Genomic DNA, 110,906 nt, shown 5'->3' on the forward strand with positions numbered 1-110,906 from the left:
TCCTCCATCTGCGTGAACTGGCCGAACTCCCCTTCCTCGGACTCCAGATCATCCCCAAGGCACGGACGAAACACGCGGGGCTCAATGGACCCATGGTGCTCATCGAGACACCCGACCACGAGCACGTTTCCTACATCGAGGGGCAGCGGGTGAGCTTCCTCATCGACGACCCCGACGAGGTCGGCATCCTCCAGGCCAAGTATGGAATGCTGCGCTCACAGGCCCTGACGCCCGAGGATTCCATGGGCCTGCTGGATCGTCTGGCAGGAGTGACATGAGCGCAGCAGCACTTTCGTGGTTCAAGTCCAGCTACAGCGGCGACGAGGGCGGCGACTGCCTCGAAGTCGCCTACGACTGGCGCAAGTCCAGCTACAGCGGCGATGAAGGCGGCGCCTGCCTCGAAGTCGCCTACGACTGGTGCAAATCCAGCTACAGCGGCAGCGAGGGCGGCGACTGCGTGGAGGTGGCCGCCCACCCCGCCGCCGTGCACGTCCGGGACTCCAAGCTCGGCGAGAGCAGCCCCGTCTTCACCGTCTCCCCCGGCGCCTGGGACGCCTTCGTCGGCGCGACAGCCTGAGGACGGTCCACCCCGCGCGGCCGACCACTCCACCACCAGGTGCCCCGCCCGGCCCCGCGCACGGACGAGGGGCGGTACGGCCGTCTCACGACAGCCGTACCGCCCCTCGTCACGGGTCCCGCGAGGCTCAGCCCTCGCTGACGCCCAGCTTCTCCAGGATCAGGTCCTTGACCTTCGCCGCGTCCGCCTGGCCCCGGGTGGCCTTCATGACCGCGCCGACCAGGGCGCCGACCGCCGCGACCTTGCCGCCGCGGATCTTGTCCGCGATGGCCGCGTTGCCCGCGATGGCCTCCTCGACGGCCGCGCCGAGCGCGCCGTCGTCGGAGACGACCTTCAGACCGCGCTTCTCGACGACCTCGTCGGGGGTGCCCTCGCCCGCGAGGACGCCCTCGATGACCTGGCGGGCCAGCTTGTCGTTCAGCTCGCCGGAGGCGACCAGGGCGGAGACCCGGGCCACGTCCGCCGGGGTGATCGCCAGCTCCTCCAGGGAGACGCCCTGCTCGTTGGAGCTGCGGGCCAGCTCGCCCATCCACCACTTGCGGGCCGACGCGGCGTCCGCGCCCGCCTCGACGGTGGCGACGATCGCCTCGACCGCACCCGCGTTGAGGATGGACTGCATGTCCAGCTCGGACACGCCCCACTCCTCGCGCAGCCGGTTGCGGCGCACCCGGGGCAGCTCGGGCAGGCCCTGCCGCAGTTCCTCGACCCACGCGCGGGCGGGGGCCACCGGCACCAGGTCCGGCTCGGGGAAGTAGCGGTAGTCCTCGGCGTTGTCCTTGATGCGGCCCGAGGTGGTGGAGCCGTCGTCCTCGTGGAAGTGACGGGTCTCCTGCACGATCGTGCCGCCGGAGGACAGCACGGCCGCGTGCCGCTGGATCTCGAAGCGGGCCGCGCGCTCCACCGAACGGAGCGAGTTGACGTTCTTCGTCTCCGAGCGGGTGCCGAACTTCTCGGTGCCGTGCGGGCGCAGCGACAGGTTCACGTCGCAGCGCATCTGGCCCTTGTCCATCCGCGCGTCGGACACGCCGAGGGCGCGGATCAGCTCGCGCAGCTCGGCGACGTACGCCTTGGCGACCTCGGGGGCCCGCTCGCCCGCGCCCTCGATGGGCTTGGTGACGATCTCGATGAGCGGGATGCCGGCGCGGTTGTAGTCCAGCAGGGAGTGGGACGCGCCGTGGATACGGCCGGTGGCGCCGCCGACGTGCAGCGACTTGCCGGTGTCCTCCTCCATGTGGGCGCGCTCGATCTCCACGCGGAAGACCTCGCCGTCCTCCAGCTGGACGTCCAGGTAGCCGTTGAAGGCGATCGGCTCGTCGTACTGGGAGGTCTGGAAGTTCTTCGGCATGTCCGGATAGAAGTAGTTCTTCCGGGCGAAGCGGCACCACTCGGCGATGTCGCAGTGCAGCGCGAGGCCGATCTTGATCGCGGACTCGACGCCGATCGCGTTGACGACGGGCAGCGAGCCGGGCATGCCGAGGCAGGTCGGGCAGGTCTGCGAGTTCGGCTCGGCGCCCAGCTCGGTGGAGCAGCCGCAGAACATCTTGGTCCTGGTGCCCAGCTCGACATGGACCTCCAGGCCCATGACGGGGTCGTACTCGGCGAGCGCCGCTTCGTACGACAGCAGTTCAGTGACAGTCACGAGAATTCCCTCTGGTGCCTTCGGCCTCAGCCGAACAGGACGTCGTCGTCACCGAGGCGCTTCAGCTCGCGGACGAGGAGAGCGACGCCGGTGGCGATGGCGGCGGCGGAGACGACGGCGTCGATCAGCTTGAGCGTGTCGTGCTCGCTGCGGGCCTTGCGGGCCTGCTTGAACACGCCGAGCGCGCCGAAAGCGGTGGTGCCGATGGACAGGTACGTGCCGGTCTTGGACTTCTTGAAGCCCTTGGCCTTCTGCAGTGCACTGGTACTCACAGCGACGGAGCCTCCTCGAGCAGCGGGTGCCCCCACTTTTCCACGAAGGCGGCCTCGACGGCGGCTCCGACCTTGTACAGCCGGTCGTCCTTCATGGCGGGAGCGATGATCTGCAGGCCGACCGGCAGACCGTCCTCGGGCGCCAGGCCGCAGGGCAGCGACATGGCGGCGTTGCCGGCCAGGTTGGTCGGGATGGTGCACAGGTCCGCGAGGTACATCGCCATCGGGTCGTCGGCGCGCTCGCCGATCGGGAAGGCGGTGGTGGGGGTCGTCGGGGAGACGATCACGTCCACCTCCTCGAAGGCCCTGTCGAACTCGCGGGTGATGAGGGTGCGGACCTTCTGGGCCGAGCCGTAGTACGCGTCGTAGTAGCCGGAGCTGAGCGCGTACGTGCCGAGGATGATCCGGCGCTTGACCTCGTCGCCGAAACCGGCCTCGCGGGTGAGGGCGGTGACGTCCTCGGCGGACCGGGTGCCGTCGTCGCCGACCCGCAGGCCGTAGCGCATGGCGTCGAAGCGGGCCAGGTTGGAGGAGCACTCGGACGGCGCGATCAGGTAGTACGCCGAGAGGGCCAGGTCGAAGGTCGGGCAGTCCAGCTCGACGATCTCGGCGCCGAGCGACTTCAGCAGCTCGACGGACTCGTCGAAGCGCTGGACGACACCGGCCTGGTAGCCCTCGCCGCGGAACTGCTTGATGACGCCGACGCGCATCCCCGCGACCGAGCCGTTGCGGGCGGCCTCGACGACCGGCGGGACCGGGGCGTCGATGGAGGTCGAGTCGAGCGGGTCGTGTCCGGCGATGGCCTCGTGCAGGAGGGCCGCGTCCAGGACCGTACGGGCGCAGGGGCCGCCCTGGTCGAGGGAGGAGGAGAAGGCCACCATGCCGTAGCGGGAGACGCCGCCGTAGGTCGGCTTGACGCCGACAGTGCCGGTGACGGCGGCGGGCTGGCGGATCGAGCCGCCGGTGTCCGTGCCGATGGCGAGGGGCGCCTCGTACGCGGCGAGGGCGGCGGAGGAGCCGCCGCCGGAGCCGCCGGGGATGCGGGTCAGGTCCCAGGGGTTGCCGGTCGGACCGTACGCGCTGTTCTCCGTGGAGGAGCCCATGGCGAACTCGTCCATGTTGGTCTTGCCGAGGATGACGACGTCGGCGGCCTTCAGGTTCTTCACCAGGGTCGCGTCGTACGGCGGGATCCAGCCCTCCAGCATCTTCGAACCCACGGTCGTCGGCATCCCGGCGGTGGTGAAGATGTCCTTGAGGGCGAGCGGCACACCGGCGAGCGGGCCGAGCTTCTCGCCCCGGGCGCGCTTCTCGTCGACGGCACGGGCCTGGGCGAGGGCGCCCTCGCGGTCGACGTGCAGGAAGGCGTGGACCTTCTCGTCGACGGCCTCGATGCGGGCGAGGTGGGCCTCGGTGACCTCGACGGCGGTCAGTTCGCCGGAGGCGATCCGTCCGGCGATCTCGGCCGCGGTGAGCTTGATGATGATGTCCGTCATGGCTGTTAGTCCTCCCCCAGGATCTGCGGCACCTTGAAACGCCCCTGCTCCTGGGCCGGGGCGCCGGAGAGCGCCTGCTCGGGGGTGAGCGACGGACGGACCTCGTCCGCGCGCATGACGTTGGTCAGCGGCAGCGGGTGGGAGGTCGGCGGTACGTCTTGGTCGGCGACCTCGGAGACGCGGGCGACCGCGCCGATGACGTCGTCGAGCTGGTCGGCGAAGTGGCTGAGCTCTTCGCCGGACAGCTCCAGACGCGCCAGCCGGGCGAGGTGGGCGACCTCCTCGCGCGAAATGCCAGGCATGCAGCGATCCTCTGCGTGAGTCTTGTGATGTGCCGCAATCCTATGGTGTGCGGGCCGTCACCACTCACACGACCGATCGTCCCCGCATACGCGGGGAGCACAGCTGGCCGGCGAAGCGATCGAGTTCCTCGCCCGGACCATCCCCGTACGGGGAGCACCTCGACGGCGCACGGGCAGAGTATTCCCCGGGGCCCTTGCCCGTGCCGTAGCCCTCCCCGTCCCGGACCGGGTCACCCCCGGGGCACGACCTGGCCCGAGGGGTGGTCCAGGTCGATCTCGGCCGCGATGTCGGCGGGACGGCGCCAGCCGTGCTCGCCCCGGGCGAGGAGCCAGGCGGTGGCCTCCCCGGGCGGCATCGCGGCGGCGACCAGCCAGCCCTGGACGGCGTCGCAGCCCAGGTCGCGCAGCCGCTCCCAGGTCTCGTCGTCCTCGACGCCCTCGGCGACCACGACGAGGCCGAGGGAGTGGGCGAGGTCGACGGTGCAGCGGACGATCTCGGCGTCCTCGGTGTCGATCGCGAGCCGGGCGACGAAGGAGCGGTCGATCTTCAGCTCGCTGACCGGGAGCCTGCGCAGGTGGACGAGGGAGGAGTAGCCGGTGCCGAAGTCGTCGAGGGACATCTTGACGCCGTGGCCGGTGAGCCCGTTGAGCGTGTCGGCGGCCCGCTGGGGGTCGTCCAGGAGCACGTGTTCCGTTATCTCCAGCTGGAGCGCCCCGGGCGGTACGCCGTGCCGGGCGAGCCGGGCGGCGACGGCGCCCGCGAAGCCGGGGGTGTGCACATCGCGCGGTGAGACGTTGACCGCGACCGGGACGTCGAGGCCCTGGGCGCGCCAGCGGGCGACCTGGGCGAGGGCGGTCTCCAGGACGTACTCGGTGAGGTGCGGCATCAGGCCGGAGGTCTCGGCGATGGCGATGAACTCGTCCGGCGGGACCTTGCCGCGCTCGGGGTGGACCCAGCGGACGAGGGCTTCGAGGCCGGCGACCTGGCCGTCGAAGCGGACCTTGGGCTGGTAGTGGAGTTCGACGTCGCCCGCGTCGAGGGCGCGGCGGAGGTCGCCGAGGAGGCCGAGCCGGTCGGGGGTGTTGGAGTCGCGCTTGGACTCGTAGACCTCGACGCCGGTGCGGTCCCGCTTGGCCTGGTACATGGCGACGTCGGCGCGGCGCAGGAGCCCCTCGGCGTCGAGGGCGTGCTCGGGGAAGACGGCGACGCCCGCGCTGGCCTCCAGGACGAGGGTGAGTCCGTCGAGGTCGAGCGGGGAGGAGAGTTCGGCGACGAGGTGGCGGGCGACGCGCTGGGCGCTGGTGGTGGAGTCGGCGGTGGGGAGCAGGACGGCGAACTCGTCGCCGCCGAGCCTGGCCGCCTCGGCGCCGGGCGGCAGGGCGCGGCGGATGCGGTCGGCGATCTGGAGGAGCAGCCGGTCGCCCGCGAGGTGGCCGAGGGTGTCGTTGACCGAGCGGAAGCGGTCGAGGTCGATGAGGACGAGGGCGGCGCGGACGCCTTCGCCCTCGGCCTCCTCCAGGGCGGTCCAGGCGCGTTCCAGGAGCCACTGGCGGTTGGGGAGGCCGGTGAGGGGGTCGCGGAGCTGTTCCTCGGCGCGGGCGCGGGCGATCCAGAGGGTGGAGTCGAGGGCGATGAGGGGGACGGCGAAGAGGGGCAGCAGGACGGGCCGGGTGGCGGCGACGACGCAGATGAGGGGGGCGATGCCGAGGAGGGCGACGGCGACGAGGCCCTGCCGGAGGAGGGCGGTGCGGGCGACGGTGGGCAGGCCCCGGCCCTGGGGGGCGAGCGTGTACCACAGGAGGACCCGGGTGACCACGAGGTAGGCGGCGGCGGCGAGGACGACGGCCGGGAGGTCCGCGATGGTCCAGTCGAGGGGGTGCCAGGGCCGTTCGACGGTCGGTACGTCGCCGAAGACGGCGAGGACCAGGGCGGCGGCGGCGACGCCGAGGATGTCGGCGGAGCCGTGCAGGAGGCCCTGGCGCCAGCGGTGGCGGCGGGCGGCGCCGACGAGGGCGACGACGGTCAGCGAGACGAGTCCGGCGGGCACCCAGCCGTACAGCAGCAGGACGGCGAGGGTGAGGGCGGCGGAGGAGCCGGTGCCGCCCCACCAGCGGTCGCGGCCGAGGGCGACGAGGTGGCCGACGATGAGTCCGGTGAGGACGGCGAGGGACCAGCCGGGGGTGTCGCCGGGGAAGAGTCCGTGGCCGGTGCTCAGGGCCCGCTGGAGCCCTACGGCGAGCAGGACGGCGGCGGCCCCGACGACGGCCACGGGGAGCCGGGAGGTGAGGCCCGGGGGTTCGGTGTGTCCGTGCTGCCGTGGCACCCTGGCGGCGCTGTCGGTCGGTTCCATTCCCGTCCCTCTCACAGGCGGCGGTGCCGTCGGTGTGCGATGGGCCGCGGTGAGGCGGCCGTTCGTCGTCCGGCGGTCCGTGGGGAGGGCCGCCGCCGGGCGGCGGCCGTTCCCGGTGGTACGGGGCCGGTGTCCTGGCACCGCGGACGGCGGAACCCTCGCCCGGCCGTGCGGACCGGACGCACGGTCACCACACTAGGCCGCCGAGGGCTTCGGCGGGCAGCGCTCTTCCTGTCTTGCCCGAATGCGGCCGGGCCACCCGTAACGATCTGGTATGCGCCGGACGGGTGGCCCGATGGGCCGTGCGGGGCCCCGCGCGGGGCGTCCGCGCGGGTCGGCCGGGTGGGGGCGGGTGCTACTCGGGGACGGGCTGGGCGGCCTCCCGAGCGGCATCGGGTCCCTGTTCGAGCAGGATCGTGAAACCGTCCTCGTTCAGAACCGGAACCTTCAGTTGCATCGCCTTGTCGTACTTCGAACCAGGGTTTTCACCAACGACCACGAAGGCGGTCTTCTTCGAAACGGAACCGGTCACCTTCGCTCCGAGGCTCTGGAGCGACTCTTTTGCGCCATCCCTGGTGAACTTCTCCAGGGTGCCGGTCACCACGACCGTGAGCCCCTCCAGCGGGCGGGGGCCCACGTCCTCCCCCGCGCCCTCGTCCTCCAGGGCGACCCCGGCGGCGCGCCACTTCCGCACGATCTCGCGGTGCCACTCCTCGGAGAACCACTGCTTCACGGCCGCCGCGATGATCCCGCCGACGCCGTCGACGGCGGCCAGTTCCTCCTCGCTCGCCTGCTCGATCCGCTCCAGGGAGCGGAACTCCCTGGCCAGCGCCTCGGCCGCGACCGGGCCCACGTGCCGGATGGAGAGCCCGTTGATGAAGCGGGCCAGCGGGCGCCGCTTGGCCGCCGCGATGTTCTCCAGCATCGCCAGGGCGTTCTTCTTCGGCTCGCCCTTCTGGTTGGCGAAGACCGTGACGATCTTCTCCTCGCCGGTCTTCGGGTCCCGCTTGGGCAGTCCGCTGTCCGGGTCGAGGACGTACGCCTTGATGGGCAGGAGGCGCTCGATGGTCAGGTCGAACAGGTCGCCCTCGTCGACGAGCGGCGGCTCGGCCGGTTCGAGCGGGCGGGTCAGCGCCGCCGCCGCCACCGCGCCGAAGTTCTCGATGTCCAGGCACTGCCGGCCGGCCAGGAAGAACAGCCGCTCCCGGAGCTGCGCGGGGCAGGTCCTGGCGTTGGGGCAGCGGAGGTCGATGTCGCCCTCCTTCATCGGCTTCAGCGCCGTCCCGCACTCCGGGCACTCGGCGGGCATCACGAACTCCCGCTCGCTGCCGTCCCGCAGGTCGGCGACCGGCCCGAGGATCTCCGGGATGACGTCACCGGCCTTGCGCAGCACGACCGTGTCGCCGATCAGGACGCCCTTGGCCTTCACCACCTCCTGGTTGTGGAGGGTGGCGAACTCGACCTCGGAGCCCGCCACGGTCACCGGCTCCACCTGCGCGTACGGGGTGACGCGCCCGGTCCTGCCGACGCCGACCTTGATGTCGATCAGCTTGGTGTTGACCTCTTCCGGCGCGTACTTCCAGGCGATGGCCCAGCGCGGGGCGCGGGCGGTGGAGCCGAGCCTGCCCTGGAGGGGGATCTCGTCGAGCTTCACGACGACGCCGTCGATCTCGTGCTCCACGGAGTGCCGGTTCTCCCCGAAGTACGCGATGAACTCCCGGACCTCGTCGAGCGAGCCGACCACCCTGTTGTGCCGGGCGGTGGGCAGGCCCCACTCGCGCAGCAGCTCGTAGGCGTGGGAGAGGCAGTCGATGGCGAAGCCCTCGCGGGCGCCGATGCCGTGCACCACCATGTGCAGCGGGCGGGTGGCGGTGACCTTCGGGTCCTTCTGGCGGAGCGAACCCGCCGCCGCGTTGCGCGGGTTGGCGAAGGGCTTGTCGCCCGCCTCGACCAGGCGCGCGTTGAGCCCCTGGAAGTCCTCCATCGGGAAGTAGACCTCGCCCCGGATCTCCACGAGGTCGGGGACGCGGTCCCCGCTCAGCCGCTCCGGGATGTCGGCGATGGTCCGGACGTTGGGCGTGATGTCCTCGCCGGTGCGGCCGTCGCCCCGGGTAGCGGCGCGGGTCAGCCGCCCGTGCTCGTACGTGAGGTTGACCGCGAGGCCGTCGACCTTCAGCTCGCACAGGTAGTGGAAGTCGGGCGTGCCGACGTCCCTGGCGACCCGCTCGGCCCAGGTGGCCAGTTCCTCGTCGTCGAAGGCGTTGTCCAGCGAGAGCATCCGCTCCCGGTGCTCGACGGCGGTGAACTCGGTCTCGTACTGCCCGGCGACCTTCTGGGTCGGCGAGTCCGGGGTGCGCAGCTCCGGGTACTCCTCCTCCAGGGCCTCCAGGGCGCGCAGCAGCCGGTCGAACTCGGCGTCGCTGATGACCGGCTGGTCCTTCACGTAGTACCGGAAGCGGTGCTCCTCGACCCGCTCGGCCAGGTCGGCGTGCTTCTCCCGTGCCTCCGCGGGCAGGGCCCCCTGTTCGACTGTCACCTTCGCCGTCCTCCCGTACCTCGAAACCCGGTCACTCTGGGTTGTCCGCGAGCGATCTCGCCGCCCGGACGCAGTGGGCGAGCGCCGCACGGGCGTACGCGGGCGAAGCACCCGCGAGACCGCACGTGGGCGTGACCACGACGGACTCCGCGAGAGTCCCCGGCGACAGCCCGAGCCTGCGCCACAGCGTCCTGACACCCATGACGCTACCCCCCGGGTCTGACAATGGACCGTCGGTGGACGGCACCACACCGGCGAAGAGCGTGGTGCCCGCTTCCACCGCTTCCCCGATCGTCTCCTCGTCACGCTCGGTGAGCAGCCCGAAGTCGAACGAGACTCCGGCGGCCCCGGCCCTGCGGAGCAGCGCGAACGGCACCTCGGGGGCGCAGGAGTGGACGACGACCGGTCCGTCGCCGACCTCGACCAGTTGACGCAGGGCGCTCTCCACGACCTGCCGGTCCACGGCCCGGTAGGTGCGGTAGCCGCTGGCCGTGCGGACCTGTCCGCTCAGGACGGCGGTGAGGGAGGGTTCGTCGAGCTGGAGCACGGGCCGGGCCCCGGGAATCCGGCGGCGGAGTTCCGCGAGGTGGTCGCGGAGGCCCTCGGTGAGCGAGCCGAGGAGGTCGCGGCAGGCGCCGGGGTCCCTGAGGACGGCCTCGCCGCCGCGCAGTTCCAGGGCGGCGGCGAGCGTCCAGGGGCCGACCACCTGGACCTTGAGCGGGCCCTCGTAGCCCTGGGTGAACTCCTCCAGGGCGTCGAGGTCCTCGCCCAGCCAGGAGCGGGCCCGCCGGGTGTCGCGGCCGGGGCGGTCGCTGATCCGCCAGCCGCTCGGCTCCACGTGCGCGTACAGGTCCACGAGCATCCCGGTCGTCCGGCCGATCATGTCGGCGCCGGGTCCGCGGGCGGGGAGTTCGGGGAGGAACGGGAAGTCCTCGAAGCTGCCGGTGACGGTCTTCGCCGCCTCGCGGGCGTCCCCGCCGGGCAGCGAGCCGACGCCGGTCGCCGGGCCCCAGAGCCTGGTGCCGGTCACGACCGCCGTCCCGGACGGACGGTGACGTCGTTGATCTCGGCGTCGCGCGGGAGGTCGATCGCGGTGAGGATCGCCGTCGCCACCGACTCGGGGTCGATCCACCGGGCGGGGTCGTACTCCTTGCCCTCCTGGGCGTGCACCTTGGCCTGCATGGGGCTCGCGGTGCGGCCCGGGTAGACCGAGGTGACCCGGACGCCGTGGGGGTGCTCCTCGTGGCGCAGGGAGTCGGCGAGGGCCTTGAGGCCGTGCTTGGAGGCGGCGTACGCGCCCCACTCGGCGTGCGCGGCGAGCCCGGCGCCGGAGTTCACGAAGACCACGTGGCCCTGCGAGAGGCGCAGTTGGGGCAGGAAGTGGCGGGTCAGCTCGGCGGGGGCGACCAGGTTGACGTTCAGCTGGTGGTGCCAGGTCCTGGGGGTGAGGTCCCCGACCGCGCCGAGGTCGACGACGCCCGCGATGTGCAGCAGCCCGTCCACCCGGTCGGGCAGGCTCTGGTGCGAGAACGCCCAGGCCAGCCGGTCCGGGTCGGCGAGGTCCCCGACGAGCGTGCGCGCCCCGGGGAACAGCCCGGCCAGCTGCTTGGCGCGTCCCGCGTCCCGCGCGTGCAGGACGAGCTCGTCCCCGCGCGCGTGGAGACGGCGGGCGACGGCCGCGCCGATGCCGGAACCCGCTCCGGTGATCACATGTGTAGCCATGGCCCCCATGCTCGCATCAGCGGGCGCCGATCTCCGCCTCCAGGCGGGCGAGGGCTGAGGGCCCGTCCTCGGCGAAGAAGACCAGGTCGGTGAGCGGGACCGGGAGGAAGCCCTCCTCCTCCATGCGGCGGAACTGGGCCTTGAGCCCGTCGTAGAAACCGTCCGTGTTGAGCAGGACGACGGGCTTGCGGTGCTTGCCGTGCTTCTTCAGCTCCAGGATCTCCGTGGCCTCGTCGAGGGTCCCGGTGCCACCGACCATGATCACGATCGCGTCGGACTTGGCGAGGAGGAGGGCCTTGCGCTCGGCCAGGTCCCGGGCGACGACCATCTCGTCGGCGCCCGGACGGGCCTTGTGGGCCAGGAAGTCGACGGAGACGCCGACGAGCCGCCCGCCCGCCTCCTCGACGCCGTCCGCGACGACCTTCATCAGACCGGTGTCGGAGCCGCCCCAGACCAGGGTGTGGCCGGACCCGCCGAGGAGGCGGGCGAAGTCCCGGGCGGGGGCCGTGTACCGCTCGTCGAGGTCGGCGGCGGAGAGGAAGACGCAGATGTTCATGGCTTCACCGTATGGCCTGACCAGCGGATTCCAAGATTCTTTGGGAATTCCCCCCGGAGAACGATGAGTTCCGGTGAGCGGCCGGGTCTCACCTGCCATGGATGAGGTGAGCATCACGTCGAACAGGTTCAGGGGCCGGGTCGTCTCGCGGGACGGCACGGAGATCGCGTACGAGGGACAGGGGGGCGGGCCGCCGCTCGTCCTGGTGAGCGGGGCCCTGGGCACGGCGGCGGCGGAACGGCCGCTCGCCGCGCTCCTGGCCCGGCGGTTCTCGGTCGTGACGTACGACCGGAGGGGGCGCGGCGGCAGCGGGGACAACGGGGCCGGGGGCCACGGTGGCCCCGGCGGTCACGGTGGCCGCGCGGGGGCCTACACGGCGGTGGAGCGGGAGATCGAGGACCTGGCGGCGGTGCTCGCGGAGGTGGGGCCGGGGGCGGCCCTGCACGGGCTGGGGACGGGCGGCGCGCTCGCCCTCTCCGCGGTGGCCGTCGGGATGCCCTCCGGGCCGGTGTCGGTCTTCGAGCCGCCGTTCTGCGCGGCGGCGGCCGAACGGCTCGCCGGGGCCGTGGCGCTGGCCTCCCTGGGACGGCGGGACGCGGCCGTCGCGCTGCTCCTCGCGGAGTCGTCGTTACCGGCGGTGGCCTGGCCGGGGCTCGTGGGGCTCGCGCCGAGCCTCGCGTACGACCTGGCGGTGCTCGGCGACGGGACCGTCCCGGAGCGGCTGTTCGCGGGGGTCCACGCGCGCGTGCTGGTGATCGACGGGGGCGCGAGCCCGGCCGGGACCCGGCGCGCGGCCCGGACGCTGACGGCGGCGCTGCCCCGGGCCCGGCACCGTACGCTCACGGGCCAGACCCACGAGGTGGCCCCGCACGTGCTGGCCCCGGTCCTGGCGGACTTCCACAGCGAGGCCCGGGAACCGGTGGGGCTGCTGTGACCGCGTTCCGCCCCGGGGCGCGGGGCGGAACGACGGGTGGGGGGGGTGCCGGGTGCGGGTGCTGGGTGCGGGCGCCCGCGCTGGCACTGGCACGGTGGACCCGCACCGGCACGGTGGATCGGGCGGGCGTGGCCCTGCGTCCGGGCGGGCGTGTTCCCGGGCTCCCGGGGCGCCGTCCGGGCGTCCCGGCCACGCCGGGGCGGGAGCCGGGGTCGCGCCGGATCCCGGCTACGCCGGGGCGGGTGCCTGGCGGCGGGTCGTCGTCGCGATCGTCGCCGAGCCGACCACGCGCGTGCCGTCGTACAGGACGATCGCCTGGCCGGGGGCGACGCCCCGGACCGGCTCGTCGAAGGCGACGCGCAGTTCGCCGTCCTCCATCGCCGCGCTCACCGGCGTCTCGCCGCCGTGGGCGCGCAGCTGGGCGGTGTAGCGGCCCGGGGCGTCCGGGGCGGTGCCGCACCAGCGGGGCTTGATCGCGGTCAGGGCCGTGACGTCCAGGGCTTCGACGGGGCCCACCGTGACCGTGTTGTTCACCGGCGAGATGTCGAGGACGTAGCGGGGCTTGCCGTCGGCGGCCGGGTGGCCGATCCGCAGGCCCTTGCGCTGTCCGATGGTGAAGCCGTACGCGCCGTCGTGGGAGCCGATCGTCGTGCCCGCCTCGTCGACGATGTCACCCTCGGCCTTCCCGAGGCGGGAGGCCAGGAAGCCCTGGGTGTCCCCGTCGGCGATGAAGCAGATGTCGTGGCTGTCGGGCTTCTTCGCGACCGCGAGCCCGCGCCGCTCGGCCTCCGCCCGGATCTCGTCCTTGGTGGTGAGGGTGTCGCCCAGCGGGAACATCGCGTGCGCGAGCTGCTTCTCGTCCAGCACGCCGAGGACGTACGACTGGTCCTTGGCCTCGTCGGAGGCGCGGTGCAGCTCACGGGCGCCGTCGCCGGTCTCGACGACCGTGGCGTAGTGGCCGGTGCAGACCGCGTCGAAGCCGAGGGCGAGCGCCTTGTCGAGCAGCGCCGCGAACTTGATCTTCTCGTTGCAGCGCAGGCACGGATTGGGCGTGCGCCCGGCCTCGTACTCCGCGACGAAGTCGTCCACGACGTCCTCGCGGAACCGCTCGGCGAGGTCCCACACGTAGAACGGGATGCCGATGACGTCGGCCGCCCGGCGCGCGTCGCGCGAGTCCTCGATGGTGCAGCAGCCACGCGCGCCCGTGCGGAAGGACTGCGGGTTCGCGGAGAGGGCGAGGTGCACACCGGTCACGTCGTGACCGGCTTCGGCGGCGCGGGCGGCGGCGACGGCGGAGTCCACCCCGCCCGACATGGCGGCGAGGACGCGGAGGGGGCGCGGATTCTGAGTCATAGCACCACCAGGGTACGGGGCCGTGGGAACCGGAATCACGGTGGTGAGCGTTCTCGGTGGCATGGGGAGCAAGGGGAACGAGAGTTCGGCCGGTTCGGGCCGTCGGGTGGGGCGGCGCGCCCTGCTGGTCGGCGGCGGCGCCGCCGTGGTGGGCACCGCCGTACTGGCCTCGGAGGAGCTGGCGCGCACCTGGTGGCGGCTGCCGGGGATGCAGCGCAAGCGGACCGACGGCGAGATAGACCACAAGGGCGCCGAGTGGACCTCGGCGGCGCGGGCGAACTGGCGGCGGGCCGACCGGCCGGACGACTACACGATCGACCGGGTCGTGATCCACGTCGTGCAGGGCAGCTACGCGACCGCTCTCCAGGTCTTCAAGAACCCGGGGCACGGGGCCGCCGCGCACTACGTCGTCCGCAAGGACGGGCACGTGGCGCAGATGATCCGGGAGCTCGACGTCGCCTTCCACGCGGGGAACCGGGCCATGAACGAGCGGAGCATCGGCATCGAGCACGAGGGCTTCGTCGACCGGCCGAAGGACTTCACGGCGGCGATGTACGCGGGGTCGGCGGCGCTGACGGCGGACATCTGCGCGCGGTACGGGATACCCGTGGACCGGGAGCACATCATCGGGCACGTGGAGGTCCAGGGCACCGACCACACCGACCCCGGTCCGCACTGGGACTGGGACCGCTATCTGAAGCTGGTGCGGGAGGCCCGGCGGAAGCTGGAGCGGGAGGCGGCGCGAAAGCCCGCGTGACGCGCCTTCGGCGCGGTGTTGCGGGGTGGGGCCCTGCGGCCCAGGGCCCCACCGGGGCCCCAGGTCGAGTGGGCCCCGGCCGGGTGGACCCCCGGGGCCAGGTGGGCCCTGAGGCTCAGTCCCGGGCGCTCGGGTGCCTGACCCGGAAGGGAGACCCGCTCCGGAACGGGGCCCGGAGAGGGCTCCCCGTCAGGTGAGGCCCGCTGTGCGGGCTCGCTCCACGGCCGGGCCGATCGCCTTCGCGACGGCCGCGACGTCCTCCTTCGTGGAGGTGTGGCCGAGCGAGAAGCGCAGGGTGCCCCGGGCCAGGTCCGGATCGGTGCCGGTGGCCAGCAGGACGTGGCTGGGCTGGGCGATCCCGGCGGTGCAGGCGGAGCCGGTGGAGCAGGCGATGCCCGCCGCGTCGAGCAGCAGCAGCAGCGAGTCGCCCTCGCAGCCGGGGAAGGTGAAGTGGGCGTTGGCGGGGAGCCGGTCGACCGGGTCGCCGCCGAGGACCGCGTCGGGCACGACCGTCCGGACGGCGGTCACCAGCTCGTCGCGGAGCGCCCCGACCTCACGGGCGAACTCCTCGCGTCGCCCGGTGGCGAGCCGCGCGGCGACGGCGAAGGCGGCGACGGCGGGCACGTCGAGGGTGCCGGAGCGGACGTGCCGCTCCTGGCCGCCGCCGTGCAGGACGGGTACGGGGGTGTGCTCGCGGCCCAGGAGCAGGGCGCCGATGCCGTAGGGGCCGCCGATCTTGTGACCGGAGACGGTCATCGCGGCGAGGCCGGAGGCGGCGAAGTCGACCGGGACCTGGCCGACGGCCTGGACGGCGTCGGCGTGCAGCGGGACGCCGAACTCGGCGGCGACGTCGGCGAGGGCCCGGACCGGCATGACCGTGCCGATCTCGTTGTTCGCCCACATGACGGTGGCGAGGGCCACGGACCCGGGGTCGCGGGCGAGGGCCTCGCGCAGGGCCTCGGGGTGGACCCGGCCGTGGCGGTCCACCGGCAGGTACTCGACCTCGGCGCCCTCGTGGACGGCGAGCCAGTCGACGGCGTCGAGCACGGCGTGGTGCTCGACGGGGCTGGCGAGGACGCGGGTGCGGCGCGGGTCGGCGGCGCGGCGGGACCAGTAGAGGCCCTTCACGGCGAGGTTGTCGGCCTCGGTGCCGCCGGAGGTCAGGACGACCTCGCTGGGCCGTGCGCCGAGCGCGGCGGCCAGGGTCTCCCGCCCCTCCTCGACGGTCCGCCGGGCGCGTCGGCCGGGCGCGTGCAGGGAGGAGGCGTTGCCGGTGACGGCGAGGTGGGCGGTCATCGCCTCGATCGCCTCGGGGAGCATCGGCGTGGTCGCGGCGTGGTCGAGGTAAGCCATGGTGGACCGATTCTACGAGCCCCCGCCCGCGCTCCCGGAGGGTGGCCGGTTTACGCCGCCGCGCGGTCCAGGAAGGGTGGCCGGTTTACGCCTTTCAGCCAGGGTGGTGGGCGGGCGGCAGGGAGGTGGCGGGCCGCCCGGACCCGGCCTCGGCCCGAGCGCCACGGACCGAGCCGCACGGGCTTCCGCTTCCAGGGGTCCGGGGGCGGGCGGCCCGACGCCGCCGTCTGCGGGCACCTTCCGGTTCCCTGCCCCGGCGCACCCGGCTCCGTGGCCCGCGAGGGCTCCGGCGGTACGGCTCCGATTCCGCGTCCGGGGCTGGCGCGCCCGGTCGCGGCTCATCGCGCCCTCCGCTTCCGGGTCCGGTGCGGCCCCGGTGGTCCGGTACGGGCGGGGGCGGTGTCGCCTCGCGGTCCCGGCGCTCCCCGGTCCCCGCCCTCCCGGGCCCGTCCGGTCAGCCCCGGGGCGCGCGGGCCAGTTGGCGGGACTGGGCCACCAGGCGGTCCGCACTGTCCCAGACCTCGGCGTCCTCCTCCAGGAAGCCGCCCGCCAGGTTGCGGGTGGTGATGGAGACCCGCAGCGGGCCGGGGGCCGGGCGGCAGCGGACGTGCGTGGTCAGCTCGACCGTGGGCGTCCAGCCCTTGAGGCCCAGTTCGAAGGAGGTCGGCGGCAGCGCGTCGACCGTCAGGAGCAGCGACAGCGCGTCGGGCTCGTGGCCGTCCGCCAGACCGAACCAGGCCCGCATCTCGCCCTTGCCGGACGGTGCGCCGACCGCCCAGCCGACGCAGGACGGGTCGAGCCGGATGTCGAGCCGCTCCGTGATCGCGGAGGAGCCGGGGATCTCGGGGGCGGGGCCGTCGGAGGCGCCGAAGCAGTTCTCGATCGGTGCCATCCGGGGCGGGGTGGCGGTGGTGCGGACGTCGTCCGGGAGCGCGTCCAGGTCGCCGTAGGAGGCGAGGACGCGGATGCGCTCGACCTCGGTGCCGTCCTCGGCGTACTGGAAGAGGGACGCCTGTCCGGTGGAGAGCGTCCGGCCGGTGCGGACCGTCTCTGTCCGGATCACCGCGGGGCCCGGCACGGACGGCGTCAGGTAGTGCGCCGAGATCGTGAACGGGTCCGGGTGCGGGAGGTGGTCGCCGAGCGCCCGGCCGAGCAGGGCCAGCAGATAGCCGCCGTTCACCGCGTGGATGATCGTCCAGCCCGCGGAGAGGTGCGCGTCGTAGACACCGGGCTCGCGGAGGGCGACGGCGGTGTCGCGGTCGAACTCGCTCCGCGCGGTGGCGGTCCCGCCGTCGGCTTCGGTGTCGGCGCCGGTGCCGGCGCCCTTCGCCACGGTCGTCCCGGTGGCGCTCGTCTCGGTCCTCGTGGTCATGCGTCCGACGGTACCCCAGCGCACTACTAAGCGGTAGCTTTTTCTGGTTCCTCGCGGGCGGAGGAGCGCCGGTTCCAGGCGCGGGGCGCGCGCCAGTGGTAGCGCATCGCCAGCAGCCGCAGGGTGAACGCGGTGAGGACCGCCGTCCCGGTGGTGAAGGCGTTGAGCGCGTCGAAACGGATGAAGAGCACCACCATCCCGGCTCCGACCATGGCCGGGACGGCGTACAGGTCCCGGTCCCAGCGCAGCAGCGACGGCACCTCGTTCGCGAGCATGTCCCGCAGCACACCGCCGCCGACACCGGTCGCCAGGCCGAGCGCCGCCGAGGCGGTGAGGCCGAGCCCGTAGTCGTACGCCTTCATCGTCCCGGTCACGCAGAAGAGGCCGAGGCCCGCCGCGTCGAAGACGTTGACCGCGATCTGGGTGCGCTCGACCTCCGGGTGCAGGAAGAAGACGAGCACCGCCGCGACCAGCGGCATCAGGAAGTAGCCGAGGTCCGTGAAGGCGGCCGGGGGGACGGCGCCGATCATCAGGTCGCGGAAGAGGCCGCCGCCGAGGGCGGTGGCCTCGGCGAGGACGGCGATCCCGAAGACGTCGAAGTTCTTCCGGACGGCGAGCAGGGCGCCGGAGATCGCGAAGACGAAGATCCCGACGAGATCGAGCGTGTGTTGGACGGAGGGGGTGAACAAGTCGTGGAGCACCGGCCAATTGTGCCGGTTGTTCCCGTGGGGTCCGTACGGGACGCCCCGGGCGCGGGGACCCCCGTGCGAGTCCGCCCCGGGGTGGACCCCGGCGGCACGTGGGCCCGGCGCCGCCTCCGGCCGGGCGCGGCCGGTGGGATCGCGCGGGCGCGGGAGCCGGGCACGGGCGCGGAAGCCGGGCACGGTGCCGCCCCGCCCCCGGCGGAAGCTCGCTGACCCGACGGAACCCTTCGCCCCTCCGGGCAGCGCGTCGGGACCTGTGGGCCCGACGGGTCTCCGGCGGGCCGGGGGGCCGGGCGGGCCGGGGGGCCGGGCGGGCCGGGGTGGGACCTCGGGGACGCGGAAGCCCGACGACAAAGGCCCCCGGCGCCTCTCGGTGCCGGGGGCCTCCCCTCGTGTCAGGTGCCGGAGCCGTCGGCCGCGTCCTCCGCCGCCTCCGTGGTCCCGGAGCCACCGGGCTTCCCCGTGTTCCCGGCGGTCTCGTCCGGCGTGGACGCGCCGGAAGCCCCGGCGGGCTCCGCCGTCTCCACGGCCCCGGCCGACTCCTCCGGCTCAGCCGACTCGGGTGATTCCCCCGGCTCCTCCGGCTCGGCGGCCTCGGCCGCCCCCGGCTTCGTGATCTCGATCGACTGGCGGGCCGCCGGGACCGTCAGGACGTCAGTGTTCTCCGGGTTCTCCGAGTTCTCCGTGTTCTCCGTGTTCTCCGGGTGGTGGCAGGCGACCCGCTGTCCCGGGCGGAGCTCCACCAGCGGCGGTTCCTGCGTCTTGCACAGGTCCGTCGCCTTCCAGCAGCGGGTGTGGAAGCGGCAGCCCGGCGGCGGGGAGATCGGGGACGGGACGTCACCGGTGAGCAGGATGCGGTCGCTCTTGACGCCCCGGCGGCGCGGGTCCGGGATCGGCACCGCGGACATCAGGGCCCGGGTGTAGGGGTGCATCGGGTTCTCGTACAGCGACTTGCGGTCCGCCAGCTCGACGATCTTGCCGAGGTACATCACCGCGATGCGGTCCGAGACGTGCCGGACGACGGACAGGTCGTGGGCGATGAAGACGTACGTCAGGCCCAGCTCGTCCTGGAGGTCGTCCAGGAGGTTGACCACCTGTGCCTGGATGGAGACGTCGAGCGCGGAGACCGGCTCGTCCGCGACGACCAGCTTCGGCTTGAGGGCGAGCGCGCGGGCGATGCCGATGCGCTGGCGCTGGCCGCCGGAGAACTCGTGCGGGTAGCGGTTGTAGTGCTCCGGGTTCAGGCCCACCAGGCCGAGCAGCCGCTGGACCTCCTTCCGCACCCCGCCCTCGGGCTCCACGCCCTGGAGCCGGAAGGGCGCCGAGACGATCGTGCCGACCGTGTGGCGCGGGTTCAGCGAGCCGTACGGGTCCTGGAAGATCATCTGGACGTCCCGGCGCAGCGGACGCATCTTGGCCACCCCGAGGTGGGAGACGTCCGTGCCCTGGAACTCGATCGTGCCGCCGGTCGGTTCGAGGAGCCGGGTGATGAGGCGGCCCATCGTCGACTTGCCGCAGCCGGACTCGCCGACGACACCGAGGGTCTCACCGGGGTAGACCTCGAAGTCGAGTCCGTCGACCGCCCTGACCGCGCCGGACCGGCGCTGGAGCAGGCCCTTGCGGATGGGGAAGTGCTTCTGCAGGCCGGTGACCTTGAGCAGGGGTTCCGTCGTCTCGCTCACAGCTTCGGCGCAATCTCTTCGGTCCAGATGCGGGTGCGCTCCTCCTGCGGCATGTGGCAGGCGGAGTGGTGGCGCTCGCCGACGAGGGCCAGCTCGGGCCGCTGGGTGCGCGTGATGCCGCCCTTCGGGACGTCCGCGTACGGGCAGCGCGGGTTGAAGGCGCAGCCGCTCGGGATGTTGATGAGGCTGGGCGGGTTGCCCTTGACCGGGATGAGCCGCTCGGTCTGGTCCCGGTCGATCCTCGGCATCGAGCCGAGCAGGCCCCAGGTGTAGGGGTGCTGCGGTTCGTAGAAGACCTGTTCGGCCGGGCCGCGTTCGACGCAGCGCCCGCCGTACATGACGAGGATGTCGTCGGCGAGTTCGGCGACGACGCCGAGGTCGTGGGTGATGATGACGACCGCGGAGCCGAACTCCTTCTGGAGGTCCCGCATCAGGTCGAGGATCTGTGCCTGCACGGTCACGTCGAGGGCCGTGGTCGGCTCGTCGGCGATGAGGAGTTCGGGGTTGTTGACGAGCGCCATGGCGATCATCGCGCGCTGGCGCATCCCGCCGGAGAACTCGTGCGGGTAGTTCTCGAACCGCTTGGCGGGCTCGGGGATGCCGACCCGGTCGAGGAGTTCGACGGCACGCTTGCGGGCCGTCTTCTTGTCGACGTCGTGGTGGACCCGGTACGCCTCCACGATCTGCGCGCCGACCGTGTAGTACGGGTGCATCGCGGACAGCGGGTCCTGGAAGATCATGGCCATCTCGCGGCCGCGCAGCCGCCGGACCTCGTCCGGGTCGGCGGAGAGCAGCTCGCGCCCGTTGAGCCAGATCTCGCCGGAGATCCGGGCCTTCTGGCGGCCGTACTGGCCGACGGTGTGCAGGCCCATGATGCCGAGCGAGGTGACCGACTTGCCGGAGCCGGACTCGCCCACGATGCCGAGGGTCTTGCCCTTCTCCAGCTGGAAGGAGAGGCCATCGACCGATTTGACGAGGCCGTCGTCGGTCGGGAAGTGGATCTTCAGGTCGCGCACGTCGAGGAAGGCGTCGGAGGGGGCGGCCCCGGTGCGGACGGGTTCGCCCACCGCCGCCCCGGTCTTCGCCGGCTGGTCCGTCATGCGAGCCTCACTCGGGGGTCGATCACCGCGTACAGGAGGTCCACCACGAGGTTGGCGAGGACCACGGAGGCGGCCGTGATGAGGGTGACCGCGAGGATCACCGGCAGGTCGCGGTCGCCGACCGCCTTGAAGGCGGCGTTCCCGAGTCCGGACAGGTTGAACGCGGTCTCGGTGAGGACCGCGCCGCCGACGAGGGCTCCGAGGTCCATGCCGAAGATGGTCAGGATGGGGGTCATGGTGGAGCGCATCGCGTGCTTGCCGAGCACGACCGGCTCCGGGAGGCCCTTGGCGCGCGCGGTGCGGATGTAGTCCTCGCCGAGGACCTCCAGCATGGTGGCCCGGGTGAGCCGCGCGTACATCGCCGCGTACAGGAAGGCGAGCGTGACCCAGGGCAGCAGCAGACCGCCGAACCACGCGCCCGGGGACTCGGTGAACGGGACGTACTTGGCGTCCAGCCAGTCGAGCTGGGTGCGGAAGAGGAACAGCGCCAGCATGGCGGTGAAGTAGATGGGCAGCGAGACACCGGCGAGCGCCGTGACCATCGCGGCCCGGTCGATCACGGTGCCGCGCTTGAGCGCGGAGACGATGCCGGTGGAGACGCCCATGACGAGCCAGAGCACGGCCGCGCCGAGGACCATGGAGAGGGTGACCGGGATGCGGTCGACCAGCATGGCCCAGACGTCCTGCTCCGTCTTGAAGGAGTAGCCGAAGCACGGGGCCGCGCAGTGGATGGTGTCGCCACCGCCCGTGTAGTCGCGGCCGACGAAGATGCCGGAGACGAAGTGCCAGAACTGCACCAGGATCGGCTCGTCCAGGCCCAGCTTCTGCCGGATGCCCTCGATGGAGGCCGGGTCCGCCTGCTTGCCGACGAACATCGCGGCAGGGTCGCTGCCGGTCAGCTTGGGAATGAGGAAGAAGATGCTGAGCGTCACGAGCGTGACGACGAGCAGCATCACGGCGACCGCGAAGAGTCGCCGGATTATGTATGCAAGCATGCGGTCGGCCGGTCGGCGGCCGGGAGTCCCTGTCGGGTCCCCCGGCCGCCGCCCTCGGCCATCACCTGCCCTTCGGACCTGGCGGCGGGTGGTGCGCCGGCGAAGCGGGTCGGATTACTTGACGACGCCGAGCGACGCGTAGTCGTAACGGCCGTTGTAGGCGTCGGCCGTGTAGACGTTGGTCAGGCGGGAGCCGCGCCAGATGATGTTCTTCTCGTGGGTGAAGGGCAGGTAGACCGCGGCCTCCGAGACCTTCGTGTTGATCTGCTTGTAGAGCTCGCCGGCCTTGGCCGGGTCGGTCTCCTTCAGCGCCTGGTCGAACAGTCCGTTGATGGACTTGTCGTTCAGCTCGGAGAAGTTGTTGTTGCCGCTCTGCAGGATGAAGCGGCCGTCGACCAGCGGCTGGAGGAAGCCCTGGCCGCTGGGGAAGTCGGCGCCCCAGCCCATGATGATGATGCCGTAGCCCTTCTCCTTGACGACCTTCGGCGAACCGATGATGCCGGAGGTCTGGGCGCCGTCGAACTGGTCGATCTGGGCATCGATGCCGACGGCCTTCAGCGACTGCTGGAGGGACTCGGCGGTGGCGATCTCGATCGGCTTGTTGTTGCGGACCGCGATGGTGGTCTTGAAGCCGTTCGGCTGGCCGCACTTCTTGAGCGCGTCCTTGGCCTTGGTGAGGTCCGGGGCGCCCGCGAGCTTGCCGAACGGGTCGGCCTTGGGGTCCGCGCCCTTGATCGCCGGGGGCAGCATGTTGGCGGCGATGTCGCCACCGGCCTGCGGGCCGCCGCGGGCGGTCTGGAGGGACTTCGAGTCGGCCGCGTAGATGATGGCCTTGCGGCACTCGATGTTGGGGATGACCGTCTGCGGGAAGACCGCGTAGCGGATGAAGCCCGTCTGCGGGTTGTCGACGTTGCCCTTGTTCTGCTGGAGCACCTTCTGGCGGGCGGCGGCACCGACGCCGGTGGCGTTGATGTCGAGGTCGTACTCGCCCTCGATCAGACGGTTGTCCATGTCGTCGGCGTTCGTGGTGAACGTGACGCTGATCTTGTCCGGGAGCGCCTTGCGGACGGTGTCCGTCTTGGCGTCCCACTTGTCGTTGCGGACCAGCTTGATCGACTTGTTGGGGGTGTACGAGTCCCACTTGTACGGGCCCGAGGAGAAGGGCTTCAGGCCGTACTTGGACTTGGTGTCCTTGTCCTGGCGGACCGGGGAGGCGGCGGGCATGGCCAGCATCTGCAGGAAGTCGCCGTTGGCGACCGGCAGCTTGAAGATGATGGTCTTGTCGTCCGGGGTCTCGATGGCCTTCAGGCCGAGCTTGTCCGGGGTGGTGTCCTTGTAGGGACCCTTGTACTCGCCCTTGGGGTCGAGGACCTGCTGGAGGTAGATCGGGCCGCCGGAGATGACGTCCTGCGCCCAGATGCGCTCGATGCCGTACTTGATGTCCTTGGAGGTGATCGGCTTGCCGTCCTCCCAGGTCACCCCGTCCTTCAGCGTGAAGGTGTAGGTGAGTCCGTCGGCGGAGACCTTGCCGGGGTCGGTGGCGAGGTCCGGGACCAGCTCGGTCGAGGCGGTGCCCGGGGCGGCCTTGAAGGTGACGAGCTGGCGGGTGTAGTAGCGGGCGAAGTCCCACACGAAGCCGTAGTAGCCGCGCTGCGGGTCCCAGCTGTCGGCCTCCTGCGAGCCGATGAACTTCAGCTCGCCGCCCTTCTTGTCGGAGGCGTTGAGGACCTTGTTGACTCCGCCGTTGAAGGCGAGGCCCCCCTTGCCGGTGTCGTCGCTACCGCTCTTGGCGCCGCCACCGCCGCAGGCGGTGGTGACGACCATCGTGGCCGCCGCGAGCAGCGCGCCCGTGGCGATTCTGCGCCTCTGAGTACTCAGCAGGGTCATGGGTCTCGCAACCTCCGGGGTAGTGGCGGCCGACAGCAGCGGTCCGCCGAGGGTGGATCAGCCTCCTGTCGCCAGCGGCAGGGGCGGTCTTGCGGGTCGTCGGCGAACGGTCAGCGGGAGCCCTTCGGGTCGAGCGCGTCACGCACGCCGTCGCCGAAGAGGTTGAACGCCAGGACGGTGATGAAGATCGCGAGGCCGGGGATCACCATGAACAGGGGGTCCGATTCATAGGTGTTGACGGCCTTGGAGAGCATCTGCCCCCAGGAGGCGGTGGGGGGCTTGACCCCGGCGCCGAGGAAGCTGAGCGCGGCTTCGGTGAGGATGTTGGTGGGGATCATGAGGGTCGCGTAGACCGTGATCGGGGCGACCAGGTTGGGCAGCAGTTCCTTGCGGAGGATGTAGAGGCGGCCGGCCCCCAGGCTGCGGGCGGCCTCCACGTACTCGCGTTCGCGCAGCGAGAGGGTCTGGCCCCGGACGATGCGGCCGACGTACGGCCAGCCGAAGAAGCCGATGACGACGACGAGGGCGCCGATGCGCACACCCGAACCCTCGATGCCGAGGAGTTCGTTGGGGAGGACCGAGACCAGGGCGATCGTGAAGAGCAGCTGCGGGAAGGCGAGCATCACGTCCATGACGCGGCTGAGCACGGCGTCGACCCAGCCGCCGAAGTAGCCGGCGACGATGCCGAGGACGGTGCCGAGGGCCACCGCGAAGACCGCGGCGAGGAAGGCGACGAGCAGCGAGATCCGGGCGCCGTAGACGATGCGGCTGAAGACGTCGCGGCCGTTGACCGGCTCGACCCCGAGGAGGAAGTCGGAGCTGATGCCGCCCCAGGCGCCGGTCGGGGTGCCGAAGAGCGGGTCGATCTGGTCCTCGTGGAACTCGTCGGGCGGGTGGCCGAGGAGGCCGACGATGAGCGGGGCGAAGACCGCCACCAGGACGAGGAAGACGACGACGAAGGCGCCCGCGAGGGCCAGCTTGTCGCGCTTGAGACGGGTCCAGGCGATCTTCCAGGGCGAACGGCCCTCGATGACCTTGGCTTCGGGCGGGGCGTCGACGGCGGCGGTCGGCTCGCCCGCACTCGTCTCGCGCAGTGGTGCCGTCATCGTGGTGAGGACCCCTCTCGGCCGCCGGTAGCCGGCCCTTGCCCGCCGCGGGTGGCGGCTCGGTGGAACAACCTGCTGGGCATGGGCTCGGAAGGGAGCTGAACGCCCGGTGTTCCGGGGAGTCTTCAACGCGCTCGGGATCACCCGCCAGCCCTGACGAGCAATGTTTGCTCAAACGTGATGCGGTGCTGCGACTTCCGTTATCCGGACGTCAGGATCACCTGAGCGGACCATCTCGGGGCCTCTTCCCCCCAATCGGACATGTCAGCTCAACCATGCTTTCAGCTGGCGCAATTGGGACGAAAGAAGGCCTCCGGAGCGAACTCCGGAGGCCGGTGGGGCGGGACGCGTCGCGTGGTGCGTCTCAGTATCCGGACGGCGCCGGGGGCGGGTAGCCGTATCCGTGGACGGGGGCGGGACCCTGGCCCGCGTGGGCCTCGCGGTCGTAGAAGGGGCGTCCGTTCGCCCGCAGCCAGAGCGCCACCGGGTCGTAGGCGTCGGAGAGCGCGACCGTGGAGACGGGCAGCCCCTCGGGCACGGTGCCGATCGACTGGCGCATCATCGCGCGGACCGTGTCGACGGCCGCGGCCGACCCGTCGTACAGGTCGAGACCGATGACGAGGTACGGGGAGCCGAGCGCGGGCTGCACCCAGCCCCGGCGCAGTGCCCGGACGGCCGGGGTGCGGTGGGCGTTCTGGGTGAGCTGGGCGTAGAACTGCGGCATCTCCAGGGTGGGTTCGGCGATCCGGAGCGGTCCGGCGGGCATCCGGTCGAGTCCGGTGGCGATCCGGCGCAGATCGGCCCAGGGGATGCCGACGCCGCCGCCGGGGGCGTGCGGATTCAGCCAGACTCCCCAGCGGTCGGGGTAGAGGGCGCGGGCGATCTCCCGGCCGGTGACGAGCTCGTGGGCGCGGTGCCAGCCGGAGGCGGCCAGCTCCCGGTCGGAGGTGACGCAGGGCGCGTAGCCGTGGCCGTCCACCTCCATGTTCCCGTACTGGGCGTCGGCCGATCCCGGCGTGCCGTGCCAGAGCAGTATCCGCAGCTCGCCGTCGGCGAGGGCGTGCAGCAGCTGCTCGTACGCGTCGTAGCGTCCGGGTGCCACCTGGCGCAGCATGTGCTCGATCCGTTCGGCCGAGGCGGTGCCTGACGCGCTCACCCTGGTTCCCGCCCCTCTTCCGTCACCACGTCGGTCGTGCGTATGTCCTGCGGCCGTCCGCGTCGTGCGAAGTCCGGCCGTGCGAAGTCCGGCCGCGCGAAGTCCGGCCGTGAGAAGTTCAGCTTAAACAGCCCGTCCGTCACACGGCGGCGCGCTGGTAGAAGGGGCGGACCCGCTCCAGCATCCAGTCGCCGACCGGGTCCTGCGCCATGTCGAGCAGGATGAGGTTGACCGGCCAGGCCACCTCGACGCGGCCGAGGGCGCGGCCGAGGGCGTCCAGGGGCGCGTTGCGGTCGACGCCGTCCCAGCCGACGAGCTGGACGCCGACGAAAAGGGCGGGTTCGGTGCCCTCGACGCTGGCGAGGGCGCGGCGGGCGGAGACGACGACCCCGGTGGCCTCGAACTCGGCGGAGGCGGCGGAGAGGAAGTCGACGGGGTCGTCCTGCCAGTCGGGCTCGAAGAGGCGGACCCGGCCGCCCGCGGCGGGGCCGTCGAGCGGGGTGCGGCCGGTCCGGCAGAGTTCGGCGACGGCGGGCGGGGGCAGCGGGACGCCGACGGTGCCGCCGGGGTTCACCGCGATGCCGAGCTGCGGGGGCAGACCCCGGGCGAACTCGCGGGCGGGGGCGACGGTGAAGGACATGTGGCTGCCGACACAGGCGAGGAACTGCTGTTCGGAGCTGAAGACGGGGACGTAGGCCGCACCGTCGATCTCCAGGGTGGGCAGGTCGAGGTCGGCGCTCTCGGGGCCGCCGCCGTTGGGCAGCGGCACCCAGACGGGGCTGCGGCCGAGGACCTCGACCAGGCGGGCTCCGGCCCCGGGATTGCCGAGTGAGGCGGCAAGGACCTCTTCGAGCTCGTTGCCCGGCCACGTCACGTCCACGGTCCCGTTTCCCCTTCTCGCCGCCAGGGCTCCGCCGTGCCGGCGGGCCCGCCAGCACCCTAACGCCGCCCTTGTGGCGCCGTGGCCCAAAGGGTACGGAACGTGGGGGCGGTGGGACACGGGCGACGGCCGGAGGGACCCGGGGAGGGGGGCCGGGGGCCGGGCCCGGGGGACAGGACGCCGGGACGCGGACGGGTGGACGGCGGACGGACCGGAGCCGGAGCCGGAAGCAACGGCCGAGCCGCGCCCCGGTAACGGACCGGTCAGGCACCGGCACTCACCAGCAGCAGCACCAGGAGCACCAGGAGCACCAGGAGCCTCCCGGAGGCGCCCCCAGGGACGCCCCCGGGGGCGCGGGCGGTCGCTTCAGACGGCCTCCCCGAAGCCGATCCTGCGGAGCGCGTCGGCGGCGTCCCGGTCGAGCAGGGTCACGGAGGCGCAGCCGTGCGGGAGGCGGCCGGACTCGGCGGAGGTGACGAGCCGGGTGACGGCCCGCCGGTGCCGGGCGAAGGCGTACGAGGAGACGCCCCGGCCCCGGTCGCGCTGTCCGGCGCGGGCGGTGTCGGGGGTGACGTCGAGGAGGACGAGGTGGAGGGCGCGGCCCCGGCGGCGGGCCTCGCGGGCGAGCCAGCCGCGCACCCAGGACTGGGTGCCGCAGTCGTGGACGATCACGCCACCGCCGGAGCGCAGGGCGGTGCGGAGTCCCGCGTAGTGCGCGAGGCGGACCAGCGGGCGGTAGACGGCGTACGGCAGCAGGCGGGGCATCCGGGCCTCCCAGCGCTCCCGGGTGTCCTGGGAGTCGATGCCGCTGCCCTCGGCGGCGCGCTTCATGAGGGTGGACTTGCCGCTGCCGGGCAGCCCGGAGACGACGACGAGGTCGCCCGCCGCGAAGGTGAGGGCGCGGGGGCCCCGGCCGCCGCGCTCGCGCAGGTCCCGCAGGAGCCGGACCCTCCGGGTCCGGGCGCGGGCCCGCTGTGACGGTATTCCGGTACTCGGAGCGTATGCGCCGGTGTGCTGGAACCTCATCGCTTCTCCCCCCTGCCGGGTCTCAAGGAGACCCTTGCCCATGAAGTGTAAAGAACTGGTAATGAGGCACAAGCGATTTGCCGCGCCGGACACGCGTGCAATGATGTGCCCGCCGGGCGGGCCGTCGCCCCACAGCGCACCGCCGCCCTTACAACCGCATACCGGCCGTTCGAATCCGCGCGGGAGAGTTCCGGACGCCTCGGCGTCCGGGCGCCGAAGGAGCAAGACCCTCCCTTGAATCTCTCAGGCCCCGTACCGCGTGGATGAGGCAGATCTGAAAAGCGGGACACCCTGCCGGTGTCCCCACCCAAGGTGCAAGCCGATCTCTCGGTGACGAGATGCTCTCGGTGAACCTCTCAGGTTCCATGACAGATGGGGAGGACGTCCTCGCCGTCATGTGTTTCGTCACCTATCACGCCCTTGGGACCCGGGAGCCACCCCATGACCTCTGCCCCCCGCCTGACCGCCCTCGATGCCCTGCATCGTTCGCTGGGCGCGACCATGACCGACTTCGCGGGCTGGGACATGCCGCTGCGCTACGGCAGTGAGCGCGAGGAGCACCTCGCGGTCCGCACCCGGGCCGGTCTGTTCGACCTCTCCCACATGGGCGAGATCACCGTCACGGGTCCGCAGGCCGTGGAGCTCCTCGACCACGCCCTGGTCGGCAACATCTCCACGGTGGGTGCCGGGCGCGCCCGGTACACGATGATCTGCCAGGAGGACGGCGGCATCCTCGACGACCTGATCGTCTACCGTCTCGGCCCGGCCGAGGCCCCCGAGTACATGGTCGTCGCCAACGCCTCCAACGCCCAGATCGTGCTCGACGCGCTGGTGGAGCGCTCGGCGGGCTTCGACGCCGAGGTGCGCGACGACCGCGACGCGTACGCCCTGCTGGCGGTGCAGGGCCCGGAGTCCCCCGGCATCCTGAAGTCGCTCACCGACGCCGACCTGGACGGGCTGAAGTACTACGCGGGGCTGCCCGGCACGGTCGCGGGCGTGCCCGCGCTGATCGCCCGGACCGGCTACACCGGCGAGGACGGCTTCGAGCTGTTCCTGAAGCCGGAGCACGCCGAGGGCGTGTGGCGGGCGCTGACCGAGGCGGGCGCCCCGGTCGGGCTGATCCCCTGCGGCCTGTCCTGCCGTGACACGCTCCGCCTGGAGGCGGGCATGCCGCTGTACGGGCACGAGCTGACCACCTCCCTGACGCCCTTCGACGCGGGGCTCGGCCGGGTCGTGAAGTTCGAGAAGACGACCAACGAGGGCCGGTTCGTCGGCCGTGAGGCGCTGGAGAAGGCCGCCGAGCGCGCCGGGGCCACCCCGCCGCGCAAGCTCGTCGGGCTGATCGCCGAGGGCCGCCGGGTCCCGCGCGCCGGTTTCTCCGTCGTCAAGGACGGCGTGGTCATCGGGGAGGTCACCTCCGGCGCCCCGTCCCCGACGCTCGGCAAGCCGATCGCGATGGCGTACGTCGACGCGGCGCACGCCACGCCCGGGACCGAGGGCGTCGGCGTGGACGTCCGCGGCGCCCACGAGCCGTACGAGGTCGTGGCACTGCCGTTCTACAAGCGCCAGAAGTGACGAGTCCGTCTCACTTCTCGTCTCACCCCGCAAGACCCACGTTCATCAGCACTCCCCCGATCCAGGAGAATCAGGCCATGAGCAACCCCCAGCAGCTGCGTTACACCAAGGAGCACGAGTGGCTGTCGGACGCCGTGGACGGCGTCGCGACCGTCGGCATCACCGAGTTCGCCGCCAACGCGCTCGGTGACGTCGTCTACGCCCAGCTTCCCGCTGTCGGCGACACCGTCACCGCGGGCGAGACCTGCGGCGAGCTGGAGTCGACGAAGTCGGTCAGCGACCTGTACTCCCCCGTGACGGGCGAGATCGTCGAGTCCAACCAGGACGTGGTGGACGACCCGTCCCTGGTGAACACGGCTCCGTTCGAGGGTGGCTGGCTGTTCAAGGTGCGTGTCGAGGGCGAGCCGGACGAGCTGCTCACCGCCGACGCGTACGCCGCGTTCTCCGCCGGGAACTGAAGACCGGGCCCGAGACCCTTAGGGATCGATTCATGTCGCTTCTGAACACTCCCCTCCACGAGCTGGACCCGGACGTCGCCGCAGCCGTCGACGCCGAGCTCCGCCGTCAGCAGTCCACCCTCGAAATGATCGCCTCGGAGAACTTCGCTCCGGTCGCCGTCATGGAGGCGCAGGGCTCCGTCCTCACCAACAAGTACGCCGAGGGCTACCCGGGCCGCCGCTACTACGGTGGCTGCGAGCACGTCGACGTCGCCGAGCAGATCGCGATCGACCGGGTCAAGGACCTGTTCGGTGCCGAGTACGCCAATGTGCAGCCGCACTCCGGCGCCTCCGCGAACCAGGCCGCCCTCTTCGCGATCGCCCAGCCCGGCGACACGATCCTCGGCCTGGACCTGGCGCACGGCGGTCACCTGACCCACGGCATGCGCCTGAACTTCTCCGGCAAGCAGTTCGACGTGGTCGCGTACCACGTCGACGAGGCCGGTCTGGTCGACATGGCCGAGGTCGAGCGCCTCGCCAAGGAGCACCGCCCGAAGGTGATCATCGCGGGCTGGTCCGCCTACCCGCGCCAGCTGGACTTCGCCGAGTTCCGCCGGATCGCCGACGAGGTCGAGGCCTACCTGTGGGTCGACATGGCCCACTTCGCGGGTCTGGTCGCCGCCGGTCTGCACCCGAACCCGGTGCCGTACGCGGACGTGGTGACCTCCACCACGCACAAGACGCTCGGCGGCCCGCGCGGCGGCATCATCCTGGCGAAGAAGGCGTTCGCCAAGAAGCTGAACTCCTCGGTCTTCCCCGGTTTCCAGGGCGGCCCGCTGGAGCACGTCATCGCGGCCAAGGCCGTCTCCTTCAAGGTCGCGGCCTCGGAGGAGTTCAAGGAGCGCCAGCAGCGCACCGTGGACGGCGCCCGCGCCCTGGCCGAGCGCCTGGTCCGGGACGACGTCACCGAGCACGGCGTCTCCGTCCTGTCCGGCGGCACGGACGTGCACCTGGTCCTGGTGGACCTGCGCAACTCCGAGCTCGACGGCCAGCAGGCCGAGGACCGTCTCCACGAGGTCGGCATCACGGTCAACCGCAACGCCGTCCCGAACGACCCGCGCCCGCCGATGGTCACCTCCGGTCTGCGCATCGGCACGCCCGCGCTCGCCACCCGCGGCTTCGGCGCCGAGGACTTCACCGAGGTCGCCGACATCATCGCGGAGTCCCTGAAGCCCGGCTTCGACAGCGAGAAGGCCGAGGCCCTCAAGGCCCGGGTGACCGCCCTGGCGGACAAGCACCCGCTGTACCCCGGCCTGAAGTAGTTTCGTACCCTTTCGTTCGTACGAATCTTCGGGGCACCGCGCACACTGGACCGTGAGCGCGGTGCCCCACTCCATGTCCCCGTACGCCCCCTTTTTCCCGCGCTTCTCTGCTCCACCCCGGCAGACAACGGCGTCTAGCCCTCCCAAGGAGTCCTTCCGTGGCCATCTCGGTCTTCGACCTGTTCTCGATCGGCATCGGCCCGTCGAGCTCCCACACGGTGGGGCCGATGCGCGCGGCCCGGATGTTCGCCCGCCGGCTGAAGAACGAGGGCCTGCTCTCCCACACCGCCTCCGTACGGGCCGAGCTGTACGGCTCCCTCGGCGCGACCGGCCACGGCCACGGCACCCCCAAGGCCGTCCTCCTCGGTCTGGAGGGCAACTCGCCGCGCACCGTCGACGTCGAACACGCTGACGAGGAATTCGAACGGATCAAGAGCAGCGGCCGGATCAACCTGCTCGGCGCCCACGAGGTCCCCTTCGACTTCGACGCCGACCTGATCCTGCACCGGCGCAAGGCGCTGCCGTACCACGCCAACGGGATGACGGTCTTCGCGTACGACTCCGAGGGCGGCCTCGTCCTGGAGAAGACGTACTACTCGGTGGGCGGCGGCTTCGTCGTCGACGAGGACGCGGTCGCGGGCGAGAACCCGATCATCCCCGACGACACCCACCTGAAGTACCCCTTCCGCACCGGCGACGAGCTGCTCCGGCTCGCCAAGGAGACCGGTCTGTCGATCTCCTCCCTGATGCTGGAGAACGAGAAGGCCTGGCGCACCGAGGACGAGATCCGCGCGGGCCTCCTGGAGATCTGGCGGGTCATGCAGTCCTGCGTCTCGCGCGGCATGGCCCGCGAGGGCATCCTGCCCGGCGGCCTGAAGGTCCGCAGGCGCGCCGCGAACTCGGCCCGCAAGCTGCGCACCGAGGGGAACCCGGCGGCGCACGCGATGGAGTGGATCACCCTCTACGCGATGGCCGTGAACGAGGAGAACGCGGCGGGCGGCCGGGTGGTCACCGCCCCGACGAACGGCGCGGCCGGAATCATCCCCTCCGTCCTGCACTACTACACGAACTTCGTGCCCGGCGCCGACGACGACGGCATCGTCCGCTTCCTGCTCGCGGCGGGCGCGATCGGGATGCTCTTCAAGGAGAACGCCTCCATCTCCGGCGCCGAGGTCGGCTGCCAGGGCGAGGTCGGTTCGGCCTGCTCGATGGCGGCGGGCGCCCTCGCGGAGGTCCTCGGCGGCTCCCCCGAGCAGGTGGAGAACGCGGCCGAGATCGGCATGGAGCACAACCTGGGCCTGACCTGCGACCCGGTCGGCGGCCTGGTGCAGATCCCGTGCATCGAGCGCAACGGCATGGCGGCGGTCAAGGCGGTCACGGCGGCGAAGATGTCGATGCGCGGCGACGGCAGCCACCTGGTCTCCCTCGACAAGGTCATCAAGACCATGAAGGAGACGGGCGCGGACATGAGCGTGAAGTACAAGGAGACCGCGCGCGGCGGGCTCGCGGTGAACATCATCGAGTGCTGAGCTTCCCCCTCGGGCGGCCCCGGTAGTCGGGGTTCCGCCGCGGGCCCCGGTCGGCGTTCCCGGTTCTTCCGGCGCCGGGCGGGGCCTTTCGCGTGGCGGAGGATGCGGCGGTCGGGGGCGGGCTGATTCGGCGGTCGGGGGCGGTCGCCGGGTGTTCGAATGGGTTCCGGCCAGGAGGCGTGTGGCTGGTTCGCGTGCTTGTCGGGGGCGGGGGTCCCTCGCATCCTGTCCCAGGTGCACCGGACGCCCGCCTCCGGGGTCTCGCGGGCCGTCGTCCGGTGTCCGTGTGCGTCCCGGGTGGACGCTCCCCGTGGTCGTGGGCGGGGCCGGGCTTCGATCCGCCCGCGCCGCCCGCGCGTGGCCTGATGGGGAGGAACCTCTCATGCGCTCGTCGACCACCTCCGGCGTCCGAAGAGCCCTGGGCCGCGGGGTCTCCGCGGCCGGTGCCTGCGCTCTGCTCGTGGCCACGCTCACCGCCGGTGCCTCGCCCGCCGCGGCCGCCGGGAGCCCGGCCGCCGCGCTGTCCGGCGAGGCGCTCGCGTACGTCGCGAACTTCGGCGACGACACGGTCTCCGTGATCGACACCGCCACCGGCACGGTCACGGCGACGGTCGCCGTCGGGGACGGTCCCCGGGGCGTGGCCGCGTCCCCGGACGGCGCCCGCGTCTATGTGACGAACGCGAACGCGGACTCCGTCTCGGTGATCAGCGCCGCCACCCGGTCGGTCACCGCCACGATCGGCGTCGGGGACCACCCCAAGGGCATCGCCGTCTCCCCGGACGGGACCCGCGCCTACGCCGTCAACAGCGGCTCCGGCACCGTCTCGGTGATCGACACCGCGACGGACACGGTGGCCACGGCCGTCGGCGTCGGCAGCGACCCGCAGAACGTCGCCGTCACCCCCGACGGCACCGGCGCCTACGTCACCAACTACGCCTCCCAGTCCGTCTCGGTCCTCGACACCGCGACCGCCACGGTGACCGCGACCATCGGGCTCAGCGGCTTCCCCCAGGACATCGCCCTCAGCCCCGACGGCAGCCGCGCCTACGTCACCCGCCCGTACTCCGACTCCGTCGCGGTGATCGGTACGGCCACCGGCACCGTCACCGCCTCCCTCGCCGTCCCCGGTCTCCCCTACGGCGTCGCCCTCTCCCCCGACGGCACCCGCGCCTACGTCACCCGGAACCAGACCGGGGCCGTCTCCACGATCGACACCGCCACCGGCGCCCTCACCTCCACCACCACCGTGGGGAACAACCCGGTCGACGTGGCGGTGTCCCCGGACGGCAGCCTCGCCTACACCGCCGACAACAACTCGGCCACCGCGTCCGCGATCGACACCGCCACCGGGACCGCCACTGGCATTCCCGTGGGCGCGAGCCCCAACGGTGTCGTGATCACCGGGCAGTCGGGCGCCGACCTCCGGGTGCGGCTGGCCGCCACCCCCGTACCCGGCCTCCTCAACGGACGCATCGACTACACCCTCACCCTGAGCAACGACGGACCGGCCACCCTCACCTCGGCCACCGTCGAGGCCCGGTTGCCCGCCCTCAGCGGCGTGACCAGCCCCGACTGCGCGCTCACCGCGGGCCGGGCCGTCTGTGCCGTGGGCGAGCTGGCCCCCGGGGCCAGTACCACCCGTCACTTCTCGGTCCCCGTCGCCCTCCTCAGCCTCGGCACCCCCTACAAGGTGACCGCGACCCGTGTCACCAGCAGCCCCGCCGACCCCGCCCCGGGCAACGACTCCGCGTCCCGCATCTGCACCGCGGTCACCAGCCTGATCATCAGCTGCGCCTGAGAGAAGGCGCCTCGAAGGCACCGGCCCCCCGGGCCGGGAACGACGAAGGAGACCGCGCGCGGCGGTCTCCCCGTGGACGTCGATCGAATGACGGGGGCCCCGTGCCCCCGTGCGGCGCCCGGCCCCGGATCGCTCCGGGGCCGGGCGCCCCCGTCAGAAGCGGACCCAGAGGACGTAGACGTCCGGGCGGGGCGGGCCGAAGGACTCACAGAGGTAGAGCGCGCCCCAGATGGGTCTGCCCGCGGCGCCCGCCGCCTGGCAGTCGGCGTACGAGGCGTGGTGGCTGCGGGCGTAGAAGCCGGGGCCCGCGGCCTCGGCGGTGCCCACGGTGCCGAGCGAGAGCGCTCCTGCGGTGGCCGCGGTGGCGAGCGCGGCCGCGATGCGACGGTACATGGCATGTCCTCCTGAAACGCCGGGATGCCCCGGCGGGATGCGTGACGATGCGATGTGGTGCGTGCGTTGCGTGGAGTTCCGGCTGCGCAGCCGGGACGAACGTACCGTCACGAACAGGGACGCACAATAGGTCTAGGCCAATCACCGGAAGGTCACCCTGAGGTCACCGGAAGGTGGTGGGCGCACCGGGAGCGGTACCGCTCCGGCAGGGCGGGCCGTCACGGCGGGAGCGGCACCGCTCCGGGGGCGGCCGTCACACCGGGAGCGGCACCACGCTCCGGCCCGTCTCGTGCGCGTACAGCGTCGCCCGGTCGCGCAGCGCCGCGTGCACCGCCATCCGGGCGTCCCTGCGCCGCTGCGCCGGACCGTCCGGCAGGTGCAGGATGCCCGCGTTGCCCCGCGAACCGCGCTGGATCTCCGCCGTGCGCGGGATCCGCAGCGCCTGGTAGCGGTCCAGCCGCGCCCCGGTCGTCGCCGTCCCTGGATCTGCCAGACAGGCCGCCAGGTCCATCGCGTCCTCCACCGCCTGGTTCGCGCCCTGCGCCATGAACGGCAGCATCGGGTGCGCCGCGTCGCCGAGGAGCGTCATCCGCCGCGAGGACCACACGTCCAGCGGCGGACGGTCGTGCAGCGCCCACTGGAGGGTCGACTCCACCGCGCCGACGACGTCGGCGACCAGACCCGTCCAGCCGCCGAACACCCGCCGCAGCTCCTCCGGGTCACCCTTCACCGACCAGGACTCGCCCGGCGAGGCGGCCATCGGCACGGTCGCCGCGAAGCTCAGGTACTCCCCCGCCGCGACCGGATAGCACACGAAGTGCCCGCCCGGACCGAGCCAGAGGCGCACCAGAGGCGCGCGGGCCGCGTCCGGCAGCCGGTCGACCGGGACAAGGCCCCGGTAGATGCCGAGCCCGGCGAACTCCGGCGCGTCGCGCCGGAACGCCTCACGGACCGTGGAGTGGATGCCGTCGGCGCCGACGACCAGGTCCGCCCCGCGGACCGTGCCGTCCTCGAAGGTCAGCCGGACGCCGTCGGGGCCCTCCGGGGTCTCCCGCGCCCCGCTCAGCCGCTCGCCGAGCCTGAGGCTGCCCGCGTCGACCAGCGAGAGCAGGGCGTCGTGGAGGTGCGCCCGGTGCACCGTGTAGTACGGGGCCCCGAACATCCGCTCGCACTCCGCGCCCAGGGGCGTCCGGGCGATCGGCCGCCCGCTCCAGCCCCGTACCTCCATGGCGTCGATCGCCACGGCCCGCTCGCGCAGCAGCCGGCCGAGACCGAGCCGCAGCAGCGGCCGTACCGCGTTGGGCGAGAGCTGGACGCCCGCGCCCACCTCCGCGAGCCGCCGCGTCTGCTCGTACACCGTGTACGGAACACCCAGGGAGGAGAGCGCACCGGCCAGCGTCAGGCCGCCGATACCGGCGCCGACCACCGAGACGTGCGGCCGCTCCTCCGTCCCCCACTCGTCCAGATCCCCGAACCGCACCTTTGAGACCGCCTTCCGCGTCGCTGCCGTGTCGGCACCTCCGGCGTCGCCGGGCGCGGTGCCCCGCCGCCCGGCCGTCCGCCGCATCCCGAGCATGGGGCGGCCCCGGGCCCCCGGCAACGCGGGTCACGGGCCGCGCTGACAACTGTCGCGGCTTCCATGACGTCCGTCACCGCCGCCCCGCGCGCCCGTCCGGGGCCCCCGTCCCGCGCCTAACGTCGAGGCCGCGCCCCGGAGTCCGTCCGCGGGCGGCGACCCCACGACGTCCCACCACCACACCGGGAGCACACAGTGACACGAGCCGAGGGACCGCGGTGACCGCCGCGGTGGCCGTGGAAGGCCTGCAGAAGCGGTACGGCGACCACGAGGCCGTGCGCGGCGTCGACTTCACCGTCGCCGAGGGCGAGATCTTCGCCCTGCTCGGGCCGAACGGCGCGGGCAAGACCACCACCCTGGAGATCCTGGAGGGCTTCCGCGACCGCGACGGCGGACGCGTCGAGGTCCTCGGGCGCGACCCCGGCGTCAAGGCCGACGGGCAGTGGCTGCGCGGCCAGGTCGGGCTGGTCCTCCAGGACATCGCCGTCGAGCCGTACCTGTCGGTGCGCGAGACCGTGGCCCGCAACGCCGGGTACTACCCGGACCCGCGGAACGTCGACGAACTCCTCGACCTCGTCGGCCTGCACGAGAAGAAGGGCGCCAAGGTCAAGGACCTGTCCGGCGGCCAGAAGCGCCGACTCGACCTGGCGCTCGGCGTCGTCGGCCGCCCGAGGCTGCTGTTCCTGGACGAGCCGACCACCGGCTTCGACCCGAACGCCCGGCGCGGCGCCTGGGACGTCGTGCGCAACCTGCGCGACGACGGCACCACCATCGTCCTCACCACCCACTACATGGACGAGGCACAGGCCCTCGCCGACTCGGTCGTGGTCATCGCCGAGGGCCGGATCGTGGCCTCGGGCACCCCGGACACCCTCGGCGGACGGGACAGCGCCAGGACCCGCGTCCGGTTCGCGCTGCCGCCGGGCGCCGCGCTCGCCGACGTACCGCTGGCCGTGAGCGACGTCGAGGACGGCCTGGTCACGGCCGAGACGACCGAGCCGACGGCGGCGCTGCACCGGCTGACCGGCTGGGCGCTCGACCGGGGCACCCCGCTGGAGCGGCTGACCGTCGAACAGCCCACCCTCGAAGACGTCTATCTGAGCCTGACCAGCGAGTACGTACAGCAGGAAGCCTCCTCGCCGTCGTCCGACCGGGAGCACCGGGCGCCTGCGGGACGAGGCCGCCGACCCGGACGGAGCCGCTCATGACCACCCTGATCCCCCCGACCGCCGACACCGCCCCGGCGGCCACCGCGCGCCGGAGCGAGGCACCGCGCGAGCGGAGCGCCCTGGCCCTCCTCGGCCACCAGATCCGTTACGAGCAGCTGTCGTTCTGGCGCAATCCGCAGTCGATGGTGTTCACCTTCGTGCTGCCGATCGTCATCATCGGCATCTTCGGGGCCGTGTTCAGCGGCAGCCAGGGCGAGGACTTCTTCTTCGGCCTGACCGGGATGCAGTACTACACGCCGGTGATCGCCGCCGTGTCCGTCCTCGGCGCCTGCTACGGCCAGCTGGCGATCGTGCTCGCGATGCGCCGCCAGACCGGGGTCCTCAAGCGGCTGCACGCCACCCCGCTGCCCGCCTGGGTGTACTTCGCGGGCCTGCTGGTGCACTGCGTCGTCGTCAGCGTCGTGGACGTCGCCCTCGTCTTCGGCATCGGCGCGCTGTACGGCGTGGACCTGCCCACCAACTGGGGCGCGGTGCTGCTCACCCTGGTGCTCGGCGCGGCCAGCTTCTGCGCGCTCGGCGTCGGCGTGGCCTCGCTGATCAAGAACTCCGAAGCGGCCCCGGCCGTCGTGCAGTTCATCCAGTTCCCGCTGGTCTTCATCTCGGGCAGCTACTTCCCGATCCACGCGGAGTTCCTCAACACGATCGCGGGCCTGCTGCCCGTGAAGCCGTTCAACGACGCCATGCTGGCGCTGTTCGTCGAGGGCTCCGGCTTCCAGTGGAAGGACCTCGCGGTCCTCGCCGCCTGGGGTGTCGTCGGCGCCCTGATCGCCGTCCGCAGCTTCCGCTGGGACCCGCGCCCCGAGTAGGACGGGCGCGTCACGAGCACCACGAAAAGGCCCGGCCGGGGAAACCGGCCGGGCCTTTCGTGACTCCCCGTGGGGGCGGGGGTCAGGGGACGGGCACCACGGGGGCGGCGGTGCCGTGCGGTACGGGGAAGGCGTGGGCCAGGACCGCGTAGGTGCGCAGCTCCTCCAGGAGGCTCAGACCGAGCCGGTTGTGGAGCATGTGCGCGTGCGAGAAGAGGACCAGGCCGGGGTGGGCCGGGGAGTGCGCCCGGATCTCGTCCGCGTGGGCGGCGATCCGCTCGTGCCAGCCGGTGAAGGGGCCGTGGGCGGCCGGGTCGACCGTGACCTCGCCCTCGACGCGGGTGAGCGCGTCGAGGAGGGCGGCCGGGTGGCCCGCGTCGGCGGCCCAGGCGCGCCAGGCGCCGAGCCCGTGGGCGTAGTAGGAGGCGGCTTCGGCCGGGTCCCCGAGGGCGGCGGCGACCGCGACGGTGCCGCGCAGCGCGAGGCCGGCCCGCTGCCGCTCGCCGGTGATCCGGGGCAGGGCGGCGAGCACGAGGGAGCTGGAGAGGGTGAAGAGGGACTCGGCGGCGGGCATCAGGGCCGTACCGCCGTAGCGGTCGTGCTCCGGCTCGTAGGCGGCCCGGTGGACGCCGGGCGGCAGCAGGGCCTTCACCGAGGTGTTCTCGCCGGTCTCGCCCGCGGCGGCGAGCCGCTCGGCGCCGCTGCGATAGGCGGCCGGGTCCAGCGGCTCCTCGCCGGGGGCGGGCGCACCGGCCACCGCGAGACGGGCGGCGAGGGCGGCCTCGACGCGGGCCTTCGCCGGTTCGTCGAGTCCGCCGACGCGCAGCCGCAGATGGGGGCCCGCCTGCCAGTAGCGGATGAAGAACCACGGCGTGCCGGGGGCGAGTTCGCGGACGGTGGGCCCGATGACATCGGTGACGGCCCGGTCGTGGGCCGACCGGGCCGTGGTGCCGAGGTGCAGGTGCCAGGCGGTCCATCCGGTCCGCGGTTCCGAGGCGGGGGCGGCCCCGGGCGCGGGGGCGGCCGGGGCCGGGGTGAGGGTTCCGTTCGGGGGGTGGGGCGGGGTCACGGGTCGCTCCTTCAGAGCCTGAGGTCGAGCAGCGCGCCGCCGGTGTCCTGCGGCACTCCCACGACCACGGACAGGACGATCATCCCGTCGGGTTCCAGGCCGAGGACGCGCTGGGTGGGGATCTCCTGGAAGGCCCGCACGGGGCGGGCGAAGAGGCCGGAGGCGGCGGCCGACAGGCAGAGCCCGTGGGCGGCCCATCCGGCGGCGTGCTGGACGGCTCCCCAGCCCGGGGTGCCGAGGCGTTCGAACAGTTCCCGGACGCGCACCGACAGGAAGACGGTGAGCGGGGCGTGGCGGATGCCGCAGCCGTTGACGGGCGAGACGCCGTATCCGTACCGCTCCTCGAGGAGGGCGGGGACGTCCGGGGCGGCGCGCACGAGGTGCGCGGTGCCGTCCCGGAGCCGGTGCACGCCGTCCGTGCTCCCCTCGACGCCCCGGACGGCCGCCGTGACCGTCAACAGGTCGAACGCCGAAGCCAGTTCGGGACCGGGAGGGGGTACGGAGAGCCAGCGGGCGGCGCTGTCGAGGGCTTCGGCGGGGACCGCCCTGCGCCGACCCGTCATGCCGTGCAGGGCGCGCGGCATCCGTCCGGAGTGGCGCCGCCAGAGCAGTTCGGCCCAGTCGGGCGCGGCCTCCGAGGGGCCGAGTCCCGCGGGGACGGCGGTGGTCAGCGGGACCGGCGGACTCCCGTACGTCTGCCCCCGGTTGACGCGGATGAGTTCGGCGAGCGCGGGGTCGGTACGGGTGAGACGCCCGGGCGGGTCGGTGGGGAGCGGCGAGGCGTGCGGCGGGAGTGCCGGGAGCGCCGGGGGTAGTGGGAGTGCCGGGGGCGGCGGGGGCAGCGGGAGTGCCGGGGGCGGCAGGGGCTCCGTATCGCCCCCGACCCCGGCCGCTTCCGCGTCCGTCTCTGCGTCCGTCTCCGCGTCCACTTCCACCACGAGGGGCAGGGACCAGGCCCAGGGGTCGTCGAGACCCAGGGCGGGCAGCAGGGCGTGGGCGTCCGGACCGGGCAGCCGCAGCCGCGCGGGCACGTCGAAGAGTTCGAGGCCCAGGCTCAACGCCCGCAGGGTGAAGCCGAGTTCGAGGGCGACGAGGGAGCCCCGGAACCACTGGTACGCGGCCGGGACGCTGGTGTAGCGGCCGGTGAGGACGATGTTCCCGGCGGGCCCTTCCGGGGTGCCGGTGAGGGCGTGCCGGTCCGGTTCCAGGAGCCGCCACGGCTGGTCCGCGCCCCCGTCCACGAAGGCGTGGACGGGGAAGAGACAGCGCGGCGAGGCGTACGGCCGGTGGTCGTTGTAGGGGTTCTCGGGCTCCCTGCGCTGCGGGCCGAAGGCGGTCACGAGGGCGCGGCCGAGGCGGACCTCGACCGGCTCGGCCAGGGGGACGACGGCCGGGGGCCCGGCGGGGGGCCCGGCCGCCGGGCCGCCGGGGCGAGGGGCCGACGTCCGGCCGTGTGGTCCGGCTGCCGGGCCGCCGGGGGGGTGGGCCGCCGCGCTCACGAGGGATCCGGCGGTGTCGCCGGGGGTGTGAGCCGTCACGCGGCCGTGCGGTCCGACCGCGCCGCCGGGGCCCGCGCCCGGGTACGGCAGGGCCGCGAGACGGTCGTGGGTGCCCAGCGGCAGGGTGGTGCGCGGGCCGTCCCCGCGCGGGGACGGGGGCGGGACGTGGGTGTCGGGCGGGGGCTGCGGGACCCAGGTCCACGCGGGCGCCTCGGGGGCGTCGTCCCCGGCGCCGTACGCGTACCAGAGGGGTTCGCGGGCGATGCTGTTGTCGCCGTCCGGACCCGGCAGGTCCACCGGGGCCCGCCGGGGCGCCGCCGCGCGCGGGGCGGGCGGCGGGGTCGAGGGAGGGGCCGCGTCGGAGGCCGGAGCCGGGGCCGGGGCCGGAGGAGCCTGGACCCGAGCCGGGGCCGGAAGGGCCTGGAGCGGGTCCGAGGACCGGAGGGCCCGAACCGGGACCGGCAGAGCCTGGGCCGAAGCCCGGACCCGAACGGACTGATCCGGGACCGGGACCGGGACGGTCTGGTCCGAAGCCGAAGCCGGGGCAGGGGCCCCGGGGTCCTGGTCCTGGTCCCGCTCCGGGGCCGCGAGGCCCCGCGCCCGCGCCGGGGGTGCCGTCACGGGAACGGGTGGGGGTCGAGGGGGAACGTCCGGTGCTCCTGGCCGGTGCCGCGCAGCGCGGCGGTGAGCCGGGGCAGACCGGCGAGCCGCTGCTGGGCGTGGCCGAAGCACATCGGGACGATGCCGGGGACGACCGCGCGGGCCACGTGGATGCCCGCGTCGGCGTGCTCGCGGCTCGTCTGGTCGACGAGGACGATCCGGTCGAGACCGGCGTCGGCGAAGAGCCCGCGCACGAGGTCGAGGGCGCCGCGCACGTCCCCGCCGGAGCCCCGGTCCATCCGGCCGGGCCAGCCGGGGAACGCCTCTTCGAGGGTGACCCGGGGTCCGCCGAGGGCGGCGGTGGCGCGGACGGCGGTCTCGGGCAGCGACGAGAAGCGGACGTGGTCCTCCAGCTCCTGGACCAGCCACGGGTCCGCGACCATCGGCTCGACGGTCTCCCGGGTCCAGTCGACGGGGTTGGTGACGAGCTGGGCGACCTCGCGCAGGGCGCCCCTGATCGCGGACTGCGGGTCGGCGCCGGAACCGGCCGAGGAGAAGGTGGCGGGGAAGGGGGCGAGCCGGTTCACCGCGAGGACCCAGACGACCGGCAGGCCGATGTCCTGGGTGGCGACGAGCAGGTGCACGTCGAAGCCGCGCGACTCCATCAGCTCGATCATGGCCCGGCTGGTGGGGTCGGTGAGGGAGTCGTTCGGGATGACCGGCAGGGGCGCGGCCCGGTGCCAGGACAGCAGGAACGCGTCCCGCTCCGCCAGTTCGAACAGCGAGTGCAGGGCGGCCTCTTCGAGGTTGGCGCCGACGGCGCAGCCGCTGGACGACTCGTAGAAGTAGTGCTTGCGGCCGGGGGTCCCGGCCAGCCGGGCGGCCCTGCGGTCCCTGCGGTGGTTGTACTCGTACTGGTAGAAGGCGTGGTCGGCGGGGACGAGCAGCGGACGCCCGTCGGCGAGGTCGTGGCCCCACACCCAGTCCATCGGGGTGTCCGCGTCGAAGGGGGTGGCCCGGCTGGTGGGGTGGGCGAGTTGCTCGGCGGTGTACTGCCCGAGCCCGGCGGGGTCCACGGCGTGGTCGGCAACCTGCGCGTAGGAGCGGCCGGTGAGGACGGGGACGTCGTACGGGAAGCCCGCGAGCCGCTCGTACGCCTCCAGGATCGCCACCGGGCCGGTCTCGGCGAAGGTCCGGGCCCGGCCGTGGCCCATCGCCGGGGCGTCCGGCACCACGGCCATGCTCATCGCGAAGGGGGCGCGGGACTCGCGCAGCAGCGCGCGGACCGGTCCGAAGCGGTCGTCGACCAGGCGCTCCTGGAGCACTCCGCGTTCGACGAGACGGCTGGCGGCGGTGCGGGTCGGGTCGCCGGGGAAGGCGGGCCGGCCGGTCAGGGTCAGCGGCGCCGGGGTGGTGGTGCCGTCCAGGCGGTCGTGCGCGGGGCCGCACAGCGGGCAGTGGAAGCTGCGGGCGATCCGGTGGCGGCGCAGACCGCCGGGCGAGACCGCGAACAGTTCGCCGGGGCCGAGCGGCCGTCCCGCCAGGTGCGCCAGGGCCGCCCGGAGCAGTTCGGGCAGGAGCGGCGCGCCGGGGCCGGGGGCGGCGGTCGCGTACCGGAGGTCCCCGGCCAGCGGGTGGTCGGGGACGGTCCGGTCGCGGACCTCGGCGCAGCCCGCGCAGCCCGCGTCCGTGCCGGGCGTCCTGAGCGGTCCGACGAGGACCTCGTCGGCGCGCAGGCGTACGGAGAGGTGGGCGAGGCCCTCGGCGGCGGCCCCGGCGAGGCGGTCCCGCTCCCAGTCGAGGTGCCAGCCCCGGTCGACGGCGACGGTGACCCCGGGGAGGGCGGCGGCCAGCTCGTCGAGCGCGGCGAGCGCGGACCGCCAGTCCTCGTCGGCGGGGTGCGCGGCGAAGCCGGGACCGAGCGCGAGGGCGGGGGCGCGGGTGAGCGTGTCAGTGGGCATCGTGGGCCTCCACGGGGCCGTACCAGAAGGGGAGTTCGCCGAGGACGGGGTCGTGCCGCGTCGCCTCGCCCCGGTAGCCGGTGCCGGGGCGGGCGGTCAGCTGGGCGCGGAGCGCGTCCAGGGTGGCGCGGTCGGCGAAGAGCAGGGCGTCGGTGGAGAGCGGGTCGACGGTTCCGTCGGCGCCGGTGGTCTGGGTGCGGGCGAGCGCGGTGCACAGGGCGGTGCGGGCGGCTTCCGCCGCGTCGGCGCCCCAGCCGCGTCCGAGGACGGTGCCGTGGGCGGTGACCTCGGCGAGCCGCCAGTCCAGGCCGGGCACGGCGAGCAGCCGCACGGCGGGTTCGTCGGTGAGGAGGGTCCGCAGGCCCGCGAGGACGCGCAGTCCCTCGGGGTCGGGTGCGGCGCACGTCCCGCCGCCCGCGGCCCCGGCGGGAGCGCCCGCCGGGAGGGCCGCGGGCGGCACGTGCGGGGTGACGGTCGTCGCCGGGGGTGCCGTCTCCTGGGCGAGCAGGCGCAGTGCGCCGTCGAGGAGCCAGTGTTCCCTGGTGAGCCCTGCCGCCGAGGTGGGGGCCCCGGGGATGTGGGCGTGCGGACCGGCCGCCGGGGTGGGAGCCCCGGGGATGAGGGTCCGCAGGGCCGCCAGGCAGGCCGCGACGGTGGCGGTCTCCTGGTGGGCGGCCCAGGCGAGGACCGTGGTCGTGGCGCCGCCGGTGGTGGTGCGGGGGGTGGCGGCGCGCAGGGCGAGCGGCATCTGGGGCAGGTCGGCGCCCTCGCCGAGGGCGACGGGCCCGGTCCAGCGGGCGCCGAGCGGCGCGGCGGCCTCCCGCGCCTCGTCCGGCTCGGGCCGGGGGTCGGCGGGCGCGGCGGCGAGGGTGTGGAGCCCGGGACCGGGACCGTCGCCTTGAGCGGGTACGGGTACGGCGTCGCCGGTCGGCGGTACGGGAACGGGCGCGGGGCCGCCGGTCGGCGGTACGGGAACGGTGGTGCCGTCACCGGTCGGCCGTGCGGAGGCGGACGGACGTACGGGCCCGGCGGGGTCGCCGCTCGTCGGCCGTACGGAGGCGTCGGCGCCGGGCGGCCGTACAGGGGCGGTCGGCTGCACAGAGGCGCCGTCGCCGGTCGGGCGGGGGGCGTCGGAGAGGGAGCCGGGTCGGCCGGGCGCGGCCGCCTGGTGGGCTCCCTCGACGGTGACCCGGTCGGAGACCAGGTCCGTCCCGTGCACCACATGCGCCTCGCCGGGGGCCGCCGTACCGGTGAGGGCGTCCACGAGGAGCTGGGCGCCGAGGGCTCCGGCGAGCGCGTCCGCCACCGGGCGGGACGCGGGGCCGGTGCCGTCGGCGGCGGCCCAGGCGCGGGCCCGGTCGCGGAAGGCGGTGGCGCGGTCCGGTCCGGTGGCGGTGACGGCGGGTCCGACGAGGGTGACGCCGGAGCCGCCGAGCCGCACCGGGACGACGAGGGCGGCGGGCGCCGCGCCCTCGTGCTCCTCCCGGCCCGTCCGGGCGCCACGGGCCCCGGGGCCCGTACCGTCCGCCCGGTCGTCCTCCCGGTCGTCCTCCCGGATGTCGAGGACGGCGTCGGGGGCGCGGTCCGGGTCGGGGGTGGTGAGGACCGTGCCGATCCCGGCCCTGCGCAGTCCCCGGGCGGCGGGCCCGACGGCGGTCTCCGGGCCGGTGACGAGGACGGTCGCGGCCCGCAGCCGGGCGAAGGCCCCGTACGGGTCGTCGAGGAGTCCTTCGAGCCGGGCCAGGGACTCGGCGTGGGCCCGCCGGACCTCGGGGGACGGCTCGGGCGCGGTGTGCGCGGCCGGGTCGAGGAGCAGTCCGTTCTCGCGGAGCGTGTCGACGAGGAGGCGGACGGCGGGGCGGGCGCGTTCGGTGCCGATCCCGGCGACGAGGGCGTCCTCGTCGGTGCCGTTCTCCAGGAGCGGGACGCAGCCCTGGGCGACGGCGTGCAGCACCTCGGAGCCGCGCAGCACGAACCGGGCGCGGGCGCCGCTGAAGTAGACGCCGCCGGGTACGGGCGCGTAGTGCAGGTCGGGGCGTGTCCTGAGCATTGTCACCGCTCCTCTGCCGCGGTCGTGGGGTGGTAGGTGAAACGGCCGCCGGGGGCCCGGCCGACCTCGACGACCCATTCGGTGGCGTGGGTGCCGTCGGCGACGCCGGGCAGCGCCTCCTCCAGGTAGCTGCCGCCGGTGTCGGCGCCGCGCCGTTCCAGCATCCGGGGCAGGACGCGGACGCCGAGCGCGCTGCTCAGGTCCACGTACTGGGGCTTCTGCTGGAGCCTCTTGGACTGGATGTCGGGGGCTCCGACGGAGAGCGGGCCCTCGTCCTCGGGGACCGTCTTGACGACGACCTCCTCGGGGACGCCGTGCCGGGCGCGCCAGGCGGTGAGGGCGAGGAGCCGCTCGTGCTCCTCGGGTCCGGCGGCCAGGGCGGTGCCCAGTTCCTCTCCGCCGTACCAGCGGCGGCGGCCGATGAGGACGTCGCCGACGGCCATCCGGGGCGCGGTGCGGGTGGCGGACCGGTCCCAGGGGGTGGCGGCGTGCCAGCTGTTGGGGAGGGCGTTGAAGAGCCGGCCGCTGATGGCGAGGCCGGAGGCGACGGAGAGCGGCGGCGGGAAGAGGCCGGGGTGGCCGGTGCCGAGCGGGAGGACCCGCAGCGGGGCGCCGTCGGCGTCCTCGACGCGCAGGGAGTCGGTCTCCGGGTCGTGGGCGAGCCGCAGCCCGAACCAGTCGTCGGGGGTGAGGCCGCCGGGCAGGACGGGGGCGTGGGCGTTGACGTTGAGCCGGTGCAGGCCCAGGTCCTCGGTGACGCGGGCCCCGTCGTGGCCGTACACCCGGCGTACGTGGTCGGCGAGGCGGGGCAGCGCCCGGCCGCCGAGGCGCCGGTCGGCGTCGAGGAAGCGGGCGTAGAGCATTCCGTGTCCGGGGAGGCCGTCGTTGAGGACGAGGTGGCCGTCGCCGCGCTGGAGCAGGACGCCGTAGATCAGCGGGTCGCGGCGGAAGCGTTCGGGGAGGGCGGCGGTGAGCCCGGCGACCTCGGCGGGGCTGATGCGGAGGGTGTCGTCGCCGCGTGCGACGGCCTGTCCGATGAGGGCGTGGACGGCTTCGGTGACCTCGCGGCGGATCTCGTAGACCCGTTCGAGGGAGCCGTCGGCGGGGCCGATGCCCTTGAGCGCGGCGGGGTCGCCGGGGCCGTCGGGGCCGTAGACGGCGGCCATGGCGGCGGCGCGGCGGGAGACCTCGCCGACGACGAACGGGGCGTGTTCGGCGAGGGGCACGTTGGCGCCGGGGCCGAAGCGTTCGACGAACGCGGCGGTCATGAGGACCCGGACGTCGTGCAGCCAGTCGAAGACGGTGAGGAGTTCGACGGCGGGGCCGAGGTCCTTGAGGGATTCCTTCCAGGGTTCCGTGGCCACCTTGAGCGGCGGCATCACGTAGTCCTCCTCGACGGTGACGTGCGCGGGGCGGCCGGCGGCGTGGCTGAGTTCGCCGAGGGCGCCGCGGAGTTCGGCGAGGGCGGCGCCACGGGCGGCGGCGGGCGCGGCGGTGAAGGCGGGCAGTCCGGCCTTGACGCGGTCGGTGAGTTCCCGGACGGCCGGGCGCGGGTCGTCCGGGGTGAGCAGCTCCGTGTAGGCGGTGGAGCCGTCCTCGGCCTCGTGGAAGGTGCAGAGCAGGCCCTGGGCGACGGCGCCCCGGACGGCCTGGGCGGCTTCCCCGGGGGCGCGGCCGGAGCGCCGGGCGACATGGGCGACGACGGACGGGAAGGGGCGCGGGCCCATGCCGACGGCGTCGAGGAGGTCTCCGGCGGGGCCGCCGAGGGAGACGGCGGCGCGGCGCATCCCCTCAGGTCCCGGCTTCAGGAAGAAGAGCTTCCCGGCGGCCGGGTCGGGTGCGGAGGTGGGCGGGAGGCCGATCCAGAGCTGTTCGAGGGGCAGGCCGGAGGGGTCGGGCAGGCCGCCGACGACGTAGTTGAGCATCACGCGGTCGAGTCCGGGGAAGGCGGTGGCGCCGGGGAACCCGGTCTCGTCGGGGCCCGGCGCGGCCGGGTCGGGCTCGGCGATGCCGACGGCGGTGAAGCGGGCGAGGGGGCTGGTGCGGACCATGGCGCGGGTGACGTACTGGATGAGTCCGCGCTCGGACTTGCGGGACCTGGCCGGGACCTTGCCGGGGGCGTGGACGGCGGCGCGGTAGCGCTCGGCCTCCTGGTGGACCTCGGGGGCGACGAGCGCGAGGGAGCGCAGCAGGTCGGGGTCGCCGAGGAGTCCGGCGAGGACGCCCCGTTCGCGTTCGGCGGCGTCGGGGTAGCGGGCGACGAGTTCCGCGCGGGCGTGGTCGCGGTCCCGGCGGGCGGCGAGCCATGCCCCGGTCGCGGGGCCGGCGGTCTCCGGGGTCCTCTTCGGCGCCTTGTCGTTGTGCACGGACCGGCGCAGGGCGATGAGTTCGCGTCGTGCGGCGTCGTCGTCGGCCGCGGCGCCGATCCGCTCGTACAGCTCGTCGGAGGCGCTGGCGGCGGCGGTGGCGAGGGCCTGTTCGGAGGCGGTGACGAGGACGAGCAGACGGCGCAGTTCGGCGTCGGCGAGCCGGGCCCGGCGCAGCGGGTTGACCCGCAGGAACCAGAGGGGCTCGGGGGCGGGCGCCGCCACTTCCACGGCGGCGGCGGGGGCGGGGGCCGGTACGGACGCGGGACCGGGGGCCGGTACGGGACCGGGCGTCGATATGGAGGGGGATACGGGTACGGCCACGGGCGCCGGGGCTCCGAGGAGGTCCGTCGGGGTGCCGATCACGGGGGCGGTCATCGAAGGGCTCCCTCGGGGGCGGTGCCCGGCGCGGTGGCGCTCGGGGCGGGGGCGGCGGCGCTCGGGCCCCCGGCGGGGGCGCCCGGCGCGCGGGCGGCGACGCGCTCGCGCCAGGAGACGCCGAGGACCTCGTCGACCGTCTCGGCGACGGCGAAGCAGGTGTAGTAGCGCTGCATCGGGGAGACGGTGAGCAGCGGGAGCTGCTCGTAGAAGAGGTTCGTCAGGAGGCGGAAGGAGGCGAACCACGGGGAGGGCGAGGAGGTCACTCCGGCCGCGCCGACGGTCCGGTGGAAGTCGCTGTCCGGCTGCTCGCCCTGCGGGACGGTGGTGGTGGCCCCGGGCGGGCCCATCTCGGAGCGGTCGAGGTCCGCGGTGGCGCCGTCGAGGAGGCCGAGGGTGAGGGTCCCGGCGGCGACCGCGCTCTCCAGCGCCCCGGCGCCGTAGGCGAGTCCGGTGCGCCAGGCGGCGGCGGTCGCGGAGACCTCGCCGCTCAGCCGCTGTTCGACGACCCGGCGGAGCGCGGGCGCGTCCTTGGCGAGGCGGTCCCGGAAGACGGGCCGGACGTCCTTGGTGGGCGCGGCCCAGGCGAGGAAGGCCTCGACGTGGGAGCGGGGTGAGAAGACGCCGTAGCCGAGGCCGAGGGTGTGGGTGTCGGCGAGGGCGACGAAGGCTTCGGCGAGGCGGACCGTGCCGGAGCCGGGGACGCCCGCGAGGTCGTCGACGGTGCGGAGCAGGGCGGGTGTGAGGGCGCCGTGGACGACGGTGCGGAAGCGGTCGAGGCGCGGGTCGCGGACGGTGGCGCCGGGCCGGTCGCCGGGGGTGATCCGTTCGACGGCGCCGTGTTCGCGGAGCGGCAGGTACGGGGGCTGGACGGCCTCCAGGCGCCCGAACTCGCGGGCCTGGTCGAGGTAGGTCTCCTCGGTGAGGGCGCGGGGCGGGTCGAGCGGTCCCGCGGTCAGGTCGCGGGCGACGCGGTCCCAGTCGGGGCCGCCGCCGGGGACACCGGCGGCGTCCCGGGCGAGGATGTCGACGTGCGGCCCGTGGAGCCATCCGCGGCGCAGCTGGACGGCGGGGGCGCCCGCCTCGTTCAGCGCGCGGGCGACCGGTACGACGTACCGGGCCAGCCAGGCCGGTGTGACCGGCATCCGGGTGTGCAGCCGCACTCCCGTCAGGCCGTCGGAATCCGGCTTCACGGCAGTGCGCTCCAGCGCCTCAACCCCCATGATTTCGCACCTTCCGAGAATTCGAGAACAACGTCCTGTGTCTCTTCGCTTTTCTTTTCCGGACCTCGCCTCTCGGCGGGCTCGACCCCATCATGGGGCGAGGGAATTGCGGGGCGGTAGCGGAAAAGGGACCGCCCTTACATGTGTCATCTCATCCGTGACGCGCGGGCCGGGACCGGGTCGGGCGTCCGTCGGCCGGACCGGCCGGGAACGGGTCGGCCGTCCCTCGGTCGGACCGGCCGGGACCGGACCGGGCGACCCTCTGCCGGACCGGCCGGGAACAGGTCGGCCATCCGTCGGCCTGAGTGGCCGAAAGTAGCCAAGCCGGTCGGATGATCGTTGTAAGGTCCGCGCCATGACTACGGAATCCACCGACGCCGAGTGCCTGGCGCTCACGCGGAATCTGCGCCGTCGCGGCGCGATCGTCCTCGCCGTCTTCGCCCTCGTCTGGGCCTTCGCGGGCGGTTCGGGGATAGCGGCGGTGCCCGTGTCCGTGGCCGTCGGGATCGTCGCAGCGGCCGTCACCGCGGCGGCGGTCGTCCTGGCCTTCCGGGGCACCGCGGGCCCGGTGACCCGACTGGTGCGGCTGCCGGAGAAGTGGAACCGGGGCGTCGGCCTGGTCAACGCGGCCGAGGTGGTGGCGATCTTCGCGGTGATCGCGGCGTCGAACGCCTCGGGGCACCCGGAGTTCATCCCGGTCGGGATCTGCCTGGTCGTGGGGGTGCACTTCTTCCCGCTGGCCCGGCTCTTCGACCAGGGGCAGTACCGGTGGACGGCGATCCTCCTGACGGCGGTCGCCGTGGTGGGCCTGGTCGTCCTGGCCGCCGGCACCAGCGCGGAGACGATCCGCGCGGTGGTGGGCCTGGGAGCGGCGGCCGTGCTGTGGGCCTCGTCGTTCCATGTGGCCCTGCGCGGCTGAAACCTTCCCCTCGGCGGGGTCCCCACCTCACCTGTCCGACGTCACCACAGGCCTCAGGCCGCCACACGTCGCTCGTGGGCACCCGTCACACCCCACACATCACCCGCCACACGTCATACGTCATACGTCATACGAAGAAACGCACGCGAGGATGCGCCACCCGGCCGGAGCCGGGCGGTCGCATCCTTCGTGCGTCGTGCGTTCAGCCTCTGTCGCCCGGTCAGCAGGCCGAGCAGGTGGAGGAGGACGACGACGAGGTGCCGATCGAGCCGCTGGAGGCACCCATCTCCGGGAGCGCCACGCCCTGGGCGACCTCAAGGGTCTCCAGCTCGGCGACGTCGAAGTTGTCGAAGGCCGCGTCGTCGCCGTTCTTGATGTCGTCGATGCTCATGGTGTGTTTCCTTTCAGCGTTTCGGTTGGGGGAGGTTCAGCAGGCGGAGCAGGTGGAGGACGAGGAGGAGGAGGTGCCGATCGAGCCGCTGGAGGCACCCATCTCCGGCAGGGCCACGCCCTGGGCGACCTCGAGGGTCTCCAGCTCGTCGACGTCGAAGTTCTCGAAGGCCTTGTCCGCGTCCTGGCCCTGCTTGATGTCGTCGATGCTCATTCTGAATTCCTTTCCGAATTCTTCTCCGCAACCGTTCGGCTGCAACACCAATAATGCTGACCCGCTCTCTTCCGCACCAGCCTTTCCCGGCACCACCTGACGTTTATCACGCCCGGAACAACCGGTGTCACTTCGGAATGGTCAGGGGTTCTCGGGCAGGGACCACTCGGGGCTGTTGAGCATCCGCCAGCCCTCCCCCGGCTCACCTGCGACGGAGTCGTCCGGGCGCCTGCTGCCGAGCAGGAAGTCGCCCACGGAGGACTCCTGGAGGTAGTCCAGGCCCAGCAGCTCGGCGGACATGTCCGCGTCGCCGTTGCCGAGGGCGCAGGGGGCGAGCCCGAGGGCCGTCGCCACCAGGTACATCGTCTGGTAGAGCACACCGGTGTGCCGGAGCGTGGTGGCGTAGGCGATGGCCCGGTACTTCCACGACATGCGCTGGAAGCGGGCGGTGACCGTGATGAGGACGTCGGGGCGCGCCTCCATCCCGGTGGCCCGGGAGGCGACGTGGAAGAGGGACTCCCTGGCCGCCTCGTCCCCGTTGCGCAGGACGAGGCGGTGGCCGACGGGGTCGTAGTAGTAGACGCCGGGCGCCAGGCCCGCGCAGCGGCGCACGGTGACGTACAGCTCCAGCTCGTACCCCTGGCCGCCGCTCGGGTAGGGGCGGGAGACCACCTCGTCGCGGTCGCCGCCGGGTTCCGGCGTGTAGTGGGCGCGGACCCGGGCCACCCGGTAGAGGAACTCGCCGAGCTGGCGGGCGGTCATCTCCTGGTCGCCGTAGCCCCGGATGGAGCGGCGGGTCTCGATGGCGGTGGTGAGGGAGGGGTCGTGCGCCGCGATCTCCTCACGGGTGGGCCGGTGGAGGGGGACGGCGGGCCCTTCGGGCACCGGGCGGACGGCCGGCCGGGGCTCGACGGCCCCCCGGTGCGGATAGACGGCGCCGAAGACGTCGTCGTAGCGGCCGGAGCGGACGCGCGAGTGGAAGAGGAGGTCGTGGAAGTCCCACTGGCGCAGCACGGGCTCGTCGTCGGAGGCGAAGGAGCCGTGTTCGTCGGCGAGTTCGGCGAATCCGGCGCCGACGAGGTGGCCGAGGACGCCGGTGGTGGCGGGCCCGTCGAGACCGGCGTCCGCGCCGAGCCGGGCGGGGGTGCCGGGCTCGCCGAGGGCGGCGGCGAGGGTGCGGGCGGCGGGGCCGGTGAGGACCGCGCGGAACTTGACGAGCGGCGACTCCAGGACGAGGGCGCCCGCGCGGGTCCGGCAGAAGGCGAAGCGGGAGAGACGGACGGTCGCGTCGGCGGGCACGGCGACCGGACGGTACGCGGAGTCCCGGGCGACCGGTTCGAGGCGCAGGAGCTCGCGGCCGTCGCCCGGGTCGAGGACGGCGTGGGCCAGCAGGTGCCGGGCCCGGTCGAGGACCTTCTCGAACTGGGCGCGCTCGGCGGGCCGGAGGCCCTCGTACAGCTCCTCGGCGGGTACGGGCCCGGCGGCGAGACGCTCCAGGGCGGTGCGGACGCCGCCCCGGACGGGCCGGAGGGCGAGGGAGGTGACGGGCCCGGCGAGGGTGGCGACGTCCCCGTCGGAGAAGACGACCCGCGTACCACCGGTGAACACGGGCACGGCGGGAGCGGGGGTGGGGGCGGGGGCGGCCGGGGGCCGCGCGGGGCTGGTGGAGCTGGTGGGCCCGGTGGAGCCAGTAGAGCCGGTGGGGCTTGTGGATCCAGTGGGACCGGCAGAGCCAGCGGGCCCGGTGGAGCCAGTAGAGCCAGTGGGCCCGGCGGAGCCGGCGGGCTCGGCGGGCCCACTGGAGCCGGTCGGGCCGGTCGAGTCCGTGGTGCGGCCGGTCCCGGTGGGGGCGGGGCGGGACTGTGGGGTCTGCGTGGTCGGCACGGTGCCTCCGGATGCGCGTGGATGACGGTCCGGCGCCGGGGCCGTACGGCCCGGTGGCCGGCGGACGGGAAGGCGCCGCACGCAGGGCAGACGCCGGGAAACACTCTCGTGCGCGGGACCCGGCCCCGGCCGCTGCCCGCCGGAACCGGTGACATTTCCCGGGCGGTACGTGACGGGCCGCGCCCCGTACCGTGACGCACGCCATTCCCCGCCGTGACACACGCCATTCCGCCATGACGGCCGTCATTTCCGGAGGCCCGCGTTCCCGCGCCGACCGGCCGGAATGACCGAGGTCATCGATCGCGTGACACATGCAAGCACCGGCGTGAACTCCCTCGGCGTTCGGGCCGGTCGCCCACATGCTCGGAGAACGAATTCACCACCGTTCCCGGAAAACCGTCACGTTAGGAATCCGCTGTGTTCTCTCGCCGCCATGCGGTACGACTCGGACTCACCGCCGGTGCCGTCGGCGCTGTCGGCGCGGCCGGCGGGGTGTTCCAGAGCCTCACCTCCGGCACTCCGGCGGTGGCCGCCGAGCCCCCGGCGGGCCCGCCGCCGGTCACCCCGTTCTCCGTCCCGCTGCCCCGGCCGCGCGTCCTCGCGCCCTACCGGCGGACCCGGTCGGCCGACTACTACGCGGTCACCATGCGCAAGGCGCGGGTGGAGATCCTGCCGGGCCTGCGGACCGAGGTCCTGACGTACAACGGCACCTTCCCCGGCCCGACGATCCGGGCCCGCAGCGGACGCACGGCCGTGGTGCGGCAGATCAACGGCCTGTCCGTGCCGACCTCGGTCCATCTGCACGGCGGGAACAACCCGCAGGAGTACGACGGCGGGATGATGGACCTGATCCAGCCGGGCGCGTCGAAGACGTACGTGTACGCCAACCGGCAGGTGGGCGCCACCCTGTGGACGCACGACCACGCCCACCACATGGAGTCCGAGCACGTCTACCGGGGCCTGTCCGGGCTCTACCTCCTCGGCGACGACACCGAGGACGCGCTCGGACTGCCCTCGGGGCCGTACGAGGTGCCGCTGATCCTGCGGGACGCGCACTTCGACGCGGCGGGCCGGATGGTCTACACGATGGACGACGCCCTCAACCGCACCACCATCCTGGTCAACGGCGCCCCCTGGCCGCACCTGAAGGTGAAGGCCCGCAAGTACCGCTTCCGGATGGTCAACTCCTGCAACCTGCGGATCTTCGTGATGGCGCTCTCCGACGGCAGCCCCATCATCCACGTCGGCTCGGACGGCGGGCTGCTCCCGGCGCCCGCGCCGTCACCGGTGATCGTCCTCTCCCCCGGCGAACGGGCCGACTTCGTCATCGACTTCTCGCGGTACGCGCCGGGCACCCAGGTCACGCTGGCGAACATGCTGGGCCCGGGACCGACCGAACTCGTCGGGCAGATCATGCGGTTCGACGTGGAGGAGAAGGTGCCCGACACGAGCCGGGTGCCGGACGTCCTCACCACCCTGCCCCCGCTGCCCACCCCCACCGTGGAGCGCACCTTCGAACTGCGGATGGACGAGCCGGGCACCGGCCACCAGGCGTACATCAACGAGCGGACCTTCGACCACGACCGGATCGACACCGAGGTCGCCTGGGGCGCCACCGAGGTGTGGACGGTCAAGAACACCAGCACGACCGTCCCGCACAACTTCCATACGCACCTGGTGCAGTTCCGCATCCTCGAACGGGACGGAATGCCGGTCTATCCGGCCGAGGCGGGCCTCAAGGACACCGTCCTCCTCTTTCCCGGCCAGACCGCGAAACTCCAGTTGACCTTCGACACGCACCGCGGGGTCTTTCCCTACCACTGCCACATGATCGACCACAGCGCGATGGGAATGATGGCGCAACTACGCGTCTCCTGAACGGAACGGTACGGATCAGAACGGAACCGAACGGAACAGAAAAGGGCGGAAACCGGATCCCGCACCGGGACCGGAATTCCCCACCACGAATCCCTCTCTCCGGAAAGGAGGAACCATGTACGTACGCCGCATCCTCGACGCACTCGGGAAGGACCCCGGGCGGGTCGTCGTCCACCACGCCGACGAGACCGTCACCGCGGGCCGGCTCGCCGGTTCGGTACGGGCCGTCACCGCCCTGCTGCACTCCCGCGGCGTCCGCCCCGGAGACACCGTCGCCGTGCTGACCGGCCCCAACCGGCCCTCGATGCTCGGCGCCCGGTACGCCGTCCACCTCCTGGGCGCCACCTCCGTGTACGTCCGGTCGATGAACCCGCGCACCGACACGGAGACCTTCTCGGTCGCCACCCAGGCCCGGCTCCTGGCCGACCTGGGGGCGTCGGTGCTCCTCGTCGACGAGGAGAGCGCCGAGCGCGGCGCGTGGCTCGCCCGCCGCGTCCCCGCCGTGACCGTGCTGCCCCTCCCCCGCCGGGACGCGGAGGTCCCGGAGCTGCCCGACCGGCTGCCCGAACCCCGCCCCGGCGACCTGGCGACCGTCGAGTTCACCAGCGGCAGCACCGGCCGCCCGAAGATGGTCGCCCAGCGGTACGACACACGTGAGGAACTCGTCGGACGGCTCGCCCATGGCCTCGATCCCCGGGGACCCGCGACGCTGCTGTCCGTCACACCGATCAGCCACACCACCGCGCCGATGGCCGACGCGGTCCTCGCGAGCGGCGGACAGGTCGTCCTGCACGACGAGTTCGACGCGGGCGAGGTCCTGGACGCCTTCGAACGGCACCGGGTGACCGACGTCTACCTGGCCGTCCCGCACCTCTACCGGCTCCTGGACCACCCGGCCGCCCCGCTCACCGACCTGTCGTCGCTGCGCCGCATCACGTACAGCGGCACCCCGGCGGCCCCGGCGCGGGTGGCACGGGCCGTCGAGCTCTTCGGCGACGTCCTCATCCAGGTGTACGGGACGACGGAGGCGGGCGGCATCAGCAGCCTCAACCCGCTGGACCACCGCGAGCCGGAACTGCTCGGCTCGGCGGGCCGCCCGTTCCCCTGGGTGCGGGTGGAGATCCGCGGCCCCGGCGGCGGCCCGCAGGTGGAACGGGGGGTGACCGGCGAGATCTGGATCAGCTCGCCCACGGTCACCGCCGGGTACCTCGGCGACGAGGAGCGCACCCACACCGTGTTCCGCGACGGCTGGCTGTGCACCGGAGACCTGGGACACCGGGACCGGTACGGCTACCTCCGGCTCGACGGCCGGGTGGGCGACGTGATCAAGCACGGCGGTCTGAAGCTGGACCCGGCGGCCATCGAGGAGGTGCTGACGCGCCATCCGCAGGTGCGCCAGGCCACCGTGTTCGGGGTCCGCGACCGCGACTGGGTGGAGCAGGTGCACGCGGCCGTCGAGCTGTACTCGGGGGCCGGGACCACCTCCTGCGACCTGCGCGGCTACGTGGCCTCGACGCTGACCCCGGAACACACCCCGGTCCGGGTCTCGGTCTGGCCGCAGCTCCCGCTCACCCCCTCGGGCAAACCGGACCGCGCCTATCTGCGCTCCGTGTCGCCGCCGGACCCCGACGCCCCGGACACCTCCGGCGCGGACGGCCCGGCCCCCAGCTCCCCGCGCGGAGCCACCGCGCGGGCCGACCCCGTCCGCGCGCGCGGCCCGGGTCACCAGCCCGATCACGCCTCCTCGCGAACCAGAAAGGGCGTCCCATGACCGGATTCGGCCACTTCGCCCGGTCGCTGCGGCTACGGCGGCTCTACCGCCACAGCACGGCCGGCCTGATGATCACCCCTCTCGACCACTCGATCCACGACGGTCCCGTGGTGCCGAAGGGCACCACGCTCGACCAGCTCGCGGCCCGGATCGCGGCGGGCGGCGCGGACGCCGTCGTCGTGCACAAGGGCAGCGTCCGTCACATCAGCCCGGAGCGGTTCGCCGCGATGTCGCTGATCATCCATCTCAACGCGAGCACCAGCCAGGCGCTCGACCCGCACGCCAAGTACGTCGTCGCGGGCGTCGAGGAGGCCCTGCGCCTCGGCGCGGACGCGGTCAGCGTCCACGTCAACCTCGGCTCCGACGACGAGCGGCAGCAGATCGGCGACCTCGGACGGATCGCCGACGCCTGCGACCGCTGGAACCTGCCGCTGCTCGCCATGGTGTACCCGCGCGGACCGAGGATCCACGACCCCCGGGACCCGGCGGTCGTCGCGCACGCCGTGACGATCGCCGCCGACCTCGGCGCGGACCTGGTCAAGACCGTCTTCCTCGGATCCACCGCGGAGATGCTCGACCTGACCGCCGCCTGCCCGGTGCCGGTGCTCGTCGCCGGCGGACCCGCCCTGGAGAAGGAGGAGGACGTCCTGGCCTACGTCAGGGACGCCATCGCCGGAGGGGCGGGCGGGGTGGCCATGGGCCGCAACATCTTCCAGGCCAGGGACCCGCGCGCGCTGGCGGCCAAGGTCGCCCGGATCGTGCACCACTTCCCCGAACAGCACTTCACCACGGGCCCGTTCAGCGAGCCGGGCGGCCGGGAGAGGCTCTCCAGCGAACGCCTCACCCCCGACCACCTCGACGGAACGCCGCTCGACGACCCCTCGCTCGACCACTCGCACCTCGACGAACTGACAGGAGGTCCGCACCATGACGGACGCCAGACTGTGCTGGCTTGACATCCGCGAGGCCGGCGACGCCACCGCCGCCGTCCTCGAAGAGGCCCTGCACCAGAAGATCGACGGCATCGTGGCCGCCGACCCGGCGGTCTTCGCCGGTCTGCCCCCGACCATCCGCAAGATCCTGCTCTTCGAGGGCGGCGCCACGGAACTCCCGGCCGACCTCGGCGGGACCGACGTCGTGATCGTCCCCGGCCCGCGCGACGCCCGCGCCGCACTGGAGGCCGCCCACCCGGACGTGAGGTTCGGCCGGTACGTGGAGATCGTCGACGCCGACACCCTGGAGGACGCCTGCCTGGCGGCGCGTCTGGAGGCGTGGAGCGTCCTCGACTTCCGCGACCCGACGAAGATCCCGCTGGAGATCGTCATCGCGGCCGCGGCGGGCGCGTCCGGCTCGATCGTGACGACCGCCGTCGACACCGAGGAGGCCGAGATCCTGTACGGCGTCCTGGAGCACGGCTCGGACGGGGTCCTGATGCGGGGCCGCAAGGTCGGCGACGCGACGGCGCTGCGCACGGCGGCCACCGCCCGGGGCGGGGAGATCACCCTGGTCGAGCTGACGGTCACGGCGACCACGCACATCGGCATGGGCGAGCGCGCCTGCGTCGACACCACGACCCACTTCCGCAAGGACGAGGGCATCCTGGTGGGCTCCCACTCCAAGGGCATGGTCCTGTGCGTCAGCGAGACCCACCCGCTGCCGTACATGCCGACCCGTCCGTTCCGGGTGAACGCGGGCGCCCTGCACTCGTACACCGTGGGGCAGAACGGCCGCACCCACTACCTGAGCGAGCTGCACGCGGGCAGTTCGGTCCTGGCGGTCGACGTCGACGGGCGCACCCGCCCGGTCAGCGTCGGCCGGGTGAAGATCGAGACCCGTCCGCTGATCTCGATCGACGCGGTCGCGCCCAGCGGGCAGACGGTCAACCTGATCCTCCAGGACGACTGGCACGTGCGGGTCCTGGGCCCCGGCGCCGCGGTGCTCAACAGCACCGAGCTGAAGCCGGGCGACCGCATCCTGGGGCACCTGCCGACGGCGGACCGTCATGTGGGTTACCCGATCAACGAGTTCTGCCTGGAGAAGTAGGTACGTCCGGAGCGCCCCGCTCCACCATGTCGTGAAGCCCCGCCCCGGCACGCCTCGTGCCGGGGCCGGCGCGCGTCCGGGCCGTCCCCCGCCCGGCGGGTTCCTCACAGCAGTCCGCACTCGGTGGCGATGCGGGCCGCGTCGAAGCGGTTGCGGCCGCCCAGCTTCTTGATCGCCGCCGAGGTCAGGTTCCGTACCGTCCCGGCCGCGAGGTACAGCTCGCCCGCGATCTCCTTCACCGTCGCCCCGCCCGCCGTGAGCCGCAGCACGTCCGTCTCGCGGACGCTGAGCAGCAGCGCGTCCCCGGCCGCCGGGGGCCGAAGCAGTCCGGGGTCGACGGTGAGACAGCCCCCGGCCACTCCGACGAGGGTGGTGATCAGCTGGGGCAGCCGGGCCGTCTTGGGGACGACGCCGAGGGCCCCGGCGGCCACCGCCCGGTCGACGACGGACGGAGTGGCCGCGCCGACCATCAGGGCGACCCCGCAGCTCGGGTGGTGCGAGCGGACCTCGGTCGCCGCGTGCAGCGCCTTGCCCCCCATGGTGCTCTCGCCGAGCAGCAGGACGGTGGGCCGGTGCCGCTGCACGGCGGGCAGTACGGCTTCGAAGGTCGTGGCGAGTCCCACGACGTCCAGGCCGTTGGTGCCGTTCAGGGTCTCGGCGAAGGCCTCCAGGACCAGTTGGTGGTCCCCTGCCACGACGACTCGGATGGACATGTCTCTCCCCGTGGTACTTCTGTGGCGGCGGCCCTCGGGGGCCGCCGGTCAGCGACTGTTCGCCGGGCCGCGCGGGCGGCCAGGCCGTCGACGACGGAGCGGACCCAGGTGCGGTCCCCGGCGGTCGTCGTGTCCGGTCCGGTGGCGCCGGACGAGGTGCCCTCGATGTGGCGGGCGCCGGCCGGCAGGGCGGCGGCGAGGGCGGCCGAGAGGGTGCGGAAGGCGCCGTGCAGTCCCGTGCCGGTGTCCGGCGGCGGCAGGAGGACGACGGCGGCGTCCAGCGGGCCGACGTCGGCGGCGATCTGGCCGGGCAGCCGGGCGGCCTCGGCGGGGTCGCCGATGTCGATCCGGTACGGCAGGGCCACGAGTCCGGCGTCGGTGAGGGCCTTGCAGAGGAAGGCCGCGTTGGTGGCGGCGTCGTCGACGCGGTCCGGGTGGCCGGCGCCGACGACGGCGACGACGGCCCCCGCCGCGCACAGACGGGTCGTGAGTTCCCGGCCGACGCCCGTGGTGGCGTCGACGACGAGGACGACGAGACCGTCGAGGCGTGGCGGGGCGGAACCGGTCTGGAGCACGTGAACTCCCTTTCGAGGAGATCGTCGAACGGGTAGCGTGATGATCGATTAATGGGGTGAATCGGGTCAGCTTCGGCAATGGGGCGGGAGGGCCCCGGTTCGGAGCCTCCGCCCCGCCACGGGCAGGAGGCCGCAGCACTGTTGGGGGCAGCACGTGGACGAGGTCTCGTCGCTCGATCAGCACACCCTGGGGGTGTACCGCGCGATCCTGTTCCACAAGGAGCTCGATCCGCAGCGCCTGGCGGAACTCCTCGACTGCACGTGCGAGAAGGTGGACGAGGCCCTCGAACTGCTGACGCGCCTCTCGCTGCTCGCGCCCTCCCGGGACACCCCGGGCCGGATGCGCGCGGTGAACCCCTCGCTCGGCCTGAAGGTGCTGCTCCAGCGGGAGGAGCGCGAGCTGGCCTCCCGGCAGCAGCGGATCGAGCAGAACCGGGCGGCGCTCGCCGCCCTCGCGGCCGAGTACACGGCCTCGGGCCGGTCGGGCGGTCTGGACGGCGCGGAGCACCTCGACAACGTCGACGACATCCGCATCCGCCTGGAGGCCCTGGCCGAGTCCTGTACGTACGAGTCGCTGGCCTTCCATCCCGGCAAGGCGCTGACCCAGGAGTCCGTCGAGGCGGGCCGCCCGCTGAACGAGCGGGCGATGGAGCGGGGGGTGCGGTTCCGCACGATCTATCTGGACAGCGTCGCGGGTGACCGGGTCACCCGGGGGCACGCCCAGTGGATGGCGGAGCGGGGCAGTGAGATCCGCACCTCGCCGACGCTGCCGATGCGGCTGCTCATCGTGGACACCTCGGCGGCGGTGGTCGCCGGGCTGCCCGGCCAGGCCCAGCCGTCCGCACTGCTCTTCAGCAGTCAGCCGGTGGTCCTGGCCATGCGGGCCCTGTTCGAGGCCTACTGGGAGCACGCCTCCCCGCTGGACGGTCCCGGTGACGCCCTCCCGGGTGGGCTCACTCCCCAGGAGCGCAAGCTGCTCCAGCTCCTGGCGAGCGGTCTGACCGACGATGCCGTGGCGCGTGCGCTGGGCATCGGGGTGCGGACGGAGCGGCGGATCGTGGCGGACCTGATGGAGCGGCTCGGGGCGTCCAGCCGGTTCGAGGCGGGGGTGCAGGCGACCCGCAGGGAGTGGCTCTGAAGCGGGGCGGCGGCGAGGGCGGCGGTCGTGGCGTTCATGGCGGTCAGTCCCTGGGAGCGGTCGGCCAGACGAAGTCGTCCGGGAGGTCGACGACGCGGCACGGCAGGCCGACGCCCGGCAGGCAGGGCAGTACGGGCTTGGGCGGCACGGGCCAGACGAAGTCGTCCCCGCCCCGGGTCACCTTCGTCGGCGCGGTGGTCGCCGCCTGGGCCGGGGCCGCGGCGAGGAACCCTCCGAGGACGGCGGCGGCGACGGTGGCGAGCACGAGGGGGGAGCGACGGGAGCGACGGGAGCGACAGGACATGTGGATCTCCGTTCCAGGTCCGGGTGCGGTACGGGTGCGGCGTACCCGCGTGTCGTGACTTCCTTGGCGGCCGGTGGCTTTTCAGCCGTCCCGGCCGCACACCCAGAGGAAATCACTGCCGGGCCCCCGGTGTCCGCTTCCGGACATGCCAGGAAGCTGCCTGGCAAAGAGCTGCCTCACGACCTGCGGAAAAAGCAATGGTCTAGTCCGAGTGGACCCTCGCCTTCCGGCCAAAAGACCAGGTGGGGGGCGCGCGTCGATCAGTCGTGCGCCGGGCTGTGATCCGGCCATCGGTGGGGGTACGGCAGCGGGGTGGAGGACCGGGGACCGGCAGGGCACCGCCGGGTGCCGCTCAGGGGGCGATCCCGTGCGGGTCGGGGACCACGGTCAGCAGCGCCGAGACGACCAGGATCGCCACCAGGACGGAGACCTCCACCCGGGCCGGGCCCTGCGCGTCCCCGCCCGAGGTCATCCGGCTCCGGGCGGCGAGCGCCAGCAGGCTCGCACCGCCGAACAGGGCCAGTTTCACCAGCAGGACGCGCCCGTAGGCGGTGCTCAGGACGGCGTCGAGGGGCAGCTTGCGCAGGGTGGAGACGGTGCCGGTGACGGCGAGGGCCGTGTACACCCAGGCGGCCATCCGGGCGTACCGGGCGAGGACCTCCCGGCCGCCGCCGCGCAGCCGCATGACGCGCAGGACGTAGAAGAGCGTGCCGGTCCAGAGGCAGGCGGCGGTGAGGTGCACCAGGGTGAGGCAGGTGCCGAGGAAGGGGGCTCCCTCGGGGTGGGCGCGCAGTGCCTCGGCTCCGATGGCGACGGCGAGCGGCAGGGCGGCGAGGCCGGGGCGCCGGGAGGAGGCGCAGAGGGCGGCGAGGACACAGGCGTTGGCCGTGACGAGCAGGAGGCGGCCCTCCCGGAGTCCGTACACGACGCTCGCGCTGAGGCCGCTGACGGCGACGAAGAGCAGCAGGATTCCGGCGGAGGCGGCGGCGGCGAGGAGGGCGGCGGGGACGGCCAGGGCCCTGGGCCGCGCTCCCTCGCCCGCGAAGCGGCGTCCGGTGATCTCTCCGACGGGCACGGCCAGACCGGTGAGCAGCAGGAGCCGCAGCAGGGTGGTGGTGCCGGCCGCGGGGGTGCCGAGTTCACCGGTGCCGTACTGGGCGAGTCCGCCGCCCAGCAGGGCGACGGCCAGGACGGCGACCGCGGCGAGCGCCGCTGCGGTCAGCCGGCTCGGGGTGCCGAGAGGTCCGGGAAGCGTCACCGGACGATCGTCACCGAGCCCCGGACGGGCGGCAACTCAGCGCCGCGCCGCCCGCCGGGGCGGGTGGGTCAGGCCTTGTTGAGGCCGGCCCAGAACTCGTCCCAGGAGAGCCTGCCGTCGCCGTTGCCGTCACGCTGCTTGATGAGGGCCTCGGCGACCGTCTCGGTGACGTGGAAGTCGCCCAGCTGCGCCATGACGCTCTTGTACTCCGCGGCGGTGATGAAGCCGTCCCCGTCCACGTCGTACCGGTTGAATGCCGTGCGTGCCGACTCGATGTCCGCCACTGCTTCCGCCCCTTCTTGGTGCTTCTCTGACGGGGTCAGATTAACGGGCCGGGTGGGGCCGGATGAGGGGGGTGGGGCCGCTGCGGCCCCACCCCCCTCCCGTTCGTGCGCTCCGGTCGGGTCCGGTCAGCGGAAGATCCCGGTGTGGCCGAGCGAGTAGCGGCCCGGCTGCGGGTAGACGGCGAGTCCGTGGGGGCCGCTGCCGACGGGGATGCGGGCCAGTTGCCTGCCGCTGGTGGTGTCGATGGCGTACACCTCGGAGTTGTAGCGGCCGGAGAGCCAGAGGACCTTGCCGTCGGCGGAGACGCCGCCCATGTCGGGGGAGCCGCCGTCGGGCAGCCGCCACTTCTTGGTGAGCTTGTTCCTGGTGAAGTCGAAGACGGAGACGGTGCCCTCGCCCCGGTTGGAGACGTACATCTCGCGGGAGTCCCGGCCGACGTAGAGGCCGTGGCAGCCCTTGCCGGTGGGCAGCAGGGTGGGGGTGGTGAACTTCTCGCCGTCGAGGACCCACATGCCGTTGGCCATCATGTCGGCGACGTAGAAGGTCCTGCCGTCCGGGGAGATCTTCACGTCCTGCGGCATGGCCCCCTGGAAGGGGAGCTTCTGCTGGCCGACGACCTCCATCTTCTCGGTGTCGACCTTGAGGAGTTCGCCGGAGAACTCGCAGGAGACGACGAAGTAGCGTCCGTCGGCGGAGAAGTCGGCGTGGTTGACGCCGTAGCAGCTGACCGGGACGGTCTTCTTCCGCTCCATGGTGTGCGGGTCGCGGAAGACGAGTTCGCGGTCCATGCTGGCCATCACGACCGCGTACCGGCCGTTGGGCGTGAAGTAGAGGTTGTACGGGTCGTGGACCTCGACGGGCTTGCCCGCCTTGCCGGTGGCGGGGTCGATGGGGGTGAGGGTGTGGCCCCGGTTGTTGTTGACCCAGAGGGTCTTCAGGTCCCAGGAGGGCACGACGTGCTGGGGCTGTGTGCCGACGGGGATGGTCTCGACGACCTGGTAGGTGGCCGGGTCGATGACGGAGACGGTGTTGGAGCCGGTGTTGGGGACGTACACCCGGGAGGGGAAGTCCTTGACGACCGGGGAGAGCCGGTCGGGCCGGTCGGCGGCGTAGACGTCCTTGGGGTCGAGGAGCGGGGGCATCCCCGGCAGTCCCGGCGGGACGGCGGGCCGCTGCGCGACGGGGGCCTCGGCCCGTCTGACGGGGGCGGCGCCGTTGCCGGTGTCGCCGCCGCCGCAGCCCGCGAGGGCGGTGAGGAGGGCGGCGGTGAGGAGGGTCCCGGTCCGCCGTGCGAGGTGTCTCCGCGTGGGGTGTGCCATCAGGTCAGCAGCTCCGTGGTGGTGACCGCGCGCAGTCCGCGGCGGTCGAGGTCGGCGAGGAGGAGGGGCAGCGCGGCGGCGGTGTCGGGATAGCCGAAGTGCAGGCTGACGACGGACCCGGCGCGGACCGTCCCGGTGACGTTGCGGACGACGGCGGCGGCGCCGGGCGAGGTGAAGTCGAGCGAGTCGACGTCGTACGAGAGGACGTGCGGGTATCCGGCCCGGCGGGCGGCGCGCACCACGGCGGGGGCGGCGTGCTGGGTGCGGGAGGGCCGGAACCAGGTGCCGACGGAGCCGGTGAGGCGGCGGAGCCGGTCGGCGCAGGCGGCGATCTCGGCGTGGGCCTGGTCCTCGGTCATGTCGTTGACGTCGATGTGGTGCTGGGTGTGGTTGCCGAGGTCGTGGCCGCCGTCGAGGACGCGGCGGGCGAGTTCGGGGTGGGCGTCGAGCCAGCTGCCGACGGCGAGGACGGTGACGCGGGCACCGGCCTTCTCGGCCTGGGCGAGGAGGGTGCGGGCGAGCGCGGGGTCGCCCTGGCCGTGGAAGGTGAGGGCGACGCGGGGCCGGTCGCGGGGGCCGTGGGCGATCTCGACGGGCTGACCGGGGAAGCGCCGGGGCGCGGGGGCGGCGGAGCGGGCGGCTTCGGGGGCGGGGCGCCGGACGGCGGCGGGCGCGGCGGGGCGGGGGTCCGTGCCGCAGGCGGTGGCGAGGGCTCCCGCGAGGGCGGCGGCCGCTCCCGCCCTGAGGACTCCTCGGCGGTCGGTCGGCTTCACGCGACCATTTAAGGGCGATAGCGACCGTTTGGTGGAGATTAGGCCAATCAAGGACGTTTGTGAGTCCAGAATAAGCGTCCACTATGCGGACAAGCCCGGGAAACAATCGATGAACCGCATAGCCATTCATTGTTTGCAAGGCAGGTGCCACACGTCACCAACGATTTACCGTCTAACTATACCAGTTTCGTCCAGTTTGCCCCACTAAAGACTTTTGGCGAGGCGGCCTCTTGTCTGTCATAGTCGGAGCCAAGACCCCCTTGACCCGGGCCAGGTCGACAGAGCGGCCGTGGATACACCCCCCCGTCCACGGCGCATCACACGGAAGCCCCCTACTGCCTCACCACGGCGCACGGGGGCTTCCGTGCGTCCGGGGACGGTCGGCCACCACCACGGGCGGCGTCGGGCGTGGGGGCCTCCGCGCGCGAAGGCGGTCGGCCCGCTCAGGGGCGGTCGGCGACCCTCATCTCGAACCAGGTCGTCTTGCCCCGGGGCGCCAGGTCCACGCCCCAGCGGTCCGAGAGCTTGTCCACCAGGAAGAGGCCCCGCCCGCTGGTGTCCAGTTCGTGCACCGGCATCAGACAGGGCAGTCCGCGCGAGGGGTCGCGCACCTCCACCCTGATCCAGCCGCGCCGCCGCTGGAGCCGTAACGCGAAGACCCGGGCGCCGGTGTGCCGCACCGCGTTCCCCACCAGCTCGGAGACGAGCAGCACCGCGTGCTCCGTGATCTGCGGGCCCAGCGACCACTCCCGCAGCACCACGTGCCGGGTGAGCCGCCGCGCCACCCACGCGGACTCCGGACGGGACGGGAGACGCACATCCTCCTCGGCCGGGTTGCCGTACAACTCCACTACGTGAGCGGCCTGTTCGTCGTCCGCGGCCGATGACCACCGCGCTGCGGCGGCGCTCGCGCGCTGCCACGGTTGTTCTCTGCCCTCCAGGCCCGCCATGCCCCCCATCATGGCCGCACCGGCGCGTCCGCGGGGGCCGTTCCCGTGGATCGGCCCCCCGGAACGGCCCGTCAGACGAACTTCGCCTTCCCCGGGCCCTCCTCGACGAAGCTGCGCATCCCGCGCTCCCGGTCCTCGGTCGCGAACAGCGCGGCGAACCAGGTCCGCTCGATGGCGAGACCGGTGTCGATGTCGGCCTCCAGACCCTGGTCGACGGCCTCCTTCGCGGCGCGCAGCGCGACCGCGGGACCCCGTGCGAGCCGGGCGGCCCAGGCGTGCGCCTGCTCGTACACCTCGGCCGCCGGGACGACCCGGTCGACCAGACCGAGCGTCAGCGCCTCGTCCGCCTTCACCATCCGGCCGGTGAAGATGAGGTCCTTCGCCCGGGAGGGGCCGATCAGCCGGGAGAGCCGCTGGGTGCCCCCGGCGCCCGGGATCAGACCGAGCAGGATCTCCGGCTGGCCCAGCCTGGCGTCGTCGGCGGCGATCCGGTAGTCCGCGCAGAGCGCCAGCTCGCAGCCGCCGCCCAGGGCGTAGCCGGTGACGGCGGCGACGACCGGCTTGGGGATGCGGGCGACGGCGGTGAACGCGTCCTGGAGGGCACGGGACCGCTTGACCATGGCCACATGGTCCATGACCTGCATCTCCTTGATGTCCGCGCCCGCCGCGAACACCTTCTCCCCGCCGTACAGGACCACCGCGCGCACGTCGTCGCGGTCGGTCGCCTCCTGGGCCAGCTCGCGCAGCCGGTCCTGGGTGGCGACGTCCAGGGCGTTCATCGGGGGGCGGGCGAGCCGGATCGTGCCGACGCCTTCGGCGACTTCGAGGTTCACAGTCATGGGAGGAAGGTTAGTGGCCGTTAACGGCCGGGGGGGGGGGGGGGGGGGGGGGGGCGCCCCCCGCCCCCCCCCCCCCCCCCCCCCCCCCCCCCCGTCCGCTGTCCTCAGCCCTCGGCGGGGACCGGGGTCTGGAGGGTCGCCGGGCCCGGGTCCGGTTCGACGGGGGAGACAGGGGAGGAGGGGGAGACCGGGGAGGCGGTGGCGGCGGGGACGGTCTTGATCACCGACACGGCGGCCGTGAGCCGCTCGGGGAGCAGATCGAGGACGGCCCGCCGGTGCGCCTCGCTCGTCGCCTCGTCGTACGGGTCGGGCGTGGCGGGCACCTGGAGGCGCAGTACGGGTCCGGTGCCCAGGCGCGCGTAGCCCCGGCCGGCCGGGACCTCGGGCGTCGGCGTGGTGTGCGGCTCGGCGCCCAGGACCGCCGCGATCTGCTCCGGCGAGGCCGGGCCGAGCGCGATCCGGGCCCTGGTGTGGGTCCGTACCGCCTCGCTCAGGGTGTCCGCGCTGTCGAAGTGCTCGGCGACCACCACCGTGACCTGCGCGGCGCGCCCGTGCCGCAGTGGCACCTGGAGCAGGTCCTGCGGGTCGGGGCGGCCGTCGGCGGCGGCCAGGTGACCGAGGACGCTCGGCCGGTCGAGGAGGATCCAGAGCGGGCGCCGGGTGTCCTCGGGGGCCGCGTGCCCGGCCTGCCGGGCACGGTTGGCGGAGATCAGGCGCCGTTCCGTCTCGTGCGCCGCCCACTCCAGGCTGGTCAGGGCGCCGGAGAGGCCGCACTCGACGGCCAGGACGCCGTCCCGTCCGGTGAGGCACGCGTACTCGCCCGTCCCGCCGCCCTCGACGACGAGGACGTCACCGTGGGCGAGGGCCTGGAGCGCGATCGAGCGCAGCAGGGACGTGGTGCCGCTGCCGGGCTGGCCGACGGCGAGGAGGTGGGACTCGGCGGAGCGGGGGCCGGTGCGCCAGACGACGGCGGGGGCGTCCTCCGTGCCGTCCGTGCCGACGACGGGCACGGTCCGCCGTACGGCGTCCGCGTCGGTGAAGCCGAGGACGGTCTCGCCGGGCATGGTCACGAAGTGCTGGGCGGCGATGGTGGTGGGCAGGGCGGGCAGCACGCTCATCACCAGCCGGTTGCCCTCCTCGTCCCAGTCGAAGCGGTACTCGCGGCCGCGCCCGGACTTGGCGTGCAGCAGCTGCTCGATGCGCGCGCGTGCGGCGGGCTCGCCGTCGGTGAAGTACGGGGGGTAGGCGATCCTCAGCCGGGTGAGCCGTCCGTCCCCGTCGAAGGCGTACTCCGCGAAGGCGCCGCTCCAGTCGCCGCCGTGGGCGAAGAGCGGGGCGGGGTCGTCGGCCACGGAGAAGTACGGCACGAGGGCCTCGTAGAGACCGCTGAGACGGGCGGCCTCCGCGTCGTCCGGCCCGGTCTTGACGACCGGGCGCTCACGCCCCTGCCAGGCGGCCGCGCCCATGACGGCGACGAGGGCTAGGAGGGGGCCGTACGGTGCGAGGACGACGACCATGACGCAGGCCGCGACCAGGAACAACGTGGGACCACGCCGGTCCTTGGGGGTCGCGGCCCACTTGGCGCGCGCGGTCGCGGCCAGTTTCCGCAGACCGCGGGAGACCGTGATCAGCGGATGGAGCACGTCGGTGGCGCTGTCGGCGGCCGTGCGCGCGATCTCTCGACTGCGAGCGATCTGTGCGCTGCCGCTGCTCAGAATGCGGGGGAGTGGTCGCCGGGCCACGGGGTGCTCCTGTGGTGGTGGAAGGGACGGAAGGGCGTCAGAACTTGATCCCGCCCAGGAGACCGGCGAGGCTCTGGCCGCCCGCCGTGATGCTCGGGGCGATGGCCGTGCCCGCGAGGTAGAAACCGAACAGCGCGCTGACGAGGGCGTGCGAGGCCTTCATCCCGTCCTTCTTGAAGAACAGGAAGCAGATGATGCCGAGCAGGACCACGCCTGAGATGGACAGGATCATTGGTTGTTCTCCTGGTTGAGGGGACAGTCACCATGAGTCCTTCCAGGTTCACGGCAAGTATCTATATGACTAAAGCTGCATATGGGTGAAAAACGGTTGATTTCACTTCACCGGCGGACAGAGGGAGGCCTGCCGAGTGGCGAAATATCCGGCGTGCGCTAGGAGGGCGCCGGGGATGTATTGCCGTGATCTTTGCCTCGGTGGGGCGAGGTCATGTCGGTGGACGGGCAGTACCCTGTCGATTCACTCGTACGGCTGCGCTTGCCGTGCACAGGCCAACACTGCAGGAGAGAGGCGGTTCCACCCGATGAGCGACACTCCGGACCCCGAGGTCATCGAGCTGGCGTCCAAGGTCTTCGACCTCGCCCGGGCCGGGGACGCCGACGCGCTGGCCGCCTACGTCGACGCGGGGGTGCCGGTGAACCTCACCAACGACAGGGGTGACTCCCTCGTCATGCTCGCCGCCTATCACGGCCATGCCGCCGCGGTCTCCGCCCTCCTCGCGCGCGGAGCCGACGCCGACCGCGCGAACGACCGCGGGCAGACCCCGCTCGCCGGTGCCGTCTTCAAGGGCGAGGAGGCCGTGATCCACGCCCTCCTGGCCGGTGGCGCCGATCCGGAATCGGGCACTCCATCGGCCGTGGACACCGCACGCATGTTCGGCAAGACGGAACTTCTCGACCTCTTCAGTGCCCGGTGAACGGCCACTGAACCCCAGGTGGGAGCGGCGTCGTAAATGTGGTCGCGTCGGCGAAATGGGTGGGTCATCATGACGTCGGGCCCGGCAAAACGGGTCACTGACGAGAGGCTGAGGAAGATGATCACTGCCAAGCGGAACACGACGAGCGGCCCGACATGTCGCCGCACGACCTAGGAGTACGGGCCGCTCAGCGCCCTGCCCCGGTCATCCCGGCATCCCCCGGTCGTGTCGACAGCTTGATGTGAGGCGTCTCCCCATGTTCGAACCAGTCATAGCGCCGAGCGGCACTCTGCTCGGCCTGCTGCAGCGGGGCCGCGGCGACGGCACCCTGCACGCGCTCGCCGCGCCACGCGCCGAGGCCCTCGCGGCCCTCAACCACTGCGTTCTCGACGATCCCCGCCATGACTGGCAGGTCGAGAACCGCTCCCTCTACTACGCCCGTCTCTACCTGGACCTCCACGGAGGTCTCGACGAGATCGAGGCGCACCTCTTCGGCGCCGAGGACCACCTCGACACCGAGGAGTCCAGGACCGGGCTCGCGCTCGCCGTCCTCGGCCACCTCGCGTCCTACGGACGCCAGGACGCCCTGCTCCTGCTCCGCCGCTACGCGGCGACCGGCACGAACTGGGCCTGGGCCCTGGACGAGCTGGCGCTCCGCGACGACGACACCGGACTCCGCGCCCTCGCCCTGCCCGTGCTGGCCCGGTTCCCGGCCGACGCGGAGGGCGCCGCCGAACTCGCCGCCGTCGTCCGTGACGCCTTCGAGCCGCGCCCCTGGCGACTGTGGGCGGAAGACCCGCGCGAAACCGTCGGCGCCCGTGTCAGGGCCGCCGGGGAACAGGGCTCCTTCGACCGCTGGCAGCGCCAGATGCGTCCCTCGGGCCCGCGCCCCGGCTGGAGCGTCCGCGCCGTCCTCGACTGGGCGCAGGAGGGGTACGAACGCGGGGCCGTGCTGTACGGGCCCGCCGCCCGCTGCCTCACCGCCGTCGCGGGACCCGAGGACCGGCCCGAACTGCTCGCCGCCGCCCGGGGCGCCGCGCCGGGAGCCCGGGGCGCCGCCCTGCACCACCTCGCCGAGTCGCGCGACCCCGCCGTCCTCGATCTCGTCGAGGCGGCCGCCGACGGGGACTCCCACGAGGTCGCCGAGGCCGCCGTCGCCGCGTACCGGCGCATGTGCGGCGAGGACGCCGTCGCCCGCGCCCGTGCCTGGGTACGGAGGACGGACGCCCTCGGTGTCGCCGCCGCCGACGTGCTCGCCTGCCGAGGCACCGCCCAGGACTCCCCCTCCGTCCTCGGCGCGCTCCGCGGCACCGTACGCTCCGCCGGTCCCGACGCGCCCGCCCTCGCCGGGCTCGTCGACGGCGCCGGCCGCCTCGGGATCGCCTGCGCGGCCCCCGTGCTGCGCCATGTCTACCGTGAGACGACCTCCTCCCAGCTCCGTGGTCGGGTGGCCCGCGCGCTCGCCGCCACCGACCCCACCTTCGCGACCGGTTTCGCGGTCGAATGCCTCTGGGACTGCGAGGAGACCACCCGCGAGGTCGCGGCCGAGCACGCCGAGACCGGGGACGTGCGCGTCGCCGAGCGATTGCGCCGCCTCGCCGCGGACCCGGCCGAGGAGGCCGAGGTCCAGACCGCCGTGCGCAACCGGATAGGCCCGGACCTCCAGGTCTGACCGGCCCCCTCCGGGGCGGCGCGGCCCGCGGTGGAACCCTCCACCGCCGTGGCCCCGCCCCGGAGCGGCGGCCGACCGCCGTGCTCGGGCGGTGAGGCTCCGTACCCGGCCCTCGTATGCCGGGCCTTCGCGTGCCGGGCCTTCGCGTGCCGGGCCTCGCATGCCGGGCCTCGCGGACCGGCCCTCGCCCATGGCACACCGCCCGCCCGGGGGAGCCCCCCCCGCAGCCCCGACCCGCGCCGAGAGCCTCCTCCGGCTCGCCACCGTGGGCACCCGACGGGTCCCGCGCCGCGGCACCGGCCCGCTCCCGTGGCTCTTCCCGCTCGTCGCCGCCGAACCGCCACACATGGCCGACGGCACCGCACCCGACACACGGCACACGGCACCCCACCGGCCCGCTCGACGGGCGCGGACGCCGCCCCCGCCACGGCTCTCGCGGCCACAATGGAGGGATGGACGACCGCTGGGAGTTCTGGATCGACCGGGGCGGCACCTTCACGGACGTCGTGGGGCGGCGGCCCGACGGGCGGCTCGTCACCCGCAAGGTGCTCTCCCACGACCCGGCCCGCCGCGCGGACGCCGCCGTCGCCGGAATCCGCCTCCTCCTCGGCCTGGGGCCGGACGATCCCGTCCCCGCCGACCGGGTCGCGGTCGTCAAGATGGGCACCACCGTCGCCACCAACGCGCTCCTGGAGCGGCGGGGCGAGCCGACCGTCCTGCTGATCACCGAGGGCTTCCGTGACGCCCTGCGCATCGCCTACCAGAACCGGCCCCGCATCTTCGACCGGCACATCGTGCTGCCCGAAGCGGTCTACGCGCGTGTGATCGAGGTCCCCGAACGGATCGACGCGCACGGCCGGGTCGTCCGGGCGCTGGACGAGACGGCCGTCGCCGGGGCGCTGGCCGTGGCCCACCGCGACGGCCTCCGCTCCGCCGCCGTCGTCCTCCTGCACGGCCACCGGTACCCGCGGCACGAGACCCGGACCGGGGCTCTCGCCACCGCCGCCGGATTCACACAGGTCAGCTGCTCGCACGAGGTCAGTCCACTCATCAAACTGATCCCGCGCGGCGACACCACCGTCGTCGACGCCTATCTGTCGCCGATCCTGCGCCGGTACGTCGACGAGGTCGCCCGCGAACTCGCCGGGATCCGTCTCATGTTCCTCCAGTCCAACGGAGGGCTGCGGGAAGCTGCCCACTTCCGGGGCAAGGACGCGGTCCTGTCCGGACCGGCCGGCGGTGTCGTCGGCATGGCCCGCACCTCGGAGCGGGCGGGCCACGACCGGGTCATCGGCTTCGACATGGGCGGCACCTCCACCGATGTGTCGCACTACGCGGGCACCTTCGAGCGTGAACTCGGTACACAGGTCGCCGGGGTCCGGATGCGGGCACCGATGATGAGCGTCCACACCGTGGCCGCGGGCGGCGGCTCCGTCCTCCACTACGACGGCCGCCGCTACCGGGTGGGACCCGACTCCGCGGGCGCCGTTCCCGGGCCCGCCTGCTACCGCCGGGGCGGCCCGCTGACCGTCACCGACGCCAACGTCATGCTCGGCCGGGTCCAGCCCGCCCACTTCCCCGCCGTCTTCGGGGAGACGGGCGACCGGCCCCTCGACGCCGACGTCGTACGGGAACGGTTCACCGCCCTGGCCGAGGAGGTGGGCGGCGGCCGGACCCCCGAGGACGTCGCCGCCGGATTCCTGGAGATCGCCGTCCTCAACATGGCCAACGCCGTCAGGAAGGTCTCCGTCCAGCGCGGCCACGACGTCACGAGGTACGCCCTCACGAGCTTCGGCGGCGCCGGGGGACAGCACGCCTGCGCCGTCGCCGACGCGCTGGGCGTCGAGACCGTCCTCGTCCCTCCGCTGGCCGGGGTCCTCTCCGCGTACGGCATCGGGCTCGCCGACGCCACCGCGATGCGCGAACGGTCCGTCGAGGCCGGACTCGACGCCCCCGGCACCCCCGCGCGCGTGACGGCCCTCTGCGCCGAACTCGCCGACCGGACCCGCGCGGAACTCCGCTCCGACGGCCTCGCGGACGGGGCGATCACCACACACGCCCGCGTACTCCTGCGCTACGAGGGAACGGACGCGAGCCTCCCGGTCGACCTCGCACCCCCGCACCGCATGAAAAGCGAGTTCACAGCCGCACACCGTGCGCGGTACGCCTTCACCCTGGACCGGCCCCTCGTCGTCGAAGCCGTCTCCGTGGCGGCCGTCGGCCGCGCCGGACCCCACGCCCCCGTCCGCCCCGCCCCGCCCGCCGACACGCCACGGCCCACCCCCGACCCCGGCACGGCGGCACGGACCGGCCCGAGCACCGGCAGCGCGCGGACCGGCCCGACACCGGGCACGGCACCGGCCGGACCCCCCGTACCGCACACCACCATCCGTATGCACAGCGCCGGAACAGCGCACGAAGCCCCGCTCCACCGGCGCGAGGACCTGCGGCCCGGCGACACCGTGGACGGGCCCGCGCTCCTCGCCGAGACCGACGCCACCACCGTCGTCGACAGCGGCTGGCGGGCCACCGCGACCGGCACCGGACACCTCCTCCTGCGCCGCGTCACCCCGCGCCCCGCGCGCGTGGCGGCCGGAACGGACGCGGACCCGGTCCTCCTGGAGGTCTTCAACAACCTCTTCATGGCCATCGCCGAGCAGATGGGCGTCCGCCTGGAGAACACCGCACAGTCCGTCAACATCAAGGAACGCCTCGACTTCTCCTGCGCGCTGTTCGACGCCCACGGCAACCTCATCGCCAACGCCCCCCACATCCCCGTCCACCTCGGCTCCATGGGCGAGACCGTCAAGGAAGTGCTGCGCCGGCGCGCCGACGACCTGCGCCCCGGCGACGTCTACGCGGTCAACGACCCGTACCACGGCGGCACCCACCTGCCCGACGTCACCGTCATCACCCCGGTCTTCGACGCCGACGTGCCCGCCACCGGCGGCCCACGGCTCCGCTTCCTCGTCGCCTCACGCGGCCACCACGCCGAGATCGGCGGGATCACCCCCGGTTCCATGCCCGCCTTCAGCCAGACCGTGGACGAGGAGGGCGTCCTCTTCGACAACTGGCTGCTGGTCCGCGACGGACGGCTGCGCGAGACCGAGACCCGGGCGCTGCTCACCGACGCCCCGCACCCCTCCCGCGACCCCGCCACCAACCTCGCCGACCTGCGCGCCCAGATCGCCGCCAACGAGAAGGGAGTCGAGGAACTGCGCCGGACCGTGGAGGAGTACGGGCTCGACGTCGTCCAGGCCTACATGCGGCACGTCCGCGCCAACGCCGAGGAGTCCGTCCGCCGGATCGTCGCCCGCCTCCACGACGGCACCTGCCGCTACGAGACCGACGACGGCGCGGTCGTCCGGGTCGCCGTCCGCGTCGACCGCGAACGGCGCTCCGCCGTCATCGACTTCACCGGCACCTCGCCCCAGCTCCCCGGCAACGCCAACGCCCCCACGGCCGTCGTGACGGCCGCCGTCCTGTACGTCTTCCGCACCCTCGTCGACGAGGACATCCCGCTCAACAGCGGCTGCCTCGAACCCCTGGACATCCGCGTCCCGCCCGGCTCCATGCTCGCCCCCGTCGCCCCGGCCGCGACCGTCGCGGGCAACGTCGAGACCTCCCAGGCCGTCACGGGCGCCCTCTACGCGGCCCTCGGCGTCCAGGCCGAGGGCTCCGGCACCATGAACAACGTCACCTTCGGCAACGCGCGCGTGCAGTACTACGAGACCGTCGCCAGCGGTTCGGGCGCGGGCGACGGCTTCGACGGCGCCGACGCCGTCCAGACCCACATGACCAACTCCCGGCTCACCGACCCCGAGGTCCTGGAGTGGCGCCACCCCGTCCGGGTCGACGCCTTCTCGGTACGGGAGGACGGCGGCGGGCGCGGCCACTGGCACGGCGGACACGGGGTCGAGCGCCGCCTCCGCTTCCTGGAACCCATGACGGTGACCCTGCTCACCGGACACCGCAGGGTCCCCCCGTACGGCATGGCGGGCGGCGAACCCGGCGCCCTCGGCGAGAACAGCGTGGAACGCGCCGACGGCACCGTGGAGCGCCTCGGCGGCCGGGCGGCCACCGACGTGGGTCCCGGCGACGTCCTCGTGCTGCGCACCCCCGGCGGCGGTGGCTACGGCCCGCCGCCCCGGAGCCCCCGTGGCACGGCCCCCGGCGACGCGCCCGAATGACCGTCAGCGCCCCGGCACGAACCGCACCGGCGTCCCCGGCACCGCCTGCGCCGCCGCGCCCAGATCGGCCTCCCGCACCACGCCGACCACCGGATAGCCCCCGGTCGTCGGATGGTCCGCGAGGAACACCACCGGGCACCCGTCCGGCGGCACCTGCACCGCCCCCAGGACCATGCCCTCGCTCGGCAGTTCGCCCGGCACCGCCCGCTCCAGGGCCGGTCCCGAGAGGCGCAGTCCCACCCGGTTGCTCGCCGGGGACACCCGGTACGCGCGCGTGGCGAGGGTCCGCAGCGCCGGGCCGGTGAACCAGTCGTCGCGGGGCCCGAACCGTATCCGCAGGACGAGCACGTCCGGCGGGCCCGGCCACGGGGACGTGTCGACCGGTCCCGGCACCCCGGCGACCGGCCCCAGCGGCAGCACCGTGTCCGCCGTCAGCGGCGCGGGACCGAGCCCCGACAGCAGGTCCGTGGAACGGCTGCCGAGCACCGGCTCGACGTCGACACCACCAGCGAACGCCACGTACGACCGCAGCCCGCGCACGGCCGCGCCGACCTCCAGGACGGCCCCCGCGGGCACCCGCAGCGCCGTCCCCCAGGCCGCCGGGCGCCCGTCCACCCGCACCGGACAGGGCGCCCCGCCCACCGCGACGGTGACCGCCCCGCGCGGGCGCAGCGCGCAGCCGTCCACCGTGGTCTCCAGGACGGCGGCCGTCTCCGGGTTGCCGACGAGCCGGTTCACGAGCCGCGCGGCCTCCGGGTCGAGCGCGCCCGAGCGGCCCACCCCCACGTGCGCGTGGCCGGGGCGGCCCAGGTCCTGGACGGTGGTCAGGGCCCCGGCCCGTACGACGGCGAGGGCCCGGCCGCTCATCGCCCGCCCTCCGCCCCGGGTCCGGACCCCGAGGACCCGTCCGCCGCCGAGCCCCGCCAGGGCGCCGTCCCGGCGGGCCCCTTCCGCCCGGGAACACCCGCCTCCGTGAACCGGACCAGGGTGCCCGGCGAGAGCAGCGCGGCCGGTTCCCGGTCCGCGTCCCAGAGGACGGCGTCGGTCGTGCCGATCAGCTGCCAGCCACCAGGGGAGGAACGCGGGTACACGCCCGTGTACGGCCCCGCGAGCGCGACCGATCCGGCGGGCACCGAGGTGCGCGGCGTCGCCCGGCGCGGCACCGCGTACCGCTCGCCGAGGCCCGTCAGATAGCCGAAGCCCGGAGCGAAGCCGCAGAAGGCCACCCGGAACTCGGCCGCCGTGTGGAGGCGCACCGCCGCCTCGACGGACACCCCCCAGTGCGCCGCGACCTCCGCAAGGTCCGGACCGCCGTACCGGACCGGGATGTCGACGGCCCGGCCCACGCGCGCGGGGACCGGCCCCGGATCCCAGCCGGTCAGCTCGGCCGCGAACCGCTCCGGGTCCGCCACCCCGTCGAGCAGGACCGTCCGCGCGGCGGGCACGATCTCCCCCACGGCGGGCAGCGTCCCGGCCGCCCGCCGCCGCAGCAGCCCCGCGTGGAACGCCTCCGTCGCCTCGCCGTCGCGCAGCTCCACCAGGAGCGCCCGCTCGCCCACCCGCAGCACGCGCGTGCCGGAGTCCGTCATACGAACGCCTCCACCCGTATCCCGGCGGCCTCCAGACCTTCCCGCACCCGCCGTGCGAGGTCCACGGCGCCCGGGGTGTCGCCGTGCAGGCACAGCGACCGGGCCCGCACGGCGACCGCGCCGCCGCAGTGCGCCGTGACCACCCCGGGTCCGGCGAGGGCCAGCGAGCGCTCCACGACCGCCTCCGGGTCGCTGACGACCGCGCCCGGCTCGCCGCGCGGCAGCAGGGACCCGTCCGCCCGGTACGCCCGGTCGCCGAAGGCCTCGGCGACCACCGGCAGCCCCGCCGCCGAGGCCGCCTCGTGCAGCCGTGACCCCGGCAGCCCCAGGACCGGGAGCGTCCGGTCCGCGAGCAGCACCCCCGCCACGACCGCCGCCGCCTGTTCCCCGTCCCGGACCACGCGGTTGTACAGCGCGCCGTGCGGCTTCACGTACGAGACGCGCGAGCCCGCCGCGCGGGCGAACACCTCCAGGGCGCCGATCTGGTAGGCCACCTCGGCCGCCAGCTCCGCCGCCGGGACGTCCATGGCGCGCCGCCCGAAACCGGCCAGGTCGCGGTAGGAGACCTGGGCCCCGATCCGCACCCCCCGCGCGGCGGCCAGCTCGCAGACCCGGCGCATGGTGGCCGCGTCCCCGGCGTGGAAGCCGCAGGCGACGTTGGCGCTGGTCACCACCGAGAGGAGCGCCTCGTCGTCGGTGAGCGTCCAGCGGCCGAAGCCCTCGCCGAGGTCGGCGTTCAGATCGATCGAGGGACCGGCCGGGGACTCCTCGGCCGGGCGCGGGCTCGCTGGCGTGCGCATCTGCACCTCACAGGGGAGCGTGCCGGGACGGCACGGGGGACCGGGCGGCGGGGACCGCACGGCGCCGTCAACGTAGAGGATCGTTCAACAATCCGACAAGACCTCCCGTCGGCCGCGTACGATCCCGCACACGACGTACGAGGAGGAGCGCGCCGTGACAGTGGGCGAAACCCGGGACCTGGCCGACGACCGGGTGCTGCTCGGCCGCACCAGCACGGCGGAGCGGGTCGCGGACGTGCTCCGCACCCGGATCGCGGAGGGCTGGTTCCCGCCCGGCACCCGGCTCTCCGAGGACGCCATCGGCGGCGCCCTCGGGGTCTCCCGCAACACCCTGCGCGAGGCCTTCCGGCTCCTCACCCGCGAACGGCTCCTCGTCCACGAGCTCAACCGGGGCGTCTTCGTCCGGGTCCTGGCCGTCGAGGACGTCGACGACATCCACCGCACGCGCCGCCTCGTCGAATGCGCCGTCGTGCGCGGTCTGGGACGGCCGCCGTACGCCCTCGACGGGCTCACCGCCGCCGTCACGGAGGGCGAGAGCGCCGCCCACGCGGGCGCGTGGGCGGACGTCTCCACCGCCAACATCCACTTCCACCGGGAACTCGTCGCCCTCGCGGGCAGCGCGCGCACCGACGAGCTGATGCGGGGCGTCCTCGCCGAACTCCGCCTCGCCTTCCACCTCGTCGGCGACCCCCGGCCGCTCCACGAGCCCTACCTCGCCCGCAACCGGGAGATCCTGGACGCGCTGCGCGCCGGGGACCGGACCACCGCGGAACGCCTCCTCGCCCGCTACCTCGACGACTCCCGCGCCCGCGTCACGGCCGCCTACGCGCGGGCCGTGGAAGCCCCGGGCGGCCGCGCGGGCTGAGCCCCGCGGCCGGGTCCGCATCTGCGCCGTTTCGACCGTTGTCAGTTCGAGGACCTAATCTGTCCACCGTGACTTCGCCTGCCTCGACGGACCTCGCTCCGCCCCAGCTCAGCGCGGGGCCGCGGCCCGCGCAGGGTCCGGCCGCCGACGAAGGGCTCGCGCGGCGCCTGCGCGCGCTCGCGTGCACCGCCCCGCTGCACGACCTCGACGCCCGCAAGGCGAACCTGGCGGGCGAGTACACGGTCTACGCGATGGCCGAGGTGGCCCTCGCCGCGATCGACCTCATCACGCTCAACATGGACTTCGACACCGGCGCCGACCACGAGCAGATAGTGGCCAGGCTGCTGCCCCGCGTCGCCGCCCAGGCCCCCCGGCGTCCCGCCGCCGAGCACGAGCGGGTGGCCCGCTGGGTCCTGGAGAACCTGATCAACGTCGGCAGCGTCGACCGCGGCTTCCGCGCCGTCTACGGCACCTTCGGCACCGACGGGGTGTACGTCCGCAGGGACTACGACTTCAAGCTCATCGAAGAGGTCCCCGGCTACGGCGGCGGCGTGTACCTCCGCACCACCGACGAAGCGGTCAACGTCCTCGTCGGGGCCCTCGACACGGACGTCACCAGCGCCCAGATCGCCGCCGAGGTGAAGCTGGAGGTCCTGATCGACCGGGGCCGCCTCGCCGACGCCCAGCTCGCCGCCGAGCAGGCCCGCTACCGGACCGTCCAGTACGCCGAGACCCTCCGCAGGACCCTGGACGCCACCCGGCGCAACGTGCGCGCGGTGGACTGGCTCCACACGGTCCCCGACATGATCGCCGAGGCCCTCGATCACGTCGCCGACCGCTACCGCCACGAGAACGCGATCCTCACCAACATCCGCCGGGTCCGGGACGAGGCCGAGGCCGCGTCCGACGCCAGGACGGCCGAGCACAAGCGGCGCGCCGCCGAACTCGTCGACATCGTGAAGGACTGCATCCGGCGCCACACCCAGCTCCAGTCCCGGCTGCTCGACGCCGGACCGCTCTTCCGCGCCGAGCAGGACCGGCAGGCGTTCGCCGCGCCCACCGTGTACACCGGGCTCGACCTGTACGGACAGCTCGTCGCGCCCACCCTGCCGCTCCCCGTCGAACAGGCCGCCAGGGTCACCGACGCGTTCTTCGCCCGGGGCACCGGACTGCGCACCCCCGCCTCCGTCCGCCTCGGCGACCTCGTCGACCTGCTCCTGACCCCGCCCGTCGAGCGCGAGCACCTCGGCGCGGAGATGCCCGAGCCCGACCTCATCGCCACCCCCGACGACTCCCGCTTCAGCGAGGAGCAGCTGACGGAGGCGCTGCGGCTGCTCGACCTGGAGCACGACGCCCCGCGCCGCCTCTCCGGGCTGCTCGCGGAGGCCCGGGACATCGACGCGGAGCTGCCGTACCTGGTCGCGCTCCTCGCCGTGCACGCGGCGAGCCCCCCGGTCGGCACGGCCTACCGGCAGGGCGAGGAGCGCCTCCTGTTCGCCGTCGACGACGGGACCCCGCTGGACGACGCCGAGTTCGGCGGCGCCGACCTCATCGTCGGTACGGCCCTGCTCGACGCGGCGGGCATGGCCGCCGACCGCTCGGAGGCGACGTGACCCCCGTCCCCCCGCCCCCGACGACCGCCCCTCCCGCCCCGGCCCCGTGCCGGGTCCCCGCGCGGCAGCCCGAACCGGCCCCCGCGCGCGTACCGACCCCCGCGCGCGTACCGAAGCCGAACCCCGGACCGAAGCCCAACCCCGGACCGGCACCGGAGCCGGCCCCCCGACCCGAACGGGCCACCGGTCCCGACGCCGTACCGGACCCTGGCACCGGCCCCGCGCCGGTCCCCGACCCGGATGCCCCACTCACACCGGTCCCGGACACCGGGACCGCCCCGGACCGGGGCGCCCCGCGCGCGCTGCTCCCGGCCGCCGCGCTCGTGACCCTCCCGGTTCCCGAGGGCTGCCCCGTGCCGTCCCCGGCACCGGAGGCCGGCCCCGTACGGCTTCCGCACCCCGGGGTCACGCCCCGCCCCGGACCCCGTCTCGCCCCCGTCCTCGTCGAGCCGCCCCGTGTCGCCGACGGCGCCGCCGGTGCGGAGGGCCGCGGTGAGCCGCCCGCGCCCGGGGAGGGCGACGCCCGGCCCCGGCTCGGGGTCGTCGCCGTGCCCGTCGCCCCGCGCGCGGGGGCCGGGCGGCGGCAGGGACCGCCCACCGTGCGGGCCGTGCGCCTCGCCGACGGACCGGCCGCGCCCGGGGAACGCCACGCCGCCCCGGCGGCCGTCACCCCCGTACCGCTGCCCGTCCCCCGGGCCGTACCGACCACGACACCGACCGAGAGCCGCACCGAGGAGCCCCAGCCGTGAGTGAGACCCACGCCGAGCACGCCGACGCGTGGAGCGAGCAGGAGCCCCCGCAGCCCCCGGCCGCCTCCCCGGGCGGTGCCGCCGCCCCCGTCACCCCCGCCGACGCCGCCGACGCGGCCCGGCTGGTCTCCTTCGGCCTCCAGCCGAAGCTGCTGCCCGCCCGTGACGCCGAGTACGGCGAACTGCTCCGCCGCTACCGCGAGAACCCCGCCTTCGCGCGTCTCGCCGACGCCGTCGCCACCGGCCTCGGCCTGATCGTCCTGGAGGTCTCCCCGCGCGCGGGGATGGCCGTCACGGCGGGCGAGGACTCCGTCTTCGCCGTCCGCATGGGCGACTACGCCCGCCGGGCCTCCACCGACTCCGCCGACCGCTTCCTGCACGGTCTGGCCCACCTCGCCGTCGCCACCATGGCCTTCCCCCGCCCCGAGGACCTCGCGGACGACGCGTACATCGGGCGCCTCACGGTCAACGGCGTCGACGCGTTCGTACGCCAGGCCTGTCTGCGGCTCGAACAGCGCGCCGAGGAGCAGGGGGAGAACACCGACCCGGCGACCGACGCCCCCGGCCTGGAGGCCGCCTGGCGGATCTACGCGCGCCGCAGCGCCACCGGCGCCACCAAGGACGCCCGCCGCCTCGCCGGTTCGACCACCGGCATCGTCGGCAAGGCAGCCGCCTTCCTCACCGACTCCGGCTTCCTCCAGCGCACCGGGGACGAGGGCGGCGGCTCCTACCGCACCACCGCCCGCTACCAGCTCCAGGTCCGTGACATGGCGGGTTCCGCCGCCATGGCCGAACTCCTCGAACTCGGCGTCGTCCCCGTCAGCGACGGCACCGCGACCCTCCTCCCGCCGCCCGAGGGCGACGACCTGGAGCTCGCCGCCGACGCCGGCCTGCCCTTCCACGCGTAACCCGCGCACCACCCGAACGAGACGACGAGAGTCCGCCGCATGTACGAGCTGTCCCGGGTCCGCCTCTACTCCATCGGCCCCGCCGGTGCGCGCTACGCCGACACCGTCCTGGACCTGCGCGGGGTCGGCGCCCCCGTGCCCCACCCCGCCCCCATCCAGGCGGAGTTCTTCGCGGAGGAACCGGTCGGCCCGCCACGCCGCCCGGCCCCCGCGGGCGTGCTCTTCCTGGAGAACGGCGGCGGCAAGTCCGTCCTCCTGAAGCTGATCTTCTCCGTGATGCTCCCGGGCCACCGCAACACCCTGGGCGGCGCCAGCTCCGGCGTGCTGCGCAAGTTCCTCCTCGCCGACGACTGCGGCCATGTCGCCCTGGAATGGCAGCACACCCTCACCGGGGAACTCGTCGTCGTCGGCAAGGCCAGCGAATGGCGCGGCCGCCAGGTCTCCTCCGACCCGCGCAAGTTCGCCGAGGGCTGGTACTCCTTCCGGCCGGGCCCCGGCCTCAGCCTGGACAACCTCCCCGTCGCCGAGGCGACCTCCGTCCGTCCGGCCGCCGAGGGTGCCTCGGGCGCGACCGGCCGCCGCCGCACCATGAAGGGCTTCCGTGACGCGATCACGGAGGCGGGCAAGGCGTACCCGCACCTGGAGGTCTCCTGGGAGGAGATCCACGACCGCTGGAACGAGCACCTCGGCGAACTGGGCCTCGACCCCGAACTCTTCCGCTACCAGCGCGAGATGAACGCCGACGAGGGCGAGGCCGCGGGCCTCTTCGCCGTCAAGAAGGACTCCGACTTCACCGACCTGCTGCTGCGGGCCGTCACCGACACCCGCGACACCGACGGCCTCGCCGACCTCGTCGGCGGCTTCGGCGACAAACTGGGCCGCCGCGCCGAACTGACCGCCGAACGCGACTTCACCGCCGGTTCCGTCGACCTCCTCGGCCGGATCGTCGAAGCCGCCGCGACCCGCGCCCAGGCGCGCGAGATCCACGCGGCGGCCGAGCGCCGCACCCGTGGCCTCGCCCGCCGCCTCTCCGCGCGCGCCGCCGAGGAACGGGGCCGGGGCGCCGAACTCGCCCAGTCGGTCACCGCCGCCGCGCACGCCGTCGCCGGGGCCGAGACCGCACGCGGGCACGGGGCCCTCATCGCCGCCGAACTCGCCTACCGGCACGCCTCCCTGGCCCTGGCCGTCGCCGAGAAGGGCGCCGCCTCCCAGCGCCGCGAACTCACCGACGCCCGCACCGCGCACTCCGCCTGGCAGGCCGCCGAGGTCGTCCTGCGGCACCGCGCGTCCGGCGACCGCTCCGCGCGCGTGGCCGCCGCCATCCGCGAGGCCGAACGGGACGCCGCCCCGGCCCTCGCCGCCCGCTCCCTGGCCGCCGCCGGCCTCGTACGGGCCCTGGCCGCCGCCGCCGAGGAGGGCGGACGCCACGCGGCCGAGGAGGAGGAACGCTCCAGCGCCCTCCAGGAGGTCGGCGAGACCGCCCACCGGGACGCCACCTCCGCCGCGACCGAGGCCCAGCGCGCCCGCAGCGAGGCCGGACACCTGCGCCAGCGGCTCGCCGAGGTCGAGCAGGAGACCGCCGAGGCGGTACGGGCGGGCTGGCTCGACGACTCCGCGCCCGACGCCGACCCGGCCCGCGCGGCGCTCGCCGCGAACGACGCCGAGAAGACCGCCGTCGCCGCCTGGGACACCGCCCGCGAGGCCGCCCGCACCGCCACGGACCGCGCCCGTGAGAGCGCCGCCGCCGAATCCCGCGCCGAACTCGCCGCCGCCCGCGCCGCCGACGCGGCCGAGGCCGCCGGGAACGCCTACGACGCGGAGCGCCGCGCCGCCGAACTCCTCGCCACCGAGGAGCGCCTCGCCGAACTCCTCAGCCTCCCCGCCACCGGCTCCCCCCTTCCCGCCCTTCCCGCCACCGGCTCTCCCCTCCCCGGCCAGCGCGCCGACGGCGGCGACCGGGACCCCGGCACACCCACCCCGGACGGCGGCCCCACCGGGGACACCGCGCCGCAGGGCCCGCTCACCGTCACCGAGTTCGACCGGTACGCCGACGAACTGCGCGGGATGCTCGACCAGGCCGTCGTCTCCGCCGAACGCCAGCTCTTCGACCTGCGCACCGCCGCCGCCGACGACTCCCGCATCCTCGGCGCGCTCGGCGACGGCGGACTGCTCCCGCCCGGCCCCGACGTCCTCGCCACCGTCGAGTACCTCGGCGAGCACGGCATCCCCGCCCTCCCCGGCTGGCGCTACCTCGCCCAGTCCGTCGACCCGGCCGACCACGCCCGGGTCCTCGCCGCCCGCCCCGAACTCGTCGACGGCGTCGTCATCACCGACCCCGTCTCGTACGGCCGCGCCCGAGACGTCCTCGGCACGGCCGCCCTGCTGCCCCGCTCCGCCGTCGCCGTCGGCACCGCCGCCGCCCTGCTCGCCCCCGTACCGGCGGCGCACCCGGCCGACGACACCGGCGTCTTCCTCGTACCGCCCAACCCGGCCATGCACGACGAGCACGCGGCCGACGAGGAACGGCACGCCCTGCGCGCCCGCGCCACCGCCCGCGACGAGGAGATCCGCTCGCTCGCCGCCCGGCTCACGGGCGACCGCTCCCTCGCCTCCCGCATCGGTGCCTGGCGCGCCGACTGCCCGCCCGGGATGCTCGCCGAACTCGCCGCCGTCGCCACGACGGCCCGGGAGACCGCGGAAGCCGCGGCCGCCACCCTCGACGAGACGCGCGCGGTCCGGGCGGAGGCCGACGAGACCGCCGCCGAGGCGTCCCGGACGCGCGACGAGCGCCAGGAGGCCGCCCAGCGCGCCCGCCGGGCCGCCGACGCCCTGGCGGGACTCGCGTACCGGCTGCGCGAGCGCTCCACCTGGCAGGCCAAGCTCCGCGAACTCGCCGACGACGCCACCGAGGCCGAGGCCCGCGCCCAGACCTGTCTGGAACGCGCCCGCGCCGCCGACGAGGACCGCCGCGCCGCCCAGCGATCCGCCGACGACGCCCACCGCACCGCCCGCGCCCTGCGGGCCGAGCGCGCCGAGATCGCGGGTGCCCCGGACACCCTCCCCGAGGAGGACCCGGACGCCCCGCGCGTCGCGCTCCCCACCCTCCGCGAGGCCTACCGGGCCGCGTCCCAGCTGTACGAGAAGGTCGGCGTCGGCGCCGACCTGCGCGCCGAGCAGGCCCGCTCCGAGAGCGACGAGTCCGCCGCCCTCGCCGAACTCGACCGCCTCACCAACAAGGTCCGCATCCGCGCCGAACAGCTCCTGGAGTCCACCGACGGCGCCGACGGCCCGTCCCGGCAGGCGGCGGCGGCCCGCGCCGAGGCCCTGGTGCAGATGCTGGAGACCCGCGCCTCGGAGGCCAGTGAGAAGCTGGGACGCCTCCGGGGCGAGGCAGAGCGGCTCGCACCCGAGGACGGCGGGGCGCACACCGCCCTGCCGGACGAGCAGGTGCCCGCCGACGCCGAGCGCGCCCAGGCCCTGCTGCGCACCGCCACCACCGAACTCGCCGCCCGCACCGACGCCCTGGAGGCCGCCCGCGCGGCCCACGCGGGACTCCTGCGGGACCACCGGGCCGCCGAGGACGCGGCGGGTGGCTTCGACGAGACCGCCGCCCTCCTGCGGGACCTGCTCCGCGACCACGCCGACGAGGAGCACGAGGAGACCGAGGCCCACCGGGGGACCCTGGAGGAGGCCCGGACGACGGCCGCCGAGACCCGCCGCACCCTGCGCGGCCGCACGGCCGAGCTGGCCGCCGCCGACGCCTCCGTGCGCGAGGCGAGCGACATCCTCGTACGGCACGCCAACTCCACCCGGTACGAGCAGGTCCGCACCCCGGCCCGGCAGCAGATCCGCGAACTCCCCGCCTCCGCGCTGCCCGAGCACGCCGCCAAGTGGGCGCAGGCATTCGCGCCCCGGCTGCGGGTCCTCACCGACGAGCTGGAGCAGCTGGAGCGCAACCGCGACTCGATCGTGGACCGGCTGCGCGGACTCGTGGAGTCCTCGCTCGCCACGCTCCGCTCCGCGCAGCGCCTCTCCCGGCTCCCCGAGGGCCTCGGCGAGTGGTCCGGCCAGGAGTTCCTGCGCATCCGCTTCGAGGAGCCCGACCAGGCCACCCTCGTGGAGCGGCTCGGCGAGGTCGTCGACGAGGCCACCCGCGCCGCCGTCAGGAAGAACTCCGACCTGCGCCGCGACGGCATGTCGCTGCTGCTGCGCGGGGTGCAGGCGGCGCTGGAACCCAAGGGGATCTCCGTCGAGATCCTGAAGCCCGACGCGGTGCTGCGCGCCGAGCGGGTGCCCGTCGGACAGATGGGCGACGTCTTCTCCGGCGGCCAGCTCCTCACCGCGGCCATCGCCCTGTACTGCACGATGGCGGCGCTCCGTTCCAACGACCGGGGCCGGGACAAGCACCGGCACGCGGGCACCCTGTTCCTCGACAACCCGATCGGCCGGGCCAACGCCACGTACCTCCTGGAGCTCCAGCGGGCCGTGTCGGACGCGCTCGGCGTCCAGCTCCTCTACACGACGGGCCTGTTCGACACGACGGCGCTCGCCGAGTTCCCGCTGGTGATCCGGCTGCGCAACGACGCCGACCTGAGGGCGGGCCTGAAGTACATCAGCGTCGAGGAGCACCTGCGGCCGGGGCTGCCGCAGCCCGTGGGGGAGGGCGAGAAGATCCACGGCGAGATCACGGCGACGCGCATGTTCCGCCGCCACCAGTCCGACGCCCCGGCACCCGCACGGACCCCGTAGGGGGCCGGGACACGGAACGGCCCGGCCCCCACGAGGGGGACCGGGCCGTTCTTCCGTCCGTACGGGCCGGGGCCCGCGTCGCCGTGATGGCCGACGAGACCACCGGTCTTCGCCCCGTACGGCCCGGGGCCGTGCTCCCGCGGGAGACGGACCTCCTTCCCGTACGGGGCAAGGTCACCGCCCCGTGGACGGCCGGTCAGACCGTCAGGCCGCCTCCGACAGCGGTACCGTCTCCGTGCGATCCGCCACGCGCTTGGCGCGCAGCGACGGACGGGCCGTACTGCTCGGCTCCGACACCACGCCGTTGCGCTGGCGCCAGACCTGACGGGTGATCCACACGTCCAGGACGCTCCAGGTGGCCACCACGGTCGAGGCGACCGCCGTGACCGTGACCGGGAACGCCAGCCAGGAACCCGCCACACTGCACAGGAACGCCACCACTGCCTGGATCAGCGTCACCGATGTGATCATCACCGCGCGTACCGCCGCGTTGCGCACCGGGTCCGGCATCCGCTGAGTGCCCCGCTCCTCCTCCATCCACAACTGCCGCGCCGACCGCGCCTCGTGTCCCATGGTCCTGTCACTCCCCACCGCTGAACGACTCCAGGGGTGGCTGCCCGCCTTGCGTGCCTTTACGCGGACAGAGCCCTCCCCGTACTTATTGACGCACGACCGAGGTAAAAGGTTTCGCCCGACCCCCGTGAAACATGCGACACGAGCGAACGGAACAGAAAGTTCCAGCCATCTCCCCGAGTGGGCGAAATGGCGCACCATCAGGTGTCCTGCGCCACAGTGGCGGATCCCAACTCCCCGAATACCGGGACATCTCATGATCAACGCTCACTCGACAGGCTGAAAATAGCCCGGACACGCCTTCGAGATGGTCTTGATGCAGTAGTAGGCTCGCGCCGCCGTTTGTTGAAACCGAAGGTTGACGCCGCGTGTTGACGCCGGACGTCACGAACGTGAAGGACCCCCGTGACGCGCGGGGGCCGAGCTGGGGGAGGCCATGCGCTTTCGCGGGAAGTCCATCCGCCGGAAGATCGTGGCGTTGCTGCTCGTACCGCTCGTCTCCCTCACCGGGCTCTGGGCGTTCGCCACGGTCCTCACCGGCCGCGAGGCCGACCAGCTCCTCGACGTCGGCTACATCGTCGACAAGGTCGGCTACCCCCTGGAGGACACCGCCCGGGTCATCCAGCTCGAACGCCGCCAGTCCCTCATCTACCTCGCCGACCCCCGGGGCTCCGAGGCTCTCGACTCGCTGCGCGACACCCGCGAGGCCACCGACCGGCAGATCGCCCGCATCCGAGCCAACGCCGAGGACCCCGGCGTCCGCGAGGAGATGCAGCCCGTCACCGCCCAGCGGCTCAGCTCCCTCCTGGAAGCGTTCGACGGCCTCGACTCCCTGCGCCGCTCCGTGGAGAAGCGCGATGTCGGCCGGATCCAGACCCTGGAGTTCTACAACCGGCTCGTCGACCCCTGCTACAGCTTCCTCATCACCCTCCACGCCCTGGAGAACGTGGAGATGGACAAGCAGGGCCGGGCCCTCGTCGGCATCACGCGCGCGCGTGAGCTGCTCTCCCAGGAGGACGCCCTCGTCCTCTCCGCGCTCGTCGCGGGCCGCATCACCCGCGAGGAGATCCGCGCCGTCTCCGACCTGGTCGCCAAGCGCACCCTGTTCTACGAGGTCAACCTCGAAGTCCTGCCCGCCGCCGAGCGCGACCACTTCGAGAAGTACTGGCGCAGCCCCGACACCCAGCCGCTGCGCGCCGCCGAGAACGCGATCCTCCGAGAGGGCCCCACCGACACCCCGCGCGCCGTCACCGCCGCCCACTGGCAGGACCGGGCGGGCCCCGTCCTCGACGACCTCGCCCGTGAGAACACCGCCGCGGGCGACCGCTACCAGGAGCGGGTCCGGCCCGCCGCGTACGGCGTCCTGCTCAAGGTCGGCGTCGCGGGCGTCCTCGGCTTCATCGCGCTGCTCGCCTCGCTCGTCATCTCCGTCCGTGTCGGCCGCTCCCTCGTCCGCGACCTGCGCCGCCTCCAGAAGGAGGCCCAGGAGGTCTCCGGGGTCCGGCTGCCCAGCGTCATGCGCAGGCTCGCCGCGGGCGAACAGGTCGACGTCGGCACCGAGGTGCCCCACCTGCGGTACGGCGAGGACGAGGTCGGCCAGGTAGGCCAGGCTCTCAACACCCTTCAGCGCGCCGCCGTCGAGGCCACCGTCAAGCAGTCCGAGCTCCGCCGGGGCGTCTCCGAGGTGTTCGTCAACCTCGCCCGGCGCAACCAGGTCCTGCTGCACCGTCAGCTCACCCTCCTCGACACCATGGAGCGGCGCACCGAGGACACCGACGAGCTGGCCGACCTCTTCCGCCTCGACCACCTCACCACCCGCATGCGGCGGCACGCCGAGGGGCTCGTCATCCTCTCCGGCGCCGCCCCCTCCCGGCAGTGGCGCAAGCCGGTCCAGCTCATGGACGTGGTCCGCGCCGCCGTCGCCGAGGTCGAGGACTACGAGCGGATCGAGGTGCGCAGGCTCCCGCGCCTCGGCGTGGGCGGCCCCGCCGTCGCGGACCTCACCCACCTCATCGCCGAACTCCTGGAGAACGCCACGGTGTTCTCGCCCCCGCACACCGCCGTGCAGGTCCTCGGCGAGCGCGTCGCCAACGGCTTCACCCTGGAGATCCACGACCGGGGCCTGGGAATGAACGCCGACGCCCTGCTCGACGCCAACCTCCGGCTCGCCGAGACCCCCGAGTTCGAGCTGTCGGACACCGACCGCCTCGGCCTCTTCGTGGTCAGCCGTCTCGCCCAGCGCCAGAACGTCCGGGTCTCGCTCCAGACCTCCCCCTACGGGGGGACCACCGCGGTCGTCTTCATCCCGGCGGCCCTGCTGACCGACGCGCCCGAGACCCAGGGCGCGGGATTCCGTCTGGACCGCAAGACCCCGGACCGGGTCGGTCCGGCCGACATCGGTCCCGACGGCACCGCTGTGCTGCCGGGCCGCCGTCCGGCGCTGGCCCGCGTCCCGGACGTCGTCGAGGTGCCGGGCCCGCTCGACGGCCCCGTCGAGCTCGAAGGACCGGTCGGCGCCGAGGACCTCGACGTCCTGCTCGACCGGTCGGCCGACCTGCTCGACAGCGACAGCGAGCGCGGCGGCCTCTTCCGGCCCCGGCGCGGGCGCCGCACCGGCCCGGGACCCGCCGAAGGGCAGCACGGACAGTCGCAGGACCGTCCGGAAGGCCACGGCGACGAAGGGGACCCGGCCGACGGCCCGGCGCCGCTGCCGCGCCGGCGGCCCACCCCGACCCTGGTGGTGGACCACGGCCGCCGCGTCGGCGAACCGGACCGCGCGCACGGCCTTCCGGACCGCGCGGGCACGTCAGCGGGTACGCCCCAGGACCGGACCGGCACCTCCCAGGACCGGACCCGTACGCCCCAGGGCCGTACGGACTCCGTCCCGGACCGCGCCCACGGCCTCCCCGCCCCCGACCAGGTGCCTCCCGTCCTGGAGCAGCCGCTCACGGGCCGGGCGCACCCCGCTCCGGGACGTCACCCCGGGGACCCGGACGCCCCCGGCCGGGCGGCGGACGGCACCAGCCGCCTCGGTACCGGCACCGGCCACCCCGGCACCGGCCACGGGAACACCGGCCACCAGGACACGGGCCACACCGGCACCGGGCACCCCGGCCACGGTGCCGGACGGGACCAGCGGGGTTCCGGCCCCGCCCTCTTCCCCGTACCGGCCGAGGGTCCCGTCCGGGCGGACGGCCCCGAGCCCTTCGGCGGACTGCCCCGCCGGGTCCGCCAGGCCAGCCTCGCGCCGCAGCTGCGCGGGACGGAAGGACCGGACGGAACCCGTACGGGTTCCCGCACCGGCGCCCGTACGGGAAGGGCCGGTTCCGCGGAGGGCCCGGACTCCTTCGAGCGCGACGCCGACGAGGTGCGCGCCCGCATGGCGGCCATGCAGCGCGGCTGGCAGCGCGGGCGCGGCCACGACGCCGATCCGGACGAACCGACAGCACCAGGAACGACACCCGAGGGGGACGGTCGATGACCGCACCGAACGCCGCAGCACCCAGCACGTCCGGTCACGCACACGGGCACGGCGAGCTGAACTGGCTCCTGGACGAGCTCGTCCAGCGCGTCGGTTCGATCCGCAAGGCCCTCGTGCTCTCCAGCGACGGCCTCCCCACCGGTGCCTCCCGGGACCTGACCCGCGAGGACGGCGAGCACCTGGCCGCCGTGGCCTCCGGTTTCCACAGCCTCGCCAAGGGCGTCGGCCGCCACTTCGAGGCGGGCAAGGTCCGCCAGACGGTCGTCGAGCTGGAGGAGGCCTTCCTCTTCGTGACGGCCGCCGGGGACGGCAGCTGCCTGGCCGTGCTCGCGGACTCCGACTCCGACATCGGCCAGGTCGCCTACGAGATGACGCTGATGGTGAAGCGGGTCGGGGCCCACCTCACGACGGCCCCCCGGTCCGGTCTGCCCTCGGGAGGGTGAGCGGGACGGTATGACAGACGCAGCCGAGCGGAACCAGCTGAACCAGGGCCGGACCCCCGGCCACCACCACTGGTTCGACGACGAGGCGGGACCGGTGGTCCGTCCGTACGCGATGACCCGCGGCCGGACGAGCGCCGCCACCCGTCACCGACTCGACCTCATCGCGCTGGTCGTCCCCGAACCCGCCGCCGACGACCCCGGCCGGGACCAGTCGCTCTCCCCCGAGCACGTGGAGATCGTCGAACGCTGCTCCGAGCAGCCCCAGTCGATCGCCGAGCTCGCCGCGGGACTCGACCTCCCCGTAGGGGTCGTCAGGGTCCTCGTCGGTGATCTCGTCGAGGACGAACTCGTCCATGTGACCCGCCCCGTTCCGCCGGCCGAACTGCCGGACGTGAGCATTCTCCGCGAGGTGATCAATGGCCTTCGGGCGCTCTAGCCGCAAACACCCCTACGTCGAACCGATGACCCTGAAGATCCTCGTCGCGGGCGGGTTCGGGGTCGGCAAGACGACACTGGTGGGCGCGGTCAGCGAGATCAGGCCGCTGCGGACCGAGGAGGTCCTCAGCGAGGCGGGGCGGCCCGTCGACGACCTGCACGGGGTCGAGGCCAAGAAGACCACCACGGTCGCCATGGACTTCGGCCGGATCACCCTCCGCGAGGACCTCGTCCTGTATCTGTTCGGCACCCCCGGCCAGGACCGCTTCTGGTTCCTCTGGGACGAGCTGGCACAGGGCGCGCTCGGCGCGGTCGTCCTCGCGGACACCCGCCGTCTGGAGGAGAGCTTCGCGGCCATCGACTACTTCGAGCGGCGCGGCATCCCGTTCACGGTGGCCGTCAACTGCTTCGAGGGCGCCCGGCGGTTCCCCGCCGAGAGCGTGCGCGGGGCGCTCGACCTCGACCCCGAGGTGGAGCTGGTCATGTGCGACGCGCGGGACCGCGAGTCCGTGAAGAACGTGCTGGTGGCCGTCGTCGAGCACGCGCTCGTCCTCGCGGACCGGAGCCACGCGACGGCCACCCCCTGAGCGCCCCTCAGGGGCATCGAGGGCTTCGGGCCCTCGACATCCTTGAGTTCCCCAGCCCCTGAAGCCCCTGAAGCCCCTGAAGCCCCTGAAGGTCCTCAAGCCCCTGAAGGTCCTCAAGCCGCTCAAGGTTCCTCAAGTCCCCCGGTGGGGCGGTCAGCGCACGGCCACCACCGCCGACCCGTGCCCGAACAGACCCTGGTTCGCGGTGATGCCGACCCGGGCCCCCGGCACCTGCCGGTCGCCCGCCGTGCCCCGCAGCTGCCAGGTCAGCTCGCAGACCTGGGCGATGGCCTGCGCGGGCACCGCCTCCCCGAACGAGGCGAGACCGCCGCTGGTGTTGACGGGGACGCGTCCGCCCAGCGCGGTCGCGCCCTCCCCGAGCAGCTTGGCGCCCTCGCCCGGCGGGCAGAGCCCGATGTCCTCGTACCACTCCAGCTCCAGGGCGGTGGACAGGTCGTACACCTCCGCGAGCGACAGGTCCTCCGGCCCGATCCCCGCCTCCTCGTAGGCGGCGCGTGCGAGGGAGGCGCGGAAGGCGTACGGCGCCGGGGCGACGGCCACCGCCGAGTCCGTCGCGATGTCCGGCAGGTCGAGCACCGTCCTGGGGTAGGTGGGGGAGACCGTCGACACGGCCCTGATCCGTACGGGATCGGGGTGCCCGTGCGCGCGGGCGAAGTCCATGCCGGACAGGACGAGCGCGGCCCCGCCGTCCGAGGTGGCGCAGATGTCGAGGAGCCGCAGCGGATCGGCGACCACGGCGGAGGCGGCGACCTCCTCGGCGGTCACCCGGGTCCGGTAGCGGGCCAGCGGGTTGAGCGCCCCGGCCGCCGCGTTCTTCACCTTGACCCGGGCGAAGTCCTCGGGGGTGTCGCCGTACAGCGCCATCCGGCGGCGGGCGGCGAGGGCGAAGTACGCGAGATTGGTGGCCCCCAGCACCCGGAACCGCAGCCAGTCGGGGTCGTCGGGCCGGTCGCCCTCGGCGGGGGCGAAGAAGCCCTTGGGTGCCGAGTCCGCGCCGACCACCAGGACCACGTCCGTGAGACCGGCCAGGATCTGGGCCCGTGCGACCGCGACGGCCTGGGCGCCCGAGGCACAGGCCGCATAGACGCTGGTCACCCGAGCGCCCTGCCAGCCGAGGGCCTGGGCGAACGTCGCCCCGGCCACATAGCCGGGGTAGCCGCAGCGCATGGTGTCGGCGCCGACGACCGAGCCGACGTCGGTCCAGTCGAGCCCGGCGTCGGCGAGCGCGGCACGGGCGGCGGCCGTCCCGTAGGTGACGAAGCGGCGCCCCCACTTGCCCCAGGGGTGCATTCCCGCCCCGAGCACGGCGATGTCGTTCACGACCGCTCCTCCCGCTCGCCGGAGACGGAACCCTGAGACCCGGAGACGGAACCCTGGGACCCGGTGGCGGAACCCTGAGGCGCGGGAGTCGATCCCCGAGGTCCGGGAGCGGCCCCCTGAGTGCCCCCTACGGGCCGCCAGTTCCACGTGGTCCAGATGTGCCGCTCGTCCTCGTTGAGGACCCCGGGCACCACCTCGACCTCCGTGCCGACGGCGAGATCGGCCGTGGTGACGCCGGGCGCGGCCTGCCCGAGCACCACCATCGCCTCCGCCGCCAGTTCCACGGCGACCAGGGTGTACGGCTCCCAGGGGACGTCCGGGTCGGACGCGTAGGGGGCGGGCGGACGGTAGCGGCCGTCGGTGTACGACCAGACCCGGCCGCGCGGCGAGAGCGGGACCTCGACGAGTTCCCCGCCCGCGCAGAGTGGATTGCGGCAGGCGTCGTCCTCACGGGGGAAGAACACCGAGGCGCAGGCCGCACAGCGGGTGCCGAGCAGCCGGAACCGGTCCTCCGGCACGGTGTCGTCGGTGAACCACCCGGCCACCACCGGTCTGCGCGTCCCTGCCATCGAGGTCTCCCGTACCGTCGGCCATCCCGTATCTGACGAACCGTCAGGAGTGTGGCACGGGAGACCGGTCCAGGGAAGACGTCAGTGTCCGGCCACCGACCGCCGGGCCACCGGGAAGTCGAAGAAGGTGTCGGGGAAGGGCTCCGGCTGGAACGTGAAGTGCCACCACTCCTCCGGAAGGTTCACGAAGCCCTGTCCGGCGAGCACCCCCTTGAGCAGTTGCCGGTTCGCCCGGGGCCCGCCCACGATCCTCGGATCGTCGGTGCCCGAGCGGGGGTCGAAGCAGTCGTAGCCGGTGCCCATGTCCACGGAGTTGTCCGGGAAGCGCTCCGCCCGGGGCGCGAAGCACTCCACCAGCCGCTCGCCCGGCACGTACGCGCGCGTGGGCGCGGCCGGGAGCCGGACGAGCGTCAGGTCCACCGTCGAACCCCGGCTGTGCCCGGACTTCTCCGCGATGTAACCGTCCTCGAACAGCCTCGACTTGTCGACGAGCGGATAGAACTCGCCCTTCATCCGCTCGTCGGCCAGGTCCTCCGCCCAGCGCACGAAGTGGTCGACGGCCCGCTGCGGCCGGTAGCAGTCGTACACCTTCAGCGTGTACCCCCGGGCCAGCAGCCGCTGCTGCGCCCGGTGCAGTGCCTCGGCGGCGGGCCGGGTCAGGATGCACAGCGGCTGCCGGTAGCCGTCCACCGGCGCGCCCACGAAGTTGTGCCGGGTCGTGTAGCGCATCTCCTGGAGGATCGTCGGGTCGACCGAGGAGAGCGCCACGAACTCCCTCGGAGCCCGGGGTTCCGGCGCGGCCGAGGCCGGGGGAGCGGGGGCGGTGAGGGCGCCCGTGACGGCGAGCAGCCCGGCCGAGGCCACGCCGGCGAGGGTACGGAGGGCGGGGACGAGTCCTGTCATGCGCACCGTCTACCAGTTCCGGCAGCGCCGGGAAAGGGCGCACGGGTACGGTCGGCAGGGTGAAGGACACCCGTGACACGCACTGTTCCTCCTGCGGCGCCGCCCACCGGGCCGCCGCGGGGTGGCCCCGCACCTGCCCGGTCTGCGGCGTCACCGCGTACCGCAACCCGCTGCCCGTCGCCGTCGCCCTCCTGCCGGTCACGGACGGCGGCGGTACGGGTCTCGTCGTCATCACCCGCACCATCGAGCCCGCGCGGGGCGGGGTGGCGCTGCCGGGCGGCTTCATCGACCACGGCGAGGACTGGCGGGCCGCCGTCGTCCGCGAACTGCGCGAGGAGACCGGCATCGAGGCCCCCGCCGAGGACGTCCGGCTCGCCGACGCGATGAGTTCCCCGGCCGGGCACCTCCTCCTCTTCGGCCTCCTCCCGCCCCGCCCGGCGAGCGCGCTCCCGCCCTCCGTCGCCACGGACGAGACGAGCGGCCACCACCTGATCCCCGCGCCCCAGGACCTGGCCTTCCCCCTCCACACGAGGGCGATGGCGAAGTGGTTCGCGGGGGAGTACGACTGACGGAACGGGCCCACGGCCCCGGCCACCCCGATACGGCTCCGCAGCCGCATGGGCCGCATGGGCCGCGAACCGGAGCGGCCCCTGCGGCATCACAGCCCGCCCCCGTCACACCCCCGCCCCCGTCCCTCCCTCCCCGAGTCCCCGGATCCGCACCGGAAGTTCCGGTTCCTCCGGCCCGTCGTCCGTCACCCGTTCCACGACCACCCGGCCGTCCACCAGGCGCGACTGGTACCGCTCGATCTCGCCCGGCTCCCACCCGTCCCCGGTGTCCCGTACGACGAGCCCGCCCCCCGTCCGTCCCGGCGCGGGCGCCCACACCTCCAGGGCCGGACCACCGTCGTCGCCGCGCACCGGGAGCACCGCCCCGGCCCGTGCCAGCACCGGCACCCGGGACAGCGGCGCGTCGAGCAGCACCTGCCCGGGACCCTCGTACGCCCGGCCCGTCGCCGTGTCGTACCAGCGCCCGCGCGGCAGCCTGACCGCCCGCCGGTCGGCGCCCCCGGTCAGGACGGGCGCCACGAGCAGCGCGTCACCGAGCAGGAACGCGTCCTCACAGTCCCGCAGCGCCCGGTCCTCCGGCGTCCCCCACCACACGGGCCGGACGTACGGGGCGCCCGTCATCCGGGCGAGCCGGGCGAGGGTCGTGAAGTACGGCCGCAGCCGCTCCCGTTCCGCCAGCGCCACGCGCGCGTGCTCCAGGACCTCCGGCCCGAACTCCCAGGGCTCGCGCCGCCCCGCGTCGATCGCCGCGTGGGTGCGGAACAGCGGCAGCCACGCCCCCAGCTGGTACCAGCGCAAGAACAGCTCGGGCGAGGGCGAGCCGTCGAACCCGCCCACGTCGGGCCCCGAGTACGGCACCCCGCAGAGCCCGAGCCCCAGCACCAGGGCGAGCGACGCCCGCAGCCCCGGCCAGCCCGTGGACACATCGCCCGACCAGGTGCCCCCGTACCGCTGCATCCCGGCCCAGCCCGAGCGGGAGAAGAGGAAGGGCCGTTCGCCGGGCCGCAGCCGCCGCAGCCCCTCGTAACCGGCGCGTGCCATCGTCAGCCCGTACACGTTGTGCGCCTCGCGGTGGTCGCCGCCCCGCCCGTCGAGCGCGTGGCGCGCCGAGCGGGGCAGCGTCGGATCGCCGAAGGGGACGAACGAGACGGGCTCGTTCATATCGTGCCAGACCCCGGCGAAGCCCTGCCGGAGCCGCTCCTCGTACAGCCCGCCCCACCACTCCCGTACCGCCGGATCGGTGAAGTCCGGATAGGCGCAGGTACCGGGCCACACCACCCCGTGCAGCTCCGCGCCCGCCGCGTCCCGGACGAACGCCCCGGCCGCCCGCCCGGAGTCGTACACCGCGTCCCCCGGCTCCGCCCGCACCGCCGGGTCCACGATCGACACCAGCCGCACCCCCTGCTCCCGCAGCTCCGCCGCGAGCCCCGGCAGGTCGGGGAAACGGTCCCGGCCGACCGTGAACACCCGGTGCCCGTCGTAGTGGTCGATGTCCAGGTGCACGGCGGACAGGGCGAGGCCCCGCTCCCGGTACCCCGCCACCACCCGCCGGACCTCCTGGGCGCTCCCGAAGCCCCAGCGGGCGTGCTGCGGCCCCAGCGCCCAGGCGGGCGGCAGCGCGGGCGCGCCGGTGAGCGCCGCCCAGTGGTGGAGCACGCGCGCGGGGGTGCCGACGACCACCCAGCAGCGCAGCGGCCCGCCGTCCATCCGGACCTCGCTGGTCGCGGGCCGGTCGTGCCCCGAACCCGCCCCCTCCTCACCCCCGGCGAGGGTGACCCGGCCGTCCCAGGTGTTGTCGTGGAAGGCGAGGTGCGTCCCGGCGTCCGACACGACGAACTGCACCGGCATGGTGATGTACAGAGGGTCGTCCCCCGGGCCGAAACCGACCTGGGGGTCGGTGTTCCACAGCCGGTACGAGCCGTCCCGCAGACGCGGCCCCGACGCCCGGCCGCCGAGCCCGAAGAACCGGGCGTCGGCGGGCAGCTCGCTGCGCTGCGTCCAGCGCGCGGAACCCCCCGAGGCCGGGCCGCCCGCCCCGTCCACCGGTTCCCACCAGCGGGGCGGCAGATCCCTGCGCAGCATCACCCCGCCCGGCGTCCGCACCTCCACCGCCCCGTGCCGGGAGACCGCCACCGTCACCCGCTCCGAGACGATCCGCCAGCCGCCGCCGGTGTCCGGTTCGAGCAGGGCCCGGGGGTCCGGATCGGGGGCCTCGCCCGCCAGCGCGTACGAGGGGAGCGGACCGGCCCCGTCCCAGGCCCAGAACACGGTGCCGACCGCTGAGACGGAGACCTTCAGGACGGACCGCGCGAACCGGATGGTCCCCCCGCCGGGCGCGGCCTCCGCCACGACCGCGAGCCCCGGAACCCGGGCCCTCTCCGGACCCCTCGGCGGCAGCGCCCGCGCGTCCGTACGCCGCTGCCGCCACGCCACCGCCACCGTCCGCCATCCCCGCGCCGAGCCGAACGCCTTGATCGAACGCACCAGTTCACGACCGTCCATACGGCTCACCCTGCCACCCACCAGGGACGGAACCGCCTCCGTTCAGCTTCCGTTCACCCGTGCTGGGAGCACATATTCAACTCCCCGACCATGGGCGGGCAGCCCTGGTGCGAAAGACGATCACATGGCATCGTCCTGTCAGCCGCGTCACGCGCACACCCCAGCACGTGCGCGGGACACACGCCGACCCGCGTACAGCCAGGGAGCAGCCCCCATGACATCAGCGCAGACCGAGCCGCTCTGGCAGCCCGACGAGGAGCAGATCGCCTCGGCCGCCGTCACCCGCTTCCAGGCCTGGGCGGCCGAGCACCACGGCGCTCCCGCCGAGGGCGGGTACCCGGCGCTCCACCGCTGGTCGGTCGACGAGCTGGAGACCTTCTGGCAGGCGGTCGTCGAATGGTTCGACATCCGCTTCACCACCCCCTACGAGCGGGTCCTCGGCGACCGCTCCATGCCCGGCGCCGACTGGTTCCCCGGGGCCACCCTCAACTACGCCGAGCACGCCCTGCGCGCCGCCGACGAGCGCCCCCACGACACGGCCCTGCTCACCGTGGACGAGACACATGAGCCGGCCCCCGTGACCTGGGCCGAGCTGCGCCGCCAGGTCGGCTCCCTCGCCGCCGGACTCCGCGAGCTCGGCGTACGGCCGGGCGACCGCGTCAGCGGCTATCTGCCCAATGTGCCGCAGGCGGTCGTCGCCCTGCTCGCCACCGCCGCCGTCGGCGGCGTGTGGACCTCCTGCGCCCCCGACTTCGGCGCCCGCAGCGTCCTCGACCGATTCCAGCAGGTCGAGCCGGTCGTCCTGTTCACCGTCGACGGCTACCGCTACGGGGGCAAGGAACACGACCGCCGCGACACCGTCGCCGAACTCCGCGCCGAGCTGCCCACCCTGCGCGCGGTCGTCCACATCCCGCTCCTCGGCACCCCGGCCCCCGAGGGCGCCCTCGACTGGGCCGGTCTCGTCGCCGCCGACGTCGAGCCGGTCTACGAACAGGTCCCGTTCTCGCACCCGCTGTGGGTCCTGTACTCCTCCGGCACGACCGGTCTGCCGAAGGCGATCGTCCAGTCCCAGGGCGGCATCCTCGTCGAGCACGTCAAGCAGCTGGGGCTGCACTGCGACCTCGGCCCCGAGGACGTGTTCTTCTGGTACACCTCCACCGGCTGGATGATGTGGAACTTCCTCGTCTCCGGCCTCCTCACCGGTACGACCGTCGTCCTGTACGACGGAAGTCCCGGCCACCCGGACATCGCCGCCCAGTGGCGCGTCGCCGAACGCACCCGCGCCACCCTGTACGGCACGTCCGCCGCGTACGTCATGGCCTGCGCCAAGGCGGACGCGCACCCGGGCCGGGACTTCGACCTCTCGTCCGTGAAGTGCGTCGCCACCACCGGCTCCCCGCTGCCGCCCGACGGTTTCCGCTGGCTGCACGACGAGGTCCGCGAGAACCTCTGGATCGCCTCCGTCAGCGGCGGCACCGACGTCTGCTCCTGCTTCGCGGGCGCCGTACCGACCCTCCCGGTCCACATCGGCGAACTCCAGGCGGCGGGCCTCGGCACCGACCTCCAGTCCTGGGACCCCTCGGGCCAGCCGGTGATCGACGAGGTCGGCGAACTGGTCGTCACCAACCCGATGCCCTCGATGCCGATCCGCTTCTGGAACGACCCCGACGGCAGCCGCTACCGCGACAGCTACTTCGAGATGTTCCCGGGCGTCTGGCGCCACGGCGACTGGATCACGATCACCGACCGGGGCTCGGTCGTCATCCACGGCCGCTCCGACTCCACCCTGAACCGGCAGGGTGTACGCATGGGGAGCGCCGATATCTATGAGGCCGTCGAACGGCTCCCGGAGATCCGCGAGTCCCTCGTGATCGGCCTGGAGGAGCCGGACGGCGGCTACTGGATGCCGCTCTTCGTCCACCTGGCGGAGGGCGCCACCCTGGACGACGAACTGATCGCCCGCATCAAGGGCACGATCCGCACGGAGCTGTCCCCGAGGCACGTCCCCGACGAGATCATCGAGGTGCCGGGCGTCCCGCACACCCTCACCGGCAAGCGGATCGAGGTTCCGGTCAAGCGGCTGCTCCAGGGCACGCCGCTGGCCGAGGCCGTCAACGCGGGTTCCGTCGACGACCTCGGCCTGCTGCGCTTCTACGAGGCACTGGCGGACGCCCGCAGAGGCTGACGTCCGCCCCCGGGGGCCTCGGTGCTCCCGGGGAACCCGTGGGTCACGCCCGCGCGGCCCCCGGCAGTTCGCCGGGGGCGGTGGCCGCCGCCTTGGTGAGCACCGCCGACACACCCAGGACGGTGCCCGCGGGCCCGGCCGACGTGGCCTCGGTCAGGACGGTGCGTTCCCCGAGGAACGCCGACGTCGCCCGGTCGAAGATCCACTGGGTCTGGGCGCCGCTGTCGGAGGTACGCGCCACGGCGACCCCCTCCCGGCCCGCCGCGTCCTTCGCGGAGGGCAGCACGGTCACTCCGGGGATGCGCGCGGCGGCCTCGTACAGCGCGGCGGTGACCTTCGGCGGCGCCCAGGTCTCGGCGAGCAGCGTCCCGATCGCGGTGAACGCGCGCTGGTCCGTGTCGCCCCCGGCCCGGCCGGTCTCGGTACGGATCAGGCGCAGCAGCGCGTCCGGGTCCGTCGGAAGCGTCGCCACGTACGCGTGGGTGGGGTGCGTGACGGACGGCGGCGCCACGTCGATGGTGGTCTTCCGGGGGGTGGCACCCCGGTGGTCCAGCTCGTACACGGGCGCCCGCGCGCCGAGTTCCACATCGGCGGCGCCGGGTTCGCGCAGCAGCCCGGCGCGGCTGCCGTCGGCCGACAGCCACACCTCGCGCCGGTGGACGGCCGGGAGGGTGGTGGCCCCGCCGGACGCGGCCCGGCCCGCGTGGGCGACCAGGCTCCGGACGTAGACGTACCCGTCGGCCCGGACGTCCGGCGCGGGAGCCGCGGCGGCGGCGAGCGCGGCCCGGGCCAGCACCTGGCCCGCGCCGCCCGGGGCCCGCTGTCCCACCTGGGGACGGTCGGGACCCCCGGCGGGCGTTTCCTGGAGCGCGAACACGGCGACACCGGCCACCACCGCGCAGGCGGCGACCGGCGCGGCGATCCGGGCGAGGCGGAACCCGGAGCGCCGCGCGGGGGACGGGCGGCGCCCCGGACCGTCCCCGGCGAGGGCGGTCCGCAGCACGGTGTGCCGCAGACCGGGTTCGGGCTCGGGCGCGGGCGGCGGGGGCAGCAGCTCGGTGAGTTCGGCGCGCAGCAGCTCGTCGGCCGCCACGCGCGCGTGGCCCTGGGCGTGCGGCGTGCGGGGGGCGAAGGCGTTCATGCCTGGTTCTCCGGGATCGGTCGGGGCACGAGGGCGGCGGGACGGGCGACGGAACGGGCGGACGTACTTCCGGGGCCGTCCCCGGCCCCCGTACGCGCGGGCGTGGAGGCGGGCGGCCGGGCCGAGGAGGAAACGGGCGGGGAGACGGTCCCGCCGGGGGAGCGGACGGCGGTCACCCCCCGGGACCGGACGGCGGCTCCGGCCGCCCGGTCCTTCCTGCGCACCGCGCGCAACTCCGCCTCGGCGAGCTTCCGGAGCCGTTCACGGGCCCTGGACAGCCGTGACCGCACGGTCCCGACCGGCACCCCCAGGGCCTCGCCCGCGGCGGCGTAGTCGAGCCCGGCCCACACCACGAGGGTGAAGACCTCCCGCTCGCGCCGCCGCAGCTTCCCGAGCGCGGCACGAGCGGCCCGCACCTGCTCCCCGTCGGTCATCCGGGCGAGGACGTCGTCGGCGAAGTCCGGCAGGACGCCGCGCTCGGGCAGCCGGGCCAGGGCCGCGTCGCGCCGCCGGGCCTCCCGCGCGGCACCCCGCATGACATTGGTCGCGATGCCCAGCAGCCAGGGGCGCAGGCTGCCGCCGTCGGCGTGCACCTTCCCCCGGCAGCGCCAGGCCTCCAGGAAGGTGGCGGACACGACGTCCTCCGCGGCCGCGCGGTCCCCGCAGACCCGGTGGGCGTAGTGGTACAGCACGCGTGCGTGCTCGTCGTACGCCTCCCCGAGCGCCGAGGGGTCCCCGGCGCGGAAACGATCTCTCATAGGTGATTCCACATCTGGCACTGGGCCCTGGTTCGTCAGGGTTCCCGTGACCTGGACCACACCTGCCCGCGCTCCGTGAGGGACGGCGACCCCCGCGCCCGGGCGACCCCCGCGTCCGGGCGACCCCCGCGTCCGGGCGACCCCCGCGTCCGGGCGATCCCCCGGCCTGGCGAGTCCTTGTTCCGGCGGGTCCGGTGCCAGTGGCTCCGATGCCGGAGAACCCCGGGTCCCGGAAAGCTCCGGCCCCGGCGAGTTCACGCCCCGGCGAGCTCCCGCCCCGCCAGATCTCCGCCGGGAAAACCTCCGGACCGCCGCGCCCGTCCGGAAGCACTCCCCTCAGCCGGAAGCGCCCGTCCGGAAGCGCTCCCCCTTCCGGCCGAAAGCGGGAGCACCACCCTCCCGGACCGATGTGGCGCAGGTCACGGGAACGCGGCGGGCGGTCCGAGCAGTGCTGATCATGAACGATTCCTCGACACCCCTCCGTACCTCCACGGCCACCGGACGCGGCACCACCCGCCGCGCCGCCCTGCGCGCCCTGGCCGTGGCCACGGTCCTCGCGGGCACCTCGCTCTCGGTGCCGCTGCCGGGCGCCGTCGCCGCGGATCCGGCCGAGACGTACGCCCTCACCATCCGCCACCTCGACCGGCAGGGAGCCGCCACCGGTGACTACCTGACCCACGTCACCGGGATCTCCGGCCCCGGCGCGGCCGAGGCGGTCGCGCCCCACGACGCCTCCGGGACCGTCACCGTCCGCCTGCCCAAGGGCCGCTACCTGCTCGACTCCACCCTGGAGAAGGGCTCCGAGGTCGACTGGATCGTCCAGCCCCGTCTCGACCTGACCGGCGACACGACCGTCACCGTCGACGCCCGCACCACCGCCCCGGTGGACGTCCGCCCGCCGGAGCCGACCGCCCGCTACCGCAGCGGCATCGGCTACGTCCAGGTCACCCACGAGGGCACCACCCGCTCCGCCAACATCGTCATGGCGAGCGACAACCTGCGGGTGGCGCACCTCGGCCCCGCCGCCGAACCCGGCTCCGTCAAGGAGTGGTTCGACAACTACTGGGCGGGCGCCACCCAGGACTACGCGCTCGGCTACACCTTCACGTCCACGCACGCCCAGACCGGCGTCGTCCGGCGCCCGACGACCGCCTCGCTGGCCACCCTCAAGATCCGGGGCGCCGCCACCGAGGGCGCGACCGGCACCGCCTTCGTCTCCGTCCAGCCCGCCGAGGGCACCACGATCGGCTTCGGCCGGGCGCTCCAGCCGCGCGACACCGCCACCGTCCTCGTGACGCCGGAACGGGGTACGTGGGACGTCGACTACACGGGCCCCGGCACTCCGGAGACCCGCCCCAACCAGTACATGGCCCAGGGCGTCCCGGTTCGCGCGGGCGCCACCGTGACCAAGACCTTCGACAACGCCGTCTTCGGCCCCGCGATCGACGGAGCGCCCGGCGCCCGCCCGGCGGGCGTCCGCGACGGTGAATCCCTCGCGCTCGACATCCCGCTGCTCGCCGACGGCGACGGGCACACACCGTCCGCCCCGCGCTTCCTGGCCGCCACGACCACCCTCCAGCGCGACGGCGTCCTGATCGGCACCCGGCACGGCGCCCCCGGCCGCGCCACGTTCACCACCACCCCGGGCCGCGCCTCGTACCGGCTGACCGCCTCCGCGACACGCGGCGACGGCACGGCCTCACGCGGGCGCGTGACGGCCGCCTGGACCTTCTCCTCGGCCGCCACGGCGACCCCGGCGGCGCTGCCGCTGAGCGCCGTCCGCTTCACCCCGGCACTCGGCCTCGACGGCACCGCCCCGGCGGGCGCCCCCGTCACCGTCCCGCTCACCGTCCAGGGCGCCGCCGCGACGACCGGCGTACGGTCCCTCACCGCGGCGCTGTCCACGGACGGCGGTGCCACCTGGTCCCGGCTCCCCGTCGTCGACGGCGCGGTGTCCTACCGCAACCCGGCCCCGGGCCGCTCCGTCTCGCTCCGCGCCGAACTGACCGACAGCCGGGGCAACACCCTGCACCAGACCCTGACCGAGGCATACCGCACCCGCTGACCGGCCGTCCACCGCGAGCGCTCCGGGGAATCCCGCCCTTCCCCGGAGCACCGCTCGCGACCGTCGGGCATGACGCGAAGCGCCCGGCCCCGCCACCACACCCGACCGCTCCGCGCCGTGGAACCACTCGGCACGGCCCACCGCCCGGCACGGCCCACCAGCCGTGCCGGGCACACACACCCCGACCCGACCCAACCGGTCCGACCACCACCCACCCGCCTCGACCTGCCCCGATCACTGCCCGCCCGCCCCGGTCCGGCAACCCCGGAGCAAGTCCCGAAGCCCTGCCCCCGCACCCGTCCCGCCCCCGCACTCACCCGCCGTACGTGGCCTGGGCGTCCCCGAGCACCTCGGCGAAGTCGGCGGCGAGCCGCGGTGCCTCGCCCACGTCGAGCGTCGCCGTCGTGATCCGTACGGCGGGCGGGGCCGCGATCCGGAACCGGGCCCCCGCGGCGACCCACCAGCCCTGCGTCCGCAGCCCGTTGACCACCGCCGACTCGTCGCGCACCGGCACCCACACATTGAGCCCGCTCGCCCCCACGGCCCGCACGCCGTGCCCCCGGAGCGCGCCGATCAGCGCCGCGCGCCGTTCCGCGTACGCCTCCTCGCCCGCCGCCACGAGCGCGCGTACCGACGTGTCGCCGAACAGGCCGGCCACCGTCTCCTGGAGCACATGGCTGACCCAGCCCGAGGTCATCAGCATCCGCCCGTCGTGCCGCGCGAGCGTCACCGGATCACACGCGACCCCGGCCCACCGCAGGTCGATCCCGAGGTGCTTCGACACGGTCCGCACCTGCGCCCACCGGTCGAGCCCGGCCGCCGCGAGGGTGTGCGCCGCCGCCCCGCCGACCTCCGCGTTGTGATCGTCCTCGACGACGAGGACCTCGGGGAACTCCCGGAGCACCGCCACCAGCCCGTCCCGCCGCGACCGGGTGAAGAACGCCCCGGTGGGGCACTGCCCCCGGGGACTGCACACCACCGCGCGCACCCCGCCGCGCAGCGCCGCCCGCAGCGACTCCGGCACGATCCCCTCGCCGTCGACCGCCACCGGGACCATCCGCAGACCCAGCGCGGGCACCAGATCGAGCAGATGGTGGAAACCGGGGTCCTCCACGGCCACCGCGTCACCGGGCCGCAGCTCCGTCGACAGGAGGCGCGCGATGCAGTCGAGCGCCCCGTGCGCGAACGTGACGTGCCGCGCGGGGACCCCGTCCCGCTCGAACCACTCCCGGGTCGCCCCTTCCAGGGCCGGGAGCCGGGGCGCGGCGCGATGGGACCCGTAGACCGGGCTGACCGTCGTCGGCGGTCGCAGTACGGGGAGGAAGGCCGGGTCCGGATGCCCGCCGGCCAGGTCCACCAGGCCGCGCGGGACGCGCGGGGGACGCCGGGAGGCCACCGACGGCACATCGGCCACGACGGTCCCGCCCCGGCCCCGGGTGAGGACAAGACCCCGTTGCCGCAGCTCCTTGTAGGCCGTCGCGACCGTCCCGGGACTCACTCCCAGATCGTCCGCGAGCCGCCGCACCGGAGGCAGGGCGTCGCCGGGTGAGAGCCCGCCCTCGGCCACACCGCGTTCCACGGACGCGGCGATCCCCTTGGCTGTCGTACCTGCGATCGCATATTGTGCTGCCACGTAATCAATTATGTACCGATACAAAGAAGTTCGCAAGGGGGACCCATTGAGCCGTACCACCCGCTTCAGCGGACCAGCACTCAAGGACCGCGTCCCCGGCGGCCCCGACGGGCGCCGGATGCTCCTCGTCAACTTCATCGACAAGTGCGGCACCGGACTCTGGTCCACGGCCATGGCCCTCTACTTCACCTACGTCACCGGCCTCGGCCTCGGACAGGTCGGCCTCCTCGTCGCCGTCTCCGGCGCGGCGGGCATCGCGGGCGCCCCGCTCGGCGGCGTCCTCGCCGACCGCTTCCCCCTCATCCGCGTCCTGATCTGCACCCAACTGCTGCGCTCGGCGGCCCTCCTCGCCCTCCTCACCACCGACGACTACGCGCTGCTGGTCCTCATCTCCGCCGCGGGAGCCCTGCCCGACCGCGCCACCAACGTCCTCACCAAGCTCTACGCCGCCCGGGTCGCGGGCCCCGACCGCATCCGCTACCAGGCCGTCAACCGCACCACCTCCAACATCGGCTGGACCCTCGGCGGACTCGGCGCCGCCGGGGCCCTCGCCGTCGGCACCACCACCGCGTTCCACCTGCTGCTCATCGGGGACGCGCTCTCCTACCTCGTGATGGCGGCCCTCACCCTCCGCTGCGCCGAACCCCCGGCCCCCGCCTCCCGGATCGCCGCCTCCTCCACCGACCCCGCCCCCACCACCAAGCCCTCCAGCCCCTGGCGCGACCGGGGCTTCCTCGCCTTCACAGCGGGTGACGCGGTCCTCTTCCTCCACGACTCGATCCTCCAGGTCGCCCTGCCCCTCTGGATCGTCCACGCCACCGACGCCCCCGTCGGCCTCGCGCCCCTCCTGATGGTCGCCAACAGCGCCCTCGTCGTCCTCTTCCAGGTCCCGCTCGCCCGCTTCGCCCCCACCACCGAAGCCGCCCGCCGCCTGTTCCGTCCCGTCGCGGCCCTCTTCGCCGTCAGCACCCTCGCCGTCGCCGCCTCCGCCCTCGGCGGCCAGACCCTCGCCGTCACGGCCCTGGTCACCGGGACCGTCGCCCTGACCTTCGCCGAGATGCTCCACACCATCGCCTCCTGGGAGATCTCCGTCGCCCTGGCCCCCGACGACGCCCAGGGCGCCTACCTCGGGGTCCACGGCCTCGCCCAGTCCACCCAGCGCTGCGCCGGACCCCTGCTCATGACCGGCCTCGTCGCCGCCGGCCCCCTCGCCTGGCCCGTCCTCGGCGCCGCCCTGGTCGCCACCGCCGCCGCCCAGAGCGGACTCGTCCGCCGACGCCTCCTCAGAACGTCACTGTCAGTGCCGAAGGTTACGGTGAGTGAGCACTGATCGGACCGTACGAGCAGTACGAGCAGGGGGAGAACATGACACGGACCGGCACCACCCCGGCAGGCCTCCGCCGCGCCCTGCGCCGCGAAGTCCCCAGCACCGTCGGCCTCCTCGCCGACGAGCACGACTTCACGGCGATGCGCCGGTACAGGACCTTCGCCTTCGACGACCACACCACCTACCTCCGGCAGGTCGAGGCCCTCCTCAAGACCCTCGCCACCCAGGGCGGCCCCACCACCGTCACCCTCTTCGACCCCGAGGAGTACGCGGCCTGGTGCGCCGAGACCGCCCTCGACCCCGACCACCCCACCACCCGGGGCCGCTTCACCGCCCACCTCGCCACCACCGGAGCCCGCGTCACCTACACGGGCCAAGCCCTCAGCACCCTCCTGCCCGAGCTCGTCGACACCGCCGTACGCCACGCCACCTGGGAGTACGCCACCACCGTCCTCGCCACCACGGGCGACTGCGCCACCTGTGGCACGGACATCGGCAAGGCCGCCTTCGACCGGGCCGCCGAGCTCCTCACCCGGCTCCTCGCCGCCGTGGGACCCGGCACCCACCACCTCGTCTGCAGCGTTCCCGCCGCGGCCGACCAGCTCGTCGCCGCCCTCAGGGCCGACGGCGCCACCGCGCCCGCCTCGGTCGCGGACGAACCCGCCGCCGAGTTCACCGCCGTACTCGCCGCGGGCATCGCCCTCGGAACCCGAGGCGGCCTCGTCCTGCGCACCACCGCCCCCGGGGCCCCCGACCGGCTCCACGGCTGGCGCCTCACCGGTGGCACCCCCACTCCCCTCACCGAGGCCGAGGTCTTCGCCGCCTACTGCACCGACAACCGCACCGGAGAACCCCTCCCGCCGGAACCGGGCGTCGAGCACCGCGCGGGCTTCCCCCTCACCACCGGCCCCGACGACGCGTGGACCGCCCACCACTGACCCCGCACACGACGAAGGGGCTCCCCGTCACCACCGTGACGGAAAGCCCCTTCGTCCGGGCACTCCCGGGAATCACTCCCCGGACAGCACCGCCTGCGCGGCCACCCGCGCCTCGTGCGCCGTGTCGGCGGCCCGAGCCGCCGCGGCGGCACGCTCGCACTGCGCCAGCGTGTACTTCGCCAGCGTCGCCCGCACGTACGGGATCGACGCCGCGCCCATGGACAGGGAGGTGACGCCCAGACCCGTCAGCACGCAGGCGAGCAGCGGGTCGGCCGCAGCCTCGCCACAGACACCACAGCTCTTGCCCTCGGCCTTGGCCGCCTCGGCGGACAGCGCCACCAGGTCGAGCAGCGCGGGCTGCCACGGGTCCTGGAGCCGGGACACCGCACCGACCTGACGGTCGGCCGCGAAGGCGTACTGCGCCAGGTCATTGGTGCCCAGCGACAGGAACTCGACCTCCTGGAGGATCGAGCGCGCCCGCAGCGCGGCCGAGGGAATCTCGACCATCGCCCCGAACTTCGCCCGCAGCCCCGCCTCACGGCACGCGTCGGCGAACGCCTTCGCGTCCGTACGGTCGGCCACCATCGGCGCCATGACCTCGAGGTAGACGGGCAGCCCCTCGGACGCCTTCGCCAGCGCCGTCAGCTGCGTCCGCAGCACCTCCGGGTGCTCCAGGAGCGACCGCAGGCCCCGCACGCCGAGAGCCGGGTTCGGCTCGTCGGCGGGCGTCAGGAAGTCCAGCGGCTTGTCCGCACCGGCGTCCAGCACCCGTACGACCACACGGCCCTCGGGGAACGCCTCCAGCACCTTGCGGTAGGCCTCGACCTGCGCCTCCTCGGACGGCGCCTTCTTGCTGTCGTCGAGGAAGAGGAACTCCGTACGGAACAGGCCGACGCCCTCCGCACCCGCCTCGACCGCCGCCGGAACGTCCGAAGGACCACCGATGTTGGCGAGCAGCGGCACCTTGTGCCCGTCCGAGGTGGCACCGGGACCGCTGGACGTGGCCAGCGCGGCCTTCCGCGCCGCGGCGGCCCGGGTCAGCTCGGCCTTCTTCTCCGCGCTCGGGTCCACGAAGAGCTCACCGGTCGAACCGTCGACCGCGATCATCGTCCCCTCGGCGAGCTCGCCCGCACCCGGCAGCGCCACGATCGCGGGCACGCCGAGGGCACGCGCCAGAATGGCGCTGTGGCTGGTCGGCCCGCCCTCCTCGGTCACGAAGCCCAGGACCAGCGCCGGGTCGAGCAGCGCCGTGTCGGCGGGGGCCAGGTCCCGCGCGATCAGCACGTACGGCTCGTCGCTGTCCGGCACACCCGGCATCGGCACGCCCAGCAGGCGCGCCACGATCCGGTTCCGCACGTCGTCCAGGTCCGCGACCCGGCCGGCCATGTACTCGCCGGCCCCGGCGAGGAGCTCGCGGTAGTGCGAGAACGCGTCGTAGATCGCGCGCTCGGCCGTGCTGCCCACGGCGATACGGCGGTCGACGTCGGCGATGAGCTCGGGGTCCTGGGCGATCATCGCCTGGGCCTCGAGCACGTGCTGCGCCTCACCGCCGGCCAGATTGCCCCGCGCAATCAGGTCGGCAGCGACAGCTTCGACGGCCTGACGGGCGCGCCCCTGTTCGCGCTCCGCCTCGTCCGCCGGAATCTGCTTGGCCGGAGGTTCGAGAACCGCCGTGCCCATGTGCCGGACCTCGCCGATCGCCACACCGTGGCTGACGCCGACGCCTCGCAGCGTTGTCTCCATCTCACCTGTCTCCGATAGAGCGGCGGCACCGGCCGCCGCGATGAATGTCGAACTCGCGGTCGTCTCGGGGACGATCCGGCTCAGCTCCAGCCGAAGAGCTCGTCGCCGGCCTTGACGTCGCGGTCCTCCGCGACGTCGGAGAGCGAGTCCGCAGTGGCCTCCAGGGCCACGATGGGACAGATGGGGGACTTGCCGGCGGCCTCGACGTCGGCAGGGTTCCAGCGCACGACGGCCTGTCCGCGCGTCACGGTGTCACCCTTGTTCACGAGCAGCTCGAAGCCCTGCCCGTTGAGCTGAACGGTGTCGATGCCGAGGTGTGTCAGCACACCGTGGCCCTCGCCGTCGACGACGACGAAGGCGTGCGGGTGCATGGAGACGACGACCCCGTCGATGGGGGACACCGCCTCGGAGAGCTCGCGTACGGGATCGATGGCGGTACCGGGACCGACCATCGCACCGGAGAAGACCGGGTCGGGAACTGCGGCGAGACCGATGGCGCGTCCAGCAAGCGGCGACGTCACGGTTGTCATGGGAAGCCTCCCAGGGGCGGAGATTGTGTGGCGCCGTCACTACCTGTCCTGGACGGCGTACTGTTCAGAAGCGTAAGTCATAAGAAGTCCCAGTTCCGCACGAGACGTACCAGTTGGGCGGAGCTAGGGACCACCGGAAACGATTTGCCTCTACTGACGGCGGGATGTACTGTCGTACTCCTGCCTGACCCCAACGCGGCTTCGAGTCGTGGGTCGGCAGCACCTACCAAGCCAGATCCTAACCCCCAGTGGTCTACACCTCTGCGTGCTCGCAGGGGAAGTGGTCGGGGAGGCCGAGAAAGCCTGGTAATGTTCAACCCCGCCGGGAACGGAAAGCGCGAAAGCGAATTCCAGCCCCAGCAGCCCGCTCCAGCGGGTGGCAGAAACGGAAAATCGGATCTGCTAGGCTGGAAACACGAAATACCGAAGGAAGCGCCCGGAGGGCCTGGAAACAGGAACGATGGAAGCGTCCGCACCTTGAGAACTCAACAGCGTGCCAAAAATCAACGCCAGATTAGTTGATACCCCGTCCATCTTCGGATGGTCGAGGTTCCTTT

The 110,906-nt window shown here is 73.9% G+C and carries 89 protein-coding genes, 1 pseudogene and 1 riboswitch (1 of these 91 only partly in view); of the genes and pseudogenes, 34 read left to right on the forward strand and 56 right to left on the reverse strand.

Going from position 1 to position 110,906, the window contains the following annotated elements:
• On the forward strand, window positions 1-278 hold the 3' end of the coding sequence (locus ACIRQY_RS26600; protein WP_351788581.1) for a helix-turn-helix transcriptional regulator. Its footprint begins 550 nt before the window's first position; 278 of the gene's 828 nt are visible here — the last part of the coding sequence; its start codon lies off the left edge, out of view; the stop codon is at window positions 276-278.
• Window positions 275-577 (forward strand): DUF397 domain-containing protein, encoded by a 303-nt coding sequence (locus ACIRQY_RS26605; RefSeq protein WP_403930078.1) that lies wholly within the window; start codon window positions 275-277, stop codon window positions 575-577. Before ACIRQY_RS26600 ends, ACIRQY_RS26605 begins: the two co-directional genes overlap by 4 nt.
• Before the next feature lie 127 nt (window positions 578-704).
• Here the strand turns inward: ACIRQY_RS26605 and gatB are convergent, their stop codons facing one another.
• From gatB to ACIRQY_RS26650, 9 genes are all read right to left on the reverse strand, one after another.
• The gene (gene gatB, locus ACIRQY_RS26610; RefSeq protein WP_403930080.1) at window positions 705-2,216 is read right to left on the reverse strand and encodes an Asp-tRNA(Asn)/Glu-tRNA(Gln) amidotransferase subunit GatB; all 1,512 of its coding nucleotides are present in this window, start codon (window positions 2,214-2,216) and stop codon (window positions 705-707) included.
• 26 nt (window positions 2,217-2,242) lie between these two features.
• Window positions 2,243-2,488, reverse strand: a complete 246-nt coding sequence (locus ACIRQY_RS26615; RefSeq protein ID WP_351788572.1) for a hypothetical protein — start codon at window positions 2,486-2,488, stop codon at window positions 2,243-2,245.
• Complete coding sequence (gene gatA / locus ACIRQY_RS26620) at window positions 2,485-3,981, reverse strand: Asp-tRNA(Asn)/Glu-tRNA(Gln) amidotransferase subunit GatA (protein ID WP_403930084.1); 1,497 nt, start codon at window positions 3,979-3,981, stop codon at window positions 2,485-2,487. The genes ACIRQY_RS26615 and gatA overlap by 4 nt, the downstream gene beginning before the upstream one ends.
• A gap of 5 nt (window positions 3,982-3,986) precedes the next feature.
• The gene (gene gatC, locus ACIRQY_RS26625) at window positions 3,987-4,283 is read right to left on the reverse strand and encodes an Asp-tRNA(Asn)/Glu-tRNA(Gln) amidotransferase subunit GatC (RefSeq protein WP_403930087.1); all 297 of its coding nucleotides are present in this window, start codon (window positions 4,281-4,283) and stop codon (window positions 3,987-3,989) included.
• A gap of 230 nt (window positions 4,284-4,513) precedes the next feature.
• Window positions 4,514-6,634 carry an EAL domain-containing protein gene (locus ACIRQY_RS26630; RefSeq protein ID WP_351788564.1) on the reverse strand — a complete coding sequence of 707 codons (2,121 nt, stop codon included), beginning with the start codon at window positions 6,632-6,634 and terminating at the stop codon, window positions 4,514-4,516.
• A gap of 355 nt (window positions 6,635-6,989) precedes the next feature.
• Window positions 6,990-9,170, reverse strand: coding sequence for an NAD-dependent DNA ligase LigA (ligA, locus tag ACIRQY_RS26635; RefSeq protein WP_403930090.1), 2,181 nt, complete (start codon window positions 9,168-9,170; stop codon window positions 6,990-6,992).
• 31 nt (window positions 9,171-9,201) lie between these two features.
• Window positions 9,202-10,200, reverse strand: coding sequence for a methionine synthase (locus ACIRQY_RS26640; RefSeq protein ID WP_351788558.1), 999 nt, complete (start codon window positions 10,198-10,200; stop codon window positions 9,202-9,204).
• Window positions 10,197-10,901 (reverse strand): SDR family oxidoreductase, encoded by a 705-nt coding sequence (locus ACIRQY_RS26645; RefSeq protein WP_403930094.1) that lies wholly within the window; start codon window positions 10,899-10,901, stop codon window positions 10,197-10,199. Before ACIRQY_RS26645 ends, ACIRQY_RS26640 begins: the two co-directional genes overlap by 4 nt.
• A 7-nt stretch (window positions 10,902-10,908) precedes the next feature.
• Window positions 10,909-11,448 (reverse strand): TIGR00730 family Rossman fold protein, encoded by a 540-nt coding sequence (locus tag ACIRQY_RS26650; RefSeq protein WP_403930097.1) that lies wholly within the window; start codon window positions 11,446-11,448, stop codon window positions 10,909-10,911.
• Between the two features lie 97 nt (window positions 11,449-11,545).
• Between ACIRQY_RS26650 and ACIRQY_RS26655 the strand changes: the two genes are divergently transcribed.
• Window positions 11,546-12,382, forward strand: a complete 837-nt coding sequence (locus ACIRQY_RS26655) for an alpha/beta fold hydrolase (protein ID WP_403930100.1) — start codon at window positions 11,546-11,548, stop codon at window positions 12,380-12,382.
• A 228-nt stretch (window positions 12,383-12,610) separates the two neighbouring features.
• Here the strand turns inward: ACIRQY_RS26655 and mnmA are convergent, their stop codons facing one another.
• Window positions 12,611-13,735 carry a tRNA 2-thiouridine(34) synthase MnmA gene (gene mnmA, locus ACIRQY_RS26660; RefSeq protein WP_351788547.1) on the reverse strand — a complete coding sequence of 375 codons (1,125 nt, stop codon included), beginning with the start codon at window positions 13,733-13,735 and terminating at the stop codon, window positions 12,611-12,613.
• 61 nt (window positions 13,736-13,796) lie between these two features.
• Here mnmA and ACIRQY_RS26665 point away from each other — a divergent pair, with 61 nt between their 5' ends.
• Window positions 13,797-14,492: an N-acetylmuramoyl-L-alanine amidase gene (locus tag ACIRQY_RS26665; RefSeq protein ID WP_403930221.1), complete on the forward strand. Its 696-nt coding sequence runs from the start codon at window positions 13,797-13,799 to the stop codon at window positions 14,490-14,492.
• A gap of 189 nt (window positions 14,493-14,681) precedes the next feature.
• Here the strand turns inward: ACIRQY_RS26665 and ACIRQY_RS26670 are convergent, their stop codons facing one another.
• The 11 genes from ACIRQY_RS26670 to ACIRQY_RS26720 all read right to left on the reverse strand — a co-directional run bounded on the left by ACIRQY_RS26670 (window position 14,682) and on the right by ACIRQY_RS26720 (window position 27,753).
• A complete protein-coding gene (locus ACIRQY_RS26670; protein WP_351788544.1) occupies window positions 14,682-15,845 on the reverse strand; it encodes a cysteine desulfurase family protein in 1,164 nt (387 codons plus the stop codon).
• A gap of 454 nt (window positions 15,846-16,299) precedes the next feature.
• Complete coding sequence (locus ACIRQY_RS26675; protein ID WP_403930104.1) at window positions 16,300-17,217, reverse strand: thioesterase family protein; 918 nt, start codon at window positions 17,215-17,217, stop codon at window positions 16,300-16,302.
• A gap of 26 nt (window positions 17,218-17,243) precedes the next feature.
• Window positions 17,244-17,918 (reverse strand): trimeric intracellular cation channel family protein, encoded by a 675-nt coding sequence (locus ACIRQY_RS26680; protein ID WP_403930108.1) that lies wholly within the window; start codon window positions 17,916-17,918, stop codon window positions 17,244-17,246.
• Window positions 17,919-18,316: 398 nt separating this feature from the next.
• Window positions 18,317-19,603, reverse strand: coding sequence for an ABC transporter ATP-binding protein (locus ACIRQY_RS26685; protein ID WP_403930110.1), 1,287 nt, complete (start codon window positions 19,601-19,603; stop codon window positions 18,317-18,319).
• A complete protein-coding gene (locus ACIRQY_RS26690; protein ID WP_403930112.1) occupies window positions 19,600-20,703 on the reverse strand; it encodes an ABC transporter ATP-binding protein in 1,104 nt (367 codons plus the stop codon). Before ACIRQY_RS26690 ends, ACIRQY_RS26685 begins: the two co-directional genes overlap by 4 nt.
• Entirely contained in the window at window positions 20,700-21,698 is a 999-nt protein-coding gene (locus ACIRQY_RS26695) for an ABC transporter permease (RefSeq protein ID WP_351788530.1), read from the reverse strand. Before ACIRQY_RS26695 ends, ACIRQY_RS26690 begins: the two co-directional genes overlap by 4 nt.
• Window positions 21,699-21,812: 114 nt before the next feature.
• The gene (locus tag ACIRQY_RS26700; protein ID WP_403930114.1) at window positions 21,813-23,585 is read right to left on the reverse strand and encodes an ABC transporter substrate-binding protein; all 1,773 of its coding nucleotides are present in this window, start codon (window positions 23,583-23,585) and stop codon (window positions 21,813-21,815) included.
• 110 nt (window positions 23,586-23,695) lie between these two features.
• Complete coding sequence (locus tag ACIRQY_RS26705) at window positions 23,696-24,691, reverse strand: ABC transporter permease (protein WP_351788525.1); 996 nt, start codon at window positions 24,689-24,691, stop codon at window positions 23,696-23,698.
• Between the two features lie 364 nt (window positions 24,692-25,055).
• Window positions 25,056-25,847: an enhanced serine sensitivity protein SseB C-terminal domain-containing protein gene (locus ACIRQY_RS26710; protein ID WP_351788523.1), complete on the reverse strand. Its 792-nt coding sequence runs from the start codon at window positions 25,845-25,847 to the stop codon at window positions 25,056-25,058.
• 139 nt (window positions 25,848-25,986) lie between these two features.
• The gene (locus ACIRQY_RS26715; RefSeq protein ID WP_403930118.1) at window positions 25,987-26,727 is read right to left on the reverse strand and encodes an enhanced serine sensitivity protein SseB; all 741 of its coding nucleotides are present in this window, start codon (window positions 26,725-26,727) and stop codon (window positions 25,987-25,989) included.
• 366 nt (window positions 26,728-27,093) lie between these two features.
• A complete protein-coding gene (locus ACIRQY_RS26720; protein WP_403930121.1) occupies window positions 27,094-27,753 on the reverse strand; it encodes an AAA family ATPase in 660 nt (219 codons plus the stop codon).
• 170 nt (window positions 27,754-27,923) lie between these two features.
• A riboswitch (glycine riboswitch) is annotated at window positions 27,924-28,021 on the forward strand.
• Between the two features lie 173 nt (window positions 28,022-28,194).
• Between ACIRQY_RS26720 and gcvT the strand changes: the two genes are divergently transcribed.
• The 5 genes from gcvT (at window position 28,195) to ACIRQY_RS26745 (ending at window position 34,414) form a co-directional block, all read left to right on the forward strand.
• Window positions 28,195-29,328, forward strand: coding sequence for a glycine cleavage system aminomethyltransferase GcvT (gcvT, locus tag ACIRQY_RS26725; RefSeq protein ID WP_403930124.1), 1,134 nt, complete (start codon window positions 28,195-28,197; stop codon window positions 29,326-29,328).
• A gap of 77 nt (window positions 29,329-29,405) precedes the next feature.
• Window positions 29,406-29,786: a glycine cleavage system protein GcvH gene (gene gcvH / locus ACIRQY_RS26730; RefSeq protein WP_351788512.1), complete on the forward strand. Its 381-nt coding sequence runs from the start codon at window positions 29,406-29,408 to the stop codon at window positions 29,784-29,786.
• Window positions 29,787-29,818: 32 nt separating this feature from the next.
• The gene (glyA, locus tag ACIRQY_RS26735; RefSeq protein ID WP_351788510.1) at window positions 29,819-31,087 is read left to right on the forward strand and encodes a serine hydroxymethyltransferase; all 1,269 of its coding nucleotides are present in this window, start codon (window positions 29,819-29,821) and stop codon (window positions 31,085-31,087) included.
• A gap of 158 nt (window positions 31,088-31,245) precedes the next feature.
• Complete coding sequence (locus tag ACIRQY_RS26740; protein WP_351788507.1) at window positions 31,246-32,616, forward strand: L-serine ammonia-lyase; 1,371 nt, start codon at window positions 31,246-31,248, stop codon at window positions 32,614-32,616.
• A gap of 382 nt (window positions 32,617-32,998) precedes the next feature.
• The gene (locus ACIRQY_RS26745; protein ID WP_403930128.1) at window positions 32,999-34,414 is read left to right on the forward strand and encodes a beta-propeller fold lactonase family protein; all 1,416 of its coding nucleotides are present in this window, start codon (window positions 32,999-33,001) and stop codon (window positions 34,412-34,414) included.
• 153 nt (window positions 34,415-34,567) lie between these two features.
• Here the strand turns inward: ACIRQY_RS26745 and ACIRQY_RS26750 are convergent, their stop codons facing one another.
• The gene (locus ACIRQY_RS26750) at window positions 34,568-34,807 is read right to left on the reverse strand and encodes a hypothetical protein (RefSeq protein WP_403930131.1); all 240 of its coding nucleotides are present in this window, start codon (window positions 34,805-34,807) and stop codon (window positions 34,568-34,570) included.
• A 253-nt stretch (window positions 34,808-35,060) separates the two neighbouring features.
• The gene (locus ACIRQY_RS26755) at window positions 35,061-36,383 is read right to left on the reverse strand and encodes an FAD-dependent monooxygenase (protein ID WP_403930134.1); all 1,323 of its coding nucleotides are present in this window, start codon (window positions 36,381-36,383) and stop codon (window positions 35,061-35,063) included.
• 218 nt (window positions 36,384-36,601) lie between these two features.
• Here ACIRQY_RS26755 and ACIRQY_RS26760 point away from each other — a divergent pair, with 218 nt between their 5' ends.
• Complete coding sequence (locus tag ACIRQY_RS26760) at window positions 36,602-37,591, forward strand: ABC transporter ATP-binding protein (protein WP_403930137.1); 990 nt, start codon at window positions 36,602-36,604, stop codon at window positions 37,589-37,591.
• Window positions 37,588-38,418 carry an ABC transporter permease gene (locus ACIRQY_RS26765; RefSeq protein WP_351788490.1) on the forward strand — a complete coding sequence of 277 codons (831 nt, stop codon included), beginning with the start codon at window positions 37,588-37,590 and terminating at the stop codon, window positions 38,416-38,418. The genes ACIRQY_RS26760 and ACIRQY_RS26765 overlap by 4 nt, the downstream gene beginning before the upstream one ends.
• Before the next feature lie 82 nt (window positions 38,419-38,500).
• Here the strand turns inward: ACIRQY_RS26765 and ACIRQY_RS26770 are convergent, their stop codons facing one another.
• From ACIRQY_RS26770 to ACIRQY_RS26795, 6 genes are all read right to left on the reverse strand, one after another.
• Complete coding sequence (locus ACIRQY_RS26770; protein ID WP_403930141.1) at window positions 38,501-39,487, reverse strand: thiopeptide-type bacteriocin biosynthesis protein; 987 nt, start codon at window positions 39,485-39,487, stop codon at window positions 38,501-38,503.
• A gap of 11 nt (window positions 39,488-39,498) precedes the next feature.
• On the reverse strand, window positions 39,499-41,283 hold the full coding sequence (locus ACIRQY_RS26775) for a hypothetical protein (RefSeq protein WP_403930143.1): 1,785 nt from the start codon (window positions 41,281-41,283) through the stop codon (window positions 39,499-39,501).
• A 320-nt stretch (window positions 41,284-41,603) separates the two neighbouring features.
• Window positions 41,604-43,547, reverse strand: a complete 1,944-nt coding sequence (locus ACIRQY_RS26780; RefSeq protein WP_403930146.1) for a TOMM precursor leader peptide-binding protein — start codon at window positions 43,545-43,547, stop codon at window positions 41,604-41,606.
• Window positions 43,537-45,597, reverse strand: a complete 2,061-nt coding sequence (locus ACIRQY_RS26785; protein WP_403930150.1) for a hypothetical protein — start codon at window positions 45,595-45,597, stop codon at window positions 43,537-43,539. The genes ACIRQY_RS26780 and ACIRQY_RS26785 overlap by 11 nt, the downstream gene beginning before the upstream one ends.
• A 2-nt stretch (window positions 45,598-45,599) precedes the next feature.
• A complete protein-coding gene (locus ACIRQY_RS26790) occupies window positions 45,600-48,341 on the reverse strand; it encodes a lantibiotic dehydratase (protein ID WP_403930152.1) in 2,742 nt (913 codons plus the stop codon).
• Window positions 48,338-49,564, reverse strand: a complete 1,227-nt coding sequence (locus ACIRQY_RS26795; protein ID WP_403930154.1) for a hypothetical protein — start codon at window positions 49,562-49,564, stop codon at window positions 48,338-48,340. The genes ACIRQY_RS26790 and ACIRQY_RS26795 overlap by 4 nt, the downstream gene beginning before the upstream one ends.
• Window positions 49,565-49,919: 355 nt before the next feature.
• Here ACIRQY_RS26795 and ACIRQY_RS26800 point away from each other — a divergent pair, with 355 nt between their 5' ends.
• Window positions 49,920-50,483, forward strand: coding sequence for a hypothetical protein (locus ACIRQY_RS26800; RefSeq protein ID WP_351788471.1), 564 nt, complete (start codon window positions 49,920-49,922; stop codon window positions 50,481-50,483).
• A gap of 220 nt (window positions 50,484-50,703) precedes the next feature.
• Here ACIRQY_RS26800 and ACIRQY_RS26805 read toward each other — a convergent pair whose 3' ends face one another.
• The 3 genes from ACIRQY_RS26805 to ACIRQY_RS26815 form a co-directional block, all read right to left on the reverse strand.
• On the reverse strand, window positions 50,704-50,874 hold the full coding sequence (locus ACIRQY_RS26805; RefSeq protein WP_015036315.1) for a thiazolylpeptide-type bacteriocin: 171 nt from the start codon (window positions 50,872-50,874) through the stop codon (window positions 50,704-50,706).
• A 36-nt stretch (window positions 50,875-50,910) separates the two neighbouring features.
• Window positions 50,911-51,087 carry a thiazolylpeptide-type bacteriocin gene (locus tag ACIRQY_RS26810; RefSeq protein ID WP_073912617.1) on the reverse strand — a complete coding sequence of 59 codons (177 nt, stop codon included), beginning with the start codon at window positions 51,085-51,087 and terminating at the stop codon, window positions 50,911-50,913.
• Between the two features lie 141 nt (window positions 51,088-51,228).
• Complete coding sequence (locus ACIRQY_RS26815; RefSeq protein WP_403930158.1) at window positions 51,229-52,701, reverse strand: SagB family peptide dehydrogenase; 1,473 nt, start codon at window positions 52,699-52,701, stop codon at window positions 51,229-51,231.
• Window positions 52,702-53,388: 687 nt separating this feature from the next.
• Here ACIRQY_RS26815 and ACIRQY_RS26820 point away from each other — a divergent pair.
• The 4 genes from ACIRQY_RS26820 (at window position 53,389) to ACIRQY_RS26835 (ending at window position 58,663) form a co-directional block, all read left to right on the forward strand.
• Window positions 53,389-54,849 (forward strand): multicopper oxidase family protein, encoded by a 1,461-nt coding sequence (locus ACIRQY_RS26820; RefSeq protein ID WP_403930161.1) that lies wholly within the window; start codon window positions 53,389-53,391, stop codon window positions 54,847-54,849.
• Window positions 54,850-54,964: 115 nt separating this feature from the next.
• Window positions 54,965-56,620 carry an AMP-binding protein gene (locus tag ACIRQY_RS26825; protein ID WP_351788462.1) on the forward strand — a complete coding sequence of 552 codons (1,656 nt, stop codon included), beginning with the start codon at window positions 54,965-54,967 and terminating at the stop codon, window positions 56,618-56,620.
• A complete protein-coding gene (locus ACIRQY_RS26830; protein WP_403930164.1) occupies window positions 56,617-57,576 on the forward strand; it encodes a 2-amino-3,7-dideoxy-D-threo-hept-6-ulosonate synthase in 960 nt (319 codons plus the stop codon). Before ACIRQY_RS26825 ends, ACIRQY_RS26830 begins: the two co-directional genes overlap by 4 nt.
• Entirely contained in the window at window positions 57,548-58,663 is a 1,116-nt protein-coding gene (locus ACIRQY_RS26835; RefSeq protein ID WP_403930167.1) for a 3-dehydroquinate synthase II family protein, read from the forward strand. Before ACIRQY_RS26830 ends, ACIRQY_RS26835 begins: the two co-directional genes overlap by 29 nt.
• Window positions 58,664-58,767: 104 nt before the next feature.
• On the opposite strand, the gene ACIRQY_RS26840 is transcribed toward ACIRQY_RS26835, so the two are convergent.
• A complete protein-coding gene (locus tag ACIRQY_RS26840) occupies window positions 58,768-59,376 on the reverse strand; it encodes a response regulator transcription factor (RefSeq protein WP_351788456.1) in 609 nt (202 codons plus the stop codon).
• The gene (locus ACIRQY_RS26845) at window positions 59,310-59,951 is read right to left on the reverse strand and encodes a hypothetical protein (protein WP_403930170.1); all 642 of its coding nucleotides are present in this window, start codon (window positions 59,949-59,951) and stop codon (window positions 59,310-59,312) included. Before ACIRQY_RS26845 ends, ACIRQY_RS26840 begins: the two co-directional genes overlap by 67 nt.
• Before the next feature lie 154 nt (window positions 59,952-60,105).
• Between ACIRQY_RS26845 and ACIRQY_RS26850 the strand changes: the two genes are divergently transcribed.
• The gene (locus ACIRQY_RS26850) at window positions 60,106-61,089 is read left to right on the forward strand and encodes a helix-turn-helix transcriptional regulator (protein WP_351788450.1); all 984 of its coding nucleotides are present in this window, start codon (window positions 60,106-60,108) and stop codon (window positions 61,087-61,089) included.
• A 43-nt stretch (window positions 61,090-61,132) separates the two neighbouring features.
• On the opposite strand, the gene ACIRQY_RS26855 is transcribed toward ACIRQY_RS26850, so the two are convergent.
• From ACIRQY_RS26855 to ACIRQY_RS26895, 9 genes are all read right to left on the reverse strand, one after another.
• A complete protein-coding gene (locus ACIRQY_RS26855; protein ID WP_403930173.1) occupies window positions 61,133-61,393 on the reverse strand; it encodes a hypothetical protein in 261 nt (86 codons plus the stop codon).
• A 352-nt stretch (window positions 61,394-61,745) separates the two neighbouring features.
• The gene (locus ACIRQY_RS26860) at window positions 61,746-62,651 is read right to left on the reverse strand and encodes a copper resistance D family protein (protein ID WP_403930174.1); all 906 of its coding nucleotides are present in this window, start codon (window positions 62,649-62,651) and stop codon (window positions 61,746-61,748) included.
• A gap of 68 nt (window positions 62,652-62,719) precedes the next feature.
• Window positions 62,720-62,935 carry an EF-hand domain-containing protein gene (locus ACIRQY_RS26865; protein ID WP_351788442.1) on the reverse strand — a complete coding sequence of 72 codons (216 nt, stop codon included), beginning with the start codon at window positions 62,933-62,935 and terminating at the stop codon, window positions 62,720-62,722.
• Window positions 62,936-63,061: 126 nt separating this feature from the next.
• On the reverse strand, window positions 63,062-64,255 hold the full coding sequence (locus ACIRQY_RS26870; RefSeq protein ID WP_351788439.1) for a YncE family protein: 1,194 nt from the start codon (window positions 64,253-64,255) through the stop codon (window positions 63,062-63,064).
• Complete coding sequence (locus ACIRQY_RS26875; RefSeq protein ID WP_403930176.1) at window positions 64,255-65,028, reverse strand: polysaccharide deacetylase family protein; 774 nt, start codon at window positions 65,026-65,028, stop codon at window positions 64,255-64,257. The genes ACIRQY_RS26870 and ACIRQY_RS26875 overlap by 1 nt, the downstream gene beginning before the upstream one ends.
• A gap of 443 nt (window positions 65,029-65,471) precedes the next feature.
• Window positions 65,472-65,990 (reverse strand): ATP-binding protein, encoded by a 519-nt coding sequence (locus ACIRQY_RS26880; protein WP_403930178.1) that lies wholly within the window; start codon window positions 65,988-65,990, stop codon window positions 65,472-65,474.
• 59 nt (window positions 65,991-66,049) lie between these two features.
• Window positions 66,050-66,817, reverse strand: a complete 768-nt coding sequence (locus ACIRQY_RS26885; protein ID WP_351788431.1) for an enoyl-CoA hydratase-related protein — start codon at window positions 66,815-66,817, stop codon at window positions 66,050-66,052.
• A 104-nt stretch (window positions 66,818-66,921) separates the two neighbouring features.
• Window positions 66,922-68,559, reverse strand: a complete 1,638-nt coding sequence (locus ACIRQY_RS26890; protein ID WP_403930180.1) for a hypothetical protein — start codon at window positions 68,557-68,559, stop codon at window positions 66,922-66,924.
• A gap of 37 nt (window positions 68,560-68,596) precedes the next feature.
• The gene (locus ACIRQY_RS26895; protein WP_015032212.1) at window positions 68,597-68,791 is read right to left on the reverse strand and encodes a hypothetical protein; all 195 of its coding nucleotides are present in this window, start codon (window positions 68,789-68,791) and stop codon (window positions 68,597-68,599) included.
• Between the two features lie 307 nt (window positions 68,792-69,098).
• Here ACIRQY_RS26895 and ACIRQY_RS26900 point away from each other — a divergent pair, with 307 nt between their 5' ends.
• The 3 genes from ACIRQY_RS26900 to ACIRQY_RS26910 all read left to right on the forward strand — a co-directional run bounded on the left by ACIRQY_RS26900 (window position 69,099) and on the right by ACIRQY_RS26910 (window position 75,353).
• Window positions 69,099-69,491 (forward strand): ankyrin repeat domain-containing protein, encoded by a 393-nt coding sequence (locus ACIRQY_RS26900; protein ID WP_351795377.1) that lies wholly within the window; start codon window positions 69,099-69,101, stop codon window positions 69,489-69,491.
• 256 nt (window positions 69,492-69,747) lie between these two features.
• Window positions 69,748-71,163, forward strand: a complete 1,416-nt coding sequence (locus ACIRQY_RS26905) for a HEAT repeat domain-containing protein (RefSeq protein WP_403930183.1) — start codon at window positions 69,748-69,750, stop codon at window positions 71,161-71,163.
• 452 nt (window positions 71,164-71,615) lie between these two features.
• A complete protein-coding gene (locus ACIRQY_RS26910) occupies window positions 71,616-75,353 on the forward strand; it encodes a hydantoinase B/oxoprolinase family protein (protein ID WP_403930184.1) in 3,738 nt (1,245 codons plus the stop codon).
• Between the two features lie 3 nt (window positions 75,354-75,356).
• On the opposite strand, the gene ACIRQY_RS26915 is transcribed toward ACIRQY_RS26910, so the two are convergent.
• From ACIRQY_RS26915 to ACIRQY_RS26925, 3 genes are read right to left on the reverse strand one after another with little or no spacing between them, the layout of a single operon-like run.
• Window positions 75,357-76,220 carry a biotin-dependent carboxyltransferase family protein gene (locus tag ACIRQY_RS26915; RefSeq protein WP_403930186.1) on the reverse strand — a complete coding sequence of 288 codons (864 nt, stop codon included), beginning with the start codon at window positions 76,218-76,220 and terminating at the stop codon, window positions 75,357-75,359.
• Window positions 76,217-76,942: a 5-oxoprolinase subunit PxpB gene (gene pxpB, locus ACIRQY_RS26920; protein ID WP_403930188.1), complete on the reverse strand. Its 726-nt coding sequence runs from the start codon at window positions 76,940-76,942 to the stop codon at window positions 76,217-76,219. The genes ACIRQY_RS26915 and pxpB overlap by 4 nt, the downstream gene beginning before the upstream one ends.
• Window positions 76,939-77,742 (reverse strand): LamB/YcsF family protein, encoded by an 804-nt coding sequence (locus tag ACIRQY_RS26925; RefSeq protein WP_403930190.1) that lies wholly within the window; start codon window positions 77,740-77,742, stop codon window positions 76,939-76,941. Before ACIRQY_RS26925 ends, pxpB begins: the two co-directional genes overlap by 4 nt.
• A gap of 154 nt (window positions 77,743-77,896) precedes the next feature.
• On the opposite strand from ACIRQY_RS26925, the gene ACIRQY_RS26930 reads away from it, so the two are divergent.
• From ACIRQY_RS26930 to ACIRQY_RS26950, 5 genes are all read left to right on the forward strand, one after another.
• On the forward strand, window positions 77,897-78,607 hold the full coding sequence (locus ACIRQY_RS26930) for a GntR family transcriptional regulator (protein ID WP_403930192.1): 711 nt from the start codon (window positions 77,897-77,899) through the stop codon (window positions 78,605-78,607).
• A 68-nt stretch (window positions 78,608-78,675) separates the two neighbouring features.
• Complete coding sequence (locus ACIRQY_RS26935) at window positions 78,676-80,220, forward strand: hypothetical protein (RefSeq protein WP_351795397.1); 1,545 nt, start codon at window positions 78,676-78,678, stop codon at window positions 80,218-80,220.
• A gap of 353 nt (window positions 80,221-80,573) precedes the next feature.
• Window positions 80,574-80,969, forward strand: coding sequence for a hypothetical protein (locus ACIRQY_RS26940; RefSeq protein WP_403930193.1), 396 nt, complete (start codon window positions 80,574-80,576; stop codon window positions 80,967-80,969).
• Complete coding sequence (locus tag ACIRQY_RS26945) at window positions 80,966-81,877, forward strand: hypothetical protein (RefSeq protein ID WP_403930195.1); 912 nt, start codon at window positions 80,966-80,968, stop codon at window positions 81,875-81,877. The genes ACIRQY_RS26940 and ACIRQY_RS26945 overlap by 4 nt, the downstream gene beginning before the upstream one ends.
• Before the next feature lie 39 nt (window positions 81,878-81,916).
• Complete coding sequence (locus ACIRQY_RS26950; RefSeq protein ID WP_403930196.1) at window positions 81,917-86,626, forward strand: hypothetical protein; 4,710 nt, start codon at window positions 81,917-81,919, stop codon at window positions 86,624-86,626.
• A 204-nt stretch (window positions 86,627-86,830) separates the two neighbouring features.
• On the opposite strand, the gene ACIRQY_RS26955 is transcribed toward ACIRQY_RS26950, so the two are convergent.
• Window positions 86,831-87,199: a hypothetical protein gene (locus ACIRQY_RS26955; protein WP_351795409.1), complete on the reverse strand. Its 369-nt coding sequence runs from the start codon at window positions 87,197-87,199 to the stop codon at window positions 86,831-86,833.
• A 436-nt stretch (window positions 87,200-87,635) separates the two neighbouring features.
• Here ACIRQY_RS26955 and ACIRQY_RS26960 point away from each other — a divergent pair, with 436 nt between their 5' ends.
• From ACIRQY_RS26960 to ACIRQY_RS26975, 4 genes are read left to right on the forward strand one after another with little or no spacing between them, the layout of a single operon-like run.
• Complete coding sequence (locus ACIRQY_RS26960; RefSeq protein WP_403930197.1) at window positions 87,636-90,680, forward strand: nitrate- and nitrite sensing domain-containing protein; 3,045 nt, start codon at window positions 87,636-87,638, stop codon at window positions 90,678-90,680.
• The gene (locus ACIRQY_RS26965; RefSeq protein WP_351795414.1) at window positions 90,677-91,123 is read left to right on the forward strand and encodes a roadblock/LC7 domain-containing protein; all 447 of its coding nucleotides are present in this window, start codon (window positions 90,677-90,679) and stop codon (window positions 91,121-91,123) included. The genes ACIRQY_RS26960 and ACIRQY_RS26965 overlap by 4 nt, the downstream gene beginning before the upstream one ends.
• 10 nt (window positions 91,124-91,133) lie before the next feature.
• Window positions 91,134-91,559 (forward strand): DUF742 domain-containing protein, encoded by a 426-nt coding sequence (locus ACIRQY_RS26970; RefSeq protein WP_351795417.1) that lies wholly within the window; start codon window positions 91,134-91,136, stop codon window positions 91,557-91,559.
• On the forward strand, window positions 91,540-92,145 hold the full coding sequence (locus tag ACIRQY_RS26975) for an ATP/GTP-binding protein (protein WP_351795420.1): 606 nt from the start codon (window positions 91,540-91,542) through the stop codon (window positions 92,143-92,145). The genes ACIRQY_RS26970 and ACIRQY_RS26975 overlap by 20 nt, the downstream gene beginning before the upstream one ends.
• A 153-nt stretch (window positions 92,146-92,298) precedes the next feature.
• Here ACIRQY_RS26975 and ACIRQY_RS26980 read toward each other — a convergent pair whose 3' ends face one another.
• The 3 genes and pseudogenes from ACIRQY_RS26980 to ACIRQY_RS26990 form a co-directional block, all read right to left on the reverse strand.
• Complete coding sequence (locus ACIRQY_RS26980) at window positions 92,299-93,456, reverse strand: lipid-transfer protein (RefSeq protein ID WP_403930222.1); 1,158 nt, start codon at window positions 93,454-93,456, stop codon at window positions 92,299-92,301.
• 155 nt (window positions 93,457-93,611) lie between these two features.
• Window positions 93,612-94,055 (reverse strand): annotated as a pseudogene (locus ACIRQY_RS26985) (Zn-ribbon domain-containing OB-fold protein); the annotation flags it as partial.
• 81 nt (window positions 94,056-94,136) lie between these two features.
• Entirely contained in the window at window positions 94,137-94,958 is an 822-nt protein-coding gene (locus tag ACIRQY_RS26990; RefSeq protein ID WP_403930199.1) for a M15 family metallopeptidase, read from the reverse strand.
• Between the two features lie 59 nt (window positions 94,959-95,017).
• Between ACIRQY_RS26990 and ACIRQY_RS26995 the strand changes: the two genes are divergently transcribed.
• A complete protein-coding gene (locus tag ACIRQY_RS26995; protein WP_403930201.1) occupies window positions 95,018-95,527 on the forward strand; it encodes an NUDIX domain-containing protein in 510 nt (169 codons plus the stop codon).
• A gap of 105 nt (window positions 95,528-95,632) precedes the next feature.
• Here the strand turns inward: ACIRQY_RS26995 and ACIRQY_RS27000 are convergent, their stop codons facing one another.
• Window positions 95,633-98,029: a glycoside hydrolase family 31 protein gene (locus ACIRQY_RS27000; RefSeq protein WP_403930202.1), complete on the reverse strand. Its 2,397-nt coding sequence runs from the start codon at window positions 98,027-98,029 to the stop codon at window positions 95,633-95,635.
• 214 nt (window positions 98,030-98,243) lie between these two features.
• Here ACIRQY_RS27000 and ACIRQY_RS27005 point away from each other — a divergent pair, with 214 nt between their 5' ends.
• Window positions 98,244-100,214: an acetoacetate--CoA ligase gene (locus ACIRQY_RS27005; protein WP_403930204.1), complete on the forward strand. Its 1,971-nt coding sequence runs from the start codon at window positions 98,244-98,246 to the stop codon at window positions 100,212-100,214.
• Window positions 100,215-100,257: 43 nt separating this feature from the next.
• Here ACIRQY_RS27005 and ACIRQY_RS27010 read toward each other — a convergent pair whose 3' ends face one another.
• A complete protein-coding gene (locus ACIRQY_RS27010; RefSeq protein ID WP_403930205.1) occupies window positions 100,258-101,355 on the reverse strand; it encodes a CU044_5270 family protein in 1,098 nt (365 codons plus the stop codon).
• Window positions 101,352-102,113 (reverse strand): RNA polymerase sigma factor, encoded by a 762-nt coding sequence (locus ACIRQY_RS27015; protein WP_403930206.1) that lies wholly within the window; start codon window positions 102,111-102,113, stop codon window positions 101,352-101,354. The genes ACIRQY_RS27010 and ACIRQY_RS27015 overlap by 4 nt, the downstream gene beginning before the upstream one ends.
• Window positions 102,114-102,570: 457 nt before the next feature.
• Between ACIRQY_RS27015 and ACIRQY_RS27020 the strand changes: the two genes are divergently transcribed.
• Complete coding sequence (locus tag ACIRQY_RS27020; protein ID WP_403930208.1) at window positions 102,571-104,178, forward strand: serine protease; 1,608 nt, start codon at window positions 102,571-102,573, stop codon at window positions 104,176-104,178.
• Between the two features lie 313 nt (window positions 104,179-104,491).
• Here ACIRQY_RS27020 and ACIRQY_RS27025 read toward each other — a convergent pair whose 3' ends face one another.
• Window positions 104,492-105,811, reverse strand: coding sequence for an aminotransferase class I/II-fold pyridoxal phosphate-dependent enzyme (locus ACIRQY_RS27025; RefSeq protein ID WP_403930210.1), 1,320 nt, complete (start codon window positions 105,809-105,811; stop codon window positions 104,492-104,494).
• Between the two features lie 46 nt (window positions 105,812-105,857).
• Here ACIRQY_RS27025 and ACIRQY_RS27030 point away from each other — a divergent pair, with 46 nt between their 5' ends.
• Window positions 105,858-107,141 carry an MFS transporter gene (locus ACIRQY_RS27030; protein ID WP_403930211.1) on the forward strand — a complete coding sequence of 428 codons (1,284 nt, stop codon included), beginning with the start codon at window positions 105,858-105,860 and terminating at the stop codon, window positions 107,139-107,141.
• 35 nt (window positions 107,142-107,176) lie between these two features.
• Entirely contained in the window at window positions 107,177-108,076 is a 900-nt protein-coding gene (locus tag ACIRQY_RS27035) for a hypothetical protein (protein WP_403930213.1), read from the forward strand.
• 72 nt (window positions 108,077-108,148) lie between these two features.
• On the opposite strand, the gene ptsP is transcribed toward ACIRQY_RS27035, so the two are convergent.
• Together ptsP and ACIRQY_RS27045 are read right to left on the reverse strand one after the other, a co-directional pair.
• A complete protein-coding gene (ptsP, locus tag ACIRQY_RS27040; RefSeq protein ID WP_403930215.1) occupies window positions 108,149-109,819 on the reverse strand; it encodes a phosphoenolpyruvate--protein phosphotransferase in 1,671 nt (556 codons plus the stop codon).
• Window positions 109,820-109,899: 80 nt separating this feature from the next.
• Window positions 109,900-110,349 (reverse strand): PTS glucose transporter subunit IIA, encoded by a 450-nt coding sequence (locus tag ACIRQY_RS27045; protein ID WP_351795455.1) that lies wholly within the window; start codon window positions 110,347-110,349, stop codon window positions 109,900-109,902.
• Window positions 110,350-110,906 lie beyond the last annotated feature (557 nt).

The organism is Streptomyces sp. NPDC101490, from assembly GCF_044767145.1.
Lineage (GTDB): Bacteria > Actinomycetota > Actinomycetes > Streptomycetales > Streptomycetaceae > Streptomyces.

Excerpts from the sequence above, each read along its gene's own strand:
- ACIRQY_RS26605 (WP_403930078.1), top strand. The coding sequence starts at position 275 with ATGAGCGCAGCAGCACTTTCGTGGTTCAAGTCCAGCTACAGCGGCGAC.
- gatA (WP_403930084.1), bottom strand. The coding sequence starts at position 3,981 with ATGACGGACATCATCATCAAGCTCACCGCGGCCGAGATCGCCGGACGG.
- gatC (WP_403930087.1), bottom strand. The coding sequence starts at position 4,283 with ATGCCTGGCATTTCGCGCGAGGAGGTCGCCCACCTCGCCCGGCTGGCG.
- ACIRQY_RS26630 (WP_351788564.1), bottom strand. The coding sequence starts at position 6,634 with ATGGAACCGACCGACAGCGCCGCCAGGGTGCCACGGCAGCACGGACAC.
- ACIRQY_RS26645 (WP_403930094.1), bottom strand. The coding sequence starts at position 10,901 with ATGGGGGCCATGGCTACACATGTGATCACCGGAGCGGGTTCCGGCATC.
- ACIRQY_RS26650 (WP_403930097.1), bottom strand. The coding sequence starts at position 11,448 with ATGAACATCTGCGTCTTCCTCTCCGCCGCCGACCTCGACGAGCGGTAC.
- ACIRQY_RS26655 (WP_403930100.1), top strand. The coding sequence starts at position 11,546 with ATGGATGAGGTGAGCATCACGTCGAACAGGTTCAGGGGCCGGGTCGTC.
- mnmA (WP_351788547.1), bottom strand. The coding sequence starts at position 13,735 with ATGACTCAGAATCCGCGCCCCCTCCGCGTCCTCGCCGCCATGTCGGGC.
- ACIRQY_RS26665 (WP_403930221.1), top strand. The coding sequence starts at position 13,797 with ATGGGGAGCAAGGGGAACGAGAGTTCGGCCGGTTCGGGCCGTCGGGTG.
- ACIRQY_RS26670 (WP_351788544.1), bottom strand. The coding sequence starts at position 15,845 with ATGGCTTACCTCGACCACGCCGCGACCACGCCGATGCTCCCCGAGGCG.
- ACIRQY_RS26675 (WP_403930104.1), bottom strand. The coding sequence starts at position 17,217 with ATGACCACGAGGACCGAGACGAGCGCCACCGGGACGACCGTGGCGAAG.
- ACIRQY_RS26690 (WP_403930112.1), bottom strand. The coding sequence starts at position 20,703 with ATGACGGACCAGCCGGCGAAGACCGGGGCGGCGGTGGGCGAACCCGTC.
- ACIRQY_RS26695 (WP_351788530.1), bottom strand. The coding sequence starts at position 21,698 with ATGCTTGCATACATAATCCGGCGACTCTTCGCGGTCGCCGTGATGCTG.
- ACIRQY_RS26700 (WP_403930114.1), bottom strand. The coding sequence starts at position 23,585 with ATGACCCTGCTGAGTACTCAGAGGCGCAGAATCGCCACGGGCGCGCTG.
- ACIRQY_RS26705 (WP_351788525.1), bottom strand. The coding sequence starts at position 24,691 with ATGACGGCACCACTGCGCGAGACGAGTGCGGGCGAGCCGACCGCCGCC.
- ACIRQY_RS26720 (WP_403930121.1), bottom strand. The coding sequence starts at position 27,753 with ATGAGGTTCCAGCACACCGGCGCATACGCTCCGAGTACCGGAATACCG.
- gcvT (WP_403930124.1), top strand. The coding sequence starts at position 28,195 with ATGACCTCTGCCCCCCGCCTGACCGCCCTCGATGCCCTGCATCGTTCG.
- gcvH (WP_351788512.1), top strand. The coding sequence starts at position 29,406 with ATGAGCAACCCCCAGCAGCTGCGTTACACCAAGGAGCACGAGTGGCTG.
- glyA (WP_351788510.1), top strand. The coding sequence starts at position 29,819 with ATGTCGCTTCTGAACACTCCCCTCCACGAGCTGGACCCGGACGTCGCC.
- ACIRQY_RS26745 (WP_403930128.1), top strand. The coding sequence starts at position 32,999 with ATGCGCTCGTCGACCACCTCCGGCGTCCGAAGAGCCCTGGGCCGCGGG.
- ACIRQY_RS26750 (WP_403930131.1), bottom strand. The coding sequence starts at position 34,807 with ATGTACCGTCGCATCGCGGCCGCGCTCGCCACCGCGGCCACCGCAGGA.
- ACIRQY_RS26755 (WP_403930134.1), bottom strand. The coding sequence starts at position 36,383 with ATGCTCGGGATGCGGCGGACGGCCGGGCGGCGGGGCACCGCGCCCGGC.
- ACIRQY_RS26765 (WP_351788490.1), top strand. The coding sequence starts at position 37,588 with ATGACCACCCTGATCCCCCCGACCGCCGACACCGCCCCGGCGGCCACC.
- ACIRQY_RS26780 (WP_403930146.1), bottom strand. The coding sequence starts at position 43,547 with ATGCCCACTGACACGCTCACCCGCGCCCCCGCCCTCGCGCTCGGTCCC.
- ACIRQY_RS26785 (WP_403930150.1), bottom strand. The coding sequence starts at position 45,597 with ATGCTCAGGACACGCCCCGACCTGCACTACGCGCCCGTACCCGGCGGC.
- ACIRQY_RS26790 (WP_403930152.1), bottom strand. The coding sequence starts at position 48,341 with ATGACCGCCCCCGTGATCGGCACCCCGACGGACCTCCTCGGAGCCCCG.
- ACIRQY_RS26795 (WP_403930154.1), bottom strand. The coding sequence starts at position 49,564 with ATGGGGGTTGAGGCGCTGGAGCGCACTGCCGTGAAGCCGGATTCCGAC.
- ACIRQY_RS26800 (WP_351788471.1), top strand. The coding sequence starts at position 49,920 with ATGACTACGGAATCCACCGACGCCGAGTGCCTGGCGCTCACGCGGAAT.
- ACIRQY_RS26805 (WP_015036315.1), bottom strand. The coding sequence starts at position 50,874 with ATGAGCATCGACGACATCAAGAACGGCGACGACGCGGCCTTCGACAAC.
- ACIRQY_RS26810 (WP_073912617.1), bottom strand. The coding sequence starts at position 51,087 with ATGAGCATCGACGACATCAAGCAGGGCCAGGACGCGGACAAGGCCTTC.
- ACIRQY_RS26825 (WP_351788462.1), top strand. The coding sequence starts at position 54,965 with ATGTACGTACGCCGCATCCTCGACGCACTCGGGAAGGACCCCGGGCGG.
- ACIRQY_RS26830 (WP_403930164.1), top strand. The coding sequence starts at position 56,617 with ATGACCGGATTCGGCCACTTCGCCCGGTCGCTGCGGCTACGGCGGCTC.
- ACIRQY_RS26835 (WP_403930167.1), top strand. The coding sequence starts at position 57,548 with ATGACGGACGCCAGACTGTGCTGGCTTGACATCCGCGAGGCCGGCGAC.
- ACIRQY_RS26840 (WP_351788456.1), bottom strand. The coding sequence starts at position 59,376 with ATGTCCATCCGAGTCGTCGTGGCAGGGGACCACCAACTGGTCCTGGAG.
- ACIRQY_RS26855 (WP_403930173.1), bottom strand. The coding sequence starts at position 61,393 with ATGTCCTGTCGCTCCCGTCGCTCCCGTCGCTCCCCCCTCGTGCTCGCC.
- ACIRQY_RS26870 (WP_351788439.1), bottom strand. The coding sequence starts at position 64,255 with ATGGCACACCCCACGCGGAGACACCTCGCACGGCGGACCGGGACCCTC.
- ACIRQY_RS26880 (WP_403930178.1), bottom strand. The coding sequence starts at position 65,990 with ATGATGGGGGGCATGGCGGGCCTGGAGGGCAGAGAACAACCGTGGCAG.
- ACIRQY_RS26885 (WP_351788431.1), bottom strand. The coding sequence starts at position 66,817 with ATGACTGTGAACCTCGAAGTCGCCGAAGGCGTCGGCACGATCCGGCTC.
- ACIRQY_RS26895 (WP_015032212.1), bottom strand. The coding sequence starts at position 68,791 with ATGATCCTGTCCATCTCAGGCGTGGTCCTGCTCGGCATCATCTGCTTC.
- ACIRQY_RS26900 (WP_351795377.1), top strand. The coding sequence starts at position 69,099 with ATGAGCGACACTCCGGACCCCGAGGTCATCGAGCTGGCGTCCAAGGTC.
- ACIRQY_RS26905 (WP_403930183.1), top strand. The coding sequence starts at position 69,748 with ATGTTCGAACCAGTCATAGCGCCGAGCGGCACTCTGCTCGGCCTGCTG.
- ACIRQY_RS26910 (WP_403930184.1), top strand. The coding sequence starts at position 71,616 with ATGGACGACCGCTGGGAGTTCTGGATCGACCGGGGCGGCACCTTCACG.
- ACIRQY_RS26915 (WP_403930186.1), bottom strand. The coding sequence starts at position 76,220 with ATGAGCGGCCGGGCCCTCGCCGTCGTACGGGCCGGGGCCCTGACCACC.
- pxpB (WP_403930188.1), bottom strand. The coding sequence starts at position 76,942 with ATGACGGACTCCGGCACGCGCGTGCTGCGGGTGGGCGAGCGGGCGCTC.
- ACIRQY_RS26925 (WP_403930190.1), bottom strand. The coding sequence starts at position 77,742 with ATGCGCACGCCAGCGAGCCCGCGCCCGGCCGAGGAGTCCCCGGCCGGT.
- ACIRQY_RS26950 (WP_403930196.1), top strand. The coding sequence starts at position 81,917 with ATGTACGAGCTGTCCCGGGTCCGCCTCTACTCCATCGGCCCCGCCGGT.
- ACIRQY_RS26955 (WP_351795409.1), bottom strand. The coding sequence starts at position 87,199 with ATGGGACACGAGGCGCGGTCGGCGCGGCAGTTGTGGATGGAGGAGGAG.
- ACIRQY_RS26960 (WP_403930197.1), top strand. The coding sequence starts at position 87,636 with ATGCGCTTTCGCGGGAAGTCCATCCGCCGGAAGATCGTGGCGTTGCTG.
- ACIRQY_RS26965 (WP_351795414.1), top strand. The coding sequence starts at position 90,677 with ATGACCGCACCGAACGCCGCAGCACCCAGCACGTCCGGTCACGCACAC.
- ACIRQY_RS26970 (WP_351795417.1), top strand. The coding sequence starts at position 91,134 with ATGACAGACGCAGCCGAGCGGAACCAGCTGAACCAGGGCCGGACCCCC.
- ACIRQY_RS26975 (WP_351795420.1), top strand. The coding sequence starts at position 91,540 with ATGGCCTTCGGGCGCTCTAGCCGCAAACACCCCTACGTCGAACCGATG.
- ACIRQY_RS26980 (WP_403930222.1), bottom strand. The coding sequence starts at position 93,456 with ATGCACCCCTGGGGCAAGTGGGGGCGCCGCTTCGTCACCTACGGGACG.
- ACIRQY_RS26990 (WP_403930199.1), bottom strand. The coding sequence starts at position 94,958 with ATGACAGGACTCGTCCCCGCCCTCCGTACCCTCGCCGGCGTGGCCTCG.
- ACIRQY_RS27000 (WP_403930202.1), bottom strand. The coding sequence starts at position 98,029 with ATGGACGGTCGTGAACTGGTGCGTTCGATCAAGGCGTTCGGCTCGGCG.
- ACIRQY_RS27005 (WP_403930204.1), top strand. The coding sequence starts at position 98,244 with ATGACATCAGCGCAGACCGAGCCGCTCTGGCAGCCCGACGAGGAGCAG.
- ACIRQY_RS27010 (WP_403930205.1), bottom strand. The coding sequence starts at position 101,355 with ATGAACGCCTTCGCCCCCCGCACGCCGCACGCCCAGGGCCACGCGCGC.
- ACIRQY_RS27015 (WP_403930206.1), bottom strand. The coding sequence starts at position 102,113 with ATGAGAGATCGTTTCCGCGCCGGGGACCCCTCGGCGCTCGGGGAGGCG.
- ACIRQY_RS27020 (WP_403930208.1), top strand. The coding sequence starts at position 102,571 with ATGAACGATTCCTCGACACCCCTCCGTACCTCCACGGCCACCGGACGC.
- ACIRQY_RS27035 (WP_403930213.1), top strand. The coding sequence starts at position 107,177 with ATGACACGGACCGGCACCACCCCGGCAGGCCTCCGCCGCGCCCTGCGC.
- ptsP (WP_403930215.1), bottom strand. The coding sequence starts at position 109,819 with ATGGAGACAACGCTGCGAGGCGTCGGCGTCAGCCACGGTGTGGCGATC.
- ACIRQY_RS27045 (WP_351795455.1), bottom strand. The coding sequence starts at position 110,349 with ATGACAACCGTGACGTCGCCGCTTGCTGGACGCGCCATCGGTCTCGCC.